Consider the following 115,343-nt stretch of genomic DNA (forward strand, 5'->3'; position numbering starts at 1 on the left):
TAAAATTACTGTTTTGCTTGTACAATATGTCATAGATCGTTTCTCTTTTCAGAGAGAGTGGAGAATAACGGATTCGAACCGTTGACCCTCTGCGTGCAAGGCAGATGCTCTAGCCAGCTGAGCTAATCCCCCGAACTTACTGAGTTCGTAGTCCCAGGCAGAGTTGAACTGCCGACCTCTACATTATCAGTGTAGCGCTCTAACCAACTGAGCTATAGGACTGTCAGGTTCAACCTAGTCTACCTTTGTTTAGACTCGGCTTCTTCTTTCTCTTTATAATGAATAAACAAAGCGCGTAGTACAAGGACAAAAACCTCAGATGGTCCTCTCCAGAAAGGAGGTGTTCCAGCCGCACCTTCCGGTACGGCTACCTTGTTACGACTTAGCCCCAGTCACCAGTTTTACCCTAGGGCGCTCCTTGCGGTTACGCACTTCAGGTACCCCCGGCTCCCATGGCTTGACGGGCGGTGTGTACAAGGCCCGGGAACGTATTCACCGCGCCGTGGCTGATGCGCGATTACTAGCGAATCCAGCTTCATGAAGTCGGGTTGCAGACTTCAATCCGAACTGAGAGAGGTTTTTGGGATTGGCATCCACTTGCGTGGTAGCAGCCCTCTGTACCCCCCATTGTAACACGTGTGTAGCCCCGGACGTAAGGGCCGTGCTGATTTGACGTCATCCCCACCTTCCTCACATCTTACGATGGCAGTCCCGACAGAGTCCTCAGCATGACCTGTTAGTAACTATCGGCAAGGGTTGCGCTCGTTATGGCACTTAAGCCGACACCTCACGGCACGAGCTGACGACAACCATGCAGCACCTTCACAACCGCTATTGCTAGCTATAGCGTTTCCGCCATATTCGGTTGCAATTTAAGCCCGGGTAAGGTTCCTCGCGTATCATCGAATTAAACCACATGTTCCTCCGCTTGTGCGGGCCCCCGTCAATTCCTTTGAGTTTCACCGTTGCCGGCGTACTCCCCAGGTGGAATACTTAATGCTTTCGCTTGGCCACAGACCGTATATCGCCTACAGCGAGTATTCATCGTTTACCGTGTGGACTACCAGGGTATCTAATCCTGTTTGATACCCACACTTTCGAGCATCAATGTCAGTTACAGGTTAGTAAGCTGCCTTCGCAATCGGAGTTCTTCGTGATATCTAAGCATTTCACCGCTACACCACGAATTCCGCCTACCTCAACTGTACTCAAGACTGCCAGTATCAATTGCAATTTTACGGTTGAGCCGCAAACTTTCACAACTGACTTAACAACCCATCTACGCTCCCTTTAAACCCAATAAATCCGGATAACGCTCGGATCCTCCGTATTACCGCGGCTGCTGGCACGGAGTTAGCCGATCCTTATTCATACGGTACATGCAAAAATCCACACGTGGATCCGTTTATTCCCGTATAAAAGAAGTTTACAATCCATAGAACCTTCATCCTTCACGCTACTTGGCTGGTTCAGACTCTCGTCCATTGACCAATATTCCTCACTGCTGCCTCCCGTAGGAGTTTGGACCGTGTCTCAGTTCCAATGTGGGGGACCTTCCTCTCAGAACCCCTATCCATCGAAGACTAGGTGGGCCGTTACCCCGCCTACTATCTAATGGAACGCATCCCCATCTTACACCGGTAAACCTTTAATCATGCGAAAATGCTTACTCATGATAACATCTTGTATTAATCTCCCTTTCAGAAGGCTGTCCAAGAGTGTAAGGCAGGTTGGATACGCGTTACTCACCCGTGCGCCGGTCGCCATCGGTCTTAGCAAGCTAAGACCATGCTGCCCCTCGACTTGCATGTGTTAAGCCTGTAGCTAGCGTTCATCCTGAGCCAGGATCAAACTCTTCATTGTAAAAATATTATTTTTCAACACTTAAGTTGATAATCTGCTCAAGAACCAAATCTATCAATAATCTATAATTGACGGTTTCTGTTTTCATACACATTATATATTATATAACATGCAGACTTGTACTACTTGTTTGTTTATCTATAATCGTTTCAAAGAACTCTTCTTTATGTGCTTTCGTTTGAAAAGCGGGTGCAAAGGTAAGAGATTTATTTTTAACCACCAAATGTTTTCGAAAGTTTTTTTTGAACTTTTTTTTCAGGCGGTTGGTTGCATGCTCCAAAAGGTCTTATCCCTTCTCGCTCCCTTAGCCCGGCTAAGGTAAGATATCGGGTGCAGAATCCTTTATAAAGGAGAAACTCTCCTACGCTTGTCTCACCAAGTCAGTCACACACTGTTTCAGTGCCGCATCTCTCTCGATTGCGGGTGCAAAGGTAGGCGGTTTCAACCTAACTGCCAAACATATCATCTGATTTTTCTTACACTTTTTTGAAACTTGTTTGTAACACGCTGATTTACAACAACACAGAACAAAGACTTTTTGAAAACAACAGAACAGGAAGGAAATGGAATACACATAATTATATTGCGGGCGCGCATGTATGCGCACGTAGAAGGGTATGGTTCATCCGACAAATGCATCGTTCTTATCGTGCATCGACGGTATGTTGAGTTCAAAGAACTTTGGGGCTCTATCTGCTATTGCTGTCTACTGTTTCTTTGAATCCACCGCAAGAGGGGGAGGAAAATAAACAGTAACCGTGAAATACCTAAAATGGCTTGTCGTGCAATGACTGAATCCATAAAAATAACTGCGTTTTTTCGCCCTACAAGCGGAAACCTGTTTCTTCCTTCCTCCTTTCATCTACTGCTGAAACGTCCTGCCGATGGGGGGGTTGGTTGTGAAAGAACATCGTTTCATCCCCCTTTCAGCCTCCTTTCATCTGTAAAACTTCTTCCGGCTTTTGAACTGTTTCGATAACGCTTTCATTTACGGTAGTCTAAAAAGAGGTGTAGAAAGTACACAAGGGAATTGCTGAAGGCTGCTTGTGAAAGGACTCGGGAAGCACGAATGAAAGGAGGATGAGGGGATGTCCTGTCATTCTTAACCGACTGATTATCCGCATGTTTTGGATAAAATGTAAGAATGAAGGGAAAAGAAGGAATGACCGACTTGGTGAGGGTGGTTCCATCTTCCCTTACATAAAAACATACCGGGCTTTTTAAAAAAGATGGTGATGTTTTTAAGAAACATCACCATCTTTTTGGAAAACATCTCGATCTTTTTTGGAAACATCAAAGTCTTTTTGCAACAGGAGAGTGTGTCAAAACTAAACCGGCCCATCCCATCGTCAGCTGTAGGGGCAGGGTTCGCCTGCCCGAAGACACAAAGCAAACTGTTTTCGGGCGAGCGAACCTCGCCCCTACCAACGAAACGACAGCATTATCCACTTTTTGACACATCCCCCTGTTTGTAAAGTGTGTACGTACGCATCGGACTACACATACGGTGGCATAAGCCCACACGTATATACGTATCGAGCTACACGTACGTACGCATGAACCTATACGTATATATGTCATTGTGTCAGGATACCATAAGAAGGTATTAAGCAGTTGAGAACCTCAGGAGGTGCAGAGCCTTTCCGCCACCCAGTTGTTCGAACAAGTGCATAAATGTATACCGGGTGGTGACATGTAAGTAAAAATGTTGTAATATAACATCACAAATACTTTTGGGAAACAACCAAACAGAAAGGAAATGGAATACACCTAATTATATTGCATGCGCACGTAAACCGCACAAACTACATACAAAAGAGGGCAACTAAAGCCTACTATCTATAAAGGTTTTACAAGCGGCCGAACAAACCAAAAACCATTAACAAACAAATATCTATATACAAAGTGAATATCAAGAAAAAAAAGTTCCCTGATTATTTGGTTTATATTATAAACTAGATTATATTTGCAAAGCAATCATTAAAGATAAACTTTTGGCATTCAATACACAAACAATAAAAACAATGAAAGCAAGCACAACATTTCAACAAAAACTTGGGAATGTGTCAAAACTAAACCGGCCTATCCCATCGTCAGCTGTAGGGGCAGGGATTGCCTGCCCGAAGACACAAAGCCAACTGTTTTCGGACGAGCGAACCTCGTCCCCACGAATCAAACGACAGCATTATCCACGTTTTGACACAGCCTCATGCGCCACACTAGCAGCTCCGGAAAAAGGTATTAAGACGGACAAAGGAAATCTTATGATAGATGTAGGAGATTTACACACTCCACAATCTATGAAAGAAGAGATAATAAAAAACAACAGGTTCAAGAGCCACAACACAAATTAAAGAAGTGACATCAGAAAAACACACTATTTATGTTTATCACGATGAAAACGAAAATTACACATTACACAAAGACAAAAAAGGGAAAGGAAAATAAAAGCCATGAAAGTAAATCAGAACAATGAAAAATTCGTTCCAACCGAGGAACAAATTAAAGCGGAATGCCAACAAAGAGCCCGTTATTTTTGGAATTGGCTTACTTGGTCATTAGTCTATTATGTGGTAATAAACCTGTTTTTAGTAGCTGTAAACTGGTTTACAAGTCCACATTACTGGTGGGTATTATGGGTTATAGCAGGTTGGGGAATCAGCCTGCTGATAACAGCCATAGAGAAAAGTATCAAATATTAACCAATCACAAACTAAAGAGAAAAACATTATGGAAGAAAGAAAATTGAATGAGAAAGAGAGTTTAGAACTCATCGCTCAAATGATTCAAAACACGAAAAATAGAATGGAGACAAATTGCGGTATGCCTTTCCTGTTATGGGGATACACTACTGTATTTACCAGTCTGTTAGTATGGCTTCTGGTAACATACACACAGAATAATAACTGGCAATATCTATGGTTTATGCTTCCCATTATAGGAGGAACCGGAACCTACCTCTCTGCACGCAACCAACAGCCGACTGTCAAAAGTCATTTAGACAAAGTCATCAGTTACATTTGGCTGGTATTCGGAACAGCCGGATTTTTGATATCTCTACTCGCTATGTTTTTCTGGAAACTTCCCATCCTATTCATTATTCTTCTACTGATGGGTATGGGTACCACTTTAACAGGACTGGTGATAAATTATAAAACAGTGACCATTTGTGGCACACTGGGAGCATTAAGTTCCATCGGATGCCTTTTCTATGAAGGTTTCAACCAGGTATTGATATTCGCTCCTGTTTTTATTTTTATGATGATTATCCCGGGACATGTGCTGAACCATGCTGCCCGTAAACAAAAAAAATTATAACTTTGCGCCTATGTTCAAAGAATTAAATCCATTGCTACACTCCGAGCTTCGACTTGCCATCATGTCGATACTGGTTTCGGTGGAAGAAGCCGAATTCAGTTATCTGAAACAACAGACAGGAGCAACGGCAGGAAATCTGAGTGTACAGATAGACAAGCTGAACAAGGCAGAATACGTGGAAGTCATTAAAACCTTCAAAGGCAAAATGCCTTGTACAATCTGCAAAATTACCCCGAAAGGTCTTGAAGCCTTTGAGGAATATGTAGACGCACTGAAAAGTTACATTACTCTTCCTAGAGTTTAGCAAATGTGCTACCACTGCTACCACTTCTCCTTTAAAATCTCCATCAACAAGAAGATACAGAGGTGGTGGCAGCACATTTTATCTCCACACGCCCTGCCAGCACCCTCCCTGTATGAAACTATCAGAACACCAAATGAAAAGATAAGAATAAAGAGTTCCAATATAACCTTCTGTTATCCGATATAATATTTTAGAATAAACACCCTATCGAAAGCTTTTATACCTTTGTATCCGGAAAAGGAAACATACTCTCCTGCGAAAACGTTTATATTATACAAACTTTAAATAGAAAAGAATTATGGAATTTGTAACAAACGAAAAACTGACAATCGTAGGCGCTGCCGGCATGATCGGCTCCAACATGGCTCAAACTGCTATTATGATGGGCCTTACTCCTAATATTTGTTTATACGATCCTTACGCTCCGGGCCTGGAAGGTGTAGCAGAAGAACTGTTCCACTGTGGTTTTGAAGGCATGAACATCACATTCACTTCCGATATCAAAGAAGCCCTGACCGATGCCAAATATATTGTAAACTCGGGAGGTGCTGCCCGCAAAGCAGGCATGACTCGTGAAGATTTACTAAAAGGTAATGCTGCCATCGCCGAAGAATTCGGTAAAAATGTAAAAGCTTATTGCCCGGATGTAAAGCATATCGTAGTCATCTTTAACCCAGCCGATATCACCGGTCTCATTACCTTATTATATTCCGGCTTAAAACCCTCTCAGGTCACTACTCTTGCTGCCCTTGACTCCACCCGTTTACGTAGCGAACTATCCAAACATTTCGGTATTGCTATGGACAAAGTAGAAAACTGCCGCACGTATGGCGGTCACGGCGAGCAGATGGCAGTCTACGCTTCCACCGCAAAAGTAAACGGAAAAGCTTTGCTTGACATTATCGGCACTCCCGAACTGACTAAAGAGCAATGGGCTGAAATTCAACAAAAAGTAACCAAAGGCGGTGCAAATATCATCAACCTGCGCGGACGTTCTTCTTTCCAAAGTCCGTCATACGTTTCCATCGAAATGATTGCTGCCGCCATGGGTGGAAAACCATTCCGCTGGCCGGCAGGCACTTATGTATCCAATGGCAAATTCGACCACATCATGATGGCTTGGGAAACTTCCATCACCAAAGATGGTTGCCACTTGAAAGATGTGAAAGGCACTCCTGAAGAAGAAGCCGCACTGGAAAAAAGTTATGAACACCTCTGTGCATTGCGCGATGAAGTCATTGCAATGGGCGTTCTTCCTCCTGTTGCCGAATGGAACAAACTGAATCCCAATATCAAATAACCATTGATTATATTATTCCGTTAAAAACGCCATCGAACTCACCTCCGACGGCGTTTTTTTATTATCTTCGCATTCGCAATGATAGACCAACCCACCATAGACCGGATATTGGATGCCGCACAGATAGTAGATGTGGTATCCGAATTTGTCACCCTACGCAAGCGAGGTGTGAACTTTGTAGGGCTTTGCCCGTTTCATGACGACAAAACCCCATCGTTCTACGTATCGCCGGCCAAGGGGCTATGTAAATGTTTTGCCTGTGGAAAAGGAGGAAACGTGGTTCACTTTGTGATGGAACACGAACAAATGACTTATCCTGAAGCACTACGTTGGCTGGCAAAAAAATACAACATAGAAATAAAAGAACGAGAGCTCACCGATGAAGAGAAAGAAGTACAAAATATACGTGAAAGTCTCTTCGTCGTAAATGAATTTGCACGTGATTATTTCCAGAATATCCTCTATAACCATGCTGATGGCAAAGCCATCGGTATGACTTATTTCCGCCAGCGTGGTATTCGTGACGACATTGTGAGAAAATTCCAATTAGGCTACAGCACCACGGCACACGATGCTCTGGCACAAGAAGCCTTGCGCAAAGGATATAAAAAAGAGTTCCTGATAAAAACCGGTCTCTGTTACGAAAAAGAAGACGGCAGTCTGCGCGACCGTTTTTGGGGACGCGTCATTTTTCCATGGTTCAATATCAGCGGAAAAGTATTAGGTTTCGGCGGACGTGTATTAGACAGCCGCACCAAAGGAGTCAATCAAAAATACGTCAATTCACCCGAATCGGAAATATTCAGCAAACGAAAAGAGCTGTATGGCATCTTTCAGGCAAAAGCAGCCATCGTGAAAGCAGATTGCGTTTACATGGTAGAAGGATATACCGACGTGATAGCCATGCACCAATGTGGATTAGAGAATGTGGTGGCTAATTCGGGAACCGCCTTGAGTGAACAGCAAATCCGCCTGCTCCATCGTTTTACTCCAAATATCACCTTGTTATATGATGGTGACGAGGCCGGCATAAAAGCCAGTATCCGAGGCATAGACATGCTGCTTGCAGAAGGGATGAATATCAAAGTTCTGCTCCTCCCCGACGGAGACGACCCGGATAGCTTCTCCCGAAAGCACAACGCCACAGAGTTTAAGCAATATATTGCCGAACACGAAGAGAATTTCATTCGCTTTAAGACAAACCTATTGCTGAAAGACGCCCAAAAAGATCCTGTCAAGCGAGCCGGTCTGATAGCTGATATGGCAAGAAGTATCGGGCTGATTCCTAATGATGTGATTCGCTATGCTTGTGTAAAGGAGTGTGCTACCATTCTGAATGTAAATGAACAAATCATCCTGAATGAGATAAAGAAGCACCTGCTACAGCGTGATGACAACTATTTGGAACAAATCAAGAAAGAGAAGGATACAACCAATACGCTTTCTCCTTCCGCTGATATGGTCCCGCCTCCCATAGGAACAGAAGATAACGTTCCACCTCCTCCTTTCCCTCCCGAGGAACTAGAAGCACAATATCAGTCCTACATTCCCGAAGAGGGAAGAGAAAAGTATGTATTCTATGCCAAAGAACAACTGCTGATAAAGACTTTAATCCGTTATGGAGAAAGAATTATGTGTTATGTAGAGACAGAAGAGAATGCAGAAACACCACTTACAGTGATAGAATATATTTCCATGGACTTAAAACAGGATGAATTACAGTTTCACAACCCGCTGCACAGAAGAATATTGGCGGAAGCGGAGAGTCATCTGCATGATCAGAACTTCACGGCAGAACGTTATTTTCTGGCACATCCTGATCCTACCATCAGCAAATTGGCGGCAGAGATGATAAACGACCGTTACCAACTAAGCAAATATCATTCTAAATCCCAAAAGATAGTAACGGATGAAGAACGCTTACACGAACTGGTTCCACATCAAATCATCGACTTTAAGCTGGCCATACTGGAAGAAGAAATGAAGCATACACTGCAAGCATTAAGCAAACCCGAAGTAACTCAAGACGCCAACAAATGCCTGGAAATCATGGCTCACTACAAAGAGTTGAGTGAACTATTGAAAGAAATGGCCAAACGTGCGGGTGATCGGGTAGTGCTGAAAGCATAAAATTTATCATAGGAAAGTAGTGTCAAGAGGTTGACAATGCTATTTTTATCTGTCATTCCGAGCTTTACGAAGGATCTGCAAGATACCAATAGATCCTTCACTTCGTTTCGGATGACAAAATAATAAGTTATTTTGGTTTTGCCTCCCTACAATAACAATGCAACAGTTACTTTTAGGTTCTGACACACTTCCACACCTGATAGAGCTATTATATATGTTAGCGTTGATGACGAATAAGGTTCATAAATTCCTCCCGCGTCTTTGCCTGATTAAACGCCCCGGTAAAATCAGAAGTAGTAGTAATGGCATTTTGTTTTTCCACCCCACGCATTTGCATACACATATGCTTTGCTTCCACTACCACCATTACACCCAATGGGTTTAATGTTTCCTGAATACATTCTTTAATTTGCAACGTCATACGTTCCTGCACCTGAAGACGGTGTGAAAAGACATCAACCACACGGGCTATTTTGCTCAAACCCGTAATATAACCGTTAGGGATATAAGCCACATGCGCTTTGCCATAAAACGGCAACATATGATGCTCACATAAAGAGAAGAAATCAATATCTTTTACAATAACCATCTGGCTATATTCTTCTTTAAACTTAGCTCCCAACAAAATAGCATGGGGGTCCTGTTCATAACCGCGTGTCAGCGTCAGCATAGCTTTTGCCACACGTTCGGGAGTTTTCAACAATCCTTCTCTCTCTACATCTTCGCCCAACAGCGATAAGATACTCTCATAATGGCCTTTCAACTGCTCAATCTTCTCTGCAGACCATTCGGGGTGCAATAGTTCTTCCATGTTAGTCTAAGGGAATATTAATTTGTTCACGAACAATAGATACTTCTTTAAAAACACCGGTAGCTTTCAAACGGCGCATAGTTGCGTCAGCTTCTTCTATACTGCGGAAATCACCTACACGGCATAACCAACGGGGAGGCTGGAAATAAGCATAAACGGGGAGTTCCGGAAATTCCTCTTTTACCTTATTGGCCATATTGTTGGCTTCGTTGCGAGCCACACGAGAATTGTTTCCGGCATACACCTGAACCCGATAACCTCTGGCTTTCAGCGTTTTTTGTTCACCACCGGCAGCACTTCCGGTATGAATTGTACCTATCAGTCCCGTTATCTTCGGGTCTTGATGGATGGTCACTGCACCCTCTCCGGCACGATTACGTTGCAGACTTTCTACAATGTTCTGCTGCGCAAAAGCGGAAATGCCAAAAGTTAAGAAGAAGATGATAAAAATGTATCTCATGTCGTTTTATGAATTTAGGAAAATCAAGGAATAATCATCACTCTAACAGCATTAACATTGTCATTCTGAACAAAGTGGAGAGTCCGTCAACACAAAGTGAATATACACAGATTCTTCACTCACGTTCAGAATGACAAAATAGTAGCTATTTTGTTTTGAGATATTCTGAAAACTAATTATTTGAATGCATCGATAATACCTTTGAAGTCAGCAACCTTCAAAGCAGCACCACCAATCAAACCACCGTCTACATCAGGATTAGCAAACAGTTCTTTTGCATTAGAAGGCTTGCAGCTACCACCATAAAGGATAGAAGTGTTGTCTGCAACTTCTTTGCCATATTTTTCAGCAATCAAAGAACGGATAAATGCATGGATTTCCTGAGCCTGTTCAGCTGTAGCAGTCTTACCTGTACCAATAGCCCAAACCGGTTCGTATGCCAAGATAATCTTACTAAAGTCTTCTGCTGACAAAGAGAATACGGATGCCAACTGAGCAGCAACCACTTCGTTTTGTTTGTTAGCTTCGCGTTCTTCCAAAACTTCACCGATACAGAAGATAGGTTTCAGGTTATTAGCCAAAGCCAATTTTACCTTTTCTTCCAAGATTTCTACTGTTTCGTGATAGTAAGCACGACGTTCAGAGTGACCCAAGATTACGTATTCTGCACCTGTAGAAGCTACCATCTCTGCAGAAACTTCACCTGTATATGCACCAGACACTTTATCAGCACAGTTTTCTGCACCAACACCAATCACCGCTTTGTCAACGATAGGAGTAACAGAAGCCAAGTGAATAAAAGGAGTACAGATTACTACATCACAATTAGGTTTGTCAGCAGCCAATGCTTCGTTCAATTCTTTTGCAAGAGCAATACCTTCTTGAAGGTTCTTGTTCATTTTCCAGTTTCCTGCAACAATGTTCTTTCTCATTTTGTTTTTTTGTTAAAGGGTTAATGAAATTATTTTGTTTGATTCTCATTCAATTTTATTCTCTTTCTCTTATGATATTGCTCCCAAACAGCATCTACCATACTGAAGAACAGCAATGGGAATATAAACCAGGCAAATACCAAAATTACTTTGTGGCTGAATGTCTTGGTATTTATCTGTGCCAACGGAAGCTTTTCCAAACGGTCTGTCAGCATATATTCGTCAGGGAGACTATTCACACTCCATTTATTAATTACCACACCATTCTTTAATAACATTAATCCGGGATTAGACCGAATCATGGTTTTCAGGGTAATATTATCCATCAAACAGAACGGATATTCAGCTCCGGTACGTTCTTGCCAATCTTCAATATCTTCATCGGTAGACGAAGTAAGGCAGTAAAACTTATAATCATTTTCCACACTGTAATCATAAAGCTCATTTATCAAGTCGATCGTACTGTCATCAGCCTGATTCAGCTGATGAGCCACCAACAAGAAAGTATAATCCTCATCATTCAACACTTCTTCAGTGATATCCTCACCGTCTTCTTGGCGAATAATGGAAAAATCATGAATAGGCGGTTCATATCCCTGCTTCTTAACAACCGTTTTAGAATCCACGAAGGTCCATGTGCTGTCAGGATAGTTTTCAAGTGAAAACTCTTTCTCCACACCATCCTTCTTCAAGATAAAGCGAGTTTCATAAACAGTGGGCTGAGCACCTTCCGGAATTTCCATTCCTTTACGAATATCAGCGCCGATATGGTAAGGTCTGAAATCGAAAACCGGCAATTCACGATAACAATATAAAGTCATTCCTAATATATAAAGGAATGTATAAAGCGCAACGAGCCAATCAAAACGTTTAGTAATCAACGGAGTAATACAATTCCGCCATTTGAATACAGACACCGCAGCCAGTAATAAGAAACAGTTCTTCCAAAAAGTCTGCCAGTTGGTCAACACCACCGCATCTCCGAAACAGCCGCAATCAGATATCGGGTTATCGATTGCCAACCACAAAGTAAGCGGAGTCATTACTCCCATAATAAGCAGCATGAACAAAGGTGTCGTCCGCCTGCGAATGCCAAATAACAGGTATACGCCCAAACAGAACTCAATCATTGCCTGCAATACCGATGCCAAGAACGGAAAAAATGCCGGAACCAACGAAGTCCAACCGAAAGCCTCCAGATAATCCTGAATTTTATATTGAGTACCTAGAGGATCTACCGCCTTGACAAAGCCGGAAAATATAAATACAATTGCCAAAAAGAAACGGCATGCATTCGTCCAAAGTCCAATAATGCTATGTAAACGCTTACTCTCCAAATTCCAATTTTATCAATCCAAATACCGAATAATTAATCATATCCATATAATTGGCATCAATTCCCTCGGATACCAAGGTAGCCCCATCATGACCCTCGATTTGCTTGGTGCGGTAAATCTTCATCAAAATCAAATCGGTATAAGAACTTATACGCATGCTACGCCATGCTTCATCATAGTCATGGTTCTTGGCAAGCATTAACTCCAATGCCTGTTTTGCATACTGATCGTATAATTCCAACGCACGCGCCTCTGTCATGTCATCCGTCTCGGCATACCCCAATTCCAGCTGGATTAAACCGATAATTCCATAATTAACGATAGCCATAAACTCCGAACGGATACCTTCGTCCACCATTGTTACCCCTTTGGTTTCAATGCTTCGAATGCGGTTGGCTTTAATAAAAATCTGGTCGGTAACAGATGAAGGGCGCATGATACGCCATGCAGCACCGTAATCATGCAGTTTCTTCGCAAACAAATCACGGCAAATAGCTATCACATGTTCAAATTGTTGTTTAGTATCTTTCATCATTCTCTATGAATAGGCGACAAAGTTACACATTTTTCTGCTTAAGCGTAAACAAAAAGGCGGAAAAGAATACTCCTTTCCGCCCTATTTTATATTTCTTAATTAACTATTACTTAAGAACATCTTAACACTTGTCCCGGACGAAGTATCGTTCTACGGGTAATATGGTTCAATTTACACAGCGCATCAATAGAAGTACCTGTTTTTTGCGCAATCCGGCTTAACGTATCACCACTGCGCACTTTATGATAACGGATAGTTCCATCCGAAGAAGCCATCAGGCTGACATTCTTACTGCTGGTGTTATTGCGTCTATATCTGTTATTACCTTTTCTAAACAAATAAGAATCGGCTACAATATCCTGCTTTTCAAAATCAAATAAAAGTGCCGGGTTAATGGCTTGCCCCAAGAAACGGGTTTCGAAGTGAAGGTGAGACCCCGTAGAACGCCCCGTGTTACCGCCCAATCCGATGGGCTCGCCTGCTTCCACATATTGGTCTTCATTTACAATCTGCTTGGACAAGTGTCCATAGACAGTTTCCAAACCATTCTCATGACGGATTACCACGTATTTTCCATAACCGCGACGTTCGTATTTCACCATACGCACTTTTCCACTGAAAGCAGCACGAATCGTATCACCAATGTAGACTTTAATATCCAATCCATTGTGCATACGGCGACGGCGAGGTCCGAATTTTGAAGTAATCTTTGTATGTTCAGTCGGCATGTGGAAACCGGTCATATCAATACGGAAAGTATCAGGGATAGTAACGGTATTACCGTAAGCGTGTACACGCTCGTTGCTCCAGTTAGGATAAAGGGTATATGCAGGATAAGCAGCTTTCTCCGCTTTAATCTGACGAATTAATGCAACTGAATCTACTGCCTTCAACTTTCTGTCGATTGGCGCCTGGCGTGCCAACAAGTCCTGTCCTGACACATTCAGGCTGACTAAGGCAAAAGCTGCCGCTACGACTACTTTAATACATTTCAAAATCATCCGTTTCTTTTGTTTTTCTTTTAATATTCGTCATTAGCATAAAGAAAGCCAAACACAGCTTGCTCGTACTCGAATATCTCTTCTGGTTTAAAAAATCTTTTTAGTTCTACTTCGGCAGCTTCAGGTGAATCGGATGCATGAACTATGTTTTCCTGAAAACTCATACTGTAATCTCCACGAATAGTTCCGGGTGCAGCCAAGCGACCGTTAGTAGGACCGGTTAATGTTCTCACCACCTGAATAGCATCTACACCTTCAAAGCAACAAACAATAGCAGGACAAGCCATCATTGAATCCTTTACACGCTGAAAGAACGGCTTTGAGCTTAAATGAGCGTAATGTTCGCTAAGCACCTCATCTGTCAATTGAACCATTTTCATTCCGGCCAAACGTAATCCTTTGCGTTCAAATCTACTTGTTATCTCACCGACCAGTGCCCTCTGAAGAGTACACGGTTTCAAAATGACTAACGTTTTTTCCATCATAACATTGGTTCTTTTAAGGTTATCAAGATACTTCTATTCAAAAATTCCCCCAAAGATAGAATTTTTCTTCGAAATGGCAGCTCTATCTTTAACTCTTTTTTTATGTAGAATATACACAATAGCGTGATAAAACGAACGAAAACCATTGTGGGCAGGGAAGATAGAGACCTTTTATGTTTTGCAACATATATCCTCTGTTTTAACAGTAATACAGAGTAAGCTAAGATATTGCTGCCCAATTTATATTTGTTTTACGCAAAGCCTGAAGCTGCTGCCACAACACGGCATTCTCGGGACGAATACATGTAGGGTCTTCATCCACAACCCTACTTGCTACTTCACGTACATACTGAAGCAGCTGTCCGTCACGGGCGATATCTGCTATCTTCAAATCAAAAGCCACACCACTTTGCTGAGTTCCCTCCAAATCACCTGGACCACGAAGCTTCAAGTCTGCCTCGGCTATTTCAAAACCATCATTTGTCTGCACCATAATTTCCAAACGCTTTCGGGTTTCCTCCGTGAGTTTATAAGTGGTCACTAAAATACAATAAGACTGGTCGGCGCCACGGCCGACACGCCCTCGAAGCTGGTGCAACTGAGAGAGTCCGAAACGTTCTGCATTTTCTATAACCATCACCGAAGCATTAGGAACATTTACACCAACCTCAATCACAGTAGTAGCCACCATTATTTGCGTTTCACCGGAAACAAACCGTTGCATCTCCGCATCTTTCTCGGCGGGTTTCATTTTTCCATGTACCTTGCTCACCCGGCAATCGGGAAACTCTGCACATATATGTTCATAACCCTCTTCCAAGTTTTTAATATCCATCTTTTCACTTTCCTTTATTAAAGGATAAACGATGTATATCTGACGTCCTTCTTCTATCTGTTTACGGATAGAAGCATAAAGACCGGCACGACGATTGTCAAACTGATGAACAGTTTGAATAGGCTTACGTCCGGGGGGCAGTTCATCAATCACTGATACATCCAAGTCACCATAAAGTGTCATGGCCAATGTTCGTGGAATAGGAGTAGCCGTCATTACAAGCACATGAGGCGGACAAGTGTTTTTCATCCACAATTTGGCACGCTGAGCTACTCCAAAACGATGTTGCTCATCAATCACCACCATTCCCAAAGAAGAAAAGCCCACCGTATCTTCGAGTACGGCATGTGTTCCAATCAATATCTGAATATCTCCGGTAAGCAAATCCTTCAAAATCTTTTCTCGCTTCTTTCCTTTCACAGAACCCATCAACAACTCCACCCGAACATTCATGCCGAATAGAAATTTCCGAATCGTCTCATAATGCTGCGCCGCAAGTATTTCGGTAGGAGCCATCATGCAAGCCTGAAAGCCATTATCCAATGCTATCAGCATCGACATTAAAGCAACCAATGTTTTTCCGCTTCCCACATCTCCTTGCAACAGGCGGTTCATTTGTCGCCCGCTCCCCATATCTTTTCTTATTTCCTTTATTACCCGTTTCTGCGCTCCGGTCAATTCAAAAGGAAGGTTTTGGGAATAGAAGGTATTGAATATCTCCCCTACCTTATCAAAATACAGGCCGCGATATTTACGTTGTCTGTCTTTGCTATAACGCAGAATGTTGAGCTGCACATAAAACAGTTCTTCAAACTTCAGGCGATATTGTGCCTTACGAAGTAATTCAGGGTTCTGAGGAAAATGAATATTACGGATGGCGTCATCCAATGACATCAAGTGATGTTCTTCTATAATTTGCGGACTTAACGTCTCCGCAAGAGGTTCCTGCAATAAAGCAAGTGCATTCTTCATCAGCTTCTCCAATCCATGCGAATTGAGGAAACCGCGTTTCATCCTCTCCGTCGTGTTATAATAGGGTTGCAGCCCCATTGCAGAAAGGGTAAGTTCGCCCGAGGGATCCATGTCGGGATGCGCCACATTGATACGGCCGTTGAATACGGTCGGTTTGCCGAAGACTATGTATTCTGTCCGGGTCTTATAATGTTCCAACAGATATTTGATTCCTTGAAACCAAACAAGATCAATAACCCCCGTTCCATCCGAGAAATGACCGACAAGCCTGCGTTGTCTTCCTTCGCCAAAAGTCTCAAAACTGAGGATTTCACCTTTCAACTGAATGTAAGGCATATTACCGTCTATTTCATGAATATAGTAAAGACGGCTCCGGTCTACATATTTATAAGGGAAATAGTACAACAAATCACGCAAGGAAAAAATATTCAGCTCCTTGTTCAAGACTGTTGCACGTTGGGGCCCCACCCCTTGCAAATATTTTATGTCACGCGTAGTGATATCGAACATTTCAAATTAAGACTTCCGCTATTTTCAAATCGAATGGAGTTGTTAATTTAATGTTTTCCCTGTTTCCTTCTACCAACCATACCTCCTTACCCATTGCTTCCACTACGGAAGCATCATCGGTAAAAGCATCCGTATATTCTTGCCGATAAGCATCTTTCAGCAATTGTACATCAAATACCTGTGGAGTCTGAACCAGTTTATAGTTATTGCGTGGAACCGTTTCACTTCCCACCCCTGTCAGATGCCGCACTGTCTCTACCACATCTATCACAGGAATAACGGCGTGCCGCTGCCGGGCCGTATCATAGCATCCGGCAATTACCTGTCGGGACACAAAAGGACGGACACCATCATGAACACCTACCAGCCCCTCCCCCCCGACAAGTGCCAAACCATTCTTTACAGAGTGAAAACGAGTTTCGCCCCCATCGGCAATATCATGAGGCAATACAAAATGATATGTCTCACACAGATGCTTCCAATAAGCCTGTTGAGCCAATGGAAGCACCAATATTATATGTATAGAAGGATCGTAGGAATAAAAGGCCTCAATAGTACGCATCAGCACAGGTTTGCCGCCTATCGGCAGAAACTGTTTCGGAATATCTCCACCCATACGCAAACCTTTACCACCGGCTACTATGATAACATGTTTCTTCATTCAGCAATCATCATCGCTTGTTTCAGTTCCTTCACCTTATCTGCACCGACATATTTTTCTGCGATTGCAAATGAAAAGTCCATTGCAGCACCGGGTCCCTTTCCCGTAATAAAATTGCCGTCATTCTGTACCAAAGCGGCTGTATAGTCAGCACCATCCAGATATTTATCAAAGCCCGGATAGCAAGTTGCCTTCTTTCCTTTCAACAAACCACGTTTGCCATATACCAACGGAGCCGCACAAATAGCAGACAACGGTTTACCGGCTTCTGCAAAGGCCATAATCAAATCACTCAATCCTTTGTGTGCATCCAGATTTGTCGCTCCGGGCAGACCACCCGGCAACACAATCATTTCCGTATCCGCTTCTTTCACTTCTTCAAACACCATATCGGCTATAACCGGAACTCCGTGTGCACCATTTACGGTCAGCACACCGGTTACAGAGACTGTCTTCACAGGCAAACCTGCACGTCTCAACACATCCACCGGGGTCAGCGCTTCCACTTCCTCGAAGCCTTCTGCCAAAAATACATAAATTGTTTTCATAAGCTACTTCAGTTTAAAGTAATATGTAATAGTACCCGTCTGGTTATTTACCCCGTCCACTTGGTTAAAGCGGGCTTTACGCGCCGCCTCTTCCGCAGCCTTCCGCAACGCAGCATTTACCGTATTGGTACGTTTGTTGATACTTGTACTTATCACCTGCCCTGCCGGATTTACAGTGATGGTTACCACCACACGGCCCTCATCCTGAACATTATAAACAGGCATCGGCAGACCGCCGCTGCCCAAAGAACGTCCATTAAGGTCAAATGTTCCATAACCACCTGTACCTGTCGATTTTCCTTCCGCCGCATTACCTGTCGGGCTACCTTCAAGACCACTCCCTGCCGTACCGGTCCCTTTGTTCCCCATCTGAGTACCCTTGCCAAAAGCACCGGCAATCTTCTTTGCCGCTGCCTCTGCCGCCGCTTTTTCTGCAGCCGCCTTCTTTTCCGCAGCAGCTTTCTCAGCCTCGGCACGTTTCTCGGCTTCAGTCTTCTCTTTCGGTTTTACAGTATCTTTCTTTGGAACTTCCTTTTTGGGAGTTTCCTTCTTGGGAGTCTCTTTTTTAGTTTCCTTTTTCGGCTCTTTCTTGGGCACTGCCACTATTTCCTCTTCTGTCTGAGTGATTACTTCCTCTTTTACATCAACGGCAGGAACCGGCTCCGGTTCGGAAATATCAGGTGCAGGGGCTTCCGGCTCATTCATTATATCCACATCCGTCAACGTATAAGGGTCGGCATTGCCTTGCGACAGTTCCGTATTTCCCAACATAACAGGCACACCTCCTTCCTCCTGCATCTGCGGACGGCGAATAGCTATCACCAGCAACAGAATAAGGAGAACGGCATGTAGTACAATCGTAGCAATCAGTCCTGTTATCTTATTTTTTTTCATGCTTTTATTCTCATGTTTACAGATTCTTCATTTCATTCAGAATGACAATAACGAAGAATCAGCTTATCGTTTCTTCTCAGGCGGACGCGTGGCCAGCACCATTTTGAAGTGATTTTCATTAGCAATGTTCAGCACCCTTACTATTTCACGATAAGGCACTGCCTCATCCGCATAGAGCGCCACATACATATCGGGCTCTTTCTGAGCGCACTCTTGCAAAAAAGCAGGCAATTCCTCCAACTCAATCGGCATTTCGTCCTGATTGCCGAAAGCAGTATAGAAATTCAGGTTCTTATCAATGATTACCCGCGTGAGCGGCTTTGCTGAAGTCTGCTGCTTACCTTGCGGAAGCAACACCTTGATGGCATTGGGCGACACCATGGTGGAGGTAATCATAAAAAATATCAGCAACAGGAATATGATGTCCGTCATAGACGCCATACTGAAGTTGGGCGATATTTTATGTCTTCTTTTCAGTGCCATACGCTTTTACTTTTGAACAGGTTCGTTCAGCAAATCCATAAATGCCATGGTGCGTGCTTCCATCTGGCTCACCACCTTATCTACACGAGTCACCAGATAATTATAGGCAAACATAGCTGCAATACCCACTATCAAACCACCCACCGTAGTAATCATAGCTTCATAAATACCTCCCGAAAGCAGAGTGATATCGATATTATTTCCGGCATTTGCCATTTCCCAAAAAGCCTGCACCATACCGGTAACAGTTCCCAAGAAACCAATCATAGGTGCACCGCCGGAAATGGTTGCAACAATAGGCAATCCGTTTTCCAGTTTGGCAACTTCAATATTACCTGTATTTTCAATAGCAGCCTGCACATCGGCCACAGGACGCCCCATACGGGTAATTCCCTTTTCAATCATACGTGCCGAAGGCGTATTGGTTATGCGACAATAGTTAATGGCCGACTTTATTTCGCCGGTGCGGATATAGTCACGGATACGCTCCATAAACATGGGATCGTCTTTGCCGGCTTTGCGGATAACCGCCAGTCGTTCAAAGAAAATATAGAAACACACCACAGACAGTACAGCCAGTACAGCCATAATCCATCCGCCTTTCAGCGCCATGTCCCAAAGGTTCATCTGCGCCTCTCCCGAAACAGGCGTCAAAACAGGATTACCCCCTGCCAGGGTATCCCCAATGGCTGTTTGCGCAGCCAGTAAAGTCAAGTTCATCATTAACGGAGACAATTTTTATATTCTTCAATTGTTTGTTTCAGCCCCAGATAAAGAGCATCGCTTATCAAAGCATGACCGATGGAAACTTCGTCCAGCCAAGGAATATTGTCATGCATATATTTCAAGTTCACCAAGCTCAAGTCATGTCCGGCATTCAAGCCCATCCCCAAACTGCGGGTCACTTTGGCAGCCTCTACAAAAGGAGCGACAGCCGCTTCGGGATTCCGAGGATAAAGAGTCGCGTAGGGTTCGGTATAGAGCTCCACACGATCGGCCCCGGCTTTAGCCGCATATTCTATCATTTCACGCTCCGTATTCACAAAAATAGAAGTACGGATTCCTGCGTGACCGAATGTATCCATCAGTTCCGTCAAAAAAGACAGATTCGCTTTGGTATCCCATCCCGCATTGGAAGTAATCTGGTCGGGAGCATCCGGTACAAGAGTTACCTGATGCGGTTTCACCTTCAACACCAAATCAATAAACTCGGGACTGGGATAGCCCTCAATATTAAACTCAGTGGTAAGCAAAGGACGCAGTGCATACACATCGCTACGACGGATATGGCGTTCATCGGGACGAGGATGAACAGTAATGCCTTCAGCACCAAACGCCTCACAATCTAAAGCAACTTTTATCACGTCCGGGTTATTCCCGCCACGAGCATTACGCAAGGTAGCTACCTTGTTTATATTTACACTTAACTTTGTCATCTTAGCAATATATTATTATCTTTGCAGTTCTGATGTGCAAAGTTAGCAGGTTTTATCAAAACCTAATCCATTTTGCCAAACAAAAGATTTATAAAATTAACTAATGAATATGCGTCCCATGAAATTCGCCATTTTTGGAAACACCTATCAGGCCAAGAAATCCACACACGTAGAGCGTTTGCTTTCTATCCTGGACAGGCACCGCGCCGAAGTTTATATCTGCCGGGAGTTCTATCAGTTCCTAACGGACGACTTGAAATTGCAAATTCGTCAAGCCGGTGTTTTCGAGGGAAATGATTTTGAAGCCGATATGGTGCTAAGCATCGGTGGCGATGGTACTTTTCTGAAAGCAGCCAGCCGGGTGGGATCGCGTAATATCCCCATATTAGGCATTAATACCGGACGTTTGGGCTTCTTGGCTGATGTTTCGCCCGAAGAAATGGAAGATACTTTCAATGATATTTACAGTAATAATTACCGGATAGAAGACCGCAGTGTACTCCAAGTATCCTGTAAAGAACAAGAGCTGAAAGGATATCCTTTCGGTCTGAACGAAATCGCTGTATTAAAACGCGACAGCTCGTCCATGATTTCCATTCATACAGCCATCAATGGTGCCTATCTCACCACTTATCAGGCGGATGGCCTTGTCATTGCCACTCCTACCGGTTCGACCGCATATTCACTAAGCATCGGCGGTCCGGTTATTGTTCCGCATAGCAACACCATCGCCATCACCCCGGTTGCGCCTCACAGTCTGAATGTACGTCCTATTGTAATTAACGATGACTGGGAAATAACACTTGACGTAGAAAGCCGCAGCCACAATTTCCTGATTGCCATCGACGGACGGAGTGAAACCTGTCGTGAAGGCAGCAAACTCACAATCCGTAAAGCTGATTATAAAATAAAGGTAGTAAAACGACAAAACCATATCTTCTTTAATACCCTGCGCAACAAAATGATGTGGGGAGCCGATGGCAGAGGATAATGAAATCAATCTGATATGGAATCTCCTTTAAGAGGAGTAGAAAACATTTAATCAAGTGAGGGAACGCATTAAACAGACTATATATGCATAATAATTCCGCCCACATCAGGTTTTGAATATGTGTATCCCAATGAAAATTATAAAAAATAGGGCACATAGATAGCTTCTTCTTTTATTGGCATGTCTCGGGCATGAGTTGCCTCATACCGAATACAAATTCACCCATTTCCGTTGACTTTTGTTGGAACCGGTTTATAATGAATTACTTATATCTGAAATAAATTATTCCAACAAGACTTAGAAAACATTTCTAACCTAAGTCATCTAGCTTTGCAAAAACATTAATACCAATCAACGACAAGAGAAAAGAGTCAAGTTTTCCATTGTAAATCAAGGTACAAGTATATTGGACACAAGTTTTTTTTTATATAATTACCATCTTCTCCTAAAAGCCTTTCAGAAGTGTCAGCCCCAGGAAGACCCTTCCCGTTTCACTCACTAGCATTCATATACAAAGACAACCGAAACAAGCACTTGCCGCCCCATATCCCCCCAAAAACAGCAATTAATCAAAAAAATCCGGTAAAATAATAGTTTATATTATCAGAATAATGTATTTTTGTACCGTCGAATTAATCATTTCACAATGGTGATGAAATTTTATCACCAGTATGATATAAAATACGCACTTGAGTGATATAGTTTGCTCACTAGTGTGAAATGGTTTACTTAAAAGGAAGAGAACAGAAACGCTTCCGCATGACAATGAATTATATAACCGAATAAAAAAACAAGGAACGCGAATGGCTGTCAAATTTGAATTTTACGAGTCACCCAATACGATAGGTACACGCAAGAAGCGGTATCACGCCCGTGTAGTGAACAGGGAGCGAATCAGCACCGACCACTTGGCACAGGAGATACACCATAGCTCTTCGCTCACCGTGGCAGACATCAAGGCAACCATTATCGCGCTCAGCGAGAAATTGGCCTATCATTTGAAGGACGGAGCACGAGTACACATTGAGGGGATAGGCTATTTCCATATATCCTTGACCTGTCCCGAGACACCGACTCCACACTCCACACGCGCCAACAATGTAAAATTCAAGTCGGTAACATTCCGTGCGGACAAATATCTGAAGAAACAACTGGCGGATGTGAAGACGGAACGCTCAAAGTACAAGCCACATTCCATTCCGGTGACGAACGAGGAGATAGACAAAGGACTGACAGAATACTTCCTGACACACAGCGTGCTGACACGCCGTGATTTCGAACAGTTGTTCACGCTGACACGCGCCACAGCCGGACGCTACATTACCCGACTGGCAAAGGAGAAAAAACTGTGTAACATATCTATTCCGCACAATCCTATTTATGAACCGATGCCGGGATTCTACGGAAAAGAGAAACTACCCGAACCGGAACAGGAAACGGATACTACAACAGAATGAAAACACACTGAAAATATTTATAAAAGCAAATTCTACAAACAATTTCAGACTTATGATAAAAAGCTGAAACTTCTACATCAGACTGAAGGGTTTCCGGGAGGAAATCCTTCAGCCGTTTTCTCTATCTACGGGCATTTATGTGCAGAGGCATTCTCACTTTTGCCCCGCTACCTGCACCCTGCTCCGGCCATTGCCGGTTTTCACTATCTGTATCTGTGCCGATATCCGTTCCGTCATTTCCGCCACGTGTGAAATCACCCCGATTTTACGTCCCTGCATCTGCAAACGCTCAAGCGCATCCATCGCTATGCGGAATGTCTCAGGATCAAGGGAACCGAAACCTTCATCTATAAACAACGACTCCACATTCATCCGGTTGGAAGAAAGTGAAGACAGGCCGAGCGCCAATGCCAGCGACACCAAAAAAGACTCACCGCCCGAAAGGGAATGGACAGTGCGCACCTCTCCCATCATGTCGAGATCAACAATTTGCAAAGCAAGCGTATCCGAGATACGTTGTAACTCATAACGCGGGGCAAGATCCTGTAAATGCTTGTTGGCATAAAGCAAAAGTACATCCAATGTATATCCCTGAGCTATTTCTTTAAACTTCACCCCACTCTGCGACCCGAAGAGTTCATTCAGTTTTGACCAGTTCTCATAATTCAATTGCTTTTCGTCCAACTCTTTCCGAATGCCTGCCAATGCCTGCCTGTTTTTTTCCTGCCCATCCAGCATCAGCCCGATTTGAGTCAAACGTGTGGTTTGCTGTTCTTTTGATGACTGACAAGCAGACAGTTTAAACAACAAAGACTCTTCAGTTTCTCCTTCCGACGGTTTATGCGAACCTTCTCCGTGTTTAGCCAACAATTGACAACGTTCCGCCAGCACAGCCTGCACGGTAGTGAATCGCTCTTTCAACGCAGTCAGCTCTTTCTTCTCACGATTAATCCAGACAATATCTTTCGACAACAACTCTTCCAGCTCGGCACGAGTCGTAATCTCCTCCCGACCGGACAACCATTCGGTTATGCGACAGTTCTCTTCTTGCGACGACACCTCCAGACGTTCCACTTCTTTTTCCAACTGAACAGACTGCCCTTTGTAAGATTCCAACGCACCCGATAAATCCTGATATTGCCTCATGACTATATCCCAATGCTGCTGTAGCTCTTCCTGCCTCCTCCTGTTCTGATTCTCCACCTCGTGAGTGGGACGTCCTTCCAATAGCAACGCACGTTGCGAACGAAGAGCACTCAAATCCGTCTCCAAAGCAATAGTCTTTGACTGTTTATCCTTTATCTGCACAACATGCGTTTCCTGCTCATGCTGCCTGGCATCCAGTTCGGCCTGCTGCCGTGACAATGCCTCCTTCGTATCGGTCTGTTGTTGCAAACGCTCTTTCCATTGCTTGTCAAAGTTCCGTAACGCCCCCTTCAACTGTCCTTTATCCAGCAAATCCTGCCAACCCGGAAGAATAGAAACATGCTCTTTCACTTTAGACAGACATTCCTCGGAACGATGAACGTAATTCTTGACAATGGTATCAAGCGTATTGATTTCCATTGTCCTGTCAGTAAGAGAAACGGTAAGACGTTCTATCTCTTGTGTCACCTTTTCTTTTGCCCGATTCAGCTCTGCCTCCTGCAAGGATTGCACCTCGGTAAGAGTAGCAGCCGGATGATGCAGACTGCCACACACCGGACAAGGCTCTCCTGTCCGCAACTGCGAACGCAGCAATACCACTTCGGCAGGCAGCAGCCGATTCAAACGTTCCGCTTCTTCCTGCATGGCTTTCAACCTTTTTTGCTCCATCTCCTGCAAAGCTGAAACTTCCTTCAGCATTTTCCGGTTCGATACAATCTGAGTCTCAGCCGTCTCCCGGTCGGCAAGAAGAGTAAGCACCAATGAGACAGCCGGTATCAAATCCGCATAAACCATGTAGTGCCCAAACCAATCCTCTATCTCCTTCCAAGTCACCTGAAGCAGCTTTATCTGTTGGCGCAATCCGGCCAGTTCTCTTTCCAGTTTTTCTTTCCGGCTGAGTTCCTTCTTTTCTTCCGCCTGTGCGTCCAACCATTGTTTTTGCTTCTCGGTTATCTGCACATCCAGCTCTTTCGCTTTATTCAGTTGGGGAGTCAGTTCGGCAAGATATTCCTGCCAAGCCGTTTGTGCCTTCTTTGCAGCTTCCAGTTCCTGTTGTGTTTTAGAGAAAAGTACAGCAGTTTGCCTGACTTGTTCCTGACGTTCCGCCAGCATTTTCCTGTTTGCATTCAGTTGTCTCGAAGTAGCGACTGCCTGCATAAAGACATCACGGATTTCCTGCGCCTGTTCCACACGTGCCAATAATGCATAACGTGCAGCAGACTTCTCCATCTCAATCCGTATTTCCTTCAACTCATTCTCAGCCTGCTCTTTGTTACGAGTGAGCGAACGTTCCTCTTCCACCCACTTCAAACAGGCGGAGAGTTTATCTTCCTCGCTCTTCAAAGCGGCAAGAGAGCCGGAAAGCAGAAGCTTCTCTCCATCCAATGCAGCCAATGCATCATCAGACAACAGCTCTATTCCTTTCATACGCTCCTGCAAAAGCCGAAACTCCATATCCGCACTCTTGGTCTTGGCATAAATGGACGAAGAAACACGAGAATAAATCTCTGTCCCCGTCAACTTTTCCAAAATCTCGGCTTTATCCGCCTGTTTAGCTTTCAGAAAAACAGCAAAGTCACCCTGCGCCAACAAAACAGACCGATTGAATTGTTCGAAAGACAGACCGATGAGCTTGGATACTTTAGCAAGAAGTTCCTTCCTCGTGCCCTGCTCTTCAGTATTTTTGGAAAGATTCATCAAGCGAAAACCGACACTGCGCAAGATACCCGAAGGCTTTCCTCCGGCACGACAGGCTGTCCAAGTAGAACGATATGTCTCTCCTGTCAAAGCTATGAAGTCCACTTCGGCATATCCCTCGGCTGTTCCTCGACGCAAAACAGAACGACTGTCACTTTGAGCAATCGTCTTATTGCGGACATCGGCCAGTTCCACTTTCGATTCTCTTGCTTTGGTCATACGCGGAGTAGAATCGAACAGCGCAAGACACAAAGCATCCAGCAAAGTAGACTTACCGGAACCGGTACTGCCTGTAATGGCAAAGATGCCGGCATTTTTCAACGGTTCGACTGTAAAATCGACCTCAAACTCTCCTGCCAAAGAAGCAAGATTCTTTCCGCGTATTGCTAATATCTTCATAATGAACTGTTGTCTTAATTACTCTTTACCGGCCTCACTGATGACTTCCTGCAATAACTCTTTCATTGCTGCGGGCATCTCCTGCTCGTCATATTTCCTTTTATAATAGTCGAGTGCCACGTCCAGCGGACGAATTCCCCGCAGCTCTTCATAACTTACCGCCCGGAGACCACTCTCCTTTTGGACAGGCATTACCGCCACCACACGCGCCAACCTCACCGATTTACCCTGCAGAGCCGATTCTATTTTGTATTTATAAGAAGTATCGGGCTCCGTCATCTGTATTTTCACTTCCAGATAAGGCGAACGCGCATTTATTTCCCCATCAGGCAATTCATGAATCGCTTCCAAGACTTCCTCCAACACCGCAGGTCGGTCGGGGATGCTTAATAAGCGGACATAAGGCGGCACATCAATTTGATGTATCTGCGTTTTATCTTCTTCATACTCCACCATCACCACACTGCTTCTGTAACCTTTTTCGGAGAAAGACATAGGAATAGGAGCTCCCGAATAACGTACATTCTCTCGCCCGGACACTCGTTGCGGACGATGAAGATGCCCCAAAGCCGTATAAATAATCTGCGCATCAAAAGCATCGGGCGAAATACCCTCCACACCGCCGATAACGGTACGTTCGGAACGGTCATCATCGGATATTTCCGAGCCTGTCGCCTGCAGATGTCCCATGGCAATAACAGGTTTGCCTTCATCCCTCAGTTCTGCAAAAAGTTGCCGATAGAGAGTCTGAACACCTTGCGCATAGTTTTCGGCAGGCGGATAATCTCCTTGCCGCAAATAAGGAACGGCAAGGCAGAATGCAGCTATATCATTTATATTTATATCCGCTTGCGAACGTCCGGCACCGGGCTTATAAATCGGTATAATGAGATGTGCCAAGTCTATGTCGCCGTCCGCATCCCGCTTCACCACCCCTCTAACGGTGATGTTCATCTCCTCCAGCAACGGGTTCGGCGCTTCCAGGCGGGCTGCCGAATCATGATTGCCGGCAATGATAATAATTTGCAGTGCCGGACACTCGGCTGTCACCCGGCGGAGAAAAGAGTAATACAGCCGTTGAGATTCTGCGGAAGGGTTCGGCCCGTCAAATATATCTCCGGCAACGAGGAGTACATCAATCTTACGTTCTTTGATTTGCCTGCGTAACCAGTCAAGGAAACGAACATGCTCATCATAACGGCTGTATTCATAAAAAGTCTGACCTAAATGCCAGTCAGCGGTATGTAGGATTTTCATTCAATATAAAAACTAATTTAATAACTGAAATTCCCGGTTTTCACATAGACTTTATAATCTTTAATCATACCCGGAGCTCCCTGTTCTGCACGCGGAAGAATACGGAAGCCGGTTACCTTATATTCCTTGCCCAAGTCAATCACCACCTGATGAGGATAAGCCACATTATCTACCGTTTGCCAGAAAGTACTTTCCTGCAAATCATAAATTTTATCGGCTGTACGGTTACCGCTACGAGTTTCCTCGCTGTCGGCATATACAATCTTCCAGTTTTCGCGCGGAATCTTCTGCCCCTTTTCATCCAAGACATCAAATTCAGCTACTGCCGCTACATTTGTTCCGTCGAAAGAAGACAAACCTTCCAGACAGAAATAACGTCCTTGAGCAGCGGGTATTTTTACCTCTTGCCAACCGTTACCTTGATTAAAGCTGCCGGAAGCTACAGGTGTCTCATTCGTCAATTTCAGGTTTTGTCCTTCTTTCCGATGAGTCTCGGGAACCGTTACCCGAAGCATATCCAAAATCGGTTTATCCAAACCGGTAACCGTTGCCTCCCGTGGTCCTTTCAAATCAAGAACAATAATCTCATTCACTCCCTTCTTAAGCCAGCATCCCGGCATATAGAGTGTCTGTTGGGGACCGATTTCCCAAAAACGTCCCATCGCATGACCGTTTACCCATACCATACCTTTTCCCCACGATTCCATATTGAAGAAAGTATCCGCCACCTTGTCCAAGGTAAAGGTAGCACGGTAATAGGCAGGCACAGACTCGTCGTTTTTCTCTATCCCGCAGAAAGCAGAAGAATTCATATCCTGATAATTCTTGTCAGCCACAAAGTCATAGTTTACCGGGAAGTTATAGACAGCCCAGTTCTTCAGTGCTTCTATATCTTTGCCATTGACGAGTTCCACCTTTTCGGTAATACCCTTACGGTCGTGGATAGACTTATCGAAATTCACACGTCCCATCGCTTCTACCAGCAGGTCAAGCTGTGTGCCTGCTTTCAGAGCGGGCAGAACCACTTCCTGCTCACCGGCACGGCGGTCGAGACGCGCCAGCAATTTACCGTCGGCAAAGACTTGTGTCCAGTCATGCTGTTCCGTAATTCTCAATATTGTTCCCGCTTTTACTTCCTCCGGCAGGCTAGTGCGGTAAAGAATGGTTCCCCAGCCCTGATCGAATTTCTCCATCGGTTTGATATCTTCGGTCTGTTTCGGTGTCGGGAGATTGTTGATTAACGGAGCAATCTGTGTAAACTTGATGGCAGGTACCTCCATAACAGGAAGTGCTTGAGGCACATCGGGCAGTTTTTCACCCTCTTGCAAATAATTCTTCAGCATATCGCGAAGAGCAAAGTATTTGTCGGTCGTCCAACCTGCTTCACTGATGGGAGCATCATAGTCATAGCTGCTGCACATGGCCGAATATGCCGGATTATTGGCACCACCCCACCAGCCGAAAGTAGTACCGCCATGAGTCATATACAAACTGAACGAAATACCCTTATCAAGCATTTCTTTCAAACCTTCCACCATCACTTCTCCGGGACGGGTCTCATGCTTGCGTCCCCAATGGTCGAACCATCCACTCCAAAACTCACTGCACATCAACGGAGTTTCGGGACGCACTTCACGCAACTTGGCAAATTGTTTGTCGATGTCGGCTCCGGTTCCGAAGTTGACAGTCCAAATCAGGTCATCAAGGCCATTATTGAGAAAATTAGAACTCCAATCGCATTGGAAAAGAGGGACTTCAGTGAATCCGGCCGCACGGACTGTATCGCGGATAGCAGATACATAAGGTTTATCTGTTGCATAAGAGCCGTATTCGTTTTCCACCTGTACCATGATAATATTTCCGCCCCGAGTGATTTGCAAGTCTTCCAACTGCTTGCCCACTTCATGCATAAACATACCGACACGTTCCATATAATACGGATCGAGAGTGCGCAACTCCACACTGTCGTTCTTCAACAACCACCAGGGAAGACCGCCCATTTCCCATTCGGCACACACATACGGACCGGGGCGGACGATGACATACATACCATGCTTCTGCGCCAACTTACAAAAAGCAGCAATATCTTTATTACCCGTAAAATCATAATTCCCGGGTGTCTCTTCATGCAAGTTCCAAAAGACATAAAGACAAAGTGTATTCATGCCCAATGCCTTACACATTTCAATGCGGTGCTCCCAATATTCACGCGGAATACGCGGATAATGAACCTCGGCAGCCTTAACAATAAAAGGTTTGCCGTTCAACAGGAAAGTATTCTTTCCGGCTTCAAATGTGCCGGGGTTATTGCCGGCACATCCTGCCAACAGGAGCATCGCCAATAACAAAGTCAGTAATTTCTTCATATAACAATTATTCTTTTTAATGTTTTTTCCACTCTCATCATGACAAAGAACCGGATTCGGTCAAATAGAAAACTCTTTCAATCCAATGTCCAACTGTCCTTCCATTCCACCACCGGTACACCATCCTTAAACTGAATAGGCAACCAAATATATCGGGCATCACTCGGATGTTCGGGACGCCAAATGTCTCCCATAAAGATAAAGCAATCCTTTCGTCCCTCGACTTTCAGAATATACGTGCTTTGGCCACCGAAAGTAATCTCCCTGTTCGGTCCCACACAGGGATTGGGATGCTGTGTCCACGGTCCCCAAATGGATGGAGCAGAGAACATTCGCGCTTCATTGGGCGCCCAGCCGGTGCAACCGGAAGTTATCATCCAGTACATACCGTCCTTTTTAAAGATAGCAGGAGCCTCATTCTGTCCGGCAGGCGCCACACGCACATATTTTCCGGTATGCGAAAGGTAGTCGTCACTCAACTCGGCAATGTGCAGTGTCAGATTTTCTTCTGAAGCAAAAATATGATAAGCCTTACCATCATCATCCACATACACTGTCATATCTCTTGCCATCTGTCCACCTTCGAAATCGCGTTTCAAGATAAGTCCCTTGCCAACGGCGTCCACCCACTGCGGAGTCCACCATTTGGCATAGTGCAAAGCATTCAGCGTATCCATTGTTGCCTGTGCCTGTTCATCCATATCAAAGGGAAGTTTTCCGGCATTGACACGACCGGAACGGATAAAGCGATAAGGTCCTGTAGGAGTGTCACTCACTGCCACACCCGAACGTGCCGCTTCATAGCCCTTACCTTTCAGTTCAAGATGAAACCACATCACAAACTTCCCGGTCTTTGCATTATATACCACTTTAGGTCGTTCGAGGATACAGCCGCGTGTAATGTCACTGCTGTCATTGTCTTCTACCGCAAGTGCCACACCTTCATTTTTCCAATCGGTAAGATTCTGCGATGAGTAACACATTACTCCTACCATGGCACTGCTGGTAGTATCGCATTTATTCTCGCCGAACCAATAGTAAGTACCGTCATGATACATCACTCCGCCGCCATGGGCATTGATATGTTCCCCATTATTATCAGGCCACAATTCTCCCGAACGGATGGGAGACGGCTGTGTATTACAACCGCACAGTAAAATGAATCCCAGAAGGATAACAGTCGAAAGAATCTTATTCATGCTATTCATAGTAGATATGTTTTTTATTTACGGATACAAATATAATGAGTTTTACGGAGAACGAAAGACTAATATCCGGTCGTTAAAGAATAAAAATCGGTCATTTTACAATTCAGCCGCCCCGGAACGCTATCCGAGACGGCTTAATCAGTTTTTCTCATCAACAAAAAATTTTTATTATACAAATTGCTGTCTTTACAGCTAAGCATCAGTATAACACTTACGTATCTTGTTTATAATCTTAAAATTATATCCTATCAAGATGGGATAAAGATAGAAAAAAGCAGCCATATAAACAAGAAATATCATTGAAAAGAACTGAAAAATTTACTTTCCGGGAATTAAGCCAATAAGTAAAGTCCCGGCGACCAACCCATCGACAGCCGGAAAAAAGAAAAGCAACCGTTACGGAAGAGCAACAGATACTTCACGTCCCCAATCCTCAAACTCTCCTTTCTCCCGATTATATGAAGCGGCGATGAGAAGCTCTACCACCCGACCATAATTTTTCTTTCCTTCCGAGACACGGTTCCCTTTCAGGAAAAGATTATAAGCAAAATCCTGCATTCCGCCAAGTAGAGGACTATACTTCTCACTCCAATACTCCTGCTTCACCTCATAATCCTGCCATATTTCCGGACGGACTGTTTTTCCCCACTCCTGAAATCTGTCATCGGATAATAACTTCCTGGCACTGACCGCCACATAGGGCAACAGGCTGAAGTATCCGCTGTATCTCATTGCATCGGAGTCCGACTGCATACAGACGAGGAAAGCAAAATAATTTGCCTCTGCCTCACTGCCCACTCCCAGCAAATGAGCAAACTCATGTGCCATCGTAAAGGGATATTGCTCGGGGAGTACGTCTTCATTCACTTGTGCCTCGGCAAAAAACGGTCCCATGGCACCCAATACGCCCACGCTCGAATATAGCGGGGTAAATCCAAAATGCTTGATATGCTGCCACGGTTGCGGACGGGCCAACCCATAACAAGAGGAAAGACCGGCATAGTTTCTCTTGACGATAGTCTCCACCTCCTCTTTTTCTATACCGGTGTCATGCGTAAATGAAGCGTTCAGTCCCTCTGTGTAGACATCCAAAAATTTCATGAATACCTCTTCTTCATATTCCACAGGTCTCAAATTACAACGTGCATAAAGACTCGGACGGAAGTAATTCAATCCCCATGCCATATAAAACCAGATGATTATCCACAATACCAACAAAGTCAAACGTCGGAAAATAACGAGCCACCCCTCTCCACGCCTGCGCGCCATGACCGGAATAAATATCATCAGAGACACCACAACTACAGCCATTATCTCCTCCCAAGAAACAGGAATTACGGACGAAACAGCCGACAAAACAAAGGATACATTCGGATAGACATAATCGGCATATCCGCGTGCGCAACCGGGAAGGAAGCGGCAGAGCATGATATAAATTAATAATGCAACCGGAAGGATAATACCCCAACAACGCAAAATACGTTCTTTTCTCATGGATGTAAAGCTAATCATTTTCCACAACCCCCAAACAGGCATTTACCGTAAACGAAAAGTTCTCGTTTCACATCAAGTTATTGTAAAGCAAAGCATTAACCCACTGATATGTGTGAAACATGGTTTTCTGCTTCCTGCTATTGGACAGACACATGAGTTTGCTCAACAGTAGCAGCCAAAGCATGATAAATCTGTTTGGTCAAATTCTACTCTTCTTTCGTTAAAATACGTTCCAACTCCTCAGCAGTAAGTCGGAGATGGAATTGTCCCTTATAAGCTACCGAAATGCCTCCGGTCTCTTCGGATACGATTATGGCCAGCGCATCCGTCTCCTGCGACACCCCCATGGCTGCACGATGCCGTAATCCCAACTCTTTAGGAATATTCAAATCATGAGACACCGGAAGAATACAACCGGCCGCCTCAATGCGTTTGTGACGTATAATCATTGCCCCATCGTGCAACGGACTGTTCTTGAAAAATATATTTTCAATCAACCTTTGATTGACATTGGCATTAATAATCTCACCCGTACGGATAATATCATTCAGCGGCATACTCTTTTCGATGACAATCAACGCCCCTACCTTGCCTTTACTCATGCTCATACAGGCAAGTACTATCGGCATAATGTCCGCCTTCTCGGTCTTCTCCTGCTTATTTCCCGTCAGAAAGCGGAAAAAACTGCCCAAACGCTTATGCGAACCCAGCGTAACAAGAAAACGGCGCAACTCATCCTGAAATAAAATAATCAGAGCCAGCACACCTACGCTTACCAACTTATCAAAGATAGAGCCCAAAAGCTTCATCTCAAGAACTTGTGACACAATCAGCCAAATGCCGATGAAAACCAGAATCCCCGTAAAAATGTTGATTGAACCCGAATCCTTCATCAGCCGATAAGTCTGATATAGCAAGTAAGCTACCAGCAGGATATCAATAAGGTCTTTTATACTAAAGTCGATAAACATCTTTCGCTATATTATTATTCAAGATTATACTATTAACAGTCGATAGCACAGGACTTCATCTGTCGCACAATCCGCACAGCTTCCACAGCCTCCTTCACATCGTGTACCCTCAAAATGTCAGCACCCTTCATGAGCGCAATGGTATTGAGTACGGTCGTGCCGTTCAGCGCATTTTCGGGAGTACCGTCCAGAAGTTTGTAAATCATCGACTTGCGCGATATCCCCACCAATACCGGAAGGTCAAAAAGAGCAAAATCTTCCAAACATCCCATGAGCCCGTAGTTGTGTTCCAGTGTCTTACCAAAACCAAAACCGGGATCAAGAATAAGGTCTTTCACACCCAACTCATATAACTGATGTATCTTCCGTGCAAAATACCGGAATATTTCCTTCATCAAATTATCATAATGCGGAGCCTGCTGCATGGTTTGCGGAGTACCCTTCATGTGCATGATAATGTAAGGAACACCCAGCCCGGCCACAGTAGAAAACATCTCGGAATCCATCTCTCCTGCCGAGATATCATTAATGAGGGCTGCGCCATATTCTTCCACACACATCCGTGCTGCATCTGCCCGGAAAGTGTCTACCGAAATGGGAATCGAAGGACACACATCAGTAATCACTTCAAGTCCCATCCGCAGGCGATTCATTTCTTCTTCCAATGAAACATGGTCGGCATTCGGACGAGAGGAGTATGCACCGATATCAATAAAGTCAGCACCCTCATTTACTATTTCCACCACACGTGCAGCAATCTTTTCCACTGTCTGGAGACGGCTTTCACTGTAAAAGGAATCGGGTGTTACATTCAGAATCCCCATTACCCGAGGCTCCGACAGATCCATCAACTGCCCCTTTACATTAATGTATTTACTCTCTTTGTTCATCATCTCTACGAAGTGCTATTTATGTCGTACAAAAGTACGCACAATTCTTGAGTTTTTGTTATTTCCTGAACTATTTTTCAGCTATCTTTGCCGCAACTAATATTAATAGAAGGTATAATGGATATTTCAACTTTATATAAATGCTTTACGGAATGCAGTGGAGTAACCACCGACAGCCGTAACTGTCCTGAAGGCTCCATGTTCATAGCCTTGAAGGGAGAGACATTCAATGGGAACGCCTTCGCTGCACAAGCGCTGGAGAAAGGTTGCCGATATGCGGTAGTGGACGAAGAACAATACGCCGGTGAAAACCCGCATATCCTTTTGGTTGACAACTGCCTGAGAACCTTACAGGAGTTGGCCAACTTCCATCGCCGTACGTTAGATACCCGCATTATAGGCATCACCGGTACCAACGGAAAGACCACCACCAAAGAACTGATAGCCGCCGTACTTCAAAAAAAATACCGGATACTTTATACATTGGGCAATCTGAACAACCACATCGGCGTGCCACTCACACTGCTACGCCTCACTCCCGATGACGAGCTTGCCGTGATAGAAATGGGAGCAAACCATCCGGGTGAAATCAAAACGCTCTCTGCCATCGTTGAGCCCGATTACGGTATTATCACCAATGTGGGCAAGGCACACCTTGAAGGGTTCGGCTCTTTTGAAGGAGTGATAAAAACCAAAGGAGAGTTATACGAGCATTTACGTTACGGAGGTGAACACACCATTTTCATCGATAGGGATAATGAGCATCTTAATAAGATTTCAAAAGGGCTGACCTGTATCACCTACGGCACAGAAGACGAAGCGGAACTCTATGTTAGCGGCAAGGCAGGAATATGTGCCCCATTCCTCACTTTCGAGTGGAGACACGAAGACAGACGACATAAGGTAAGCACCCACCTGATAGGCTCTTATAACCTTAAAAATGCCCTTGCCGCCATCGCCATCGGACGTTTTTTCAATGTATCAGAAGAAGATATTTCAAAAGCACTGGAAGAATATATTCCACACAACAATCGCTCGCAGCTTACCCCAACTGCCGACAATAATCTGATAGTGGATGCCTACAACGCCAACCCTACCAGCATGATGGCGGCATTGGAGAATTTCCGCCGGATGGAAGTGCTGCATAAGATGGTCATTCTAGGCGATATGAAAGAATTGGGAAAGAGTAGTCATGAAGAACATCAAAAAATAGTCAGTTACATAGATGAATGTAAATTTGAGCGCGTAATCTTGGTTGGAGAAGAGTTCGGACAAGCGACCTCCTCTTACGAACATTATCAGGATGCCCGTCAATTATCAGAAGTCCTGAAAAAGTCTAAGCCGAAAGGATTCTATATTCTCATAAAGGGTTCGAACAGCATGAAACTCGCCCCACTGCAAGAGTTGCTTTAAAGTAGTTCATATACTATATCAGGAGGATATACCTAAATAAAAATTATTCACTGTATATGAGACTGTCCAAAATGTTCAGCTAATTTCTTATTTTCTCCTTCCGGACAAAATAAGAAATCTGAATACATTCATTAATATGCTGTTCTTCACTACATTCTGAATGACAGAACAAAAGATAATACAATAATCTTCTTGGACAGTCTCATATAGTAACTTTGAAATTTTTATTCGCATTTCTTCAGTTGAGCATCAAACTCATATAAGGATGCTCCGTTTCAAAAGACTTGGCTGTCAGGCTTTCTATCGTATAAAGATGATATTCTCTTCCTTCCCGATATTCACGATAACAATTACCGTTTTCCACAATATAGTAACCATTATTCTCAGGAATAGCATCATCGTCTTCTATTTGAATGGACAGACTCAGCACCGGGTGTTTCCTTGCAAGTATGGACAGCATCTTTTCCACATGAATCAAACGCGCCATTCCCAACGTGGACGAATCCCCGGAAGAAGGATGAATATACTCGATGACAGCTCCGGGGTATAGGGTTACAGCTGCCGACAACAAGGTATCTTTGACCGCCTCAAAACCTGTCTGTCCGGGAATACCATCTGCCAATAACTCCTTAATATATAAGCTTCCGGCATCCATTACCACAAAAGCCATCCCTGCCATCCGATCCGCCCGGCGTGCCACAAGCACCTTACCCCCTCCCAGTCGTAAGTCCGCCATGATAACCAGAAAATCCTCATAACTATGCAACATACAGCAGGCACGCTCGCGCATACGATTGTCGAAATACTGATACAGTTCGGCTGAAGCCTCATCCTCCTCTTCCACCCTATAAGAACCGGAAGGGATAAGTTTTTCTACGTTTACCCTTTCCATCACATAACCGAATCGCGGAGTATATCCCGACTTTGCATAATAGCCAAACAACCATTTCTCTGCCGGTATAAGAGTGCTGAGCAGAATGCCGTCATCATACATGCGACGATGCGTCAGCCTCAACAATCGCCGCATGGCTCCATGCGACCTGTAATCGGGATGGGTGCACGCACCGGAAACGTAAGAAGTAGCAATCGTCTCCCCGCAAAAAGTCATCGGGTAGGAAATCATTTGTAAAGCAGAAATGATTTTTCCTTCTTCACGCACAGCCATATTGATATCATCCTTATATCTCAGGTCGAAATACAAGTCGGTAAACTCATCACTATCCGTGAAACAGAGTTTCCACAATGCTTTTACTTCATCCTTTGTGGTCATTGAGTTCGGCTATACATTTTTCGAGCAAGATAGTCGGCTGATAAGAAAGCTTCGCCTTACGCAGCCCCTCCAGTCCAAGATCCTCCTCGCGATTGATATACATATACTGTTCACCGATATGATTGGCATACTCATAGTTTATCATGGCATAAGAACCTTCGATATCGGTATTCGCTTTCTCCACACAAGTGTCCCATGTCTGATAGTTGATGGGGGCCCCATATGTAAATGCGGCTATCTTTCCATTCACATGTAACACTCCTCCGGTCAACCCCAACTCTTCCATGTGATGAAGGGCAAAGGTCATGGACCGCCGTTCGGCCCCCAAAGCCATTTGTTCATCGCAATTATTGGCACGACACCATTCTTCTTCCATTTTCAGGCATTCGGGAACAAGCTCGGGAGTCAGAAGCCTGTACTCATAATCGGGATACTGCTTCTTGAACTTGTTAATATGATTACGTTTAGACTGATACTTTTTACCTTTCAAGGCAGCCAGGTCAGTGCGCAGATAAAGATAGTCGAAATAGTCACGATCTTCGGTAAAGGTGAAACGCCCCGGCATCACTGCTTCAAGGTCTGCTTTCATCCCTACACATACCCCCAGCATACGGAACTTTGCCCCCAACGCTTCTGCATCCTCAATCAGTGCCTCCAGCACCGGTTTTACGTCTCCTGTTCCTACCGGCATCATGTAGGCCAGCTCTTCACCGGCATAAAAGCGAAGCAACAGATAACCGTCCAAAACGGCATACTTGGTCTGGTATAAGAATGTCCAACTACAAAGGTTGGCAAACGACAAGTCGCAATTGCGACGTTGGCTGTTAAGTGTAAACGACTGTATCAGCTCTTTATCCGCTAAAGTAATGTCTTTGAATTCTATCATAAAATGTTTGTTTCTTTAATAACAAAGATAGAGGCATTTTTGTTAAATTACACCCAATAATTTAAGGATTGTTGGAGTAAAAACGGCTGTCATTATCCCGTTCAATGTCAATCCCAGACTAGCATAAGCTCCATATTTTCCACTGATTTCCATTGCCGTAGATGTTCCCACTGCATGAGTAGCCGTTCCCATGGACAAACCTTGGGCAATGGGACTTCCTACATGTCCCACACGCAACACCTTAAAGCCGAACACCGCTCCAAATAATCCCACAACCACAACGACAGCCGCCGTCAATGAAGGAATTCCTCCGGTAGCTTTCGACACCTCCATTGCAATAGGAGTAGTAACCGACTTCGGAGCCAACGAACAGATGATATCGGGTGTAGCTCCCAACAGCTTGGCAATGACGACCACAGTCACCAATCCTACCAAACATCCTGCCAACTGCGAAATGATAATTGGCAACAACTGCTTCTTTATCATCTCCAACTGCAAATATAAAGGAACGCCCAATGCCACTACCGCCGGCTTCAGCCAAAATTCGATAAGCTGTCCGCCTTCATTATAAGTTTCATAACTGATGCCTGCAAATTTCAAAAACAGAATAAGCACGGCAATGGTAAGCAATATAGGGTTCAAAATAACCCAGCCTGTCTTCTTCTGAACGATACGTGACAGAAAGAATACTCCGAAAGTAACCGCCAACAAGAAGAACTTATTTTCTAAATATTCCATTTGATTTACGAACTAATTGATGAACCCATCCGGTGACTACAAGCACCAGAACTGTACTGACTAAGGTAGCAATCACAATCGGCCAAAACTGTGCCGCAATCACATCAAAATAAAGCATCAGCGCCACACCGGGTGGCACAAAAAAGAAGCCAAGATTAGCAACTAAAAAGTCGGACAATCCCTGCACCCATTGCAGCTTTATCCAACCCAACTTCAAAAAAAGGGTGAGAAGCAGCATCCCTATGATACTGGAAGGCAACTTAATGCCTGTCAGAAAAACAATCAGTTCACCCAAAGCCAAACATCCGAAAAGGATGGCGCATTGACGTATCATACCTTATGAATTTAATGAAAACTTATTGAAAACTGCGCAAAGTTAAGGAAACATCCTGTTTGGTGTTCAATAACATACGTTTTTTGCATACTTTAAACCAAAAATAATATAGATTTTGCAATGTAGATATTGCAAAATTACCTAATTTTGCACCGTGAAAAACAACACTCGTCTTTAGAACGTACATAATTAATATATATCATGGATTTAATATCTGAAATCGTAGAGCGCGCGAAAGCAAACAAACAGCGCATTGTTCTCCCTGAAGGAACAGAAGAACGTACATTAAAAGCTGCCAACCAAATATTGACAGACGGTGTTGCCGACCTTATTTTATTGGGTAATCCCGATGAAATCATGAGCCTGGCTAAAGAATGGGGTTTGGGAAACATCGGTAAAGCCACTATCATCGACCCCGAAAATCACCCTAAGAAAGAAGAATACGCACAACTGCTGTGCGAACTTCGTAAGAAAAAAGGTATGACTATCGAAGAAGCCCGTAAACTGGTAGTCGACCCATTGTATTTGGGATGTTTGATAATTAAAGCCGGAGATGCCGATGGACAATTGGCAGGTGCCCGCAACACCACCGGTAACGTACTTCGCCCTGCATTACAGATTATCAAGACTGTACCGGGAATTACCTGTGTATCAGGTGCCATGCTGCTGTTGACTCACGCTCCCGAATACGGAAATAATGGCGTTTTGGTGATGGGTGACGTTGCAGTAACCCCGATGCCGGATGCCAACCAATTAGCACAGATTGCTGTTTGTACCGCCCAAACCGCCAAAGCAGTTGCAGGTATTGATCCACGTGTTGCCCTGCTGAGTTTCTCAACCAAAGGTTCTGCCAAACATGAAGTAGTAGACAAAGTAGTTGAAGCCTTGAGTATTGCCAAAGAAATGGCCCCCGATTTGAAAATCGACGGTGAACTGCAAGCTGATGCAGCCCTGGTTCCACATATTGGCGCAAGCAAAGCTCCGGGTTCGGAAATTGCGGGAAAAGCCAATGTTCTGGTAGTTCCTTGTTTGGAAGTAGGTAACATTTCTTATAAACTGGTAGAACGCCTGGGACACGCTACAGCTATCGGTCCGATTCTGCAAGGTATCGCCCGTCCGGTGAACGACTTGTCTCGCGGATGCTCTATCGATGATGTTTATAAAATGATTGCAATTACTGCTAATCAGGCTATTGCTGCCAAAGCAAACAATTAATATAATAAAGAAGAAACAACATTATGAAAATATTAGTGCTTAATTGCGGTAGTTCTTCCATCAAATACAAGTTATTTGATATGACTACCAAAGAAATCCTGGCACAGGGTGGTATTGAAAAAATCGGATTAGTAGGTTCTTTCCTGAAGCTGACTTTGCCTAATGGCGAAAAGAAGATTCTGGAAAAAGATATCCCTGAACATACTGCAGGTATCGAATTTATCCTGAACACATTGGTTAGCCCTGAATATGGCGCAATCAAGTCTCTGGAAGAAATCAATGCAGTAGGTCACCGCATGGTACACGGTGGGGAACGTTTCAGCGAATCAGTGAAACTGGATAAAGAAGTATTGGATGCATTTGCCGCTTGCAACGACCTTGCTCCACTCCATAACCCGGCTAACTTGAAAGGTGTCAATGCTGTTTCTGCTATTTTGCCCAATATACCTCAGGTAGGTGTATTCGATACAGCGTTCCATCAAACAATGCCTGACTATGCATATATGTATGCCATCCCATACGAACTGTATGAAAAATACGGTGTACGTCGTTACGGCTTCCACGGAACCTCTCATCGCTATGTTTCAAAGCGCGTATGCGATTTCTTGGGAATCAATCCCGAAGGTTCTAAAATCATCACTTGCCACATTGGTAACGGTGGTTCTATCTCAGCTGTCAAGGATGGTAAATGTGTAGATACCAGCATGGGACTTACTCCGCTTGAAGGTCTTGTAATGGGAACCCGCAGCGGTGACATTGATGCAGGCGCCGTTACTTTCATTATGGAAAAAGAAGGTTTGACTCCGACAGGTGTTTCTAATTTACTGAACAAGAAGAGTGGAGTACTTGGCATATCAGGCGTATCCAGCGATATGCGTGAATTGGATGCAGCTTGCAAAGAAGGAAATCCGCGTGCTCTGCTGGCAGAAAAGATGTATTATTATCGCATCAAGAAGTATATCGGAGCTTATGCTGCTGCCATGGGTGGTGTAGATGTTATCTTATTTACCGGCGGTGTAGGTGAGAACCAATCACAATGCCGTGAAGCCGTATGTGACGGTTTACAATTCATCGGTGTAGAATTGGATAAAGAAATGAACAACAAGATTCATGGTGACGAAGCTATCATCTCTACCCCCGAATCAAAAGTCAAGGTAGTAATTATCCCGACAGATGAGGAATTGATGATTGCCAGCGATACACAAGCTATTTTGAATAAGTAATTTTATTGTTTGGTTAAATAAATATCGAAGGCCGCTGCGCGAGATGCGTAACGGCCTTCCTTTTTTCCCAATATTCTTTATTGAGCAACAAGCTCAACTACACGACTTTGTGCCTGTCCGCCGGTGAATACATTCAGTCCGACCTTCATCAGATAATCTCCTGAGAAAGTCTTACCATTTGCCTCCAGTCTTGATTTCTTTCCGGGCATCAAATTAATCTCTTCCACCTTATACATCTTCATCGGATCCAATCCCTGCAATTTTACAGGCAACAGTTTCTCGCCAAAACGAGGATGAATATCATAAGCATAAAGCACTGCCTTTTTCTGCCCTTCACCCACATACATCACAGACATGTGATTGCCTTCGTATGGAGAAACCAAGCGATAAAGCTCTCCATCCAGAATAACAGGCTTCAAACGGTTAAAATTGGCAACTGCATTCTGGCAGTAGGCCAGTTCATCTTCACTCAATTCTTTCAAGCCCATATCGAAACCGAGTTTACACATAGAAGCCACATCAGTACGGAACTTCACACTGGTTTTACTATTCCAGCTAGTGACATGAGCACACATTGCCTTAGCCGGGAAGAATTGTGAGAATCCCCATTGGATATACAAACGTTCGATAGGGTCGGTATTATCACTACACCAAAATTCAGTGAAATATTTTAGTGCCTCATAGTCGCAGCGTGCACCACCACCCGAGCACAGCATCATCGGCACATTAGGATACTTGGCCTTCACTCTTTCCAAAACATTATAAACGCCACGCACATGGTTGATATAAAGCTGACTTTGTTTCTCTTTCAAATAAGGAGAATAAACATTTGTAATAGGGCTGTTGCAATCCCACTTAAAGAAAGCCACATCCGGATTCTCAGTCATGATATTATCCACCACACCAAATACAAAATCCTGCACTTTCGGATTGCTTAAATCAAGCACCAGTTGATTACGGTAATAGTACGTTTCACGATTAGGCAGATGGATAGCCCATTCGGGATGCTTCTCAAAGAGCTCACTCTTCGGACTTATCATTTCCGGCTCAATCCAAATTCCAAACTTCACACCGGCTTCTTTAGCGGCAGCCACCAATGCAGGCACTCCATTAGGCAACTTGCTTTTTGTAGCCTCCCAATCTCCCAAACCGGTGTGATCATTGTTACGAGGATACTTATTGGCAAACCAACCGTCATCCAGCAAGAACATATCCACACCCAAATGTTTGGCTTCCTTCATCAGTTCCACCAATACTTTCTCATCAAACTTGAAACCGGTATTTTCCCAGTTATTGAGCAGTGTCATACGATCGCCCTTACCATCTTTCAACTGATAATTACGCGCCCATGCATGAATGTTCCGGCTCGCCTTTCCTGTTCCTTCCTTGCTCAGTGTGAAGATGAATTCCGGAGTTTTGAAAACATCCTTCGGAGCCAATTCATAATAAGAAGCATAAGGATTGATGGCAGGAATCACCCTCAAATTACCTTCGTTATCGACTTCAAACGTAAAGCGGAAATTTCCGGTCCAACCGATAGTTCCCAACAGCACATCTCCCTGATGCTCATTAGCAGGTCGGTCAAAGCCCAACTCAAAGAAAGGCTGAACAAACATAGCAGCGCGGCTACCCAACTTAGTATCCAGAATCTTTTTCCCGAATTGCAACTCTTGTGTACTCATCTGTACCTCTTTGGCCCAATCACTACTGAACTCTGTCAAGAAATACTTTTCCGCCGAGAAATATAACATAGTAGACGAATAACGTGAAAGCATCACCGGCTTTTTTTCCTGATGACTGATCTCACTCCAAGTCTTTATGACATCTTCCTTGGGGTAAGCTATATAATATAAGGTTACATCTACAGGATACTGGTCATCACGCAAGCGAATAATTGTTTCTGTGCCTCCATCTACTGCCTTACTTTCGGAAGAAACATAACGCAATATAGTACATGGATTTCCGTCATTGTGAGTAATGGCAACGGCAGGTTCAAAATAATCTTCAGCTCCCGAACCGGCATATACTTCCCAGCCATTGGCCGAAGCATCCCCGCCAGAAGCAGACGGAAGACTGACAATATCTTGTTCATTCAGCAGTTTACTGCCTAAATAAGACTGATACAAACGTCCGTTGGGAGCTACTTTCAAGATTAAATCCGTATTATCGGTCGACACACGAATTGTTTTCCGGTCTTCTGCACTCACTTGAAAACAAGTAAAGAATACAATTAGTAATAGAAAGATTTTCTTCATGGTATAAATTAAAAAGGTTTTATAATATTCAATCAAGGTCACCATTCAATGGTGATAGTACAAAGATAAGCATAAGCTGCCCCAATTCCTCATACATTTGATTCATAATTGTGTAGAATATTCCACAGAAATCAAGAATACTGACTTTCTCCTTCTATAAACTGTTCAAGGAACATGTTTTCACCGTCAAAAACGGCATAAGAGAAATCCTGTATCCAGTCTCCTAAGATAAGCATACGCGAAGTGCGACTCAACATCAAATCAAACATGATATGGCGATGACCATAAATAAAATAATTAATATCAGGATGACTCCTAAGATATTCTTTGGTAAAAAGCACTAAAGGCTCTTTGTTCTCTCCCATATATTCAGGTTCCTTACCTCCTTCACGTTTCATACGGCTATGTTTCGCCCACTCCAGTCCCAGTTCCACACTCCAACGAGGATGTAAAGTAGAAAACAAACGTTGTAAAGTGGTGCTATGGAACATAGAGCGTAACAACTTAAACTTACGGTCACCATCCCCCAACCCATCACCATGGGCAAGAAAGAACTCTTTACCATAAATTTCGCAAGTAAGCGGCTGACGATGAATGGTCACACCACATTCTTTTTCTAGATAATCGCCACACCAGATATCATGATTTCCAATAAAAAAGTGAACTTCCACCCCCATATCAGTCAGTTCGGAAATTTTTCCCAAGAAGCGAGTATAACCTTTCGGTACTACTAACTTAAATTCATACCAAAAATCGAACATATCTCCCAATAGATACACTGCTGCGGCATTATGCTTGATACTATCCAAAAAATTCACCAATCGACGTTCCTGTGTCCGTCCATGCGCTATTGCACGCGATCCCAAATGTGCATCTGAAAGGAAATATATATTCTTCATAATCTTAAAGGAATCCTAATTCAAGTTTTGCTTCTTCACTCATCATGTCTTTATCCCATTCGGGTTCGAATACCAAATTAATAACAGAAGAATTTACCCCTTCTACCGAATCCACCTTTTGACGCACATCTTCCATAATAAAATCGGCAGCGGGACAATTGGGAGCGGTAAGCGTCATATCAATACTTACATCTCCATCGTCTTGCAGGTCAATCTTATAAATTAATCCTAAATCGTATATATTCACCGGAATTTCGGGGTCGTATACGGTCTTCAACATCGCTATTATTCTTTCTTCTATTTTCAAACGGGTCTCTGCATCCATAATTCTCGTCATTTTAATTGCAAATTTAATGATTTTGCAACAGTATACCAAACGTTTCTAGAGATATCTATAGAAAGCTTTCCAAAAGGCGTATAGACAATGTTTTACTCCCAAAGAACAAGTGTTTATTCATGAATTGATGAAAGCCTGTTTTAACCTTCGTCAACCCCAAAGTGAAAAATCAACTAACATTTATATGGTGGTACGCATGAACAAAAAACAGGTACAACCGGCTACCGGAGTAAAAGTAGATCCCGACCGACCAATGGAACATCAGAAAACAAAAAGCATATATAAGTTGTCGTCTGACAGAACTGGATAATCAGAATAATACCATAGTTAATGAAAAAATATCCGAACTTGAAAACAGTTTAAGGAGCTTAAATCGTATCTTTGTGATAATCTTGACGAGATTGAAAACTGCTGGAAGTTATTAAAGAAGTATATATAATGAACGTTATATGAAAAAAGTAAAAAAATAAATGCTGTATTTGGGTTACGCGATGCCATAGCAAAAGACAAAACAATAAAGGATAGTGGAAACTGCAAGGAACCTCCACCAAAGAAATATACATAGGACAATTGGAGTCCTTCCAAGAATTTCTAAAAGATATAGGTAAATGGCCAATCAGTTTTGAGGATATCAATTGGAGGCTAATAAAGGACTACAAAACTTATCTATTCAATAAAACCGTAAAAGACAAAAGACCACTTCCATAAGAACAGTCGCAAATAAACGTACTCAATTGATAGGTATAATTAGGAATATTCATTAGGGATATCCAGTAAATGTCCCTACAATAGAAGACTCTGCCGAAACTATGAACTAACATTCGATTCGGCAGAGAAAATGGTTAAACTAGCCACTATAAGATTATTATTGAGGAAAATTTAAACAGGCTCTTAATGTTTATCTATTTTTACCATTATTTTCCCATCCCGGATTTTGGACCAGGTTAGGATTCAAAGCCAACTCTTGAGTAGGTAGCGGTTCCAAATAATAATATTCCAACCATCCATCAGGTTCATTGAAAAACTCAACATAACCTTCGTTACCTCCTCCATGAATTTTAAGTTTATTTTTGTAATCACTATTTTTTGCCCATACTCCAAGAGGCTGTTTATTGAGATATTCTCCTTTTTTCCATCGTTTTAGATCTCGGAAACGAAAACCATCTCCCATTAATTCTACTCGACGCTCTCTCCGTATTTCCCATAATATTGCAGGAACCGATTGATCACGAGCAGGATCAAAGCTATCGGTTATTTCTGCAACTATCATATCAGGTAAGTTAGCACGTTTACGAAGCCTATTGATAGTAGCATCCGCTATGTTTTGGCTGAATTCTCCTAATTCGTATGCAGCTTCAGCATAATTCACAAGTATTTCTCCCATGCGGAAAAGCGGATAATCAACGGTAGAAGTGCGTAGTCCCATATTGTCTACATGACGGTTATAGTACTTCCAAAAATAGAATCCTAATTGCGATACACAAAATCCTTGACCATTAGGGTAATTACGAAAATGTGGAATTGCATGTACGGTATAGCCTACATAATTAGATATAGGAAGGTACTTAGCTTTTTCTGAAGATATAGTTTTCATCAAATCAATATATTCGCGATCTTTGGAATTGTCTGTATAATCCCAAGTAAACGAAGTACCGGCACTTCCGGTTATTTTCACTTTATAAGGAGGTGTTACAGTATAATACAAACGACGATCGCGATTACGGAATTGAGCATAAATGTCTTTATCTCCTTCATATACTTTGCTTGTACTAATAGGACGTCCGTCTGTACACAAGTAACTGTCTACTGCATCTTTTGTAACATCAGCATACCAAGCAGATGAACGGATAACACGAGTGATACTATGAGTAACCAAGTCTGTTGCATATTGTTTGGCTAATATGATACCGGGTTGTCCCACAAGTTCTTCCGAATTAAATATTTCATCATAATTGCTGATCAAAGTAGGAAAATCTTTCACTAACTTGGCTGAAGCTTCCGCAGAAACACGAAGATAAGTTTCTGCATCTTCTTGATTATGATATTTTCGCCATGTTCCTTCATAAAGCCCAAAACGTGAAATTAGCGCTCTTACTACATGTACATTAATTGTATTATTTCCATCACCATCAGGCTTAATATTTTCTTCTGCATATTTTAAGTCTTCCAGCATATTTTGGGCTACTTGAGCTCGTGGAGTCCGTGGAGCCTGTAAAGCTTCCAAATCAGTATCAGAAAGAACTTTATCTATCCAAGGAACATCCCCATAAGCCACTATCATATCAAAATATCTTAAAGCACGAAAAAAATATCCAACACTTCGCCAATGCCTTTTTTCCGTATCATTCATTGAGGATTTATCAATATTCTGCAACATAATATTAACATTACGAATATAAGAGAAATTCCATGAACTACTAGTGGATGGTACAGATTTCAGTTGATAGGCATAATCTGATTCTCCACCGGTTTGTGCATTAATCATGTTATCCGAATTATATTCGCTGGAAATGTTGGAGGGAGTGTAACCACCATCTGTTGGAAAGCCGCTAAAGGTTTCATACAGTTTCCAAGAATAAGTTTTAAAATTGTCATAAGTAATGAAAGCGGTGCTTTCCGTCAACTCATCAAGAGGAGCCTTATCAAGGAAGTCATTACAGCCAGTTGTGCTAAACAAGATAACCAGTGAAGCTGATACAATATGTTTACTAATTTTCATAATCTCAATTCTTTAAAAATTATAAGGTTATACTAAGACCAAAAGAGTAAGATTTCATAAATGGATATCCCATACCACCTCCCTTATTGGATAAAGTGGGATCTAAACCTTTAGGCAAATGATCAAAAGTAAATAGATTCTCACCTGTTGCATAAATACGCAGGTTGCTAATTCCAAAATGTTTAATTAACTCGTTAGAAAATGTATATGCTAATGTCAAGTTCTTTACTCTCATATAAGCGCCATTTGTCAGATATTTGGTCTGCGTACGGATGTTTGCAGAATAATTTGAATTACGTGTACCTGTTTGATAAAGTCTTGGAAACTCGCAGTTTGTGTTTTGAGGTGTCCAATAGTCCAATTGATGCTTATAGATAGTTCCAAATTCATAATAATAGGGAAAGGCTAAATCATGGGATAAATATTTATCGGTTTTGCCTACTCCTTGAAGCATAAAAGAAAACCCTATTCCTTTCCAATTTATACTACCATTCACTCCATATTGTAAACGCAACTGATTATTACCGATTATAGTACGATCTCCAGGATCATCTAAAGTACTCTTCCCGGCATTAATAATACCATTCCCATCAAGATCTTTATATAAGATATCACCAGGATTAGGTTTAATTCCTTCTACATGAGGAATCCCCTCTTTTAGCTTGCCGTTTTTAAGATCTGCATCAAGCGAACCTTCAATAAAGTCATCAACTGTATAATAACGGTCTGTAACATATCCCCAAATGGAGCCTAAGCGTTCACCCTTATAATGGCTGCTGATCAGCCCTGCCTCATTGTCAAATTTGGTAATGAATGACTTGTAATCGTAAAGATTAAAGCCGATGCTGTAAGCAATATCTCCAATACGATCCCTCCAATTCATTTCCAATTCAAAACCTTTGGATTTTAAATTTGCCACATTTTGTAGGGGAGCGCCTGTACCTAAAACATTGGGCAATTCCACACCATCAGTCAACATGTCTTTAGTGTATCGACAGAAATAATCAAAGTTAGCACTTAATCGGTTATTCAGCAATGAAAGGTCAAATCCTATATTGAAACTTTGTACACGCTCCCAAGTAAAACTGTTACTGACAATATCGGGAGAATAAAGTGTAATAGGTTGTTGATTATCATGTAACCAAGAAGACCTGTAAGACCCCATACTGGGTATAAATGCATATGCACTAATATTTTGATTGCCGACTTCACCATAGGATGCTCTAATTTTGAACTCTGGAATATATTCTCTTAATGATTCCATAAAAGGTTCTTCCATAATTCTCCAACCAACAGATGCTGAAGGAAAGAACCCCCAACGACTTCCTCTCGGAAATTTAGAGGAGGCATCTGCACGACCACTAAGTTCTAAAAGATAACGCTCCTTATAAGTATAGTTCAGACGTCCAAAAAAAACAAGAATAGAAAACTCATTGAAACTATCATCCGGTTTTTTTTCTCCAACAGACTGGGAAATAGAGGGTAATTCATCGTTAATCATTTCACTAGCCGTTACAGAAAGCCCTTCTTTATAGCTGTTCTCCAGATTATATCCCAACATTACTGTAAAATTATGCTTTTCTGAAAATACTTTATTATATGTTCCATAGATGTTCAAAGCCGTATAATTTGTCATCTCTTTATTCCTATAATATGTAGAATTGTCTCCTGTGGAATCTTCTGAGAACTTATCGGCATTGGCGTATACAACCCGCTTGGTAAAATTGGTAACATTATAATTCAGGTGGTCATAAGTAAATTCAGCATTTAAAGTCAGTCCTTTTAATGGAGTAGCAATTAATTTGGCAAAAATACGTGAATCTGTATAACCGGTCTTATTGTCACCTCCAGCTTTTACCAAATTGGCAGCTACTCCTGAAATCATATCTTCACCATTAATATTAATCATACCGGTTGGAGCATACGAAGCCTGCTGTACTGCTTTTTGATAGTTTGCTCCACTAGGCATGTTCTTATCTTGTTTGCTAAAAGTAAAATCTACTTGTGCAGTTAACCAATCAGTGATTTTCCCACTGATGAAGGCACGCCCATTATATCGTTTATAGTTATCCCTATCTGTAACCATAATACCATCATTAGATACATATCCCAATGACATCCGATAAGATATATCGTCAGAGCCACCACTGGCTGTCAAATCATGCTTCTGTTGAAAACCTGTTTCGGACATAAAATCTCCTAAAACATCACTTTCAGCAAGTTGATATCTCATTCCGTCAACTTCAGCATATCCGTTGGAATAAGCTTTTGGATTTGCTTGATAATCGTGCAGTAAATCCAACCATGTATCTACGGTTTGACCCGAGTAATAGGTAATATAGCCCATATCTTTATAAGCTTGTACGGTTTGAAGTGGAGAAGCTTTTTCCGGAAGAGAACTCGGACGAGAAAAAGTAAAATTATTATTATATGTTAGTTGTACTTTTTGGCCCTTCTGAGCACCTTTGGTCGTAATTAATATAACACCAAAAGCAGAGCGAGCACCATAAATAGAAGCCGAGGAAGCATCCTTTAACACTGTAACAGACTCTATATCATTAGGATTCAACATATTTAGTGGTCCATTATAATAAACGTTATCTACCAAAATAAGTGGAGAGCCTCCATTAATACTGGTAGTACCTCTAATATTGAACGAGCTACCACCACCTGGTTCACCGGTATCTTGGGTTACTTGAAGCCCTGGAGCTACTCCTTGTAACAAACTTCCTGTTGTTGCAATGGGACGAACTCCAATAATATCATCCATTTTTACACTGCTTACAGCACCTGTCATATTTGCTTTCTTCTGTTTGGCAAATCCGACTACCACAACATCATTTAAAGTTTGTGTATCCTCTTTCAATTGAATAATAAGAGAGTTTTTACCTTTAATAGGAATCTCTTGGTGTAAATATCCGATATAAGAAACAATTAATGTTGAATTGGCATCAATATCATTAAGGATGAAATTACCGTCAATATCGCTGATTTGTCCGGCATTACTACCTTTGACCTGAATATTGGCGCCTATTATTGCTTCTTGGGTATTTGCATCTATAATTTTACCTTTTAGGGTAATTTTTTTAGCTACCTGTTCTATATTGTCTGCCTGATTGACAGTGTGAGTAATTAGCCTATCGCCTTCTTTTGCGTAAATATCGATGATTGAAATAAATGCAAAGGTAAACAAAGCTATCTTTTTATAAATGCATTTATAATAATTGAATTGATTTAAAAGCCTATTGTGTTTCATAAGTATTAAGTCTAAATAAATTCATAAATAATATAACATATTTATTAATTAGGTAACAAATATTTATTACGAGCTATCATTCATAGTATTTTAAATTTAATGGTATAACATAATGGTTCTCTATTATATATTTGCAAATATAACATTATAATAAATATTATCCATTAATTATATGTTAATAAACAATAATGTAATCGCACACGAAGCATGATATATTTTTATATATTAACTAATCGTACTACTTACATATGTATAAATAATAAACTATTTATAGGTTTACTCTATTGGAATTATTGATATTGCATGATTAATCCATCTAGTTTGATAGTAGTTTTAATTTACATAAAAAGATTTGAATAATTTATACTTTCCCCAAATAGACTTATTACAAATCCCTGCTATAAAACAGATGTCTATACCCCATAATATTAAATCGAGACATAGCAAATTAAAAAAACAAACACATACCTAGTACCTTGTTTTGAGTATAAGATCGCGGTTTATGAAAGTGTTATTACCTATAGATAAAAGAATTTCAGTAAAAGTACCGATATAATTCACTGATTGATTTTATTAGTGTTCCGCTAAAATCGGGACGAATTAAAAATTAATCAAACTACTCCGACATAAGAGTGTTAAATTGCTCTTTGACATCATTGAAATTAGTCTCATTTAGCAACTTTATAAAAGATTTTTATCTGTTTAATGAGATACTCGAAATTTGTAGGCCCTATAAGTTAAACGGTTTAAATGCAAATTAGTTGGATAATAATAACCAAATAATAAGTGATAATAGCAACGCTTACCTGTATACAAAGTGCATTTTCAATGATATCCTAGATTTTTTTTTAAAGTTTTTAGGTGCTACTTCAACCATTTGAAGAACAGTTCCACGAGCCATCTTTTTAATTGAAAATCAGCCACGTCAAGTGCAAATATATATTTAGCATTTGTTAGAAAGGTAAATTCACGATCATCTTCCTCATCATAGAACTTGATGATTCTGAATACTTTTTTTAGAGGTATATCCTAATAGTTTTACTTCTGCATCAAAGAGTATATTCTTTGGTAGTCTGCATTTCCATTTGCAAAACTTACATTTCAAATTCAACTTGGCTCTTACTACAAAGAAATAGTCTGTAAGATGAATCCTATATAATTCTTTGAACGAATCATATGCTCTATCAAATATATAGTATGCGTTTGGTGCATAATGAATTACAGACATTGTTGTTGAATCATACTTTGAAGCTACAGTTAATGTAAAGAAACCGGAATTTGGGTTTCTATGTCATAGAGGACATGAGCTTTGACTCCCCTTTTTTACTACGAAATTGAATCCAAGGAAATGTTATCAAGCATAACGGAAGTAGCGCGTTTTCACTGACTTCCTTCATCATGTAGAATGCAAAACCTTCAAAGATTCTGTAATCTCTGTTTTAGCTAGCTGCTGCAAGTGTGATTTTGGCCAAGGGATCACTACCCAATCCCCAATGATTATACTTGACTTGATATGCTTCCAATGTAATAATTAAGCCTCGTAGGCTCTCACGATTGTTTAAGTTGTCTGAACATCATAGCAAAAAGCTGGTTCCAGCAAGTATCGTACTTATCTACGATTGTTCAAATTTATCACCATTCAAAAACTCTACTAATTGAGCAAAAATATATTTGTCTTGATTCATTTGAAACCATTTGATTTGGTCTCAAAGGTATAAATTCAAATTATCGTGCTTTACAGATAGAGTTTAATTGAGTATATTTCAAAGAACTATTTATCCACTTTTACGGGACAATTATGGATTAATTTATAAAATGTAGTCATTAGTGTCCCGTTAAAATGGGACGAGTTAAACAATTAATCAAAAAGCCCCGGAATCAGGGGATCATTTAGATCTTTGACATCATTGAAATTAGTCTTGTCGAACAGGTCACGCAAGTGGGTTTTGTCAGTCAATGATATGCTGAGAATTTGCAAAACTTCATAGGTTGAACGTTTCAACTTCATATCATGTTGGACAATAGCCACAAGACAGTACGTGATAATAGCCACACTGATTTGTATGCGAACAGCGTTCTCTGTTGTGCCCCAGAATTTCTTTATCTTGAGATGCTGCTTGAGCCATTTGAAGAACAGCTCGATTAACCATCTTTTCTTATAAAGATTGGCGACATCCAGTGCAGAAAGTTGTTTTGCATTCGTCAAGAAAGTGAACTCACGGTCATCCTCTTCGTCGTAATATCGGACGAGTCTGAATGACTCAGGATATTTTTTCTCGGAGAGATATCCGGTCAGTTTCACTTCCGCATCTGTCATTATGTTCTTTGGCATTCTTCGCTTCCATTTGACTGTCTTATACTTTAAGTTTGTCTTGGCTCTGACAACAAAGAAAGAGTCTGTAAGATGTATCCTATAGAGTTCTTTAAAGGAGTCATAAGCCCTGTCGAATATATAATAAGCATTTGGTTCATAATGGATTGAAGACATTGCTGTGGAATCATGCTCTGAAGCAGTGGTTACGGTATAGAAAGCAGGAACTTGTGCTTCAATGTCGTATAAGACATGAGCTTTCACCCCTCCTTTCTTGCTTCGGAACTTTGCCCATGGGAATGTTGCAAGACACAACGGAATCGTTGTTGAATCAAACGCATATTTCTTTCCGGAAATGTCAAGGATGTTGGTCGTCCGCTTCTCGCAGGCTTCCTTCATCATATAGAATGCAAAGTCTTCGAAGATTCTGTAATCACGGTTCTGGTTGGCTGTCGCAAGAGTTGTTTTGGCTATCGGTTCACGACCTAAACCAAGATGATATTGCTTGGCCCTATGCGCCTCGAAAGCAACGATTAAGTCTCGCAGGCTTTCACGGTTACTCAGTTGTCCAAACATCATCGCGAGCATCTGATTCCAGCAAGTGAAATGTTTCACATATCTGTTGCCATCATACTTGCGAACATAGTTGTTGAACTGAGTCCTGTTCAGAAAAGCGGTTAATTGAGAGAATACGTATTTGTCTTGGAACATAGCAGCCATTTGTATTAGACTGCAAAGTTGCAAAATCAAGTCCGTTTCATTTTAAAAAACCGCGTAATTGACTATATTTCAATAATTTCAAAGAACTAATTATCCACTTTTACGGGACAGTAGTGAAATGTAGTATAGAACTCGAATATTAGAGAGATGAGAACAAAAAAATTGATCTGCATTTTATGAAATACTAAAAAACAGTGTAAGTATCCAATAAAGTAAACATTGTATTTTTCATAAATAGAAAACTCGGCTTATCTCATCCATTCTACTATCTTGTCTTTGGCGTAGAAATAATAGAGGACCAGCCCAAACCAGTTTGTAATGATAACCAGAATGATGAACAAGCTCTTTTGTCATATCACCATTTGTTTCCCGGATTTGATATGCTTGATTGGGGCGGATGTACATGCTTCAATCCGTATCCGAGAATCTGTAGTCCTTGTAACTTTTTCCTCTTTTAATCCTGAATGTCAACCTACTCCATTCCTCTTTCGTCAGTTTCAGTTTAATGTTCATACAGAAATAATAGGTCTCATTTCCCTCCAAAGGTGAAATCCAAATTTTATTTATACACTTTCTTTTACCGGAGCCTGAATAGTATAGAAGGCAGCGTACTCTTCTTATCTGCATACTGTCCTCATTACATACCTTTATTTCTATACGTCTTCCGTTTCCGATTCGGTAAAATTTAGGAGGGAACATTCTTACTTTATTCAGGGTACTGTCCTTGTCATTGATGTCTGTAACTATGAATTCTCCTATCCCGTCCGGTTGTCCGGCAAAAGCATTGTCAAAGGCAGACAACGATATGATGAATATAATTATGAATTTCCACATGTGATTGAGGCTTTTCAGTAATTGAAGGCAAGTTATTAATAAATTCCATAGTTTCAATGCACGAGAACCTTTTTAAATATTTTTGTTAGTTTTATAAATAACTGTGAAAGGCAATTGTTGTTCCCGGACTTTTTTTAGATTACGGCTGTTTTTTGATTTATGTAAGCAGTTTCATTATACAATTCATTACCGGTCTTAGGTTGTGGAATAGGACAGGTAATGTTTCAAGGGAATATATGGACCGAACTGTTCTTTTTGACCGGCATTCTTATCAATTCGCGGACTGCTGCTTTTTATACTGTATTTGGAGCACTTCTTCCTAATTCCACCAGCTTTCTTACCAGGGATAGATGCCGGAACATTAAATATGGGATTGATGGGCTATAACGGTGTATTGTGTTCCATAGCTTTAGGAAATAAAAACCTGAAAAGTCTTGTATGGACCTCATGTTCAGTCTTACTATCCGTCGTATTGCAGATTATAGGAATGAACTTGGGGATTACTACTCTAACCGCACCTTTTGTCTATCAGTATGGGTGATAATGGGAATACAGAAGTTGATGATTTTGCAACAGTATACCAAACGTTTCTAGAGATATCTATAGAAAGCTTTCCAAAAGGCGTATAGACAATGTTTTACTCCTAATCCCCCTTTAAAGGACGGAATTAAAAATACTTTTTGCTTTTTCAATTAAAACCGGTATATTTGTCACAAAAACCTAATAATCTATCTCTATTATGAATAAACTATCGCATAGTGTATTATGGATTGTTACAGTCTTAGTAACCGCTTGTAACATACAACCCAAACAGGAACCTATCGAAGAAGTCATCGACCGTGGTTTGAAAGCTTCGACCGAACAGGCTCTATTAATGGCAAAAGAGCTTGAAACACAGAATGGTCGTCTGCCGAAAACAATCAATAAAGAAGGAAAGTTGGAAACCAGCGATTACAGTTGGTGGTGCAGTGGTTTCTTTCCGGGTGAATTGTGGTATTTGTACGAATACAATCCGACCCCGGAAATGAAAAAATATGCAGAAATGTACACCGACCGTGTAGAAGAGGTAAAACACATCACTTACAGCCATGATGTAGGTTTCATGCTATATTGCAGCTACGGCAACGGCTATCGTCTGACCGGAAAACCGGAATATAAGGACGTGATGCTAACCGGAGCCAATTCGCTGGCTACCCGTTATGACGAACGGGTGGGAGCCATCCGTTCTTGGGACTTCAACAAAAAGATTTGGCAGTTCCCGGTCATTATTGACAATATGATGAATCTGGAATTCTTCAGTTGGGCTTCGAAAGCATCAGGTGATGACCGTTTCCGAAAAATGGCCATTTCTCACGCAGATAAGACCATGCTTCACCATTTTCGTGATGACTACAGCTGTTATCATGTAGTTTCTTATGATACGATAACCGGCATGCCGCATAAAAAACAGACTCATCAGGGAGCAGCTGACGAATCGGCATGGGCTCGCGGACAGGCTTGGGCTTTGTATGGCTTCACGATGATGTATCGCGAAACAGGTAAACCGGACTATCTGAATCATGCCAAACATATTGCCTCATTCATTATGAATCATCCGAATATGCCGGTCGATAAAATTCCTTATTGGGACTTTGACGCCCCGGGCATTCCCAATGTGCCTCGTGATGCTTCTGCCGCGGCTATCATGGCTTCTGCTCTGATAGAACTAAGTCAACTGGATAAAAGTACTGAGGCAAAGAGTTATCTGGACTTTGCAGAACAACAAATCCGTTCATTAACAAGTCCCGACTATCTGGCTGCAAAAGGTACGAACTGCAATTTCGCTCTGATGCATTCCACCGGACATTTTCCCGGAAAAAGTGAAGTTGATGTACCCTTGAGCTATGCCGATTATTATTATGTAGAAGCTCTGATGCGTTTAAGAAACCAACTGAAAAATAAATCCTTATAACCACCTGCCTCCATCCGGCCTATGCGCTTGCTGAATCTCCATACAACACAATTCACAAGACGTAGGCCGAGGCGGTTCTATATTCTTCCCTCATCGGCATAACTATAATATTTGCCATCTGTTAAAATTACATGGTCAATCAACCTTATATTCATTATTTTGGCTGCTTTGTCCAAATGTTCTGTCAGGCAATCATCTTCTCTGCTGGGACGCAGACTTCCCGAAGGATGGTTATGACAAAGTGCCATCGAAACAGCCCGCTTCATCAATGCCTCTCTCAAGATACAACGAATATCCACAGCAGTAGCAGCCAATCCACCTGCACTTATTTTTACCCTGTCTATCACTTTTGAAGCCTGGTTGAGCAACAGCACCCAACACTCTTCCGTAGGCAAATCGCACATCAAAGGATAAAAATATTGATAAACATCACAAGAACTGAGTATTTTTTTCCGCTCTTTCACCTCCTCTTCCTTACGCCGCTTTCCCAGTTCGGAAGCAGCAAGAATACTGATGGCTTTGGCGGGACCTATTCCTTTATAATGGCACAAATCATCAATGCTGCATTTACCCAGCTCATTCAAATTATTGTGATAGTCACTCAATATCTTCCGCATCAGTTCCACAGCCGAGTCTTCCGTGTTTCCCGAACCTATCAGAATCGCTAATAATTCGGCATTAGAAAGTGCAGCCACTCCATGATGAGCCATTTTTTCACGCGGCCGGTCTTCCTCAGCCCAACGATTTATAGCCAGTTTCTCTCCCATTATTTATAAAAGTTCTTTTCAAACGCCGCAAACTCGTCTTTCTTCAGCACACAACGCTTCCACCATGCGCGCAAAAAGCCCGTTCCGTATCCTGTCAACTGAATAAAAGAGGCCACAATAGAGAGCATTCCTATTTTCAAGCTGTTGTTTTGCAATGTCGAATCGATACATATAATCAAAGCAAAAAGCAAAAGCAGCGACAAGCTCCATACACAGATCGGTGCCCCCAACAACAAGAACAGTACTCCCAACGTAAAAACAGCCGGCAACAAATGCACTATTTTCAATGATTCCGGATATTTTTTATACAGATTGATACGCGCAATACCCGAATTATGCACCTGTTTGAAGAATTTCTTTAAGTCCGTACGGCGTTTGTGCCATACCCACGCCTCGGGAAACAACCGACAGACATAGCCTCCCTTGAATATTCGGATACTGAAATCAATATCCTCTCCAAAACGCATTTTAGAGAAACCACCCAAAGTTTTATATACTTCCGCGCGCACTCCCATATTGAAACTGCGCGGATAGAACTTGTCCATCTTCTTTTTACCACCGCGAATACCCCCGGTCGTAAAAAATGAAGTCATGGCATAGTTGATGGCTTTTTGCACATCGGAAAACGACTCATGTGCACGGTCGGGACCCCCGAAAGCATCCGTCCTCTCCCTTTGCAGTTCTGCTCCGACCGCCGCCAGATAACCTTCGGGCAAAATACAATCGGAATCCAGAATAATAAGATATTCCCCATTACTGCGTTCGGCACCATAATTACGGGTTTGCCCCGGTCCTGAATTAGGCTTATTATAATAATGTATATCCAAACAATCGGCATAATGCTTCACCACCTCCTTGCAAGGAACAGACGAACCGTCCTCCACCACTATCACTTCAAAGTCTTTATCCGTCTGCCGTGTGAGGCTTTCCAGCAACTCATCCACTTCATCGGGGCGATTATAAACCGGTATAATAAAAGAATATCTCATAAACTGCTATCATTTTGTCGCACAAAGGAACACAAAAAAGGCGGAGCTTGCAACAAGTTCCGCCTTTTTATATAATGGCTTAAAAAGATTATGCTTTCACACGACCCACGTATGAACCGTCACGAGTATCGATTTCGATTGTTTCACCTTCATTGATAAACAAAGGAACGCGAACCGTTGCACCCGATTCCACAGTCGCAGGTTTTAAAGTATTGGTAGCTGTATCCCCCTTCAATCCCGGTTCTGTATAAGTAACCTTCATCTGAACCTTCACAGGAACATCAGCAAAAAGAACTGTTTCAGTAGAAGCATCAGAAACTACGTCTACCACCATTCCTTCCAACAGGAAGTCTACACCGTTAATCAGGTCGTGAGCGATAGGAATTTGGTCAAAAGTTTCCTGATTCATGAAAATATAGTCTGCACCTTCCATATACAAATATTGATGCGGACGACGTTCCACACGCACATCTTCCAGTTTTTCACCGATATTGAAACGACGTTCCAGAACGTAACCATTAACTACATCTTTCAATTTTGTACGCATAAAGGTGTTACCCTTTCCAGGTTTTACATGCAGGAAGTCAATACAGAAATACAATTTGCCGTCCATACGGATAGCAGTTCCAATTTTAATGTCTTGAGCATTAATCATACTTTTCTTTGCTTATATTTGATTATTATTTCAGATTATATTCACTCACGGTTGCGATTTCGGATGCAAAAGTAATGTAAATCAAGAAAAAACGCAAAAAGAAATCACTAAAAATGAGTTATCTCTTTGTTTATTTCAAAAAAGTCACTAATTTTGCAGCCCGTTACAGCATGAATAATAACATAAAAATAAGTATATACAATGAAAAGAACATTCCAACCCTCTAACAGAAAGAGAAAGAACAAACACGGATTCCGTGAAAGAATGGCAACTGCCAATGGCCGTCGTGTATTGGCTAGCCGTCGTGCAAAAGGTCGTAAGAAATTAACTGTATCTGATGAATACAACGGAAAATAATTCATCTGACCAGAACAAATAAAAGGAGTAAAGTGAATCACTTTACTCCTTTTATTTTTATTCATTCTCCCGTATCCAGTCCATCACATTTGCCGGGGCGCGTTCTGCCAGCAGTTCTTTTTTCATAAAATCCATATAGGGGGCTACATGATCAAAAAACTTATAATATCCTTTGCACAGATAGTTCAGTCCCGGTTCTCCGTCCTCCGTCACAACAAATCGATTCTTGGGACATTCACCGTGACAGGCAAATTCATATTGGCAATCCAGGCATTGCCGTGGCAAGCTGTTGTGCTTCATAGCCCCAAATGCTTCCTGTTCTTTGCTATACATCATCTCCACCAATGTCTTCTGATAGATATTTCCCAATTTATATTCAGGAAAGACAAAGTGATCGCATGAATACACATCCCCATTAAACTCCATCACGGCGGCATGGCCACAATATTTTGCCATCGAACAAACACCCGGCTGTTGTCCCACCCAATTCGCCAACGTAGAATCGAATATCTGAATAAAGTAATTGCCTACATCCTTCTTTACCCATTCATCAAAGATGGTACAAAGAAAGTTTCCCCATTGTTCGGGCGAAACAGTAAAAGGCGCTACTTCCCCATCCTTCTGCTTTAAAGAAGAAAGCTTAAGCCCATCGGCCCGTTTAGATAGACGTTCTACAATCGGGGTAAACTGAATATAGTGGCAGTCCAACTCATCGCGGAAGAAGCGGTAAAAATCCAAAGGATAATCAGCATTATAGTCGTTCACCACTGCCATGGCATTCCATTCCACCCCATGCTTTTTCAACAAGTTGATACCACGCATCACCTTCACAAACGATGGCTGTCCCATCTTATTCTTCCGATACTCGTCATGAAATTCTTGCGGACCATCAATAGAGATGCCTACCAGAAAATTGTTCTCGCGAAAGAACTCACACCATTCATCTGTCAGCAGTGTACCGTTGGTCTGAATGCAATTATCAATCGTACGACCTCCGGCATATTTCTTTTGAAGTTCCATCGCCTTTTTATAAAAAGACAAGGGGCGCATCAGGGTTTCACCTCCATGCCAAGTGAACAACACTTGAGGCATGGTTTGCGATTCAATATATTCTTTTATGAATTTCTCCAACAGTTCGTCACTCATCACATGGCGAGGCTGTTCTTCATATAACTTTGCTTTTTCCAGGTAATAACAATAGTCGCAAGCCAGATTGCATACTGCGCCCACGGGCTTGGTCATTACATAAAGCGGCTTCGCAAAGGGGGTTATGGTTGCTTCTTTCATCGGTCTTTCATTTATATCTTAGCGTTTATATTACAAAGATAAATCTATTTTTCTATCCACAGAGGAGAAAATGCAATTTTCGGCATGAAATTCATAACCACCGTAGATCTGCTCATATTACGTGAGCCGGCCTTTGAGATAGAAATCTGTTTCTTCTTTTCTCCTTTCATTAACTGTTGAAACGTCCTGTTGATAGGGGTTCCGATAGTGAATGGACATCCCCTAATCGCCCTTTCAGCCTCCTTTCATCTGTAAAACATCTTCTGGCAAGACAAATACTGAAGGCAGATTGTGAAGGGACTTGGAAAGCACAGATGAAGGGAGGATGATGGGAACACTTTCAGAATTAATAAATTGATTACCTGCATGTTATAATTAAAATGTAAGGATGAACGGAAAAAGGGAATAACCGACTTAATAAGGGGTGATGCAACCTGCCCTTACATGAAAAACATACCGGGCTTAAAAAAAGACTTTGAGGTTTTTAAAAAAGATGGTAGTGTTTCAATAAAAGACTTTGAGGTTTTAAAAAAACATCAAGGTCTTTTTGGAAAACATCAAGGTCTTTTTGCAACATTCAGTGCGAGCTGCATATTTTTTAATGTACGTACGCATCGGAATACACATACGGTAGCATAAGTCTACACGTATATACGCATCAGGTCACACGTATATACGTATCGAGCTACACGTACGTACGCATGAGCCTGCACGTGTTATAATATACAATAAATATATTTATCAAATCGCTTTGCTATGGAGGCTGACACATTTGTCTGCCTTCACAGCAAAGCGATAATGAGAATTACCTTCGAGCACTGCCCAAAGGATATAAAGAAGTTATGTTTCCGTTTATTTCAACAAGATTCCAACCTCACCAACGGTGGTTGCCGGCTTGTTGTTTATTTCGGCAGCAGGCTCCAGTTTAAAGTAACGCGCCGGATATTTCTTACCGAAACGAACAAAATAAGGAACAGGATTGTGCATGATGTTACTGAATTCTCCACTGGCATCGCACTTAGTCCAATTCTTGCCATCGATACTAACATAGAAATTATACTTATAAATCGTTCCCGTAAGGTCTTCTTTTTGCGCAGGTGCATAACTGAAACCGATAACTTCCGATGCTTTACCCATATCCACCACCAAAGGAGTCAGAGCCTTGGCAGTCCATACAGTCTGAGGATCTCCGTCAATGGCATTAGCCGCTTCCGCCGGCATACCCACCGTTTTCCAGTCTTTCACCGAGACATCACTTAACTTCACTTTCACATTCTTTTCTGTCAAAGGTTGTGCATAATAAAGACCGATATTGGAAATATTGGCTGTTCCGCGAGCGGCATTTACGGTCACCCTCAACTTTTCCGCTTTGCTGTCGGAGAAACGGACAAGACGTTTATAACCCACCGTCGTTCCTTCAGCCACATGACGCCACGCCCCATTGGTAAACACCTCAATCGTAAAATCTTCTATGCGTTGTCCCTTAGAGATATCTTCCTGAATAAGGAATGTATTGACCAAAGCATTTTTTTTCAGTTTATACACTTTCGACTCACCGGCTTTGGCTGTCCATGCAACATTCCCCTTTTCCACCTGATTGTCGGCAAATGTTTTTTTGACATAAGAAGCCAGTTCCTTGATGCGGTTGGCATCATTCTCATGAATCAATCCGCGTCTGTCGGGAGGGATATTCAGCAACAGCACAGAGTTATACCCCACCGACTTGAAATAAATATCAGTCAGATGTGCCAATGATTTTACCTGGTTGTCCTGTTCGGCATGATAGAACCATCCCGGACGGATAGACACATCCACTTCCGACGGATACCAATAGAGTGCCGGAGCCTTCTCTAATAAAGCACGGCTTCCCAAATCCTTACCGGTTCCTTTAATACCCAACTTTGCATAACTTTCGTCGGCACCCGCATAAGAATGGGGCATAAGAGCCGTAGCGCTCCATTCGGTTTCACGCCCGATACCACGTTCGTTGCCCACCCAGCGTACATCATCACCCATAATGGCTGTCACGGCTTTCGGTTGCAGTCGGCGGATGGTTTTCAAGATGGCATCCCAATCATAAATCTGCTTCTTGCCGTTGGGACCTTCTCCATTCGCACCGTCAAACCAAACTTCGTGCACTTCACCGTAATTGCTCAGAAGCTCGGTGAGCTGTTCGATAAAGAATTTATTGTATGCGGGAGAATCGCCATAACATTCGGCATTACGATCCCATGGGGACAGGTAAACACCAAACTTGATGCCGTACTTGTCGCAGGCGTCGCGCAACTCACGGACAACGTCTCCTTTGCCATTCTTCCACGGAGAATTGGCCACAGAATGTTTGGTTGTCTTAGTAGACCAAAGGCAGAAACCATCATGGTGCTTGGCCGTAATAATCGCCATTTTGAAACCGCCTTCTTTCAGTGAGCGCACCCATTGTTCGCAATCCAGCTCGGTGGGATTGAAGACAGCAGGGTCTTCTTTTCCGCTTCCCCATTCATTGCCGGTAAACGTATTGATGCCAAAATGCAGGAAAGCGGTAAACTCCATTTGCTGCCATGCCAACTGTTGCGGAGTGGGCACCAGGCGGGAAGCCATATCCACTTTCTGTTCCAAAGTCGCCCCGACGGGGAAGGTCACTTGTTTCTCATAGTACTCCTGAGCTTGTGCACCTAAAAAGGCACAAACCAAGGCTGCGGTCAGAATTGTTTTTCTCATGTGTCTTATTTTTATTTTGCCAAAGGGCGAATCATAAATTCAAAAGTATGCTTTTGTACGGGGACAAGGTATTGGGGCAACACACCCGGTCCGCAAGTAGCGGTGCCCACTCCCGACTGTTCTGCATCGAGATGAACGGTTACAACACCTGTCCGTTTCAACTCATTGATATGAGTTGCCTTGTCCACATTCATATCCGTAAAAGGAATAACACTGAACTGAAAGTGCTTGTCCGAACGGAAAGTCAATCCGTTACCCGCCTCATCCGTCAGGTTCACCCAACGTACATCCGTGCGATTTCCTGTTGCCTGCGGTCTCACATAATAATGGAACATACGCTCTGCATCTGTGTGGTAAATGCCGATACGTCCCGACCGGTTACGGTCTGCATAAGTTTCATGCTCACCGCGTCCCAAATACGAAACTTGATTATAAGTATCCGGCATTTCGAAAGCCAGGCCGACTCTCGCCAACGAAGTAATAACGGCCGTATCAGGAACAAACGTTGTTTTCACTTCCAATGTACCATTCTTTCTCAACGTGTACAGGAAGTCGGCAGTACCCACTTTACGACCTTCGGCATTCAGCAATTCCACTTTGGCTTTGCCGCCTTTTGCAGACGATTCGACAAAAGTCGCTTTTTGAACCAAATTGTCCAAGCCTGCCTTTTTCCAAGCTCGTGCACCACCTGTTCTTTCACGGTTATCATTATCTGTGACAGGACGATAAAGACTCAGCACAACGGGAGATGCCAGCATTTCCTTACCATTATACATATAAGAACGCAAGGCTCCTGTTTGCCGGTCAATATCCCATTTCACTTCTCCTTCCGGTTTGGAAACCTGCGCATGGAAATTCTTGCCGGCAGGCAAGACAAACTGATCATAAGCCACCTCAAAATCAGTTCCGATAAAAGGTTGAGGCGTATCAGGCGTCCAGCTCAGATTGAGATATGCTTCACGGATATTCGATGGCAACTTTATACGTCCCAAAGCAAAATCAGCAGTTGCATGGGGAGCACAATCTATTTTGTGAGTACCTTCCTTGATGACGGTTCCATTATCACCTACCACCTGCCAATGCAGCGTATAGGCATTCAGATTAGTGAAATCGTACCAGTTTTTCACCTTTAACGAAAGATTGCGCCGGTCTGTCAGTGCCGACTTAATATACTGATAGTTTTTCTTTACCTCGATAAGGTGAGGATGTGGTTCACGAGCGGCATTCACCAGTCCGTTACAACAGAAATTGCCGAAACTGGGCACTCCTTCGGGACCATAATCGCCTCCATAGCTCCAATACCATTTACCGTTTTCATCTATCTCGCGGAAAGACTGGTCCACCCAATCCCAAATACAGCCACCTTGCACAATAGGTTCGGACTCAAAAACATCCATGTATTCTTTCAGTCCGCCACCACTGTTACCCATTGTATGCAGATATTCAGTCATTATAAAGGGACGGTAAACTTTCGGTTCGGTCTGGCGTGCATACGCCCTGAGTACATCTACGCCACGATACATACGACAATAGATATCCGTATTGTAATTCTGCTCCGCACGTTCATACTGCACCGGCCGAGACTGTTCTATAGATTTCATCCAATCATAAGTACGTTCAAAATTGATACCATTGCCGGCTTCATTGCCCAATGACCAGATAACGATGGCAGGATGATTCTTTGAGCGCTCATACATACGCTGTATACGGTCCATGTGAGCAGGCAGCCAAGTAGAATCTTTCGCCAAAGATGCCGCACCATATCCCATACCGTGAGACTCGACATTCGCCTCATCAATCATATACAGTCCGTAGCGGTCGCATAACTGATACCAATAGGGATGAGTGGGATAATGAGAGTTACGGACAGTATTTATATTATGCTGTTTCATCAGTTTAATATCTTCTTCCATCAACTCTTTGCTCACGGTACGTCCCAATTGGGAGTGTTCATGTCGATTGGTGCCTTTCACCAGCACAGGCACGCCATTGATGCAGAACCGTCCATCTTTTATTTCCGAAGTACGGAAACCAACCATACAACCGGTCAGTTCGGAAACTTCTCCATCGGGGTTCTTTAGTTCCAAAACCAATGTATAAAGATTGGGATGCTCTGCACTCCAAGGCTTTACCTCCGGTATCCGTTGTTCTTCAAAAGCAATGAAGTTACTGAGGCCTCTCGACTTAATCGGCTGCTCTCCCCTCAGTACGGTTCTTCCCGCAGCATCCTCCAAGCGATAAGACAAAGAAGAAGCTGAAGCAGAGGGTCCCTCAACAGTTGCCTCCAGTCCGAATATACCTTCTTTATACTCTTTCTTATCCAAAGACGAAATTACTTTATAATCTGCAATATATTGCTTGGGAGTGCTGTAAAGATATACATCACGCTCAATGCCGCTAAGCCGCCACATATCCTGACACTCCAGATAGGAACCGGCACTCCAACGGTATACTTCCAAGGCAACCGTATTCTCACCTTCCTGCAACTTATCCGTGATATCCCATTCTGCAGGAGTCTTCGAACCTTGGTTATAGCCAAGTAAATGGCCGTTCACCCAAATATAATAAAAGGAGATTACCCCTTCACAGCAAATTACCACACGGCGGTCTTTCCAGCTTGCCGGAATGCTGAATGTGCGACGGTAAGAGCCGACTTCATTTTCTTCATAAGGCACCAGTGGAGGATTCTTCTTAAAATGGAACATTTTGTCATCAAACTCATAAGTTTCGTTGACGTAAATGGCCGTTCCATAGCCTTGTCGTTCCCAGTTACCCGGTACATTGATCTCCGCCCAGCTTCCGTCATAGAATGAAGGCTTATAAAAATCCTTCGGACGGTTATCGGGATTCTTCACCCAATGAAATTTCCATTTTCCGTTCAGACTCATATAGTAAGGAGAATCCTCATAATTTCCATTCCGCACATCGCCTGCGTTCTTATAAGGCCATACATACGAATGCGGAGCCAGTTTGTTCAATCCGACAGCATACTGGCTCTGCCATTCGGGGTGTTGCTGTGCCATCATGGGAAGACAGCATACAAAAGCCAAAAGTCCCAGCAAGGTTTCTGTTATTCGCTTCTTCATCGTTCTAAAGTTTTTTTTGCTTATTCTATTATTAATTCGTCCACACATACACGCGCTTCCTGTCCCGGACGCACGTGGGTAAGCGGACATTCACCTGCCCCAAAGAGGATGACACGCACATAACGACCGGTATCATCCAAGTTGAACGGCAACTCTTCTATAAATGTACCTTCGCGGAATATTTCCTCCGGATCAAGCTCTTTGGAAGCTACTTTCCAATATTCAATATCTTCATTGGAAAGCCATACTTCAACCCGTTTGGGTTTATGTACTCCCATGCCATAATTATTGATACAGCCCAATACCAACTTATTCAAATGCTCTCTCTTTCTCAAATCCAGCGTAAAGGCAATGGAATCATTCCGGGTCCACGACGCCCACTCCGAATCGGTATATTTCAGACTGCCGCGAACGCCATTCACCATCACACGCTCCACCGGATTGCTGCGTAGCATCCGTTTAGCCGTTGCCTTGTTCCATTGAATGGGTAAAGTCAAAGTCTGCCCCATCTGTTTACCGTTTTTAAAAGTAGCGCTTTTGATGATTTGAGGAGTGGTAACTTGCCATTTGCGTTCATAAAGAGAAGACTTGGCAGTGGGCTGACTTCCGTTTGTGGTGTAACGTATCTCCACATCGGGGCGGATACATTCCAACTCTACTTGCAGACTGCCGTCCATCGGAGTCACTTTGTGCTGGATATTATACATGGAACGGGCATAAGTAATTCCTTTTACATCAAGATGCCCGGTAAAATTATCCAAAGCCGCCAAGAATCTGTCCCAGTCCTTGTACACCGGAAAAGTCCATGCTCCTTCGGCCACTGCTGCCAGACGGGGGAAAATAAGATATTCCACCTCTTCGGGCTTGTTGCAGAACTCAGTCCACATAGATCCCTGTATACCCATCAGCAATGAACGCATTTTCGTCGTCCAGCTTCGTTCCACCGGTTCGTAGTCATATATATCTTTCAATGTATTATTGCCGAAATAAGTGACCGGTTCAAACCATTGCGGACCTTGATAACGAATGAGGTACAACACACGTGCCGGAGTCATCACAAAACGATGTCCCTGTCTGGCTGCTTTCAATGCAGCCTGCCCGTATCCCTGCCAGCCAAAGATAACGGCACCATCGGGAATCTTGGTATTTGTCAGTTCATCCCAGCCCATAACTTCACGCCCTTTGCTCTTCACATAATTGCTCATACGCGCCATGAAGTAGCCCTGCAAGTCCTCTTCATTCTTCAGTCCTTCTTTCTTCATACGCGCCTGACACAACGGGCACACTTTCCAATGGGTTTTACGGGCTTCGTCACCACCCAAATGAATGTATTTGGAAGGAAACAGCGCAACTACCTCATCAATTATATTTTGCAGAAAAGTAAAGACACTGTCATTGCCGGCACAGTAAATGATATCCGCATGATTTCCTCCCAGTCCGGGAAGCACACCGATGAATTTATCCACTACCGGACAAGCCAACAAAGGATAAGCAGCCAACGCTGCATTGCTGTGTGCCGGCATCTCTATTTCGGGAATCACCTCTATCCGGCGTGCAGCCGCATAAGCAACAATCTCACGAATATCATCCTGAGTATAGAAGCCCTTTTCCACTGTCGGTTCACCCTGACGCTGGTTACGGCGTTCGGGGAAAAGTTTACCCGGACGCTCCACCCGGCTTGCTCCTATTTCTGTCAGCAACGGATATTTCTTTATCTCGATACGCCAGCCATTATCATCCACCAAATGCAAATGCAACGTATTCAGTTTCAACATTCCCATGCAGTCAATGATACGAAGCAAATTCTCCTTGGGGACGAAAAAGCGGGCAACATCCACCATCAGTCCGCGATACCCGAACCGCGGCTCATCGGTAATGGTCATTGCCGGCACTATCCATTCCGTACCATCCACTTTGACCGCACTTTCTATTGCCGGCGGCAATAGCTGGCGGATACTCTGCAGAGCATAAAAGAAACCTTTGGCATCTGACGCCTTGACGGTTATTTTCTTGGGAGTAATCTCCAGACAATAAGCTTCACTTTTAATAGTCTTATCTGTCTGAAGCACTAAATTTCCCTTTTTACTGTCCACTTTCAGTTTCGGGGTAAAACCGGCCGCACAAGTAAACTGGTCGGAAAGCAAACGGACAATGGCAGCCTGTTCTTCCGTTTCTACAGCAAAAACTGTTTTAGGAGTAAATTGAAAACTCCCGGTTCCCGGCACCACATTGGTCGGACAAGGTACTAAAGATATGGAAGCGGAGTTATTCGCTTCCATATTAATAACGGAAAAAAACAAGCCTAAAATAATCAGATAAATATATCTCATCATCGTATTTTACTCTTTATCCCTGTCTGGAGAGAAACGGACAGGGTCATTATACTGTTCCTGCAATTTCAGCAGTTCTTCTTTCAATTCCTTTACCACGGGCTCATATTCAGCCTGTCCGTAAAGATTATGCATTTCCATCGGATCTGACTGTAAGTCATACAGTTCCCACATATCAATGTCATTGTAGAAATGAATCAATTTATAACGGTCGGTACGCACACCATAATGACGTTTCACCATATGTTCTGCAGGATACTCATAAAAATGATAATACAATGCATTGCGCCAGTTCTGCGGATGCTCACCTTTCAGCAATGGAAGTAATGATACGCCATGTATGTCTTCGGGAACAGGGACACCGGCCAATTCAAGGAACGTAGGCGCATAGTCTATGTTCTGAACCATTTCGGTAATATCCCCTTTTCTGTCGAATCCTTTCGGCAGACGCATAATCAATGGAGTACGCATGGACTCTTCATACATAAAGCGTTTGTCAAACCAACCGTGCTCACCCATGTAGAACCCTTGGTCGGAAGTATAGACCACCAGTGTATTATCCAACAAATTCTTTTCTTTCAGATAATCAAGCACGCGGCCCACATTATCATCCAATGTCTTCACCACCTTGGCATAATCACGCATATAACGTTGGAATTTCCAATCGGCAAGTTCTTTTCCTTGCGGATTCTTCTGATAGAACTCCTTAATAATAGGAGCATAAAAATCATCATACTGTTTGCGCTCTTCCGGTGTCAGACGTCCGATAAAGTTCAAATAAGCCGATTTCAGGCGTGAATCCTTATTCATATCCAGCATCTTGGTATCATACATGATATCCATATCCTTAAAGATACTCATTTCCTGCGCAGCTGCCGCCGGACGTCCTTCATAATCATCATAAAAATTATCAGGCATAGTGAAGGTTTTGTCTTCGTATTCATTCAGATACTTCAACTCGGGCAACCAGTTGCGGTGAATCGCCTTGTGATGAATCAAAATACAAAACGGCTTATCCTTATCGCGTTGGTTCTCCATCCAGTCTATACTCATATCAGTAATGAGATTTGTCAGATAACCTTGTTTCTCTATCGTATCGTTTTGCATGGTAATGAAACGGGGATTATAGTAATCTCCCTGACCGGGTACGATCTCCCAATAATTAAATCCTGTCGGCAAACTCTCCAAATGCCATTTACCCACCAAAGCAGTCTGGTAACCTGCTTTTTGCAACAGTTTTGGGAAAGTCTGTTGTGAAGAGTCAAACACACAAGTCGTGTTATCATAAAATTTATTGGCACAACTGTGCTTGCCGGTTATCATACAGGCACGGCTGGGACCACTCAAAGAGTTTGCCACAAAACTGTTGGTAAAGCGCACCCCGTCATTAGCAATTCTGTCAAGGTTAGGTGTTTCCATATAACGTTTATCATAACAGCTCATCATCTGGGCTGTATGGTCGTCTGTCATGATATAGACAATATTAAAAGGTTTCTGCTCCTCTGTTTTTTTCTGAGAAGCACATGAAGACATAGATGCCAAAGCCGTGACACCCGTCAACGAATAAAGTAAGCCGGAATGTAGGTTATTCATGATATAATATTTTAATAATGCATAGATTTAATGCAAATATACAGATTATCAATCACTATCGGGAATAATAATTGTTTTTTTAGTATTAAAAAGAACTCCGCACAGAGCAAGTTTCCCAAACTTAACTACCATGCGGAGTACCTTATAAATCCATTAACAGACTACCACTCAATAAATTTGCCTCGGGCTTTACGTTCTTCCAGCTCTTTTTGAAGAAATTTCTGACGGTCCTTGGCAATATAACGGCGTGCAAAAATATTAGGTACAGCAACACCCAATGATATACACAAAATAATAAGTGCGGAATTAATACCATTTGAAAAAGCATTTGTCACCTCGCCTATCACACCGTGCATATTAATAAATGCCAGCAGGGAACGATACATCAACACTCCCGGAACCATCGGAATGACCGAAGGAATTGTCAACACATGATTCGGCACGTGAAACCAGTGTACTGCCTTCACAGCCAACAAACTGACCACAAAGCTTCCCATAAACGAACCGATAACCGGACCGTATCCCAATTCAAAGTTAACAAAATTACGGGTACACACGGCAATTATTCCGCCTATAGCCACTACCCACAAAAGACGGCGCTGAATATTAAAGATAGTGGCAAAACCCATCGCAGCAATAGCCGCAGCAATAGCATACACCCAATATCCGTCATGCGGTACCATGCTCAATTCACTGAATTTCTGGTCAATCGTTACATCACTCATCACCAAAAGCCTCATCGCAAAAGCAATACCGAATGCCATTCCACCAACCATCATGACCGTATTGGCGGCACGGGTGATACCTACCAGCAAATGATTGTCAATCATATCATCCACAAAGTTGATTAGCGGAACTCCCGGAACAATATACAGCGTACATGCCAACAAAGGATGATAAGGCGTTACAGACCATCCCGTAAACGAAAAGGCATACGCCAAACACGTGCAGACAAATGCCGAAATAGCAATACTCATATACACATTTATACCGAACTCTATACAACGGGCACGGGTACGGAAACCGACAAAAGTACATAACGCAGTTATCAAGAAAGCAATCCAGTCCCCGCCAAACAGTTTACAGAATCCGCCACAGGCAAACCCGGTACAGATGGCAACAACGTAAGGAGTATAATTACGTTTCTGATGAGCAATCTTTTCCAGTTCTTCTTCATACTTATCCAACGAATAATCCTGTTCGATGGCTCGCCATGACAATTTACTGATTTTGGAAATAGCCTCCATGTTAATGCCATGCTTTTCACATTTTTGAAACTTGGAAAAAGAATGCTTCTCATCACTCACATTGACCATCAACATAGTCCACCGGATATCAATGTGTAACTTCTCCTCGGGAATGCCGAGATAGGCAGCAACACGCTTCATGTTCCGTTCAATGCGGTTAGTGTCCGCAGCGCTCTCCATGAGCATTTTTCCTGTACGCAACAAAAGGTCCAATTTGCGACGTAATAATAAGACCTCCTGCTCATTTGTTGTCTCGTTTGTCATCTTTTTATCTTAAATGTTAATCCTGAATTTGGAATAGGTTATTTTTTCGGGGCGCAAAGGTACAAAAATATCCGTTATAATTATGCAAAACGCAAAAAACGCTTCAATGTAAATACAACCTTCGAAGAAAGAAGAAAAGATATTCGGCTGTTAACAGATGATATTCGACTATAAATATAGGAACAAATCTGAATTTGTCGTATCTTTGACGCGGAATAATCTAACTAGTTATGGTAACATTTAAAGAATTCTTTTCGTTCAAGAACAACCGCTTCTTTTGGCTCAACCTGGTGGCCATGATTATTGTTGTGATAGCAATAGCTTTAGGAACACTGCAATGGCTTGACAACTACACCCGTCATGGTGAAGCAGTGGTCGTTCCCAATGTAAAAGGATTGCCTATGCGTCAGGCCGAGAATGAAATCTATAAACAAAGTCTCAAAGCGGTCGCCATCGACTCCAGTTATGTCAAGGGGATGCCGCCCGGTGCCATATTGGAACAGAATCCCGCCGGAGGTTCAAAAGTAAAAAAAGGAAGAACGGTCTATCTCACCATCAATATGGACAGTGCACCCAAAGTGAGTGTTCCCGATATCATGGACAACAGTTCACTGCGCCAAGCCGAAGCCAAACTGCGTGCATTAGGCTTCAGAGTCACCGAACCGGAATACATCAGCGGTGAAAAAGACTGGGTATACAGTGTCACTTATAAAGGCCGTACCCTGAATGCCGGCGATAAAGTTCCACACGAAGCTTTATTGACCCTACATGTGGGTAATGGCAATGATGAGTTAACCAATGACTCGACTTTGACAGACTCTACAGCTATCGGTGACGATGACACTCCCGTAGTAGACAAATCTTGGTTCTAACTATTTTCCCAAAAAGTGATGATGACAGAAGAATATGCGGATGAAATAGATGATACACTGGATGATATAGAGCGAGTGGTGGAAGACCCATCGGAGCTATATGAACATTTCCGGGTGGTAGTGGATAAAGGTCAGTCGCAAGTACGAATAGATAAATACTTGTTTGAACGACTGGTCAACTCTTCGCGCAACCGAATCCAGAAAGCAGCCGATGCCGGTTTCGTCATGGCAAACGGCAAGCCGGTAAAAAGCAGTTATAAGGTAAAGCCATGTGATGTGCTGACTGTCATGATGGACCGTCCGCGTTACGACAATGATATTATCCCCGAAGACATTCCATTGGACATTGTTTATGAAGACGAAGACCTGATGGTGATTAATAAACCTGCCGGACTGGTCGTACATCCGGGTTGCGGCAATTATCACGGAACACTGGTCAATGCCATTGCCTGGCATTTGAAAGACAATCCCAAATACGACCCGAACGACCCGCAAGTGGGACTCGTCCATCGCATAGACAAAGACACTTCAGGCTTACTTGTAGTGGCCAAGACTCCCGATGCCAAAACACACCTCGGACTTCAATTCTATAATAAGACCACCAAACGTAAATATAATGCGCTGGTGTGGGGAATTGTGGAAAATGACGAAGGCACTGTTGAAGGGAATATCGGTCGGAATCCGAAAGACCGCATGCAGATGGCAGTGTTAAGCGACCCCACACAAGGAAAGCACGCCGTCACCCATTACCGGGTTCTGGAACGGTTGGGATATGTCACTTTGGTGGAATGCGTGCTCGAAACCGGACGCACCCACCAGATACGCGTGCACATGAAACACATCGGGCACACCTTGTTCAATGATGAACGCTACGGTGGAAACGAAATTCTAAAAGGAACACATTTCAGTAAATACAAACAATTCGTAAACAACTGTTTCGAGACCTGCCCCCGTCAGGCACTTCACGCCATGACGCTGGGCTTTGTCCATCCCCGCACAGGCGAAGAGATGTTTTTCACCTCTCCGTTGCCCGAGGATATGACAAACCTGATAGACAAGTGGAGAAACTATATCAGTAACAGAGAAGAACTATGAAACGTACCATTGCGATAGTAGCCGGCGGAGATTCCAGCGAACTCCCCGTTTCCCTGCGCAGCGCACAAGGGATTTACTCTTTCATTGACAAAGAGCGTTATAACCTATATATAGTAGAGATGGAAGGGCACCGTTGGGAAGTCATATTGCCCGACGGCACTAAAACTCCCATCGACCGTAACGACTTCGGATTCATGGAGAATGGCGAAAAGAAGCTTTTCGATTTCGCTTATATCACCATTCACGGCACTCCGGGTGAGAACGGTATCCTGCAAGGTTACTTTGACTTGCTGGGGATTCCTTACTCCAGTTGTAATGTACTGGTTTCGGCCATAACATTCAATAAGTTCACTTGCAACCAATATTTGAAAGGTTTCGGAATCCGAGTATCCGAATCTCTGATTCTCCGCAAAGGGTTTGAAATCACCGACCAAGAAGTAATCAGCAAAATCGGTCTGCCTTGTTTTATCAAACCGAATGCCGGCGGTTCCAGCTTTGGCGTAACAAAAGTCAAAACAGAAGAAGAAATTCAGCCTGCCATCGAAAAAGCCTTCCATGAAAGCGATGAAGTGATGATCGAAGCCTATATGAAAGGTACGGAAGTAACTTGCGGATGCTATAAAACAAAAGATAAAGAAGTGGTATTCCCCATTACCGAAGTAGTAACCGACAATGAATTCTTTGACTACGATGCCAAATACAACGGACAGGTACAGGAAATCACCCCTGCCCGCCTTCCCGAAGATACGGCAGAGCGTGTGCGTCTGCTCACTTCCGCCATCTATGATATACTAGGATGTTCGGGCATTATCCGCATCGATTATATCATTACCGAAGGAGATAAAGTCAACCTATTGGAAATCAACACTACTCCGGGCATGACAGCTACCAGCTTTATCCCGCAGCAAGTGCGTGCTGCCGGACTGGACATCAAAGATGTAATGACCGATATTATTGAAAATAAGTTTTAACTTAAATAAAAAGAGCCATGAACATACCAGCTGAATTTGACAAGATTCGTCCTTACACTCCCGAGGAGTTGCCGAAAATCTATGAAGAGTTAATCGCCGACCCGAGTTTCCGGGCAGTGGTAGAGTCTGTTATGCCGGGCATCCCCTTTGAGGCCCTTGCCGAGAAGATGCGTCTATGCCGGACAAACCTGGAGTTCCAAAAAGCATTTTTCTACGGACTATTATGGGATTTGGTAAAGAAATGCGCCAATGGGCTTACATTCGACTGTTCTGCCCTGACGGACAAAACAATGAATTATACCTTCATTTCCAATCACCGTGATATTATCCTCGACTCCGCTTTTCTGTGCATTCTCTTGATAGACCAAAAGATGAATACCGTGGAAATTGCCATCGGTGACAATCTGCTGATTTATCCCTGGATAAAAAAACTGGTACGTATCAATAAATCATTCATCGTGCAACGCGGTCTCAGCATGCGTCAAAAACTGGAAGCATCTGCGCTGATGTCGCGCTATATGCACTTTGCCATCACCCATAAGCATGAAAACCTGTGGATTGCCCAACGCCAGGGACGCGCAAAAGACTCTAACGACCGCACCCAGGACAGCGTGCTTAAAATGATGGCAATGGCAGGAGAAGGAGACGCCATCGCACGACTGAAAGAACTCAATCTCGTTCCGCTTTCCATCTCTTACGAATACGACCCCTGTGACTTTCTGAAGGCAAAAGAGCTGCAACAGAAACGGGACGACGCCAACTTCCGGAAATCTCCCGAAGACGACCTTATCAATATGCAGACCGGACTTTACGGTTATAAGGGCCGCATCCATTTCCAAACTTCAGCCTGCCTGAACAAAGAGCTGGATGAGATAAAAGAGCGCAACTTATCCAAAACAGAAGTATTCACCGCCATCTCTGAACTGATAGACAAGCATATTCACCAAAACTATCATCTGTATGCCGGTAATTATGTGGCGTGCGACCTCTTAATGGGAGATACCCGTTTTGCCGAAGAATATACCGAAGAAGAAAAAGTTAAGTTTGAAAAGTATCTGGAAGGACAGATTGCCAAGATTGATTTGCCCAACAAGGATATTCCTTTCCTGCGAAACAAAATATTGACGATGTATGCCAATCCGTTAATCAACTATCTGGAAGCGGCAAAAAGCTGAAATCCGAACGATAATCAAACAAAGGTAACAGTACAGTTAACGATAAACAGATAATTTACCATGAAGAAATATATTCTTTTATGTCTTTTTGCTCCTTTACTATTCATCGCTTGCAGTGATGACGATTATGTCTATCCCAATGTCTTGACAGAAATGATAGACCTGGTAACGGACAACACAGGGACGGCAACTTATCTGAAAAGCGACGAGGGGGTGATATGGAGCATACAGCCCCGCGCCGGCCTGGACGGTTTGACCCCCGACAGCGTTTACCGTACTGTTACCATGTATGCCCCTGTCAATACTTCCCAGCCGTCATCATTGGAAGCCATCCTGTATAACACACAGATAGCCATCTCTCCTATTCCAAAAGCGAAAGATACATTCAAGGAAATACATACAGACCCGGTTGCCATACAAAGCATCTGGCGAAGTGGTGACTATCTGAACCTGATAGCACTGGCAATGGTAAAAGACCGGACACACGAATTTCATTTCATCGACAACGGAATTACCCATAATGAAGATGGCACAAAGACACTGAACCTTACTCTCTACCACAACCGCCATGACGATGTGGAAGGTTTTAACCGTAAAGTTTACCTTTCAGTTCCCCTCCGGACCTATGCCGATGTGTTGCAAAAGGGAGACAAAATTATCTTCACGCTGAATACATACAAAGAAGGTATGACCAGCCGTTCATTTACTTATTAACAACAAAAAGCAATATGATTAAAACTATTTATTTTGTTTTCTTTATCTGTGCCTTTGCGCTCGGATTATGGGCCTGCACAGGAAAAGAACAAGAGAAGTTCAAAAGCTTATCAACAGCCCATTTCGAACAATTGATAAAAGACAATAAAATCCAATTGGTAGATGTACGCACTGTTGCCGAATATTCGGAAGGACATATTCCGGGCAGCCTGAACATCAATGTTATGGACGAGAACTTTGCCGCAGCCGTTGATGAACTGTTGCAGAAAGACCAACCGGTAGCCGTATATTGCAAAAGCGGAAGAAGAAGCCGCAATGCAGCAAAGCTCTTGGTTAAGAAGGGATTCAAAGTCTACAACTTGGATAAAGGTATCCTGAACTGGATAGACGAAGGCATGGAGATTGAGAAGTGATAACCGACTTCAATAATGAGGGAAGCATGGGGTTGAATTCTAAGTCCTCTCCAAACAATATCTATAAAATCTTACCCAAGTTTACGAACATTAACGTATCCTTGGGTAAGTTTGTATATAGACATACCTACTCTTCAGAAGTGTATAGCTACTTCCTAAACCTAAGATATTTTCGAAGTTAAGGACCTTTTTATTATACGGCTAATGTTACAAATGGAGTCTGCCTTCGTATCACAGCAAAAGACCTTGCTATGATTTTGGCTCTTACAGCATTGATTACAGATGCTTTATGTTTCCCCTCTGCTATTTTCCTTTTATAGTATGCTTTCATCTGCGGATCCCAAGAGATGGCAGTAATAGCTGCCCGGGTAAGGTATACTTTTACTTCTTTGTTAGCCAATGAAGAAGTCTGCGTTTTTCCCCGTATGGAAATACCTGAAGTATGTTCAAATGGGGCGACCCCACAATAGCAGGCAAATTTCCTCGGGTTGTCAAATCTTTGAAAATTGTCAGTAACACACAGTAATACAATGGCATTGATAATTCCTATTCCTTTTATACTTCTTAATAGCAAGTAGTTTGTGTAAAGCGATGTACTGGCGGCTATTAGTTGCTCCATATCCTCTTCCACCTCCAGGATTCTTTCTTTTATCGACTTGAGCTGCTCTTCCAAAAAAGAAATGGATTCTGTCACATCAGCCAACTTAGCCATCCAGGAGAATGTTTCCAATAACTTTATGCTTGATACTTTTTGCTTGACCAAATTGTCACGTATAATAATCCATCCCCGCAGTCTCACCAAGTCTTTGTCAGGCAATTTGTATAACTCCAGTTTTCGATAGTGTAATACCGCATAGTTCGCTATTCTTTTGGCGTCAATGCGGTCATTTTTGCCTCGTTGCAAGCCTATGGACTTCTTGATGGTCAACGGGCAAACCAAAGCCAGGGAAAATCCCATGGAGACACTGGAAACAGATAACTCTGTGACATAACTTCCCATGTTTTCAGCACAGAACAAGAGTTTGGATAAAGAGAGATGATAACCAGCTATCCAATCCAATAAAGATTGGATCCCAGTTGGAGTGTTATCAAAAGACTTGTGAGACAACTCTTTTTCGTCTGCGGACATTAATGATGCATCGAAAGTTTTTTTTCCTACATCAAGACCTACAAAATGAGAATAATTCATAACTTTGTATTTACAGTATTAAACATGAAGGAGAAACAGCTAATACATTTATTAGGTCGTGAGCCTACAATTCTAACTGGCTAGGTTCTCCTATTAAGAGAGTTGCAGTCTGATTCAGCCTATAGTCATTTAAGACTAGTGTCAAAGTTAGTTCACTGCAACTCTACTTTTCAAATATACACTTATATTTTGTTGTGATATTTAATACTGCAAATGTAAATGTGTCAAAACCCGGACAATGCTGTGCTTTTGCTCGTAGGGGCGAGATCTGCTCGTCCGAAGACAGTTCGCTTTGTGTATTTGGGCAGGTAAACCCTGCCCCTACAGTTGACAAAGTGACAGGTCACTTTAGTTTTGACATACCCCCGACTGTTTCACTTGGCTCGACGGTTATGCCTCCAAACCTTGCAACAAGCGTTTCAGCACCACAGTTGCAGAAATCTCACGATTGGCAGCTTCGGGAATCACCAAGGAAGTAGGCGCCTCAATCACATCATCCGTCACAATCATATTTCTACGGACAGGCAGACAGTGCATGAAGAAAGCATTGTCGGTCACTGCCATGTGAGCCGCATCTACCGTCCAACTCATATCCTTGCTCAACACCTTGCCATAGTCCTCCGGCCGGGTCACACCCGGACAAGCCCAGTTCTTGGCATAAATGAAATCCGCTCCTTCAAAAGCCTTCATCTGGTTATATTCCACCTTCGCACCACGGACAAACTTCGGGTCGAGTTCATAACCTTCGGGATGGGTAATGACAAAATCCACATCTGCCTCATTCATCCAGTCGGCAAACGAATTGGGAACAGCCTGTGGAAGTGCACGCGGATGCGGCGCCCAGGTCAACACCACTTTGGGGCGTTCTTTCTTCTTATATTCCTCAATAGTAATCAAGTCGGCAAAAGCCTGCAACGGATGGCCCGTAGCCGCTTCCATAGAGAATACCGGCTTACCCGAATACTTGATGAACTGATTCAGAATCTTTTCTGTATAATCATCTTCACGGCTTTCAAAATGAGCAAAAGAGCGCACACCGATGATATCGCAATAAGAGGCCATCACCGGAATAGCTTCCAGCAAGTGTTCGCTCTTGTCGCCATCCATAATGACACCGCGCTCTGTTTCCAACTTCCATGCGCCTTGGTTCACATCGAGCACAATCACGTCCATACCCAGATTGCGCGCTGCCTTCTGAGTGCTCAGGCGGGTACGCAGGCTGTTGTTGAAGAAAATCAACAAGCAAGTCTTATGCTTTCCCAGATTCTCATACTTATAGCGGTCTTTCTTGATTTCAAACGCCTCAGCCAAAGCTGTTTTCAAATCACCCAAATCGTGTACATTTGTAAAGTATCTCATAATTCGTTTTATATATAATATGTATAAATTCTATCTCACCGATTAATCTCTTGTCTGTCCTTCTCCACGGACTATCCATTTATAAGTATTCAGTTCCTCCAGCCCCATCGGTCCGCGAGCATGAAGTTTCTGGGTACTGATGCCTATCTCCGCACCCAGTCCGAACTCACCGCCGTCTGTAAAGGAAGTAGGGACATTGACATAAACACACGCCGCATCCACTGCTTTCATGAAATAGTCGGCAGAGCGGCTGTCCTCGGTCACGATGCATTCACTATGACCGGAACCGTACCGGGCAATATGAGCCACCGCTTCTTCAGGACCGGAAAGCACCTTGACTGCCATTTTATAGTCCAGGAATTCGGTACCGTAGCTCTCGTCGGTGGAATGCCGGAGAAGCTCCGCCGGATAACTTTCCTGCAAAGCCGAGAAAGCTTCGGGGTCGGCATATATAGTCACATGAGAGCATGACAAGCCGCCGCACAACACCGGAAGATCGGCCACTCGCTCCCTGTGCACCAGCACACAGTCCAACGCATTGCACACACTGACACGACGGGTTTTCGCATTCCTGATAATAGCAGCTCCCTTTGTCACATCACCGCTTCTGTCAAAGTAAGCATGACACACACCGGCTCCCGTTTCTATCACCGGGACAGTGGCATTCCGACGGACAAAATCAATCAGTCCTTTTCCCCCGCGGGGAATCAGCAAGTCCACATACCCCCTTGCATTCAGCAACTCGGCAGCAGACTCACGGTCGGGCGGAAGCAGGACAACCAGATTGGGATTCAGCCCCTGCTGTATCAATACCGAATGAATGACCGACACGATAGCCCGGTTGGAACAGTCGGCATCACTCCCCCCTTTCAGCAGGCAAGCATTTCCCGACTTGAAACAGAGCGAGAAGACATCCAGCGTGACGTTGGGTCGTGCTTCGTATACAATACCGATAACGCCGAAAGGCACACTGACCTTCGTCAACTTCATGCCGTTGGGACGGAGCGTTTCGCTCAATACCCTTCCTACAGGAGACGGAAGCCGCGTCACACTGCGAATGCCTTCAGCAATGCCGTGGATACGTTCCGTCGTCAGCTTCAGCCTGTCATACTTCGGGTCAGACTCATCCATCCTTGCCAAGTCCTTGGCATTCTCCGACAATATCTGTCCGGCTTGCGATTCCGTGGCATCCGCCACGGCACGCAATACTTCATTTATCTTTTCCTCCCCACAAAAAGCCAGACTCTTGCCGGCTTCCCGCACCTGCTGAAAAGTATCTGTCAGTTTTCCCATTGCAGTCAAATTGATTAGTCCAAATACAGATAATCATAATGCACCACCGGTTTTTGACCGTGTTGCCCCATCAGCAGGCGCGCCTCCTCCGAGTCGAAGCCCACACGTCCCACTCCTATTTGCTTTCCCCGATGGTCTATGATTTTCACGATATCATCTTTCTCAAATTCACCTTCTATAGCAACGATGCCTACCGGCAGCAAGCTCACTGCCTTGTTTCCTTTCAACACTTTCACCGCCGGTTCGTTCAAATGCAATTCGCCTTTTGCAAAACCTTCACTGTGGGCTATCCATTTCTTTACACTCGATACGCCATCCGTTGCCGGAACAAAACGCGTACACACCGTTTCTTCGGGGTGCTGCAGCAAGTCCACCAATATATTGTCCTTCTTCCCGTTGGCTATGATGACGGTAATACCCTCATCCGCCACTTTGCGGGCAATGGTCGTCTTGGTCAGCATGCCTCCCCTGCCGAAACCCGATTTCTCCGCCCGGATATAGTCGGACAGGTCTTTCCCCTGCTCCACCTCTCTGATGACCCGGGCACCGGGAGCAGAAGGCGAGCCGTCATAAACACCGTCGATATTGCTCAGGATAATCAACGCCTGCATGTCCATCATGGAAGCAATCATGCCCGAAAGCTCATCATTGTCGGTAAACATCAGTTCCGTCACCGAAATGGTATCATTTTCGTTTACAATCGGAATGACTCCGTTTTCCAGCATCACCATCATGCAGTTGCGCTGGTTGAGATAATGACGACGTGTGGCAAAACTCTCCTTTGTGGTGAGCACCTGCCCCACGGTAATGCCATACTCACGGAAGAGTTCATAATAACGGTTTATCAGTTTCGCCTGTCCCACAGCAGAAAAAAGCTGCCGCTGGTCAACACTGTCCAACTTCTTGGACGGTTTGATTTCACTCCGTCCCGAAGCGACTGCCCCCGACGAGATTAAAATAACCTCCACTCCTGCCTTGTGCAGTTCCGCTATCTGGTCTACGAGCGCCGACATCCGTGTCACGTCCGGCGTGCCGTCCTTGCGCGCCAGTACATTACTTCCAATCTTTACCGCTATTCTTGTAAACTGATATGCCATTTCTCTTGTTAGTTTAGAAACACAAATATAGGTATTTAAATCAATCTGTAAGGTGAAATAAGCTAAAAATTAACCGGTAAGGCATTTGTATGCCTTTATTTTTACTCTCATCATTTGCAAAATGAAAATATATAATGATAATATCCAACCAACAGATATAACTTATGACTAAAGCTGTTTCCTTTGACAGGAAGTCACTCCACCGGTCGGACTAAGCATTTTCTTTCCTTAGGCTAAGACTTTTTATACGGTGGATTATTACGTCCCACGGCAGCAGGACATACGTCCCACAGCAGCAGGACGTACGTTCCATTACGGCAGGACGTACGTTCCATTGCAATAGGACGTAATAATCTGCCGCCCAGAAAACCTTAGCCATACGCAGGAAACGGCTTAAGGATACTAATAAATGGTCAAATCTATAAATTATTGCTCAAGACAGAGGCTAAGATGCAATCTTTTACGGATTTATGATTAACTTTGCCTATCGTACAATCATTCTAATTACTAACTATTAGCATTAAACATGAGAAGAACCGGAATAAGAAACGCATGGTTACTGATGCTCTGTCTGCTGACCGTTTCGGCAGCCGCCGCACAGAACCTTCAAAAGAAAGTAAAGAATGCCAAAGGAATTGAAGTCATTTATCAATCCAGCTATAAAGGTAAAATCCGCCCCGGACAGATAAAGATGACCGTATCGGGCAACCAAGTGGCACTGGAAAGCGTCTCTCCCAAAGGGGAGAAAGAGACTGCGACCGAGGGCATTCGCGAAGACAAACAGCCCGTCATCAAGAATTATATCGACTATGCCGGTCGCGAAGCTTATAAATGGGCGGAGCTGCCTGACGGAAAGATTATTTCCGCCGCAACCCCTTTCGAATTCGGTAAAGGGTTCACTCCTGCCGGCGAAGGCAAGCATCTGGGACTGAACTGCAAGATAGCACGCACTTCCATCAACTCGAACACCATCGAAGTGTGGTACACCCATGACATTCCTTTCAGAGGAACACCGCAAGCCAATGTCGGCGTGCCCGACGGACTGGTGCTGAAGGTGGTGCGCAACGGAGATATGATACAGGAAGCCTCCGCCATTACCCCTCTCAAGAAAGCGCAGGCACTGTTGCCGGACTCATGGGGCGAAAAGATGGATGCCGCCGATTACCAGTATACCATCAACCAAAGCGGTGTCATCACCATTCCTGTATTCGACCAACAGACCATTTGTTTCAACAACGCCAAACTGCCCGATACGCTGGAAGACGGAATAACTTACAGCGCAGGAGGCGGAACCCTTATCCTGAAAAAAGTGAAACTGCCGGAATCAGCAAAGAACCGCAGCATCTTTGTGGAAGTTGCCCAATACTCGGACGGCGACGCATACGACCGCACCGGTTCCGTCTTCGTTATCCCGACCGACAAGAAACAGTCTTTCCTGGATGCCATACGGAACCTGAAAAGCGTACCGTCCTTCCAGGCCAAAGACGGCAACTATCCGGCACTCATCTCTACAGATGACTATGAGGCTCCCGTGGAACTGATGCGTTTCTTTACCGGATTCGGCGTACGTAAGTTCAACCACAACAAAGTGAAAGGACAACACTGGGTAGACTCGGTCATTTACAAATCGGAGGTCACTCCCCTCGCCTCGCAACTGCAAGGCGAAGTCTGGATAGGAGCCTACATAGGCAACTGGGATGCCAAAGGGCATCGCCTCTCCCTGAAACTGAAGTATTACCCCGATGACGAACGCCGCGTAAACAAAGCCATGCCCTTGTTCAACACCGTGAATTATCTGGAACAGGCCGGACAAGCCTACCCCGTCTTCTTCCTGAATGACTCCCTGCGCGTGAGATTCACCCTGAAAGAACCGGCAAAAAACGCACGCCTGTTCTATCTCACCACCGGACACGGCGGTTGGGGGAACGGAGATGAATTCAATCAAAAGCCCAACACCGTTTATCTGGATGGCAAGAAAGTAATCTCGTTCATCCCCTGGCGCGATGACTGCGGAACGTACCGTAACTCCAATCCCTGCTCGGGCAACTTCTCAAACGGCCTGAGCTCTTCGGACTTGAGCCGTTCCAATTGGTGTCCCGGCACAGTGACTACGCCCGAATATATCTATCTGGGCGATTTGGAAGCAGGAGAACACACCCTCTCCGTCCGGATACCGCAAGGAGCTCCCGAAGGAGGAAGCAACAGTTACTGGTGCATATCGGGTACACTGCTTTATTAATCCGTTCATTATTAAATTAAAATACCAATGAAGAAAAGTTTCTATTTTCTATGTACATTAGCCCTGACCGGGACATTGTTCAGTTGCAATCCCACTGAAAACGAACCGGCGGAAACAGACTACACAAAGTACGTGAACACCTTTATCGGAGCTGCCGACAACGGGCATACCTTCCCCGGTGCCTGCCGACCTTTCGGCATGATTCAAACCAGCCCTGTCACCGGCGCAGTGGGCTGGAGATATTGCTCCGAGTATGTCAACAGTGACTCCATCATCTGGGGATTCACTCAGACACATCTCAACGGAACCGGATGTATGGACTTGGGTGACGTGCTCGTCATGCCTGTCACCGGAACACGCACCCGTGCCTGGGATGCCTACCGCAGCCGTTTCTCCAAGAAGCTGGAAGCCGCCACACCGGGATATTACACGGTAGAGCTGACCGAGCCGAACGTGAAAGCGGAACTCACCGCCACTCCCCACGCAGCCTTGCATCGCTACACCTATCACAATGCCGACTCTGCTTCCGTCCTCATCGACTTGCAACACGGACCGACATGGAACGAAAACCAATATCACTCTCAGGTGAAGGAATGCGAGGTGAACTGGGAAGACGCTCAAACCCTGACCGGGCATGTGCGCAACAGTGTTTGGGTCAATCAGGATTATTTCTTCGTCATGAAGTTCAACCGACCCGTCACCGACTCCCTCTACCTGCCTATGGGTGAGACCGAAAAAGGCAAACGCATCATTGCCTCTTTTGACATGCAGCCCGGCGAAGAACTGCTGATGAAAGTCGCTCTCTCCACTACCGGCATAGAAGGCGCCAGGAAGAATATGGAAGCCGAAGTGCCCGCATGGGACTTTGAAGGAGTGAAAAAAACGGCACATGACGATTGGAACAGCTACCTGAGCCGCATCGACGTGACCGGAACAGAAGACGAGAAAACCAACTTCTACACCTGTTTCTATCATGCATTGATTCAGCCCAATCAGATTTCGGACGTAGACGGCCTGTATCGCAACGCCGCCGACTCTGTGGTTAAGGCAGGAACGGGAACATTCTATTCCACTTTCTCCTTGTGGGACACCTACCGTGCCGCACATCCGTTCTACACGCTGATGGTTCCCGAAAAGGTAGACGGCTTTGTCAACTCACTGGTAGAGCAGAGCGAAGTGCAAGGCTTCCTGCCCATCTGGGGATTGTGGGGCAAGGAAACCTATACCATGGTAGGCAACCACGGTGTATCCGTCATAGCCGAAGCTTACCGCAAAGGGTTCCGCGGATTTGATGCCGAACGCGCTTTCAACGCCATCAAGCAAACCCAGACCGTATCGCACAAACAGAAATCCGATTGGGAAACGTACATGAAATACGGTTACTTCCCCACTGATTTGATTAAGACCGAATCTGTTTCTTCTTCCCTCGAATCGGTATACGACGATTATGCAGCCGCAGACATGGCTAAACGTATGGGCAAGACAGAAGATGCGGCTTACTTCTCCAAACGTGCGGATTTCTACAAGAATCTGTTTGATACGGAAACCCAGTTTATGCGTCCGCGTAATTCGAACGGAACTTGGAAGACTCCGTTCAACCCCAGTCAGGTGGCACACGCCGAAAGTACCGGTGGTGACTATACCGAAGGAAATGCCTGGCAATATACTTGGCATGTGCAGCATGATGTTCCGGGACTCATCAGTCTCTTTGGCGGCGAGGAACCTTTCTTGAACAAGCTTGATTCGCTGTTCACACTCAAACTGGAAACGACTCAGGCAGATGTCACCGGCCTCATCGGACAATATGCCCATGGCAACGAGCCAAGCCACCACATTACTTATCTGTATGCGTTGGCAGGACGTCCCGAACGTACGCAGGAGTTGGTTCGTGAAATATTTGATACCCAGTATCACCCCGAGCCCGACGGCCTTTGCGGTAATGACGATTGCGGACAAATGTCTGCGTGGTATATGTTCTCTGCCATGGGATTCTATCCGGTGGACCCGGTAAGCGGAAACTATGTGTTCGGCGCTCCGCAAATGCCGAAGATTGTGCTTCATCTGGCAGACGGAAAGACATTTACCGTCATTGCAGACGGCATCTCCAAAGAACATAAATACATTGACAGCATTACGCTGAACGGTGAGCCTTATACCAAGAACTATATCTCACACGAAGATATATTGAAGGGAGGAACATTGGTGTATAAGATGAAATAATGGTATTACAAACCTCTCCAAGAAGACAAAAAAAGAGAGTAGTCCATCACGGATTACTCTCTTTTCTTTAAGAATCAACAGTGGAATTACTCCACCTAATCGGTCATATTACTATCTTTCGTTTATTCTATAGCAGTACCGTTGATCGTTGTCGGCCAATACGGATTTTGATAGAGAACAGAAGTTTCTACATTTTCATCCGGCGACAACAGTTCTATTTCACGGATAGGCAACGGTGATAAATAGTTTGCCTTGGCCCAAGTATATCCGTCATATACAGGGTTGTTGTCTTTCATGACAGAGTAAGGACGCAAGTATTTGAAAGAAGGATCAGAAATATTAGAACCTTCAGAACCGGTATATCTGTATTCTATTTCAGCACCGTTTTCGTCTTTGTTAGCTACTTTATAGAGCTCGTCCCAGAAATTACATCCTTCCGGAATGAACTTCTTCGACAACATGTCATCCATAGCACGCCAACGTATCAGGTCATTATAACGCATATCTTCACCGATAAATTCACAACGACGTTCACGTCGGATGTTCAACAGAGTAGCATCTACTGTTTCATCACCCGATTTTTTAGCCCAGTCTGTTTCCTTGTTCATATCTGTTGCAGCAATGGTCTTGTTGAAATCAGGATCCACACCTGCACGTTCACGGACAGCTCTCCAATAGTTGGCAGCTTTACCATCTATTCTTCCGTTTTTCAAATAATAAGCTTCCATATAGTTCAGATAAGCCTCTACACCACGGAAGATGATACAACCTGTAGTTGATTCAGCTTTACCCCATACATTCTGTGTAAGGTCGAAGCTGGCATATTTACGAAGACGATAGCCGGTGCGGTCTTGCATTTCCTGACGGTTTGATACTGGGTGCGGCATGAAATATTGAACTGTACCTGCTGTTTGCTGTGAATGAACAGGCAAGAAATTGCTTTCACTGAACACAAACAATTGCAAGCGGTCGTCACGGTTGGTTTTTACATCATCCAATGTCTTATCACCCATGTATGGAGCTGAAGTTGTAGCTGCATACCAAGGCATACCATCTTTCATAAGGAAGCTTTCCACATAAGTTTTCAGCAAACCGTTGTTGCTTCCTGACTGCACCCATGCAGGTGCTCCGTGAGTAATGGAGTAACTTCCGGTTTTAGCATACGATCTCCAAAGCAATACTTCCGAGTTTTTGCTCAGGTCAAGTGAAGCGAACATCTCAAAATAAGGATTCCATCCTGAAGTAGTGCTGATAGTTTCCGGATCAGCTACTCCTGTGTTTTGAGTCAAGGTGACTTTGTCGGCAACTTGTTCAGCTGCTTCCAAAGCCTGAGTCAGGAAGAAATCTACTTCTTTGTCTACATCCAAAGTGAAATTAGGATGCACTTTCTTTCCCGGCCAATTTGCATCACCCGGTACACGGCCTGTACCTTTATGGTATTTTTCAAACGTTGCTTCGTAAAGAGCGACACGTGACTTTACCAGCAAAGCAGTCTCCTTATTAATACGGTTGTTGGAAGCAAATCCCCAACCTTTCAACATACTGATAGCTTTATCCAAGTCTTCCAAAATAAAGCGGGCTACCAAGTTACGGGGTTGACGTACCGATTTTTCCATCAGCACTGCCTTATCATCAGGAAGTACCTCGGTAATGATAGGATAATCACCGAACTTACGTAAATAACTAAAGTATATCCATGCACGCATGAAATGCATTTCGCCAATGTAATGTTCTATGTCGGCAGCACTACCCGAAACCTGGCCGGCTTCGTATTTAGGAACTGCGTTTTCAAAGAAATAATTACAATAACGGATATCATTGAAAGACCATCCCCCACCTGATTGAGGAACTTTCCATGCTCCTTTTTCATACAATGTTGAATTATAGCCCCCGGATACAGCATTATCCGTTCCTCCGTCACCATTACCTATTCCCATACCATATCCGGCATGGCTTGAAAACCAGTTGTTATATTTGGCAATAGAATAAGCTTCAAAATGGTCAGTTGTACTAAAATAAACTTCCGGTGTTACCGATGACAGAGGCTCCCTGTCCAAGAAATCATTGCAAGAAGAAAGAATTATTGTTCCTCCTGCCAAGGCACAAGCCTGAAATAATATATTTTTAAGTTTCATAGTTCTTAATCTTTTTTAGAAGTTGACATTTACACCCAATGAAATAACTTTTTGCAACGGATAGAGTTTTCCGGGACCTGTTCCGGCCAAACTTCCTGTAGCTTCAGGATCGAAGATATCCGACAGACTGGTAAAGGTCAGCAAATTGTCGGCAGATACATAAAAACGTACCGATGACATACCGGCATTCTTAATCCATGCTTCCGGCAGAGAATATCCCAACTGGATGTTTTTCATACGTATATAAGCACCATTTTGTATATAACGGGTCTGCACTTGTGCGTTACGTCCACCATCAAAATTTACTTTCGGATAGTAAGCATCCAAATTAGCTCCCAAGGGGTCTCCTTCAGGACGCCAGAAGTCCCAATGTTCAACAAAACCGGTAGACTGCCATTCGTTTCCTTGTGCATTGGCTCCCCAGAAATAACATCCGTCCAACCACAAATCGCGTTTGGCTACACCTTGGAAGAACACGCGGAAATCCCAACCTTTCCATGCCGCATCCAGTGTCAAACCGAATTTATAGCGCGGAGTATTATTACCGATAATGCGATAGTCACCTGTATCTCCCAGTTTATTGCTTCCGTTATCTATTTTTCCGTTTCCATCAAGGTCAGCATACATAATATCACCTGCACCCCAGTTACTTCCCAGTGTAGATTGGTCTACCTTTGCCAAATGTGCATCCATTTCTTCCTGACTTTGAGCAATGCCAATAGTGGTCAATCCCCAAATATCTCCCAACATTCTGCCTTTGTAGTATTGGCTGACATTCATACTTTCATTAGGGTAACGGGTAATCTTCTGCTGGTCATCTGACAAAAGAGCTTTGATACCGTATTTCACACCACCTATTTGATCTCTCCATCCGATTTCAAGTTCAAAACCGTAAGATTTCATATCACAGTTGTTGATTTTAGGAACGGTAGTACCTAGTGCAGATGATAATTCCGGGGCCGGGCCAATCATGTCTTTTGTATGACGAACGAAATAATCAAACGAACCTGTCAAGCGGTTATTGAATGCTCCCCAGTCCAAACCAATATCCCATGTTTCAATAGTTTCCCATGTTTTCAACAGGCTGACCATACCCGGATTGTAAGAGTAATTAGGGCGTACTCCGTTAACCAACCATCCGTAGTTGCTACCCGTAGGCATAGTCTGATAGAAAGGATACCAAGCATCATTAGTATTCGTATTTCCCAACTGTCCCCATGATGCTCTCAACTTCAATGTGTTGATCTTTGTCTTTTCTCCAAACTTTTGGAAGAACTCTTCATTGGCAATGTTCCAACCAGCTGAGAATGATGGGAAGAATCCCCAACGTTCGTCACCTACAAAACGTGATGAACCATCATAACGTCCGTTGGCTTCAAACATATAACGGTCTTTGTAACTCCAGTTGATACGAGCAAAGAAACCGGCTACAGAAGTATGATTATAACCACCGTAAGCTTGCGGATCATCCGTTGCCGTATCAATAGTAGGTACATCGGGACTAATCAAATTATTCTTTATAGCTTCAATACTGCGGTTCTTGTAAAGCTCGGCATTGAAACCTGCCATTACCTTAAAGTAATGTCCATTGTCAAATTGCTTAAAGTAGTCAGAATAAATATTAGTGGTATAATAATTTTCTTTCCACGAATACTCATCTACACGTGAAGAACCGGCTGAATAAGAACCGTATCCCATATCCCATACTGTGTAATACGGGTCTCCATTAACATCATAAGCATGTACAGGCAATACTTCCCAATGCTGATACTGAGTAGTGGTACGCACACTTCCTTCCAAGTTGATGCGCCAATTCTTAATAGGCTCGATAACTACATGCAACTGGTTGGTATAATAGTCTTTCTGACTATTCTGCTCACCACCGTTTTCCATTTGTTCTATTTCACCTTCGTCCATAGGGAATCCATTGGGGTCATAAGCGGGATGTACCGGCCATTTACGTGCCAAGTTATGGAAGAAGCTGCTAGTCAAGTAAGTCGGTCGTTGAAAATCTTCACGAGTCCATTTGCTGTTTAAGGTCACTTTCAACCAATCAGTGATATTTGCTGTGATTTTGCTGTTCAGCGTATAGCGTTGAAATTTATCAGTACCGTGGCGCAATAAACCTTTCTGGTCCAAGAAGCTGCCGCTCAATACATACTGAAGTTTTTCCGTACCCCCGCTAATGCTCAAGTTATGCTCCTGCGAAGGAACCCAATTGTCATAAAACTCACCGAACCAGTCGGTATTACCGTTGGCGTTGGCCCATTTCTGCCAAATACCTGAACCATTGTCTACGGTAGTAGCTGTCAATGTACCTTCTTGATAAGCTTTGATACGTTCCATCACTGCCGGACTGAAAATATCTCCACCACCACGGTTGGATGAAGCACGGTTGAAATATTGTGCAAAAGTATAAGAATCCATCAGTTCAGGGATTCCAATAGCATCATTGAAACGCACGTTTCCAGAGTAATTGACATTGGTTTTACCACTTTTACCGCTTTTCGTTGTTACCAAGATAACACCGAACGAAGCTCTGGCACCATAAATAGAAGCCGATGCAGCATCTTTCAATACTGATACAGATTCAATGTCATTAGGGTTTACAGTATTCAAATTTCCCTCAATACCATCAATCAACACCAGCGGAGAAGATCCGGAACCATCACCGATAGTACCTGTACCACGGATATTGATGTTCATTTCGCCGTCCAGCGAACCACCCGAGTTACCTACTGTCAAGTTCAAACCAGGAATAACACCCTGCAATGCTTGCGACACGTTTTGCACCGGACGGGCAGCAATAACCTTGGAATCCACCATTCCCACGGCACCGGTTACATTCACTTTCTTCTGTGTACCATAACCCACAACCACTACTTCGTCCAGTGTTTGAGTATCATCTTTCAAAGTGACATTGACAGGTTTTCCATCCCAAACGATTTCTTGACTGATATAACCTACAAATGAAATAACAATAACGTCCCCCTTCTTCACATTAGATAAAGAGAAGTCACCATCAATTCCGGTGATTGTTCCGTTAGTAGTACCTTTTACTACTACTGAAGCTCCAATGACGGTCTCACCGGTTGCATCTTTTACGATACCGGTACAAGCTCCGTCTTGCTGTGCAATTTTCACATCGGTTATGCCGGGATTGCTAACCGCATACGCTGCTCCGGTAGAGGCTCCCATTAGGAACAGCATCATACTGACTGATTTTAGTCGTTTTAACATAGCTGTGATTTTTAAGTGTTTATTGAAAATCAATTAAATGCTTTTACCATAAAGTTCTTTCAGAACTATGCTTTTCAATATAATTTAGATTAACGATGCAAATATATAATAATTTTAAAGAATGTGGGTTTCGAATAAAAAATATTTTGCTCAACAGACCGTTTTTTAACAAAGGTGCATTCCAAAGTCTTATGCTACAGAAGTTAAATTAATGTTTATTTCTGAATTAAAACCTCTCTAAATCTTAAAAATATGGTTCTATGAGGAAAACTTATAGACTCATAAGTAGAAACGCAGTAGAACATTTTTGATATCAACAATGATTTTCGGATACAAAATATAATTGCCAAATTTTATTTATCTATTTCACAATGGGGGCAAGTTAATAAAGTAGGTAGAAAAGAAGTAGAATTATATATATAAATTCATTGTTTACTCTCCTTGAACGCCTACTTACGGCTTTTTACATGATTTCTTATCTTGCTTATATACAAACATTTATGATGAAGCATAGTTCTGAAAGAACTTGATAATGTTGGTTATTAATAAGTTTCAATAAACACTTAAAAATCACAGCTATGTTAAAACGACTAAAATCAGTCAGTATGATGCTGTTCCTAATGGGAGCCTCTACCGGAGCAGCGTATGCGGTTAGCAATCCCGGCATAACCGATGTGAAAATTGCACAGCAAGACGGAGCTTGTACCGGTATCGTAAAGGATGCAACCGGTGAGACCGTCATTGGAGCTTCAGTAGTAGTAAAAGGTACTACTAACGGAACAATCACCGGAATTGATGGTGACTTCTCTTTGTCTAATGTGAAGAAGGGAGATATTCTGCAAATCTCTTTCGTGGGTTATATTACTCAGGAAGTGAAATGGAACGGTACTCCTCTGAACATCATCTTAAAAGATGATACTCAGACTTTGGAAGAAGTAGTGGTAGTAGGTTACGGTACACAGAAGAAAGTAAATCTGACCGGTGCAGTAGCAATGGCAGAAAGCGATGTTTTGGAGGACCGCCCTATCGCTAACTTGGCTCAAGGTTTGCAAGGTGCAATTCCCAACTTGAACATTTCGTTTGCCAATGGTAACCCTAACTCAAGCACAAGTATCAACGTCCGCGGTCTTACATCATTGAACGGTGGTTCTGCATTAATCTTAGTAGATGGTGTAGAAACCAATGATATTTCTCTGCTTAACCCGCAGGATATTGAAAGTATCTCAGTGTTGAAAGATGCTTCTTCTGCAGCCGTATATGGTGCACGTGCAGCATTCGGCGTTGTATTGATTACAACTAAAAAAGGTAAAAAGGGAGAGAAAGTTACTTTCAACTATAACAATAACTTCTCATGGTCGGCACCTTCACGCATGGCCAAGGGATTACCGGCAGACCAATGGTTGCGCGCCATGAATGTAGAGTCCAACAATACCAGCGGTACTCAGTATTGGAGTGACGAACTTATTGCTGCCGTAGAAGAACGCATGAAAGATCCCAGCCTTCCTACTGCTTGGGAAAACACGCAGGGAAATAAATTCACCGCCAATGGAGAATGGGCTTATGCCGGTAACACAGACTGGCTGGATGTATTGTTTAATGATGCAGCCTTCATGCAACAGCACAACGCCAGTGTTCGTGGCGGTTCTGAAAAGACCTCTTACTATGGTTCAGTAGGTTATAAAGGACAAGACGGTTTGCTGGCTTATGGAACAGACCATTTCAAACGTATTAATATGTCATTCAATTTCAACACTCAATTAACTAATTGGTTGGAAATCGGATTGAACGTAAAATACAATCGTAGCGAAGCTAACGAACCTAACTCTAACTTCTATACTTCGGAAGACCCCTATTATGAAGTATATCGCTCCATGCCGTTTATTCCCGTTTACTTGCCGGATGGAGACTTTGCAGGTGTAGCAGGTTCTAACTTCAACTTCAACATTGCAGGTATGTTGGCACAAGCCGGACGTACAAAGAATGTTTATGATGATATTTGGTATACAGGTTCTTTCAAATTAACTCCGTTCAAAGGACTTACCGTAAGAGGTGACTATACCGGTAACCGTTACTTCAGAACGACTCGTGCACACGAAAAGACTATTTACCAGAAGCAGCCCGATGGCACTTCAATGTCAAAAGGAGACCCGAACGGTGTTTCACTGAAGAAGTATGACGATACTTATGAAGCATTGAACTTATGGGCTGAATATAAAAAATCTTTCGGTGACCACTCTCTCACTGCAATGGTTGGTTATAACCAAGAATCCAAAGAAACCAGCAATATGTATGGTAAGACAACCGGTTTGTTTGTAAATGACATCCCTGTTATCGACTTAGCCGGAACCAAGCAAAACCTGGAAGAAGAAGCAACAATCTGGGCAGTACAGGGTGCTTTTTTCCGTTTGAACTATGACTATAAAGGCAAATACTTATTGGAGGTAAACGGTCGTTATGACGGTTCTTCAAAATATGGCGAAGACGACCGCTGGGGATTCTTCCCGTCAGCTTCTATTGGTTGGAGATTATCTGAAGAAAAATTCTTTGATTCTGCACGTAATATATTCGAAAACGTCAAACTTCGTGCATCTGTCGGTTCATTAGGCAATCAGGTTACTACAGGCAACTTCGATTATTTAAGTTCTATGGGTTTTGCTCAGCTCAACTATTTATTGAACGGTAAATTGGCAACAGGTATTACTCCTGCTTCATTGGCTTATAACAATGTAAGTTGGGAAAAAGTAACTACCGCCAACTTCGGTATTGACCTGGGTCTGTTGAATAACCGCTTGACTGCTTCATTCGACTACTTTATCCGTTATACCAATGATATGGTCGTATCAAAGACCTATCCTGCAACAATGGGGTCTACCGGTGGTAAGGAAAATCTTGCCAACATGAGAACAAACGGTTGGGAACTTTCTTTGAGTTGGAAAGACCAAATTGCTAACGTAGGAGGCAGCCCATTGGATTATAATGTTGGTATCGGTATTTCAGACAGCTACTCAAAGATTACTAAATATGATAACCCAACCGGTTATCTGGGTGATTACTACGAAGGTATGGAATTAGGTGAAATCTGGGGTTACGTAACCGACGGATTCATTCAGGATAAAGCAGAAGCAGAACAACAAGCAGTTCGTCAGAAAGTAATTGCCACTACTTGGTTACCGGGTGATATCCGTTACGCAGACTTGGATGGAAACGGTGCTGTTGACTACGGAAAGAACACATTAAGTGACCACGGTGACAAGAAAATTATCGGTAACAATACTCCGCGTTATCGTTTCAATATCAACTTGGGTGCATCATGGAAAGGCTTTGATATCCGCGCTCTGTTCGAAGGTACAATGAAACGCGACTTATGGCTCGGCACAGGTAGCACAGGTATTTTCTGGGGATACTACGGACAATGGTGGAGTACATTGAACGATACTCATCTGGACTATTGGACACCCGAAAATCCGAATGCTTACTATCCAACTCCGACCAACACAACTCGCAGCCGTCAGACTCAGACTAAATATTTGCAGGATGCCTCTTACATCCGTCTGAAAGATGTAACTATCGGCTACAACCTGCCACAAGCCTGGATCTCTAAATTCGGTATCGCTCAATTGAGAATCTTTGCAAGCGGACAAAACTTATGGGAAGCTACAGGTTTGTACAAATACCTAGACCCGGATGCAACAGGTAACAGAAAGAAAGATGGTGAAATGGAAGATCGTATGACCAAATACCCATTCTGCCGTACTTATTCATTTGGTATCAACGTAACATTCTAAATTCAGGAACGATTATGAAAAAAAATATATTATATATAGGTTTAGTAGCTTTAGCATTGCAAAGCTGCGATTATTTGGATCGCGAACCGCTGGACTCCATCTCTAAAGACAAATTCTTTTCAACAGCCGGCGCTGATGGATTACAGCAATATTGTAACAATCTCTATCCTAAATTGATTAAAGGACATGGAGACCCTCAATCTTACAATTTCGGTATGATGGAAGAAGATTTCAAATCGGACAACATCTATACATGGGAATACAATTCTATCAGCTTTGGTTTACACGTAGCTCCTACCGGTGCAAAAGATACAGAATGGAACTGGGAAAACATCCGTGCTTGTAATGACTTCTTGGCTAATTATGAACAGTCACAGGCTTCCGAAGCAGAAAAGCATCGTTTTGCTGGAGAAATCTTATTCCTCAAAACTCTTGACTACTTCAACAAAGTGAAAACTTACGGCGATGTACCTTGGTATGACAAAGTTGTAAACCCGGGAGACGAAGACTTATACAAAGCACGTGATCCCCGCACTTTGGTAGCAGACAATATGCTGAGAGATATTGACCAGGCTATTGAATGGCTGCCCATGAAATCGAAAGTGGATGTTACCCGTATCTCCAAAGATGCTGCATTGGCGTTGAAAGCACGCTTCTGCTTGTTTGAAGGTACATGGCGTCGCTACCACAAGATTGAAGGAGATACAAAATTCTTGCAGGAAGCATACAATGCAGCCGGAGAATTGATGAAATCGGAATATGGTTACTCATTATTCCAGGGTAGTACTCCTTCACAGGCTTATCATGAATTATTCATTCAGTCCGATTATGCCAACAACCCTGAAATCATCTTGTCCAAAGCTTATGATCCCAGCTTAGGCAAAGGTAACAACCTGAGCCGTCAGATCGGTGTCGGCGAAACTCCCTTGGGCGTCAGCAAAGACTGTATTGATGACTATCTGTGTGCCGAAACAGGATTGCCTGTCACTCTCTGCAATTGCCCCGGACATACCACACACACCGGATTATTGGCAGAATTGAACAACCGCGACCCGCGTTTGTTACAGACTGTATGTTCTCCCGAAGCAGGTGAACACACCTATTATTTAAAAGGACATCCGGCAAATATTGCCAACATTGTCAATACCGGTGCAGGCGGTTCTTCTTCTACCGGTTATAGCATTGCCAAATTCTATAATGCAGCCGAACATCTGGCAGCTCACCATCAGGGAACATTAGATGCTCCGGTATTCCGTTTCGGTGAAATTCTGTTAATCCGTGCAGAAGCAGCAGCAGAACTGGGAACCATTTCTCAAACAGATTTGGATGCTACAGTTAATAAGTTGCGTGAACGTGTAGGATTCAACCACAAGTTGACAATGAGCCCGGCCGTTGACCCCAAACTGGAAGCCGAATATCCAAACGTAAGCGCCAACAACGCAACACTGATTCGTGAAATCCGCCGCGAACGCCGCGTAGAATTATTCGGAGAAGGTTACCGCTTTGATGACTTGCGCCGTTGGGCATGTGGCAAACGTCTGGATGCTTCTGTTGCACCCCGCATGGGTATGATTCCTGATGCAAAGCTTTATTCTCCCGAAAACATCACTGCTATGCAGAACGTATTAGGCACAAACAGCAAAGGTGAACTCGACATTTACAGCAAGCGTGTAGATACACAAGCCAGATTTGAAGATCCGAAGAACTACCTGTTTGCTATTCCGACCAATGAAATCTCTATCAACCCGAATCTGACACAGAACACGGGATGGTAATTGATACATTATAATCTATTAGAGAATGTCCGAGAAGCGAATGATGCTTTCCGGACATTCTTTTTTTGTTTTCTGACCAATTATTAAATTTCTTTCCTCTTTTTTTGCTCGCCAAATAAGAAAACCTTACCTTTATCATCCCTTAAAGGAAAAATTAAATGCAAACAAAACAATAAACACTAACTCATAACAGTTATGTATAACCTTAAAAAACTAATCGTATGCATGGCCGGTGCAGCGTTCGCTTTGAACCTCCACGCCCAGCAAGTACAAGGCTTTGTCCACAAGCAATCAGAAGCAACGGATTATGTATGGCCTACCGACCAACAAGTATTGGATAAACTGGATAAATGGCAAGACCAGAAGTTCGGAGTCTTGTTTCACTGGGGACTTTATTCCGTTCCCGGCATTGTAGAGTCATGGTCCATCTGCTCGGAAGATGTCGATTGGATTTCACGCAAAAAACCTTTGCCATACGATGAATACAAAGAGTGGTACTGGGGCTTGAAAGACTCGCTCAATCCGGTAAACTTCAATCCCGAACAATGGGCAGATGTAATGCAGGATGCAGGTATCAAATACATGATATTCACCACCAAACATCACGACGGATTTTGTACTTACGACTCCAAATACACGGACTTCTCCATTGCCCACGGAGTCTTCAAGGACAATCCGCGCAAGAATGTAGCCTACCATGTATTCGATGCTTTCCGCAAAAGAGGTTTCATGACGGGATGCTATTTCTCCAAACCCGACTGGCATTGCGAATGGTTTTGGAATCCTTATTTCGCTACCCCCGACCGTAACATCAATTACAAGAAAGACCGCCATCCCGACTGGTGGAAAAACTATCAGACCTTTACCCGTAACCAGCTGAATGAGCTGATGTCCGACTACGGAAGCTTTGATATCCTTTGGCTGGACGGCGGTTGGGTGAAAGGCGATGACATTGGTCTGGACGATATTCTGGCACAAGCACGCCGGAAGCATCCGGGATTGATTTCGGTAGACCGCAGCATCAGGGGCAAAAACGAAAACTACCAGACTCCCGAACGCGGCATCCCCGAGACACAGCTCAACTATCCGTGGGAAAGTTGCATCACGCTGAGCAATGACTGGGGATGGGTGCCGAATGCTCCATTCAAATCGTCTCAAAAGGTTATCAACATATTGAGTGAAATCACTGCCAAAGGTGGTTGCCTGCTGCTGGGCGTAGGACCAACCTCGGACGGTGTCATCGAAGAAGAAGTGGCCAAGCGTCTGCACGAAGTGGGAGAATGGTTGCGGGCAAACGGCAAAGCCATCTACAATACCCGAATCACTCCTGTTTATCAGGACGGACACACATGGTTCACTGCCGACAAGGACGGACAGACACTCTATGCCATCTATGCATTGCCCGAAGGAGAAACACTGCCGGAAGTCATAGAATGGACAGGAAATCTTCCGAAAGGCAAAATGAAAATGCTGAAAGGAAACAAGAGTGTGAAATATACTTGTGATGGTGATAAGGTAAAAGTATTTCTTCCCAAAGGAATAAAGAATGAACCTATTGCTTTGCAATTCAAGGTAAGAGCAAAATAGGAGGTTTTATCAAGACCCAATCAACCTATCACTTTGCCTGTAGGGGTGGGGACACTCGCCCGAATACACTTTACTTGATGCATTCGGGCGGGCAATCCCCGCCCCTACAGTTAACTTTAGTAATGCTTTGACTCCCCGAATGCACAGAACTGACTGCATTCGCTTACTCTTCCATCACAAAACTTTTCAGAATAGCTTCCGCCTCAGCTTTTTTCCCCGCCGAATAAATGATGGAAACATGAAATGCACTCCCGGCCGCCTTGGTCATCAGACAGGCATAGCAACAAGGTTCACCCTCACATTGCCCATCCATCGAAACACCATAAAATTGCTCCAAGTCAAAGGCTTTGACAGCAGTCTGCTTCTCCACCCCATCATCGTCGGCATAGTCTTTCAACATACCTTCCAGGTCACCCTTCGTGATGCCGTCAGAGTCCAACGCCTGAACAGTGATATAAAACTTACTATCGTTCAACAGAAACGTTTCTTCTGTATCCTCTTCCACAACAATACCCTTCGGAACCTTAAAAGTCAATCCGTAGGCAGTCCATGTAACAGGAGACAATGCCTGTGCACCTGCCGACAAGCAGACACACAGGCATAAAAAGGCAAAAAACAAAATTCTTTTCATCTTTTACTTTATTTACGAATAAAGACTTCGCTCAACGCACGCCCCCGGTCATTTATCTTTATCACGTATCTCCACGCGACGAATCTTACCGCTGATAGTCTTCGGAAGCTCTTCTACAAACTCTATCACACGCGGATACTTATAAGGGGCAGTCACACGCTTCACATGGTCTTGCAATTCTCTAATCAGTTCCGGGCTTTCCTGTCCTTTGTAGTTCCTGGAAAGAACGATGGTCGCCTTTACCACTTGTCCGCGCACTTCATCGGGAACACCCGTAATGGCACATTCCACCACGGCAGGATGAGTCATCAATGCACTTTCCACTTCAAACGGGCCGATACGGTAGCCGGAGCTCTTGATAACATCATCCGCACGTCCCACAAACCAAAAGTATCCGTCTTCATCACGCCAAGCCACATCACCGGTATAATAAATGCCATCGTGCCAAGCATCTTCGGTCAGTTCGGCCGCCCGATAATACTCTTTGAACAAACCCAGCGGCTTGCCTTCAGACGTACGGATGACAATCTGTCCCTGTTCACCGTCTTCTGCCGAACGCCCATCGGGAGTCAGCAAGTCGATATCATATTGCGGATTGGGGACACCCATGCTGCCCGGTTTCGGCTCCATCCAGGGAAAAGTACCCAACGTCAAAGTGGTTTCCGTCTGTCCGAAACCTTCCATCAAACGAATACCGGTTATTTTTTTAAACGTCTCATATACAGAATAGTTCAATGCTTCTCCGGCAGTGGTACAATATTCCAAAGACGACAAGTCATACTTACCGATATCTTCCTTTATCAAGAAACGATAAATGGTAGGAGGAGCACACAGTGAAGTGATATGATAATCCTGAATCTTTCCGAGAATATCGGCAGGAGTAAACTTCTCATGGTCATACACAAAGATATTCGCCCCCGCAATCATCTGTCCGTAAAGTTTTCCCCACACCGCCTTTCCCCAACCGGTATCGGCAATCGTCAGATGCAAACTGTCGCGATGCAGATTATGCCAGAAACAGGCAGTTACGATATGCCCCAACGGATAAGTAAAGTCATGCGCCACCATCTTCGGCTCACCGGTAGTTCCCGATGTAAAATACATCAGCGAGGTATCCTCATTGGTATTCGGATGCTCAGGCTTTACAAACGGAGCCGCATTTTCCATTCCCTGATGAAAGTCTTCGAAACCTTCGGGAACTTCGGGACCGACACTGACCAGCTTCTTTACAGAAGGCGAATCGGGCATCGCTTCTATGATATGCTTGGTAATCACATCTTCGCCTGCCGCAACAATCATCTTAATATCGGCAGCGTTACAACGGTACACAATATCTTTCTTGGTCAGTAAATGAGTGGCGGGAATCACCACCGCACCCAACTTGTGCAGAGCGATAATGGAATACCAGAACTCATAACGACGTTTCAATATCAACATCACCATATCACCGCGACCGATACCCAGACTTTGGAAATAAGACGCCGTCATATCGGTATATTTCTTCAGGTCGGCATAAGTATACTGTCTGGATTCCCCTTTATCATTAGTCCACAACAGCGCTTTCTTGTCGGGTTCCTCGGCAGCCCACGCATCTACTACATCATAACCGAAATTAAAATTTTCGGGTACCTTAATCTTCAGGTTCTTTATAAAATCCTCTTGTGAGGCAAAAGTGGTTTGTTCTAAGAATCTTTCTACCATACTCTTACAATTTACATAATTACTGCCAGGAACTTCACAGTCTTGCCGTCCAGTGCCATCATGCCGTGAGGCTGGGCAGAATCAAAGTAAAGGCTGTCACCCGGATTCAAAATAAGTTCTTTTCCGTTAATATTAAGCAACATACGTCCTTCTATCACCAGGTTGAACTCTTGTCCTTCGTGTGAATTGAAATAAATAGGCGTATCTTCGGGCTTCGGCTCCACGGTAACGATGAACGGATCTACCTTACGTCCGCGGAATCCCGATGCCAATGATTCATATTTGTATGCTTTGGTACGTTCCACCGATACCCCTGTGCCACAACGAGTCAGGAAGTAAGCACTCATTTTAGGCTCTTCGCCAAACATCAGCACATCCAGTGCGATACCATATTTGCGGGCAATCTTCTGCAAAGCGCTGACCGATATATCTTTCTCACCGCTTTCCATACCCAAATACTCTTCCACTGTAAGTTGGCAACTTTCGGCCACTTCTTGTGAAGTCAGTTCCAAAACGTCTCTCAATCCCCGGAGACGTTCGGCTATTTGCTTTATCTGGTCACTCATAATCTTTAGATTTAGGGTTCAAAGATAATGAAGATTTAATTAATCCTAGCAAAGTTTCAAGAAGTTTCTATGAAAACTATCTGACAGACAACAAAACTGCACAATATCGTTCTATATGAGCAAGGACACAGGTTTAAGGAAGTGGTTGCCTTTCGGATAGTTTCAAATGAAAGTATTCGGGCAACAGGACTGCAAAAACATTCCCAACGTGTGAAAAAAGCCGGATAATGTAGTCCAACCATCATGCGCCACAAGGAACGGAAGCTGCGCTACCATAGAGCGTTGCAACCACGTTTTCTTCTGCACCGTAAGAATGGTAACAGTTTGGATTAACCCACAAGCCCGGAGCAGATACCTCCCTATATCCATGAAGAAACATAGAAAAAAATCCATGCTCCATAAAACTTATGATAAATGATAGCATGAATTATAAAAGAATCACTATTTTTGCCAAAGACACACAGAATGATATGAAGAGGTTCATCGGGCATACTATCCTAATACTATTGGCGGAAATATTTCTTTTCTGCCCGATAACGATGAGTCAAAACAATCCTTATAAAATAAACGACCAACTCTATTCCTATTACCAAAAGTGCAACAGCGCCATCAGGAAGCCCGAAGTATTGCTCATGGCGGATACACTCTTCCACATGGCAAAGAAAAAAGGAGACGTAAAAGCGCAATGCCTTGCCCTGAACCTGAAATCCGACCATTATTACTTTATCAACGATATCAATACATTGCTCATCGAGAAAGAAAAGGTAGCCGACTTTGCACGCAATACTCCTTATAAGCAATACATATTCGGAGCATGGAACCGCATTATCACTTACTATTTGAGAAACAGGGAATATGATTCCGCCATCCAAGAACTGAAAAAATATCAGGACGAAGCCATTCGTTTGGACAATCCTTACGGCATAGGGAAAAGCTACGTGCGCATGGGAGATGTGTATTACCAACAGCGCATGTTCCGGCTTGCCCTCCAACAATACAAACAGGCTGTGGATTACTACATACAGACCGGTAATGAAAAAGAGAACTTTTATTCGTATCGCTCCATAAGCTCATGCTATATAAATCTGCAGCGATACGAAGAAGCCGAGGAATATGCCCTAAGATGTTTAGATGCTTCCGTCACCCAATCTGCATTGATACAATCCAAACTACTCTTGTTTCAAGTGACATGCAGCAAAATGGATTCAAAAAAAGCCGACGAACTTCAAAAAGAATTAGCGCAGTACAGAGCTCAGGGAGTGATGAAAGGGACCATCCTTGAAAACTATTTCACTCTGAACGGTTATTATTATGCAGCATTGGGAAACCTTGACAAAGCCCTTGCATACAGTGATTCCATCAGTGACAAAGGATTGAGTCTTGCGGTCAGATACAAAGCATTTGAAATGGCAGGGGATTTCTATTCCGCCTTTGCCGAACTATACAAAAAATACCGCCTGCAAGACTCTATCAACCAAGCAAACAATGCGGAAGTAATGGCGGCATACAACGCCCGTTTCAATAACCAAAGGCTGGAATTGGAAAAGAACCGCCTGTCTCTCCAAAACACAGAAATGAAACTGGCACAAATGCAAAATCGGGAACAAATGATACTGATGGAAAAAGAACAGACACGCATGGAGCTGGAAAACCAGGACTTGCAACTGAAGCAACAACAAACAGCCATCGAACTGGAAAAAGCCGAAACACAAAAACAACAATTGGAAGTCATACACAAACAAGAACAGCTGCAACGCATCAAAATGGAGCAAGAGACCAATCAGCGCAAGATTTGGGTGGTGTTCTCCATCTTGATACTTATTTCCGGCTTCTCCAGCATATATGCTTTTACACGCCGGCAGCATGCCAGGCATTTAAAGATAGAAAAAGACGCTGCCGAAAAAGCACGGCGGCAAGCCGAAAAAGCGGACAAGCTGAAATCGGCTTTCCTACAGAACCTCAGTCATGAAATCCGTACGCCACTCAATGCCATCATCGGTTTTAATGATTTGCTGAACGATGCCGATGCAGAATTCAGCGAAGAAGAGCGGAGCGAATTACTCGGTCATCTGCACACCAATACCTATTTATTGCTCACATTGGTAAATGATGTACTCGACCTCAGCAAACTGGAAAGCGGCAACTATAGCATCTCGCTATCCAATGTCGTCTTGCCCGAACTATGCCAATCCACTTTAGCAGGCGTGGCACACAGAGTGGCCGAAGGCGTCAGACTGGAGCTGAAACAACCCGATACGGAAATCATCCTGAACACAGACGCGCAACGCCTGCAACAGATATTGACCAACCTGCTGGTCAATGCCTGCAAATACACTTCTCAAGGCAGTATCGTCTTGGCTTATGAGATAGCAGGCACCTCTATCATTTTCTCTGTCACCGATACCGGCTGCGGCATTGACAAGGAAAAAGGCGAATTGATTTTCCAACGTTTTGAGAAGCTGAACAGCATGAATCCCGGTTTCGGACTCGGTCTGAGTATTTGCCGGAGCCTCACTACCCTGTTGGGAGGTAAAATCTATCTGGACACACAATACACCGGAGGTGCAAGATTTGTTGTGGAACTCCCTTTACATCCCCCTGTATAACCGCTTTCTATTCTTTTCCATAAGCTCCGGCTCTGACCAAATGCCCCCCGGTGCAGTGTTTCATGAAATGGAAAAGCCACATTGGAATTACTGTTTATTTACAACACAAAAAACAAATGGAAAGAGAGATATTCTTCGTAACCTCCCTATATATTCATTAATCAGCACCACCGATTTATAAGTCACTGCCACTGATTTATAAATTACCGCTTCCGGTTTATAAATCAGTGGCAGAGATTTATGAATACAGCAAGAGCCGATTGTCTTTACATACTGAAATTCAATACTTAGAGAAAGGCTATGTCATTCTACGTTGCCGGCCTTTATCGCCTTAATAACGGCTGAAGTAAATCCGGCATGGTCTAATTCATTGATACCCTTGATAGTTATTCCTCCGGGAGTCGTTACCTTATCAATCTCCACCGAAGGATGGGTATCATTATTCAATATCAGTTCGGCAGCACCTTTTACCGACTGCGCCACCATCTTCTGAGCATCTTTCGGGCAAACCCCCATCTCAATGCCTGCCTGCATAGCTGCCTGTATATATTTCAACACGTATGCTATGCCGCAAGAAGTCAATGCAGTGGTAGCTCCCATCTGACTCTCGGGTATCAACATAGCCATTCCAAGCTCATTGAAAATATCCAGCATTAATTGCTCCTGCTCCTTGCTGGCATTGCGACTGGCTATCAAAGTCATGCTTTGGCGTTCGGAAATAGCTGTATTGGGAATCAGACGGAAAATAGTCTGTTCCGGACCTACACTATTCACCAACTGTTCAAAAGTCACACCCCCTGCGATAGAAACCAACACTTGCCGGGGCTCCAAACGAATTACGCTCAATATCTGGTCTATCAGCCATGGCTTTACAGCCAAAATCACAATATCGGCATCCTCTATCGCTTTCGGATTTTCCGTCGTTACACGAATCTCCGGATAGTCGGCCTGCAAGGTTTCCAGATTACCACTGAACGGATCGGCTACGGTTACATCACTTGCCGGAATAATTGTGCCTTGGGCAAGGCCGCGGGCAATGGCTCCTCCCATATTTCCCGCACCTATAATTGCTACTTTCATACGATTATAATGATTAAGTCTACAAACGCAAAGATAAAAGGAAAAAAAGAGAAGGACATATGATGAAGAGTTAAAAATAAAATTACTTCTAAAAAGCAGAAACAAAAAGAATGACTATCAGTATAAAAAAGTTGAAAGAAGTGTCCTTGCAGACGGAATCAAAAAACACAGAGCATTGGTGAATTTAGGGAGAGGAAACATATAAACTCCAGATTATAATCGGTTTGGCTTGACAGGGAAAAAGATTTTGTGGAGTATTTATTCGCACAAAGCCTGGGAATTCCAGGCTTTGTACTTAAATCAGCAGATAAACTGCAGGCAAGTATTGAAGTCTTTTATTTATTCATTGCCAATGGCTTTTAAAATAGCCTCTCCCCAATAATTTCCTAGGACCTCTGCGCCTTTCTTATTGGGATGCAAGTAAAATGTGCCGGCATTCCCTTCTTCGGGAGTAAAATGCGTTGAATAGTTTTCTTTAAAAAAGTCGAAAGCTTCTGTTGAACCGGGAAAAACTTGTTTCGGATGAGTGATGGAGTAATGTGCCATTAGTTTTTCTATCATAGGATAGTAACTTTTCAGGCGCTCCAAACCGGCTTTCAAGTACATAGCACCGTTGTACGTATTGGGGCTGTACCAGATGGGATATTGTACTACAATTTTGCTTTGTGGGTATAATGCCAACAATTCATCAATAATGGCTTTCATGTTTGTGTAATATTCTTCCGGTAATACCGGGACACCGAAAGCCATAGTGCAGGCACTGTCGTTGGTTCCCAGCGAAATGGAAAATAATAATTGCCCTTCCCGTTGCGCCAGTTCCGAAGCTGCTGTTTTTACATTGGGAAACTGTTGCCCGCTAATGGGAAGGAAATTGAGTGTTGTCATACCACTTACTCCGCAATTCCGAAAGGTTACTTTACCATTCAAATGTTTATCAAGGTATTGGCTGGCACGTATGGGTGCAGCCTCGGTTTTCGGATTTTTCAGTAAAGCTCCTTCTGTAATGCTATTGCCTATGTAAACAATATTAAGGTTTTGCGCATTCAGGATAGAGCAAAAGAATAGGAGGACGATGATAAGATAGTTTTTGTTCATGATTGTTGATTATAAAGTTATATATTGTTTATGTGTAATCGGCTTCCTGTGTATGTTTAGAACAATTGGGATTTGACAAAGGTATCAATTTATTTGGGATGACCAATGGCATACTTATGGAATTTTCTGAGACATGATGAGATTTCGGTGTGTCTGACATATTACCACATATTTTAGTATAGAGATATCAAACCGTCAACCGTAGGAGCAGGGCTTGCCTGCCCGAACCAACCGCATAAGCAACCGTAAGATTATCCATGAAATTAAAAAGAATATCTATGTTTTAGATAATAGTAAATTAGTTACTTTGCAAAATTTATAAAGTGTATTTGTCGAATTGGAAACTATCCGACAAATTATTGCCATAGAAAAGATATTATGCCCAACTCTAAAGTGGTATATCTGTCTGAAAACCTTTTTTTAAAATTAATATGATGAAAAACTTAAAAAGTATCATGTCAGTCCTATTGGCTTTATGGATTGTAGGCGTTATGCCGATATCTGCCCGTCCACGGGCAAAACGGGTTGTAATGATTGCTCTTGATGGCATTTCTGTTCCGGGATTTACTACTGCCCACACTCCTAATCTTGACAATTTATTAGCCCAAGGCGCCTTGTCATTAACGACTCGTGTAGTAATGCCTTCCGTGACTTTGCCCAATTGGACCAGTCATCTGACCGGCAGTGGTCCCGAGCAGCATGGAGTGGTTGATAATGGATGGCAAATAGATAAAAAAGGATTTCCTGCAGTGGAAATTGATAAAGAAGGATATTATCCCTCAGTATTTAAGGTAATGAAAGAAGAAATTCCGGAGTGTAAAACTGCTTTTTATTATAATTGGATCAATCTTTTTTATCCATATAACAAGAAATATTTAGATGAAGTGAGTTATTTGGAAAATGATGCTTATGTTCCCAATTATGAAAAGGCATTTGATTTTATAGTCCGGAATCAGGATTTGCCCACACTTGTCTTTTTATATTCAGTGCATACAGACCACGCCGGACATGCTCATAAATGGATGTCGGCGGAATATATCAAATCCATAGAAGAGGCGGATATACAAATAGGCGCGTTTATTGATAAAATGAAAAAAGAAGGTTTATATGAAGATACCTATTTTATGTTTCTGTCGGATCATGGAGGTATCGGGCATGGGCATGGAGGTTTCTCTGTTGATGAAATGATTGTGCCTTGGGGAATCACCGGTCCTGATATAAAAAAAGGGATAAAACTGGAGGAACCTAACAATACAGTAAATACGGCTGCCACCATCTTATATTTGTTTAAGGTAAAGAAGCCGCTTCCATGGGTGGGTGAAGTACCATTTTCAATTTTTAAGCGAGGTAAGAAATGATAAACCGGATGTTACCGAAAAGTGATTTTGAAATAGCATTGTGTGTTTACTTACCGGTCATAGAGAATGTTTCAATCACTTTTTAAACAGATAAACAGCCTATGTATTATAAGTGGCGGGGATTTTTGCTTGCTTTTTTGTTCCCTATTATTGTGTCGGCCAATACAGATGGACCTGTAAAATTGGGCGGTCGATTATTTATTGATGGAGGTCTTTTTACAAAGAATTCTTATTCAGCTCATGCCAAAGCTGAAATAACGGATGTCCGGTTAACCGGAAAAATTACTTTGCCCGATGAATGGTATACAAAAATAGATGTGGGCTTTGCCGGCAACAAAGTTTCGTTGAAAGATGCTTTTGTTCAGAAGAAATGGGGAAATAATAATTTTCGAATCGGTTATATGTTGGGGATGTGCTGTATAGAGCAGTCTGCCAGTACCAATGACTATGTCTTCATGACCGGTGCCAATGCTGCCGAAACTTTCTATTTGGGACGAAGGGTGGGAGTATCTTATACTTTTTCGCAGAATAAATATTATTGTTCGGCCGGAGTCTTTTGCGGAGATGGAGCGGAATATGATGATAAGGTACTACCCGGTTACAATGCAACCTTGCGTGGAGTGTTTCGTCCGTTAAATGAAGCCGGGAAATTGCTCCATCTGGGAGTAGGTGGTTTATTCCGCAGACCGGACAGAGAGAAAGAACAAAAAGACAGATTGGTAACTTTCAGCTCCAATGGTGTTACCGGCTTGTCTGTCCCTTCGGTATTGGACATAGAAATAAACAACGTAAAGCATACATTCCAATGGAATTTGGAGGCATTGTATCTATCCCGCCGCTTTTTTCTTCAAGGAGAATATTTAAACATGAATGTACAGCGTGCGCAGGCTGCCTGCTACCGGCCTTGGGGAGCATATATACAAGGAGGATTCTTGATAAAAGGAAATTTCTTTAATTATGATGAATGGGATGCTTTACCCTTGACTCCGAAAGAAAGTAAGTCTCTGTTATTGTCCGGCCGGATTAATGTTACCAATCTGAATGACGGACCGGTTAAAGGAGGAATGCAACAAGACATCACGGTGGGACTGAATTATTACATGAACAAGTTTCTGATATTGAAATTGAACGGTTCTGTAGTATGGACTAAAGACATGGAGGAGGTGAAAAGGTCTTTTGGCGTGTTACAGGCACGCTTGCAAGTACGTTTTTAATCTTCCTGTCAGGAAAATACTCCAAACCGTGTGAAAGAGAAAATGTAAAGGAGACGTATCAAATCATCAACAGCAAAGACAGGGGGGATACCTGCCCGAACCAACAGTCACAACCCTGGAAGTAATACACCGGGCAAACTGTTTTCGGGCGAGCAAGCCTCTCCCCTACCGACAAAAGAACAGCATTCTCCATGTCTTGATACGTCCCCTTTTCATTGCAAATCTGCTTAGATCAACATATCCGGTTATTAGGATTTACTCTGATCCCGGCAAGTTTTTTCTTTCGCTAATTATTATTCCAGCATATAGTGTTTATGGCAATATTTTACGAAAGCGAGCTAAAAATTCATCAGCCTCAGCCATGCTCAAACAAAGAGGAGGCAACAAGCGGATAACATTTGTGCCACTGACACCGGTGAATACTTTTTGTTCAAACAACAAACGCTGACGCAATTCCTTAATAGGTTCATCAAATTCCATACCAATCATCAGCCCTTCACCGCGGACTTCTTTTATTTGTGGAAGTTTCTTCAATTCGGCCAATAAGTGGGCACCGACCTTAGCGGCATTCTCCACCAGATTTTCCTGCTTCATCACATCCAGCACGGCAATGGCAGCGGAACAAGCCAAATGATTTCCCCCGAAAGTAGTACCGAGCTGTCCGTATACCGGCTTGAACTTCGGACTAATCAAGACACCTGCCATGGGGAAACCGTTACCGATTCCCTTTGCCATGGTTATCATATCGGGACGGATACCCGCATGCTGATGGGCAAAGAATTTACCGCTTCGTCCGTAACCCGACTGGATTTCATCCAGCACAAGCACTGCGTCTGCCGCTTCACATGCCTTGCTCAGGTTTTGCAAAAATTCAGCATCGGGTATCTGAATACCTCCAACCCCCTGAATTCCTTCAATAATCACAGCACACACATCGCCTTTTGCCAGCTCTGTTTTAACAGCTTCTATATCATTCAAAGGCAGATACGTCACATGACCGTTCGCATTAATCGGAGCAATAATCTTCGGATTATGAGTTGCTTCTACTGCCAATGAAGTACGTCCGTGAAATGCTTTGCTGAAAGAAAGCACCCGTTTCCGTCCGTTATAGAAAGAGGCGAGCTTCAAGGCGTTTTCGTTTGCTTCGGCCCCACTGTTGATGAGAAACAGCTGATAGTCATCGTATCCCGAAATCTCGCCTAATCGGTCTGCCACTTCCTGCTGTAACTTGTTAATCACCGAATTGGAATAGAAGCCCAACCGTGCCACCTGATTGCTTATCATCTCTACATAATGCGGATGTGCATGACCGATAGAAATGACAGCATGACCGCCATACAGGTCGAGGTATTCTGTACCTTTATCATCCCATACATGGCAACCTTTTCCTTTTACGATATTAATATCGAAAAGAGGATATACATCGAATAATTTCATAACTCTTCTTTTTTAGAAAGCAGCCGGCTTCAGTTTCAAGCCTACGGTTTCTTCCAGATTGAACATCAGGTTCATGTTATGGACAGCCTGACCGCTGGCACCTTTCAACAAGTTATCGATACAAGAGATTATCAACAGTTTATCGCCATGTTTCTCCAAATGAATCAAACACTTGTTGGTGTTCACCACCTGCTTTAAGTCTATGTTTTTATCTATGATATGAACAAAGGAATCCTCGGCATAGTAGTCCGTATACATCTTCACCAGCTCTTCCAGTTCTACTTTGCATTTCACAACCAATGTGGCAAAGATACCACGCGGAAAGTCTCCACGGTAAGGAATAAAATCTATTTCAGAATCAAAACTGTTCTGCAACTGCTTCAATGACTGTTTGATTTCGGGCACATGCTGGTGAGAAAACGGTTTATAGATGCTCATGTTATTGTTGCGCCAGCTGAAGTGGCTTGTCGCACCCGGTTTGACACCGGCACCGGTGCTTCCCGTAATAGCATTCACCATCACATCTTCGTTCAGCAACAAGTGTTTTGCCAGAGGTAATAACCCCAACTGGATACAAGTAGCAAAACACCCCGGGTTTGCCACATGCTTGCTATGACAGATGGCACGACGATTCAGCTCGGGCAAGCCATAAATAAAGTCGTGGTCATCACTCTTGATACGATAGTCCATACTGAGGTCGATGATTTTCAAATCCTCGGGCACATTATGACTATCCATAAACTTCTTCGTGTCACCATGGGCGGTACAGAAGAACAATACATCTATCTCGTCCAAAGGAAGCCGGTCGGTAAATACCAAATCGGTTTCACCGTAAAGCCCTTCATGTACGTCGGTAATCTTATTGCCGGCGTTGCTGCTACTGTTTATAAACTTTATCTCTACTTCGGGATGATTAATCAGCAGACGAATCAATTCGCCTGCCGTATAACCTGCCCCACCGATAATTCCTACTTTAATCATAATCAGATTTCTTCGTCCTTGTGGTTATTATAATAAACACGCAATGGTGTTGAAGTTACTTTGATAAAGCCTTTCGCATCTTCTGCCGTCCAGCCTTTCTGCATTTCACCATATTCACCAAACTTAGTCTTCACCAAATCGTCTTTAGATTCAACGCCTACCGTAGAGAACGAAAGCGGACGGAGCTCAAGGATAGCCGTACCGTTGACATTGCGCTGCGATTCCTGAAGCATAGCTTCGATATCGCGCATCACCGGTTCCAGATACTGGCTTTCATGCAAGAACATGCCATACCAGTTGGCAACCTGGTCTTTCCAGTATTGCTGCCATTTACTCAAAGTATATTTTTCAAGGAAACGGTGTGCACCGATAATCAGCATCGGGGCAGCAGCTTCGAAACCTACACGCCCTTTGATACCGATAATGGTATCTCCCACGTGCATATCGCGACCGATACCGTATGCAGCACCGATTTCTTCCACTTTTTGGATAGCCTTAATCGGATCGTCGAATTTTTCATCATTCACAGCTTTCAACTCACCTTTTTCAAAAGTAAGACGAAGTTGTTCGCTGCCTTCTTTAGTCACTTGTTTTAAGTATGCACTTTCGGGCAATCCCTGTGCAGAGTCCAAAATCTCACCGCCACAGATAGAAGTTCCCCAAAGACCTACATTATATGAATATTTCAACTTTGTGAAATCAGCTGCGAAACCATGTTCGTTCAAGTAATCGATTTCCTGCTGACGGCTCAACGCCATATCGCGGGTAAGGGTAATAATTTCTACCCCCGGAGCCAATACCAGGAAAGTCATATCAAAACGGATTTGGTCGTTACCCGCACCGGTTGAGCCGTGGGCGATAGCATCAGCACCTATTTCATTGGCATAACGGGCAATAGCCAATCCTTGGAAGATACGTTCCGAACTTACAGAAATAGGATAAGTTCCGTTGCGAAGAACATTACCGAATACCATGTATTTCAAGCTCTTTTCATAATACTCCCGAGTAACGTCCAAAGTTACATATTTCACCGCTCCCAGCTTATAAGCATTTTCTTCGTTCTGCTTCAGCTGTTCTTCACTGAAACCACCGGTGTTTGCACAAGCTGCATACACTTCATACCCTTTTTCCTTAGCCAGATACATTACAGTGAACGAAGTATCAAGACCGCCACTGAACGCAACTACTACTTTTTTCTTTTTTTCTTCCATAATAATATGTGTTTTTTCTATTATTTCTTCTTTAAATCGTGTCTTCCTCGTGTAAAGACGGATCGTAAAGCATCGCAGTACAAATACAGAACTTACGGTTTTTTGCCATCAATATATCATGATTGACACATCCTTCACAACCTTTCCAAAAAGCTTCATCGTCCGTCAACTCATTGAATGTAACAGGAACGTAGCCCAATTCCGTATTCATTTTCATTACAGCTGCACCACTTGTCAGACTGAAAATCTTAGCTTTCGGCCATCGTAAACGCGCCAATCGGAAAGACGCCGCCTTAATGCGTTTTGCCAATCCCAAGCCACGATAATCAGGATGAACAATCAACCCTGAAGTGGCCACATATTGCTTGTTTCCCCACGACTCAATATAAGTAAAGCCTGCAAACTCTTCGCCACATAAAGCGATAATCGCTTTTCCTTCTCTCATTTTAGTCGCCACGTATTCATGTGTGCGTTCTGCGATGCCCGTTCCGCGTACCTTAGCTGCTTCCCTGATGGTATCTAAAATTTTATCAACGTAAACTTCATGTGAGGCATCAGCCACCATCACATCAACTTGTTTAGCATCCATTTCTTATTCTATATTATTTTTATTGTATATTCGGTATAATGAGTGAAAGTGCGTTCTTCACCCCGGTCTCTGTGCAGCCTTCGCGCACCACAAGCATAATGGTATCATCTCCGGCAATAGTTCCCAGAATTTCATCAAATTCTTTACTATCAATATCATAAGCCAAACTGCTGGCATAACCGGGACGAGTTTTTATCACAGCCAGATTTGCCGAGAACTCAATGGAAATAAAGCCATTATGCATTAATAATTCGCCGGCCGAATGCTGTTCGGTCATACGCTTATACATTGTATTATTAGGTAATACGTATACATAGTTCCCATTCATGCTGGCAGCCTTTGCAACTTTCAATTGCTTCAAATCACGTGACAGTGTAGCCTGTGTCAGGCGGAACCCCTCTTTAGCCAATTCCTGTAACAGTTCTTCCTGACTTCCTATTTCCTTGCAGGAAATTATAATTTTGATGGCATCCAGTCTGCTATTCTTGCTCTTCATACTGCATAATTATTCTAATTCGATTGCAAAATTACGCATTGTTTGGGAATATAGATACAAAAAGCAGAATATTTTTGCGCATATATGCAAAAAAGTAGTGTTAAAGTTATATTTTAATCGAAAAAAGCCATACCCAATAAGGAAGTAAGACAGAAAAACAACTGCCTTTGTCTACTTTCGACGTAACTCAATCCTTTCGTGAAACTTTTCAATGAATATGCAGACCGGCAACATCATACGGATATGTAAAAGTCACAGAAGGTCCTTGTTTTGCCTGTTCGTCTACTTTATAATATCCTCCGAAATAATGAATAAAGTGAGCATTTATCTCATTACGAATCATAGCCGTTTTATTTTCAAAACGCTCCTTTGCCAATGGTGTATTAACAACCGTCACCAGTAAAAGCGATTTTTCTTCCACACGTTTTACTGTTATATCCGAATGATAAAATTCCGTGTCCACGGTAGAGACGGCTAAACTTTCAAACAAAGAAAGTAAACGTGCCTGATCTGTTCTGACCATCTGTTTCTCCAAATCGGTATGCAACTCTGCATGCACACAGTTCTGCCCGTTTTTATCAGCCTCCTCTATCACAGCGCGAAACAGACCGATAAAGTCACAACTGCCTTCCACATATTTTATTTTCCCCGATTCAAGGCGAGAAAGCTCAAGGATATTATTCACATAGTCCAATAACTGTGTAGCATTCTCCTGAACAATCTTATTATAAGCAGATTTACTTTCTTCATCCAAATTATCCGCATCAGCCAAAATTTCGGCAAAACCCACCACAGCATTCAAAGGAGTACGTATATCATGACTGATTTCAAGTTTCAACCGTTCTTTAGCCAAATTATCAGCATGCGAAAGCT

Annotated in this window: 88 protein-coding genes, 2 tRNA genes, 1 rRNA gene and 1 pseudogene (1 of these 92 only partly in view); 30 read left to right on the forward strand and 62 right to left on the reverse strand. The window is 43.2% G+C overall.

Annotated elements, in window-relative coordinates; translation table 11 throughout:
* Nucleotides 1-58: 58 nt before the first annotated feature.
* The 3 genes from HMPREF1534_RS07370 to HMPREF1534_RS07360 all read right to left on the reverse strand — a co-directional run bounded on the left by HMPREF1534_RS07370 (nucleotide 59) and on the right by HMPREF1534_RS07360 (nucleotide 1,863).
* Nucleotides 59-132, reverse strand: a tRNA-Ala gene (locus tag HMPREF1534_RS07370).
* A gap of 16 nt (nucleotides 133-148) precedes the next feature.
* Nucleotides 149-222: transfer RNA gene (locus HMPREF1534_RS07365), tRNA-Ile, on the reverse strand.
* Between the two features lie 111 nt (nucleotides 223-333).
* A 16S ribosomal RNA gene (locus tag HMPREF1534_RS07360) occupies nucleotides 334-1,863 on the reverse strand.
* 2,024 nt (nucleotides 1,864-3,887) lie between these two features.
* Here HMPREF1534_RS07360 and HMPREF1534_RS07355 point away from each other — a divergent pair.
* The 6 genes from HMPREF1534_RS07355 (at nucleotide 3,888) to dnaG (ending at nucleotide 8,915) form a co-directional block, all read left to right on the forward strand.
* Entirely contained in the window at nucleotides 3,888-4,217 is a 330-nt protein-coding gene (locus tag HMPREF1534_RS07355; protein WP_005941353.1) for a hypothetical protein, read from the forward strand.
* 99 nt (nucleotides 4,218-4,316) lie between these two features.
* Entirely contained in the window at nucleotides 4,317-4,565 is a 249-nt protein-coding gene (locus tag HMPREF1534_RS07350; RefSeq protein WP_005941355.1) for a 2TM domain-containing protein, read from the forward strand.
* A 28-nt stretch (nucleotides 4,566-4,593) separates the two neighbouring features.
* The gene (locus HMPREF1534_RS07345) at nucleotides 4,594-5,181 is read left to right on the forward strand and encodes a hypothetical protein (protein ID WP_005941357.1); all 588 of its coding nucleotides are present in this window, start codon (nucleotides 4,594-4,596) and stop codon (nucleotides 5,179-5,181) included.
* Between the two features lie 10 nt (nucleotides 5,182-5,191).
* Nucleotides 5,192-5,485 (forward strand): winged helix-turn-helix domain-containing protein, encoded by a 294-nt coding sequence (locus HMPREF1534_RS07340; RefSeq protein WP_005941359.1) that lies wholly within the window; start codon nucleotides 5,192-5,194, stop codon nucleotides 5,483-5,485.
* A gap of 298 nt (nucleotides 5,486-5,783) precedes the next feature.
* The gene (locus HMPREF1534_RS07335) at nucleotides 5,784-6,785 is read left to right on the forward strand and encodes a malate dehydrogenase (RefSeq protein ID WP_005941362.1); all 1,002 of its coding nucleotides are present in this window, start codon (nucleotides 5,784-5,786) and stop codon (nucleotides 6,783-6,785) included.
* Nucleotides 6,786-6,863: 78 nt separating this feature from the next.
* Nucleotides 6,864-8,915 (forward strand): DNA primase, encoded by a 2,052-nt coding sequence (gene dnaG / locus HMPREF1534_RS07330; RefSeq protein WP_005941366.1) that lies wholly within the window; start codon nucleotides 6,864-6,866, stop codon nucleotides 8,913-8,915.
* A 217-nt stretch (nucleotides 8,916-9,132) separates the two neighbouring features.
* Here the strand turns inward: dnaG and folE are convergent, their stop codons facing one another.
* From folE to HMPREF1534_RS07260, 14 genes are all read right to left on the reverse strand, one after another.
* A complete protein-coding gene (gene folE, locus HMPREF1534_RS07325) occupies nucleotides 9,133-9,726 on the reverse strand; it encodes a GTP cyclohydrolase I FolE (protein WP_005941368.1) in 594 nt (197 codons plus the stop codon).
* Between the two features lies 1 nt (nucleotide 9,727).
* A complete protein-coding gene (locus HMPREF1534_RS07320; RefSeq protein WP_005941370.1) occupies nucleotides 9,728-10,186 on the reverse strand; it encodes an SPOR domain-containing protein in 459 nt (152 codons plus the stop codon).
* A 176-nt stretch (nucleotides 10,187-10,362) separates the two neighbouring features.
* Entirely contained in the window at nucleotides 10,363-11,118 is a 756-nt protein-coding gene (gene tpiA / locus HMPREF1534_RS07315) for a triose-phosphate isomerase (protein WP_005941372.1), read from the reverse strand.
* A gap of 29 nt (nucleotides 11,119-11,147) precedes the next feature.
* A complete protein-coding gene (locus tag HMPREF1534_RS07310; protein WP_005941374.1) occupies nucleotides 11,148-12,455 on the reverse strand; it encodes a BT_3928 family protein in 1,308 nt (435 codons plus the stop codon).
* A complete protein-coding gene (locus HMPREF1534_RS07305) occupies nucleotides 12,445-12,987 on the reverse strand; it encodes a DUF1599 domain-containing protein (protein WP_005941376.1) in 543 nt (180 codons plus the stop codon). Before HMPREF1534_RS07305 ends, HMPREF1534_RS07310 begins: the two co-directional genes overlap by 11 nt.
* 113 nt (nucleotides 12,988-13,100) lie before the next feature.
* Entirely contained in the window at nucleotides 13,101-13,991 is an 891-nt protein-coding gene (locus tag HMPREF1534_RS07300) for a M23 family metallopeptidase (RefSeq protein ID WP_005941378.1), read from the reverse strand.
* Nucleotides 13,992-14,011: 20 nt separating this feature from the next.
* A complete protein-coding gene (gene ndk, locus HMPREF1534_RS07295) occupies nucleotides 14,012-14,476 on the reverse strand; it encodes a nucleoside-diphosphate kinase (RefSeq protein ID WP_005941380.1) in 465 nt (154 codons plus the stop codon).
* 220 nt (nucleotides 14,477-14,696) lie between these two features.
* Complete coding sequence (gene recG, locus HMPREF1534_RS07290; protein ID WP_005941383.1) at nucleotides 14,697-16,793, reverse strand: ATP-dependent DNA helicase RecG; 2,097 nt, start codon at nucleotides 16,791-16,793, stop codon at nucleotides 14,697-14,699.
* A gap of 1 nt (nucleotide 16,794) precedes the next feature.
* A complete protein-coding gene (locus HMPREF1534_RS07285) occupies nucleotides 16,795-17,454 on the reverse strand; it encodes a 2-C-methyl-D-erythritol 4-phosphate cytidylyltransferase (protein WP_005941386.1) in 660 nt (219 codons plus the stop codon).
* Nucleotides 17,451-18,002, reverse strand: coding sequence for a DJ-1 family glyoxalase III (locus tag HMPREF1534_RS07280; RefSeq protein WP_005941389.1), 552 nt, complete (start codon nucleotides 18,000-18,002; stop codon nucleotides 17,451-17,453). The genes HMPREF1534_RS07285 and HMPREF1534_RS07280 overlap by 4 nt, the downstream gene beginning before the upstream one ends.
* A 3-nt stretch (nucleotides 18,003-18,005) precedes the next feature.
* Nucleotides 18,006-18,896 (reverse strand): TonB family protein, encoded by an 891-nt coding sequence (locus tag HMPREF1534_RS07275; RefSeq protein ID WP_005941392.1) that lies wholly within the window; start codon nucleotides 18,894-18,896, stop codon nucleotides 18,006-18,008.
* A gap of 63 nt (nucleotides 18,897-18,959) precedes the next feature.
* Complete coding sequence (locus HMPREF1534_RS07270; RefSeq protein ID WP_005941395.1) at nucleotides 18,960-19,379, reverse strand: ExbD/TolR family protein; 420 nt, start codon at nucleotides 19,377-19,379, stop codon at nucleotides 18,960-18,962.
* A gap of 6 nt (nucleotides 19,380-19,385) precedes the next feature.
* Nucleotides 19,386-20,102: a MotA/TolQ/ExbB proton channel family protein gene (locus tag HMPREF1534_RS07265; RefSeq protein WP_005941398.1), complete on the reverse strand. Its 717-nt coding sequence runs from the start codon at nucleotides 20,100-20,102 to the stop codon at nucleotides 19,386-19,388.
* On the reverse strand, nucleotides 20,102-20,815 hold the full coding sequence (locus tag HMPREF1534_RS07260; RefSeq protein WP_005941402.1) for a pyridoxine 5'-phosphate synthase: 714 nt from the start codon (nucleotides 20,813-20,815) through the stop codon (nucleotides 20,102-20,104). The genes HMPREF1534_RS07265 and HMPREF1534_RS07260 overlap by 1 nt, the downstream gene beginning before the upstream one ends.
* Before the next feature lie 118 nt (nucleotides 20,816-20,933).
* Here HMPREF1534_RS07260 and HMPREF1534_RS07255 point away from each other — a divergent pair, with 118 nt between their 5' ends.
* Nucleotides 20,934-21,806: an NAD kinase gene (locus HMPREF1534_RS07255; protein ID WP_026231469.1), complete on the forward strand. Its 873-nt coding sequence runs from the start codon at nucleotides 20,934-20,936 to the stop codon at nucleotides 21,804-21,806.
* 803 nt (nucleotides 21,807-22,609) lie between these two features.
* Entirely contained in the window at nucleotides 22,610-23,263 is a 654-nt protein-coding gene (locus HMPREF1534_RS07250) for an HU family DNA-binding protein (protein ID WP_005941408.1), read from the forward strand.
* A 153-nt stretch (nucleotides 23,264-23,416) separates the two neighbouring features.
* On the opposite strand, the gene HMPREF1534_RS07245 is transcribed toward HMPREF1534_RS07250, so the two are convergent.
* From HMPREF1534_RS07245 to folP, 7 genes are all read right to left on the reverse strand, one after another.
* A complete protein-coding gene (locus HMPREF1534_RS07245; RefSeq protein WP_005941411.1) occupies nucleotides 23,417-26,506 on the reverse strand; it encodes an AAA family ATPase in 3,090 nt (1,029 codons plus the stop codon).
* Nucleotides 26,507-26,524: 18 nt separating this feature from the next.
* Entirely contained in the window at nucleotides 26,525-27,763 is a 1,239-nt protein-coding gene (locus HMPREF1534_RS07240) for an exonuclease SbcCD subunit D (protein WP_005941414.1), read from the reverse strand.
* 17 nt (nucleotides 27,764-27,780) lie between these two features.
* Nucleotides 27,781-30,099 (reverse strand): beta-galactosidase, encoded by a 2,319-nt coding sequence (locus HMPREF1534_RS07235; RefSeq protein WP_018452315.1) that lies wholly within the window; start codon nucleotides 30,097-30,099, stop codon nucleotides 27,781-27,783.
* Between the two features lie 107 nt (nucleotides 30,100-30,206).
* Complete coding sequence (locus HMPREF1534_RS07230) at nucleotides 30,207-31,337, reverse strand: glycoside hydrolase family 43 protein (RefSeq protein ID WP_005941421.1); 1,131 nt, start codon at nucleotides 31,335-31,337, stop codon at nucleotides 30,207-30,209.
* 396 nt (nucleotides 31,338-31,733) lie between these two features.
* A complete protein-coding gene (locus HMPREF1534_RS07225; protein ID WP_018452313.1) occupies nucleotides 31,734-32,831 on the reverse strand; it encodes a DUF3810 domain-containing protein in 1,098 nt (365 codons plus the stop codon).
* A 206-nt stretch (nucleotides 32,832-33,037) separates the two neighbouring features.
* Complete coding sequence (gene cdaA, locus HMPREF1534_RS07220) at nucleotides 33,038-33,802, reverse strand: diadenylate cyclase CdaA (RefSeq protein WP_005941427.1); 765 nt, start codon at nucleotides 33,800-33,802, stop codon at nucleotides 33,038-33,040.
* Nucleotides 33,803-33,834: 32 nt separating this feature from the next.
* Nucleotides 33,835-34,695, reverse strand: coding sequence for a dihydropteroate synthase (folP, locus tag HMPREF1534_RS07215; protein WP_005941429.1), 861 nt, complete (start codon nucleotides 34,693-34,695; stop codon nucleotides 33,835-33,837).
* A gap of 114 nt (nucleotides 34,696-34,809) precedes the next feature.
* Here folP and HMPREF1534_RS07210 point away from each other — a divergent pair, with 114 nt between their 5' ends.
* Entirely contained in the window at nucleotides 34,810-36,105 is a 1,296-nt protein-coding gene (locus tag HMPREF1534_RS07210) for a UDP-N-acetylmuramoyl-tripeptide--D-alanyl-D-alanine ligase (protein WP_005941431.1), read from the forward strand.
* A 238-nt stretch (nucleotides 36,106-36,343) separates the two neighbouring features.
* Here the strand turns inward: HMPREF1534_RS07210 and HMPREF1534_RS07205 are convergent, their stop codons facing one another.
* Genes HMPREF1534_RS07205 through HMPREF1534_RS07190 form a run of 4 tightly spaced genes read right to left on the reverse strand, consistent with a single transcriptional unit; the run spans nucleotide 36,344 to nucleotide 39,333 of the window.
* Nucleotides 36,344-37,375 (reverse strand): GNAT family N-acetyltransferase, encoded by a 1,032-nt coding sequence (locus tag HMPREF1534_RS07205; RefSeq protein ID WP_005941433.1) that lies wholly within the window; start codon nucleotides 37,373-37,375, stop codon nucleotides 36,344-36,346.
* Complete coding sequence (locus tag HMPREF1534_RS07200; protein ID WP_005941435.1) at nucleotides 37,359-38,261, reverse strand: DUF2156 domain-containing protein; 903 nt, start codon at nucleotides 38,259-38,261, stop codon at nucleotides 37,359-37,361. Before HMPREF1534_RS07200 ends, HMPREF1534_RS07205 begins: the two co-directional genes overlap by 17 nt.
* A 42-nt stretch (nucleotides 38,262-38,303) precedes the next feature.
* The gene (locus tag HMPREF1534_RS07195) at nucleotides 38,304-38,999 is read right to left on the reverse strand and encodes an LrgB family protein (protein WP_005941437.1); all 696 of its coding nucleotides are present in this window, start codon (nucleotides 38,997-38,999) and stop codon (nucleotides 38,304-38,306) included.
* Complete coding sequence (locus HMPREF1534_RS07190; RefSeq protein ID WP_005941439.1) at nucleotides 38,980-39,333, reverse strand: CidA/LrgA family protein; 354 nt, start codon at nucleotides 39,331-39,333, stop codon at nucleotides 38,980-38,982. The genes HMPREF1534_RS07195 and HMPREF1534_RS07190 overlap by 20 nt, the downstream gene beginning before the upstream one ends.
* 201 nt (nucleotides 39,334-39,534) lie before the next feature.
* On the opposite strand from HMPREF1534_RS07190, the gene pta reads away from it, so the two are divergent.
* Both pta and HMPREF1534_RS07180 read left to right on the forward strand, forming a co-directional pair.
* Nucleotides 39,535-40,548, forward strand: coding sequence for a phosphate acetyltransferase (pta, locus tag HMPREF1534_RS07185; protein WP_005941440.1), 1,014 nt, complete (start codon nucleotides 39,535-39,537; stop codon nucleotides 40,546-40,548).
* Between the two features lie 23 nt (nucleotides 40,549-40,571).
* On the forward strand, nucleotides 40,572-41,771 hold the full coding sequence (locus HMPREF1534_RS07180) for an acetate kinase (protein ID WP_005941441.1): 1,200 nt from the start codon (nucleotides 40,572-40,574) through the stop codon (nucleotides 41,769-41,771).
* Between the two features lie 77 nt (nucleotides 41,772-41,848).
* On the opposite strand, the gene HMPREF1534_RS07175 is transcribed toward HMPREF1534_RS07180, so the two are convergent.
* From HMPREF1534_RS07175 to HMPREF1534_RS07165, 3 genes are all read right to left on the reverse strand, one after another.
* The gene (locus HMPREF1534_RS07175) at nucleotides 41,849-44,026 is read right to left on the reverse strand and encodes an alpha-galactosidase (protein WP_005941442.1); all 2,178 of its coding nucleotides are present in this window, start codon (nucleotides 44,024-44,026) and stop codon (nucleotides 41,849-41,851) included.
* A gap of 131 nt (nucleotides 44,027-44,157) precedes the next feature.
* A complete protein-coding gene (locus tag HMPREF1534_RS07170) occupies nucleotides 44,158-44,925 on the reverse strand; it encodes a UDP-2,3-diacylglucosamine diphosphatase (RefSeq protein ID WP_005941443.1) in 768 nt (255 codons plus the stop codon).
* Between the two features lie 4 nt (nucleotides 44,926-44,929).
* Nucleotides 44,930-45,250, reverse strand: coding sequence for a DUF59 domain-containing protein (locus HMPREF1534_RS07165; protein WP_005941445.1), 321 nt, complete (start codon nucleotides 45,248-45,250; stop codon nucleotides 44,930-44,932).
* A 582-nt stretch (nucleotides 45,251-45,832) separates the two neighbouring features.
* Here HMPREF1534_RS07165 and HMPREF1534_RS20995 point away from each other — a divergent pair.
* Nucleotides 45,833-45,970, forward strand: a complete 138-nt coding sequence (locus HMPREF1534_RS20995) for a phage integrase SAM-like domain-containing protein (protein ID WP_158555651.1) — start codon at nucleotides 45,833-45,835, stop codon at nucleotides 45,968-45,970.
* A 190-nt stretch (nucleotides 45,971-46,160) separates the two neighbouring features.
* Here the strand turns inward: HMPREF1534_RS20995 and HMPREF1534_RS07160 are convergent, their stop codons facing one another.
* The 4 genes from HMPREF1534_RS07160 to HMPREF1534_RS07145 all read right to left on the reverse strand — a co-directional run bounded on the left by HMPREF1534_RS07160 (nucleotide 46,161) and on the right by HMPREF1534_RS07145 (nucleotide 55,102).
* Nucleotides 46,161-47,981, reverse strand: a complete 1,821-nt coding sequence (locus HMPREF1534_RS07160) for a RagB/SusD family nutrient uptake outer membrane protein (RefSeq protein WP_005941447.1) — start codon at nucleotides 47,979-47,981, stop codon at nucleotides 46,161-46,163.
* 19 nt (nucleotides 47,982-48,000) lie between these two features.
* Nucleotides 48,001-51,237: a SusC/RagA family TonB-linked outer membrane protein gene (locus HMPREF1534_RS07155; protein ID WP_005941449.1), complete on the reverse strand. Its 3,237-nt coding sequence runs from the start codon at nucleotides 51,235-51,237 to the stop codon at nucleotides 48,001-48,003.
* A gap of 1,858 nt (nucleotides 51,238-53,095) precedes the next feature.
* Nucleotides 53,096-54,259: an IS4 family transposase gene (locus HMPREF1534_RS07150; RefSeq protein ID WP_005937314.1), complete on the reverse strand. Its 1,164-nt coding sequence runs from the start codon at nucleotides 54,257-54,259 to the stop codon at nucleotides 53,096-53,098.
* Nucleotides 54,260-54,676: 417 nt separating this feature from the next.
* Entirely contained in the window at nucleotides 54,677-55,102 is a 426-nt protein-coding gene (locus HMPREF1534_RS07145; RefSeq protein ID WP_018452481.1) for a hypothetical protein, read from the reverse strand.
* A 204-nt stretch (nucleotides 55,103-55,306) separates the two neighbouring features.
* Here HMPREF1534_RS07145 and HMPREF1534_RS19870 point away from each other — a divergent pair.
* Nucleotides 55,307-55,696, forward strand: a pseudogene (locus HMPREF1534_RS19870) (urea transporter); the annotation flags it as partial.
* A 145-nt stretch (nucleotides 55,697-55,841) separates the two neighbouring features.
* Nucleotides 55,842-57,053, forward strand: a complete 1,212-nt coding sequence (locus HMPREF1534_RS07140; RefSeq protein ID WP_005941456.1) for a glycoside hydrolase family 88 protein — start codon at nucleotides 55,842-55,844, stop codon at nucleotides 57,051-57,053.
* A 77-nt stretch (nucleotides 57,054-57,130) separates the two neighbouring features.
* Here the strand turns inward: HMPREF1534_RS07140 and radC are convergent, their stop codons facing one another.
* The 3 genes from radC to efp all read right to left on the reverse strand — a co-directional run bounded on the left by radC (nucleotide 57,131) and on the right by efp (nucleotide 59,464).
* Complete coding sequence (gene radC / locus HMPREF1534_RS07135; protein WP_005941458.1) at nucleotides 57,131-57,820, reverse strand: RadC family protein; 690 nt, start codon at nucleotides 57,818-57,820, stop codon at nucleotides 57,131-57,133.
* Entirely contained in the window at nucleotides 57,820-58,809 is a 990-nt protein-coding gene (locus tag HMPREF1534_RS07130; protein ID WP_005941461.1) for a glycosyltransferase family 2 protein, read from the reverse strand. Before HMPREF1534_RS07130 ends, radC begins: the two co-directional genes overlap by 1 nt.
* Before the next feature lie 88 nt (nucleotides 58,810-58,897).
* Nucleotides 58,898-59,464: an elongation factor P gene (gene efp / locus HMPREF1534_RS07125; protein ID WP_005941463.1), complete on the reverse strand. Its 567-nt coding sequence runs from the start codon at nucleotides 59,462-59,464 to the stop codon at nucleotides 58,898-58,900.
* Nucleotides 59,465-59,665: 201 nt separating this feature from the next.
* Between efp and rpmH the strand changes: the two genes are divergently transcribed.
* Complete coding sequence (rpmH, locus tag HMPREF1534_RS07120) at nucleotides 59,666-59,821, forward strand: 50S ribosomal protein L34 (RefSeq protein ID WP_005840676.1); 156 nt, start codon at nucleotides 59,666-59,668, stop codon at nucleotides 59,819-59,821.
* A 57-nt stretch (nucleotides 59,822-59,878) separates the two neighbouring features.
* On the opposite strand, the gene HMPREF1534_RS07115 is transcribed toward rpmH, so the two are convergent.
* Nucleotides 59,879-61,108: an anaerobic sulfatase-maturation protein gene (locus tag HMPREF1534_RS07115; protein ID WP_005941469.1), complete on the reverse strand. Its 1,230-nt coding sequence runs from the start codon at nucleotides 61,106-61,108 to the stop codon at nucleotides 59,879-59,881.
* 444 nt (nucleotides 61,109-61,552) lie between these two features.
* On the opposite strand from HMPREF1534_RS07115, the gene HMPREF1534_RS0119075 reads away from it, so the two are divergent.
* The gene (locus HMPREF1534_RS0119075; protein ID WP_018452479.1) at nucleotides 61,553-61,747 is read left to right on the forward strand and encodes a hypothetical protein; all 195 of its coding nucleotides are present in this window, start codon (nucleotides 61,553-61,555) and stop codon (nucleotides 61,745-61,747) included.
* Between the two features lie 213 nt (nucleotides 61,748-61,960).
* Here the strand turns inward: HMPREF1534_RS0119075 and HMPREF1534_RS07110 are convergent, their stop codons facing one another.
* The 5 genes from HMPREF1534_RS07110 to HMPREF1534_RS07090 form a co-directional block, all read right to left on the reverse strand.
* Nucleotides 61,961-63,826 (reverse strand): alpha-L-fucosidase, encoded by a 1,866-nt coding sequence (locus HMPREF1534_RS07110; RefSeq protein ID WP_005941471.1) that lies wholly within the window; start codon nucleotides 63,824-63,826, stop codon nucleotides 61,961-61,963.
* A gap of 11 nt (nucleotides 63,827-63,837) precedes the next feature.
* Nucleotides 63,838-66,912, reverse strand: a complete 3,075-nt coding sequence (locus HMPREF1534_RS07105) for a glycoside hydrolase family 2 TIM barrel-domain containing protein (RefSeq protein ID WP_005941473.1) — start codon at nucleotides 66,910-66,912, stop codon at nucleotides 63,838-63,840.
* 20 nt (nucleotides 66,913-66,932) lie between these two features.
* A complete protein-coding gene (locus HMPREF1534_RS07100; protein WP_025066908.1) occupies nucleotides 66,933-69,242 on the reverse strand; it encodes a beta-N-acetylhexosaminidase in 2,310 nt (769 codons plus the stop codon).
* 9 nt (nucleotides 69,243-69,251) lie between these two features.
* Entirely contained in the window at nucleotides 69,252-70,835 is a 1,584-nt protein-coding gene (locus HMPREF1534_RS07095) for a sulfatase family protein (protein ID WP_005941477.1), read from the reverse strand.
* Between the two features lie 161 nt (nucleotides 70,836-70,996).
* Nucleotides 70,997-72,346 carry a threonine/serine exporter family protein gene (locus HMPREF1534_RS07090; protein ID WP_005941480.1) on the reverse strand — a complete coding sequence of 450 codons (1,350 nt, stop codon included), beginning with the start codon at nucleotides 72,344-72,346 and terminating at the stop codon, nucleotides 70,997-70,999.
* Nucleotides 72,347-72,576: 230 nt separating this feature from the next.
* Here HMPREF1534_RS07090 and HMPREF1534_RS07085 point away from each other — a divergent pair, with 230 nt between their 5' ends.
* The 6 genes from HMPREF1534_RS07085 to HMPREF1534_RS07060 are packed head-to-tail and all read left to right on the forward strand — an operon-like array spanning nucleotide 72,577 to nucleotide 77,586.
* Entirely contained in the window at nucleotides 72,577-73,218 is a 642-nt protein-coding gene (locus HMPREF1534_RS07085; protein ID WP_005941482.1) for a PASTA domain-containing protein, read from the forward strand.
* Nucleotides 73,219-73,239: 21 nt separating this feature from the next.
* The gene (locus tag HMPREF1534_RS07080) at nucleotides 73,240-74,313 is read left to right on the forward strand and encodes an RluA family pseudouridine synthase (RefSeq protein WP_005941483.1); all 1,074 of its coding nucleotides are present in this window, start codon (nucleotides 73,240-73,242) and stop codon (nucleotides 74,311-74,313) included.
* The gene (locus tag HMPREF1534_RS07075) at nucleotides 74,310-75,284 is read left to right on the forward strand and encodes a D-alanine--D-alanine ligase (protein WP_005941485.1); all 975 of its coding nucleotides are present in this window, start codon (nucleotides 74,310-74,312) and stop codon (nucleotides 75,282-75,284) included. The genes HMPREF1534_RS07080 and HMPREF1534_RS07075 overlap by 4 nt, the downstream gene beginning before the upstream one ends.
* Before the next feature lie 17 nt (nucleotides 75,285-75,301).
* A complete protein-coding gene (locus tag HMPREF1534_RS07070) occupies nucleotides 75,302-76,459 on the forward strand; it encodes a hypothetical protein (protein WP_005941487.1) in 1,158 nt (385 codons plus the stop codon).
* Nucleotides 76,460-76,519: 60 nt separating this feature from the next.
* Nucleotides 76,520-77,173: a NigD1/NigD2 family lipoprotein gene (locus HMPREF1534_RS07065; protein ID WP_005941489.1), complete on the forward strand. Its 654-nt coding sequence runs from the start codon at nucleotides 76,520-76,522 to the stop codon at nucleotides 77,171-77,173.
* A 14-nt stretch (nucleotides 77,174-77,187) separates the two neighbouring features.
* Nucleotides 77,188-77,586 (forward strand): rhodanese-like domain-containing protein, encoded by a 399-nt coding sequence (locus HMPREF1534_RS07060; RefSeq protein WP_005941491.1) that lies wholly within the window; start codon nucleotides 77,188-77,190, stop codon nucleotides 77,584-77,586.
* 193 nt (nucleotides 77,587-77,779) lie between these two features.
* Here HMPREF1534_RS07060 and HMPREF1534_RS07055 read toward each other — a convergent pair whose 3' ends face one another.
* The 4 genes from HMPREF1534_RS07055 to proB all read right to left on the reverse strand — a co-directional run bounded on the left by HMPREF1534_RS07055 (nucleotide 77,780) and on the right by proB (nucleotide 82,524).
* Nucleotides 77,780-78,775, reverse strand: a complete 996-nt coding sequence (locus HMPREF1534_RS07055) for an IS110 family RNA-guided transposase (protein ID WP_005941495.1) — start codon at nucleotides 78,773-78,775, stop codon at nucleotides 77,780-77,782.
* 390 nt (nucleotides 78,776-79,165) lie between these two features.
* Complete coding sequence (locus HMPREF1534_RS07050; RefSeq protein ID WP_005941498.1) at nucleotides 79,166-80,134, reverse strand: Rossmann-fold NAD(P)-binding domain-containing protein; 969 nt, start codon at nucleotides 80,132-80,134, stop codon at nucleotides 79,166-79,168.
* 42 nt (nucleotides 80,135-80,176) lie between these two features.
* Complete coding sequence (locus HMPREF1534_RS07045) at nucleotides 80,177-81,427, reverse strand: glutamate-5-semialdehyde dehydrogenase (RefSeq protein ID WP_005941501.1); 1,251 nt, start codon at nucleotides 81,425-81,427, stop codon at nucleotides 80,177-80,179.
* A gap of 14 nt (nucleotides 81,428-81,441) precedes the next feature.
* Entirely contained in the window at nucleotides 81,442-82,524 is a 1,083-nt protein-coding gene (gene proB, locus HMPREF1534_RS07040) for a glutamate 5-kinase (protein WP_005941504.1), read from the reverse strand.
* Between the two features lie 562 nt (nucleotides 82,525-83,086).
* Here proB and HMPREF1534_RS07035 point away from each other — a divergent pair.
* Nucleotides 83,087-84,763, forward strand: a complete 1,677-nt coding sequence (locus HMPREF1534_RS07035) for a PNGase F N-terminal domain-containing protein (protein WP_372588043.1) — start codon at nucleotides 83,087-83,089, stop codon at nucleotides 84,761-84,763.
* A gap of 27 nt (nucleotides 84,764-84,790) precedes the next feature.
* Nucleotides 84,791-86,983, forward strand: a complete 2,193-nt coding sequence (locus HMPREF1534_RS07030; protein ID WP_005941513.1) for a GH92 family glycosyl hydrolase — start codon at nucleotides 84,791-84,793, stop codon at nucleotides 86,981-86,983.
* 122 nt (nucleotides 86,984-87,105) lie between these two features.
* Here the strand turns inward: HMPREF1534_RS07030 and HMPREF1534_RS07025 are convergent, their stop codons facing one another.
* Together HMPREF1534_RS07025 and HMPREF1534_RS07020 are read right to left on the reverse strand one after the other, a co-directional pair.
* The gene (locus HMPREF1534_RS07025) at nucleotides 87,106-89,118 is read right to left on the reverse strand and encodes a RagB/SusD family nutrient uptake outer membrane protein (RefSeq protein WP_005941516.1); all 2,013 of its coding nucleotides are present in this window, start codon (nucleotides 89,116-89,118) and stop codon (nucleotides 87,106-87,108) included.
* Between the two features lie 15 nt (nucleotides 89,119-89,133).
* Nucleotides 89,134-92,358: a SusC/RagA family TonB-linked outer membrane protein gene (locus HMPREF1534_RS07020; protein ID WP_005941519.1), complete on the reverse strand. Its 3,225-nt coding sequence runs from the start codon at nucleotides 92,356-92,358 to the stop codon at nucleotides 89,134-89,136.
* Between the two features lie 578 nt (nucleotides 92,359-92,936).
* Here HMPREF1534_RS07020 and HMPREF1534_RS07015 point away from each other — a divergent pair.
* The 3 genes from HMPREF1534_RS07015 (at nucleotide 92,937) to HMPREF1534_RS07005 (ending at nucleotide 99,505) form a co-directional block, all read left to right on the forward strand.
* Complete coding sequence (locus tag HMPREF1534_RS07015; RefSeq protein WP_005941521.1) at nucleotides 92,937-96,143, forward strand: SusC/RagA family TonB-linked outer membrane protein; 3,207 nt, start codon at nucleotides 92,937-92,939, stop codon at nucleotides 96,141-96,143.
* A 14-nt stretch (nucleotides 96,144-96,157) separates the two neighbouring features.
* Nucleotides 96,158-97,918 (forward strand): RagB/SusD family nutrient uptake outer membrane protein, encoded by a 1,761-nt coding sequence (locus HMPREF1534_RS07010; protein WP_005941524.1) that lies wholly within the window; start codon nucleotides 96,158-96,160, stop codon nucleotides 97,916-97,918.
* Nucleotides 97,919-98,113: 195 nt separating this feature from the next.
* On the forward strand, nucleotides 98,114-99,505 hold the full coding sequence (locus tag HMPREF1534_RS07005) for an alpha-L-fucosidase (protein WP_005941527.1): 1,392 nt from the start codon (nucleotides 98,114-98,116) through the stop codon (nucleotides 99,503-99,505).
* A 163-nt stretch (nucleotides 99,506-99,668) separates the two neighbouring features.
* Here the strand turns inward: HMPREF1534_RS07005 and HMPREF1534_RS07000 are convergent, their stop codons facing one another.
* The 4 genes from HMPREF1534_RS07000 to HMPREF1534_RS20380 all read right to left on the reverse strand — a co-directional run bounded on the left by HMPREF1534_RS07000 (nucleotide 99,669) and on the right by HMPREF1534_RS20380 (nucleotide 102,796).
* Complete coding sequence (locus tag HMPREF1534_RS07000) at nucleotides 99,669-100,136, reverse strand: amidohydrolase family protein (RefSeq protein ID WP_005941530.1); 468 nt, start codon at nucleotides 100,134-100,136, stop codon at nucleotides 99,669-99,671.
* A 48-nt stretch (nucleotides 100,137-100,184) separates the two neighbouring features.
* Complete coding sequence (locus tag HMPREF1534_RS06995; protein ID WP_005941534.1) at nucleotides 100,185-101,837, reverse strand: AMP-binding protein; 1,653 nt, start codon at nucleotides 101,835-101,837, stop codon at nucleotides 100,185-100,187.
* An 11-nt stretch (nucleotides 101,838-101,848) separates the two neighbouring features.
* A complete protein-coding gene (locus tag HMPREF1534_RS06990) occupies nucleotides 101,849-102,403 on the reverse strand; it encodes a helix-turn-helix domain-containing protein (protein WP_005941541.1) in 555 nt (184 codons plus the stop codon).
* 162 nt (nucleotides 102,404-102,565) lie between these two features.
* On the reverse strand, nucleotides 102,566-102,796 hold the full coding sequence (locus tag HMPREF1534_RS20380) for a hypothetical protein (RefSeq protein ID WP_005941543.1): 231 nt from the start codon (nucleotides 102,794-102,796) through the stop codon (nucleotides 102,566-102,568).
* Nucleotides 102,797-102,810: 14 nt separating this feature from the next.
* Here HMPREF1534_RS20380 and HMPREF1534_RS06985 point away from each other — a divergent pair, with 14 nt between their 5' ends.
* A complete protein-coding gene (locus HMPREF1534_RS06985; RefSeq protein ID WP_005941546.1) occupies nucleotides 102,811-105,009 on the forward strand; it encodes an ATP-binding protein in 2,199 nt (732 codons plus the stop codon).
* A 303-nt stretch (nucleotides 105,010-105,312) separates the two neighbouring features.
* Here HMPREF1534_RS06985 and proC read toward each other — a convergent pair whose 3' ends face one another.
* Both proC and HMPREF1534_RS06975 read right to left on the reverse strand, forming a co-directional pair.
* On the reverse strand, nucleotides 105,313-106,089 hold the full coding sequence (gene proC / locus HMPREF1534_RS06980; RefSeq protein ID WP_005941548.1) for a pyrroline-5-carboxylate reductase: 777 nt from the start codon (nucleotides 106,087-106,089) through the stop codon (nucleotides 105,313-105,315).
* A gap of 339 nt (nucleotides 106,090-106,428) precedes the next feature.
* The gene (locus HMPREF1534_RS06975; protein ID WP_005941551.1) at nucleotides 106,429-107,184 is read right to left on the reverse strand and encodes a GDSL-type esterase/lipase family protein; all 756 of its coding nucleotides are present in this window, start codon (nucleotides 107,182-107,184) and stop codon (nucleotides 106,429-106,431) included.
* A gap of 455 nt (nucleotides 107,185-107,639) precedes the next feature.
* Between HMPREF1534_RS06975 and HMPREF1534_RS06970 the strand changes: the two genes are divergently transcribed.
* Both HMPREF1534_RS06970 and HMPREF1534_RS06965 read left to right on the forward strand, forming a co-directional pair.
* Nucleotides 107,640-108,542 (forward strand): alkaline phosphatase family protein, encoded by a 903-nt coding sequence (locus HMPREF1534_RS06970; RefSeq protein ID WP_005941555.1) that lies wholly within the window; start codon nucleotides 107,640-107,642, stop codon nucleotides 108,540-108,542.
* Between the two features lie 101 nt (nucleotides 108,543-108,643).
* Nucleotides 108,644-109,756: a porin gene (locus tag HMPREF1534_RS06965; RefSeq protein WP_005941558.1), complete on the forward strand. Its 1,113-nt coding sequence runs from the start codon at nucleotides 108,644-108,646 to the stop codon at nucleotides 109,754-109,756.
* A gap of 312 nt (nucleotides 109,757-110,068) precedes the next feature.
* Here the strand turns inward: HMPREF1534_RS06965 and HMPREF1534_RS06960 are convergent, their stop codons facing one another.
* The 6 genes from HMPREF1534_RS06960 to HMPREF1534_RS06935 all read right to left on the reverse strand — a co-directional run.
* Entirely contained in the window at nucleotides 110,069-111,193 is a 1,125-nt protein-coding gene (locus HMPREF1534_RS06960) for an aspartate aminotransferase family protein (protein ID WP_005941561.1), read from the reverse strand.
* Nucleotides 111,194-111,205: 12 nt separating this feature from the next.
* Nucleotides 111,206-112,174, reverse strand: coding sequence for an N-acetyl-gamma-glutamyl-phosphate reductase (argC, locus tag HMPREF1534_RS06955; protein ID WP_005941564.1), 969 nt, complete (start codon nucleotides 112,172-112,174; stop codon nucleotides 111,206-111,208).
* Nucleotides 112,175-112,176: 2 nt separating this feature from the next.
* Nucleotides 112,177-113,385, reverse strand: coding sequence for an argininosuccinate synthase (locus HMPREF1534_RS06950; RefSeq protein ID WP_005941568.1), 1,209 nt, complete (start codon nucleotides 113,383-113,385; stop codon nucleotides 112,177-112,179).
* A gap of 31 nt (nucleotides 113,386-113,416) precedes the next feature.
* On the reverse strand, nucleotides 113,417-113,974 hold the full coding sequence (locus HMPREF1534_RS06945; protein WP_005941571.1) for a GNAT family N-acetyltransferase: 558 nt from the start codon (nucleotides 113,972-113,974) through the stop codon (nucleotides 113,417-113,419).
* Between the two features lie 19 nt (nucleotides 113,975-113,993).
* On the reverse strand, nucleotides 113,994-114,470 hold the full coding sequence (gene argR / locus HMPREF1534_RS06940) for an arginine repressor (protein WP_005941574.1): 477 nt from the start codon (nucleotides 114,468-114,470) through the stop codon (nucleotides 113,994-113,996).
* Nucleotides 114,471-114,678: 208 nt separating this feature from the next.
* Nucleotides 114,679-115,343 carry the 3' end of a sensor histidine kinase gene (locus HMPREF1534_RS06935; RefSeq protein ID WP_005941577.1) on the reverse strand. It continues 1,348 nt past the right edge of the window, so the window shows 665 of its 2,013 coding nt (coding positions 1,349-2,013); the start codon falls outside the window, past its right edge; the stop codon is at nucleotides 114,679-114,681.

Source organism: Phocaeicola massiliensis B84634 = Timone 84634 = DSM 17679 = JCM 13223, from assembly GCF_000382445.1.
Taxonomy (GTDB): Bacteria; Bacteroidota; Bacteroidia; order Bacteroidales; family Bacteroidaceae; genus Phocaeicola; species Phocaeicola massiliensis.

What these genes read in the sequence shown, in the direction of transcription:
- HMPREF1534_RS07100 (WP_025066908.1), bottom strand. Translation starts at nt 69,242, where the DNA reads ATGAGATATATTTATCTGATTATTTTAGGCTTGTTTTTTTCCGTTATT.
- HMPREF1534_RS07255 (WP_026231469.1), top strand. Translation starts at nt 20,934, where the DNA reads ATGAAATTCGCCATTTTTGGAAACACCTATCAGGCCAAGAAATCCACA.
- HMPREF1534_RS07190 (WP_005941439.1), bottom strand. Translation starts at nt 39,333, where the DNA reads ATGATACGTCAATGCGCCATCCTTTTCGGATGTTTGGCTTTGGGTGAA.
- HMPREF1534_RS07275 (WP_005941392.1), bottom strand. Translation starts at nt 18,896, where the DNA reads ATGAAAAAAAATAAGATAACAGGACTGATTGCTACGATTGTACTACAT.
- HMPREF1534_RS06945 (WP_005941571.1), bottom strand. Translation starts at nt 113,974, where the DNA reads ATGGATGCTAAACAAGTTGATGTGATGGTGGCTGATGCCTCACATGAA.
- HMPREF1534_RS07230 (WP_005941421.1), bottom strand. Translation starts at nt 31,337, where the DNA reads ATGAATAGCATGAATAAGATTCTTTCGACTGTTATCCTTCTGGGATTC.
- HMPREF1534_RS07270 (WP_005941395.1), bottom strand. Translation starts at nt 19,379, where the DNA reads ATGGCACTGAAAAGAAGACATAAAATATCGCCCAACTTCAGTATGGCG.
- HMPREF1534_RS07085 (WP_005941482.1), top strand. Translation starts at nt 72,577, where the DNA reads ATGGTAACATTTAAAGAATTCTTTTCGTTCAAGAACAACCGCTTCTTT.
- ndk (WP_005941380.1), bottom strand. Translation starts at nt 14,476, where the DNA reads ATGATGGAAAAAACGTTAGTCATTTTGAAACCGTGTACTCTTCAGAGG.
- HMPREF1534_RS07225 (WP_018452313.1), bottom strand. Translation starts at nt 32,831, where the DNA reads ATGAGAAAAGAACGTATTTTGCGTTGTTGGGGTATTATCCTTCCGGTT.
- HMPREF1534_RS07050 (WP_005941498.1), bottom strand. Translation starts at nt 80,134, where the DNA reads ATGAGATACTTTACAAATGTACACGATTTGGGTGATTTGAAAACAGCT.
- HMPREF1534_RS07005 (WP_005941527.1), top strand. Translation starts at nt 98,114, where the DNA reads ATGTATAACCTTAAAAAACTAATCGTATGCATGGCCGGTGCAGCGTTC.
- HMPREF1534_RS07320 (WP_005941370.1), bottom strand. Translation starts at nt 10,186, where the DNA reads ATGAGATACATTTTTATCATCTTCTTCTTAACTTTTGGCATTTCCGCT.
- HMPREF1534_RS07055 (WP_005941495.1), bottom strand. Translation starts at nt 78,775, where the DNA reads ATGAATTATTCTCATTTTGTAGGTCTTGATGTAGGAAAAAAAACTTTC.
- HMPREF1534_RS07180 (WP_005941441.1), top strand. Translation starts at nt 40,572, where the DNA reads ATGAAAATATTAGTGCTTAATTGCGGTAGTTCTTCCATCAAATACAAG.
- HMPREF1534_RS07070 (WP_005941487.1), top strand. Translation starts at nt 75,302, where the DNA reads ATGAACATACCAGCTGAATTTGACAAGATTCGTCCTTACACTCCCGAG.
- HMPREF1534_RS07090 (WP_005941480.1), bottom strand. Translation starts at nt 72,346, where the DNA reads ATGACAAACGAGACAACAAATGAGCAGGAGGTCTTATTATTACGTCGC.
- HMPREF1534_RS07250 (WP_005941408.1), top strand. Translation starts at nt 22,610, where the DNA reads ATGGCTGTCAAATTTGAATTTTACGAGTCACCCAATACGATAGGTACA.
- HMPREF1534_RS07335 (WP_005941362.1), top strand. Translation starts at nt 5,784, where the DNA reads ATGGAATTTGTAACAAACGAAAAACTGACAATCGTAGGCGCTGCCGGC.
- recG (WP_005941383.1), bottom strand. Translation starts at nt 16,793, where the DNA reads ATGTTCGATATCACTACGCGTGACATAAAATATTTGCAAGGGGTGGGG.
- HMPREF1534_RS07160 (WP_005941447.1), bottom strand. Translation starts at nt 47,981, where the DNA reads ATGAAAATTAGTAAACATATTGTATCAGCTTCACTGGTTATCTTGTTT.
- HMPREF1534_RS07010 (WP_005941524.1), top strand. Translation starts at nt 96,158, where the DNA reads ATGAAAAAAAATATATTATATATAGGTTTAGTAGCTTTAGCATTGCAA.
- HMPREF1534_RS07210 (WP_005941431.1), top strand. Translation starts at nt 34,810, where the DNA reads ATGGATATTTCAACTTTATATAAATGCTTTACGGAATGCAGTGGAGTA.
- HMPREF1534_RS07235 (WP_018452315.1), bottom strand. Translation starts at nt 30,099, where the DNA reads ATGCTCCTGTTGGCAGGATGTGCCGGCAATAACCCCGGCACATTTGAA.
- HMPREF1534_RS07175 (WP_005941442.1), bottom strand. Translation starts at nt 44,026, where the DNA reads ATGAAGAAAATCTTTCTATTACTAATTGTATTCTTTACTTGTTTTCAA.
- HMPREF1534_RS07205 (WP_005941433.1), bottom strand. Translation starts at nt 37,375, where the DNA reads ATGACCACAAAGGATGAAGTAAAAGCATTGTGGAAACTCTGTTTCACG.
- HMPREF1534_RS07355 (WP_005941353.1), top strand. Translation starts at nt 3,888, where the DNA reads ATGAAAGCAAGCACAACATTTCAACAAAAACTTGGGAATGTGTCAAAA.
- HMPREF1534_RS07305 (WP_005941376.1), bottom strand. Translation starts at nt 12,987, where the DNA reads ATGAAAGATACTAAACAACAATTTGAACATGTGATAGCTATTTGCCGT.
- HMPREF1534_RS07080 (WP_005941483.1), top strand. Translation starts at nt 73,240, where the DNA reads ATGACAGAAGAATATGCGGATGAAATAGATGATACACTGGATGATATA.
- HMPREF1534_RS06975 (WP_005941551.1), bottom strand. Translation starts at nt 107,184, where the DNA reads ATGAACAAAAACTATCTTATCATCGTCCTCCTATTCTTTTGCTCTATC.
- HMPREF1534_RS07200 (WP_005941435.1), bottom strand. Translation starts at nt 38,261, where the DNA reads ATGATAGAATTCAAAGACATTACTTTAGCGGATAAAGAGCTGATACAG.
- HMPREF1534_RS07020 (WP_005941519.1), bottom strand. Translation starts at nt 92,358, where the DNA reads ATGTTAAAACGACTAAAATCAGTCAGTATGATGCTGTTCCTAATGGGA.
- HMPREF1534_RS07110 (WP_005941471.1), bottom strand. Translation starts at nt 63,826, where the DNA reads ATGAGAAAAACAATTCTGACCGCAGCCTTGGTTTGTGCCTTTTTAGGT.
- HMPREF1534_RS07165 (WP_005941445.1), bottom strand. Translation starts at nt 45,250, where the DNA reads ATGGATGCAGAGACCCGTTTGAAAATAGAAGAAAGAATAATAGCGATG.
- HMPREF1534_RS06990 (WP_005941541.1), bottom strand. Translation starts at nt 102,403, where the DNA reads ATGAGTGACCAGATAAAGCAAATAGCCGAACGTCTCCGGGGATTGAGA.
- HMPREF1534_RS07045 (WP_005941501.1), bottom strand. Translation starts at nt 81,427, where the DNA reads ATGGGAAAACTGACAGATACTTTTCAGCAGGTGCGGGAAGCCGGCAAG.
- folE (WP_005941368.1), bottom strand. Translation starts at nt 9,726, where the DNA reads ATGGAAGAACTATTGCACCCCGAATGGTCTGCAGAGAAGATTGAGCAG.
- HMPREF1534_RS07035 (WP_372588043.1), top strand. Translation starts at nt 83,087, where the DNA reads ATGCTCTGTCTGCTGACCGTTTCGGCAGCCGCCGCACAGAACCTTCAA.
- argR (WP_005941574.1), bottom strand. Translation starts at nt 114,470, where the DNA reads ATGAAGAGCAAGAATAGCAGACTGGATGCCATCAAAATTATAATTTCC.
- HMPREF1534_RS07015 (WP_005941521.1), top strand. Translation starts at nt 92,937, where the DNA reads ATGTTAAAACGACTAAAATCAGTCAGTATGATGCTGTTCCTAATGGGA.
- HMPREF1534_RS07350 (WP_005941355.1), top strand. Translation starts at nt 4,317, where the DNA reads ATGAAAGTAAATCAGAACAATGAAAAATTCGTTCCAACCGAGGAACAA.
- proB (WP_005941504.1), bottom strand. Translation starts at nt 82,524, where the DNA reads ATGGCATATCAGTTTACAAGAATAGCGGTAAAGATTGGAAGTAATGTA.
- HMPREF1534_RS07150 (WP_005937314.1), bottom strand. Translation starts at nt 54,259, where the DNA reads ATGTTCCAAGACAAATACGTATTCTCTCAATTAACCGCTTTTCTGAAC.
- HMPREF1534_RS07300 (WP_005941378.1), bottom strand. Translation starts at nt 13,991, where the DNA reads ATGATTTTGAAATGTATTAAAGTAGTCGTAGCGGCAGCTTTTGCCTTA.
- HMPREF1534_RS07285 (WP_005941386.1), bottom strand. Translation starts at nt 17,454, where the DNA reads ATGAAGAAACATGTTATCATAGTAGCCGGTGGTAAAGGTTTGCGTATG.
- HMPREF1534_RS06995 (WP_005941534.1), bottom strand. Translation starts at nt 101,837, where the DNA reads ATGGTAGAAAGATTCTTAGAACAAACCACTTTTGCCTCACAAGAGGAT.
- HMPREF1534_RS06950 (WP_005941568.1), bottom strand. Translation starts at nt 113,385, where the DNA reads ATGGAAGAAAAAAAGAAAAAAGTAGTAGTTGCGTTCAGTGGCGGTCTT.
- HMPREF1534_RS07075 (WP_005941485.1), top strand. Translation starts at nt 74,310, where the DNA reads ATGAAACGTACCATTGCGATAGTAGCCGGCGGAGATTCCAGCGAACTC.
- HMPREF1534_RS07280 (WP_005941389.1), bottom strand. Translation starts at nt 18,002, where the DNA reads ATGAAAACAATTTATGTATTTTTGGCAGAAGGCTTCGAGGAAGTGGAA.
- HMPREF1534_RS0119075 (WP_018452479.1), top strand. Translation starts at nt 61,553, where the DNA reads ATGAAAAACATACCGGGCTTAAAAAAAGACTTTGAGGTTTTTAAAAAA.
- folP (WP_005941429.1), bottom strand. Translation starts at nt 34,695, where the DNA reads ATGATGAACAAAGAGAGTAAATACATTAATGTAAAGGGGCAGTTGATG.
- tpiA (WP_005941372.1), bottom strand. Translation starts at nt 11,118, where the DNA reads ATGAGAAAGAACATTGTTGCAGGAAACTGGAAAATGAACAAGAACCTT.
- HMPREF1534_RS07025 (WP_005941516.1), bottom strand. Translation starts at nt 89,118, where the DNA reads ATGAAACTTAAAAATATATTATTTCAGGCTTGTGCCTTGGCAGGAGGA.
- HMPREF1534_RS07065 (WP_005941489.1), top strand. Translation starts at nt 76,520, where the DNA reads ATGAAGAAATATATTCTTTTATGTCTTTTTGCTCCTTTACTATTCATC.
- HMPREF1534_RS07000 (WP_005941530.1), bottom strand. Translation starts at nt 100,136, where the DNA reads ATGAAAAGAATTTTGTTTTTTGCCTTTTTATGCCTGTGTGTCTGCTTG.
- HMPREF1534_RS07155 (WP_005941449.1), bottom strand. Translation starts at nt 51,237, where the DNA reads ATGAAACACAATAGGCTTTTAAATCAATTCAATTATTATAAATGCATT.
- HMPREF1534_RS07260 (WP_005941402.1), bottom strand. Translation starts at nt 20,815, where the DNA reads ATGACAAAGTTAAGTGTAAATATAAACAAGGTAGCTACCTTGCGTAAT.
- HMPREF1534_RS07095 (WP_005941477.1), bottom strand. Translation starts at nt 70,835, where the DNA reads ATGAATAACCTACATTCCGGCTTACTTTATTCGTTGACGGGTGTCACG.
- dnaG (WP_005941366.1), top strand. Translation starts at nt 6,864, where the DNA reads ATGATAGACCAACCCACCATAGACCGGATATTGGATGCCGCACAGATA.
- cdaA (WP_005941427.1), bottom strand. Translation starts at nt 33,802, where the DNA reads ATGTTTATCGACTTTAGTATAAAAGACCTTATTGATATCCTGCTGGTA.
- HMPREF1534_RS06970 (WP_005941555.1), top strand. Translation starts at nt 107,640, where the DNA reads ATGTCAGTCCTATTGGCTTTATGGATTGTAGGCGTTATGCCGATATCT.
- efp (WP_005941463.1), bottom strand. Translation starts at nt 59,464, where the DNA reads ATGATTAATGCTCAAGACATTAAAATTGGAACTGCTATCCGTATGGAC.
- HMPREF1534_RS07340 (WP_005941359.1), top strand. Translation starts at nt 5,192, where the DNA reads ATGTTCAAAGAATTAAATCCATTGCTACACTCCGAGCTTCGACTTGCC.
- HMPREF1534_RS06965 (WP_005941558.1), top strand. Translation starts at nt 108,644, where the DNA reads ATGTATTATAAGTGGCGGGGATTTTTGCTTGCTTTTTTGTTCCCTATT.
- HMPREF1534_RS20380 (WP_005941543.1), bottom strand. Translation starts at nt 102,796, where the DNA reads ATGGATTTTTTTCTATGTTTCTTCATGGATATAGGGAGGTATCTGCTC.
- HMPREF1534_RS07060 (WP_005941491.1), top strand. Translation starts at nt 77,188, where the DNA reads ATGATTAAAACTATTTATTTTGTTTTCTTTATCTGTGCCTTTGCGCTC.
- rpmH (WP_005840676.1), top strand. Translation starts at nt 59,666, where the DNA reads ATGAAAAGAACATTCCAACCCTCTAACAGAAAGAGAAAGAACAAACAC.
- proC (WP_005941548.1), bottom strand. Translation starts at nt 106,089, where the DNA reads ATGAAAGTAGCAATTATAGGTGCGGGAAATATGGGAGGAGCCATTGCC.
- pta (WP_005941440.1), top strand. Translation starts at nt 39,535, where the DNA reads ATGGATTTAATATCTGAAATCGTAGAGCGCGCGAAAGCAAACAAACAG.
- HMPREF1534_RS07245 (WP_005941411.1), bottom strand. Translation starts at nt 26,506, where the DNA reads ATGAAGATATTAGCAATACGCGGAAAGAATCTTGCTTCTTTGGCAGGA.
- HMPREF1534_RS06985 (WP_005941546.1), top strand. Translation starts at nt 102,811, where the DNA reads ATGATAAATGATAGCATGAATTATAAAAGAATCACTATTTTTGCCAAA.
- HMPREF1534_RS07170 (WP_005941443.1), bottom strand. Translation starts at nt 44,925, where the DNA reads ATGAAGAATATATATTTCCTTTCAGATGCACATTTGGGATCGCGTGCA.
- HMPREF1534_RS06960 (WP_005941561.1), bottom strand. Translation starts at nt 111,193, where the DNA reads ATGAAATTATTCGATGTATATCCTCTTTTCGATATTAATATCGTAAAA.
- HMPREF1534_RS07195 (WP_005941437.1), bottom strand. Translation starts at nt 38,999, where the DNA reads ATGGAATATTTAGAAAATAAGTTCTTCTTGTTGGCGGTTACTTTCGGA.
- HMPREF1534_RS07030 (WP_005941513.1), top strand. Translation starts at nt 84,791, where the DNA reads ATGAAGAAAAGTTTCTATTTTCTATGTACATTAGCCCTGACCGGGACA.
- HMPREF1534_RS07105 (WP_005941473.1), bottom strand. Translation starts at nt 66,912, where the DNA reads ATGAAGAAGCGAATAACAGAAACCTTGCTGGGACTTTTGGCTTTTGTA.
- HMPREF1534_RS07140 (WP_005941456.1), top strand. Translation starts at nt 55,842, where the DNA reads ATGAATAAACTATCGCATAGTGTATTATGGATTGTTACAGTCTTAGTA.
- HMPREF1534_RS07145 (WP_018452481.1), bottom strand. Translation starts at nt 55,102, where the DNA reads ATGTGGAAATTCATAATTATATTCATCATATCGTTGTCTGCCTTTGAC.
- HMPREF1534_RS07345 (WP_005941357.1), top strand. Translation starts at nt 4,594, where the DNA reads ATGGAAGAAAGAAAATTGAATGAGAAAGAGAGTTTAGAACTCATCGCT.
- HMPREF1534_RS07240 (WP_005941414.1), bottom strand. Translation starts at nt 27,763, where the DNA reads ATGAAAATCCTACATACCGCTGACTGGCATTTAGGTCAGACTTTTTAT.
- HMPREF1534_RS07265 (WP_005941398.1), bottom strand. Translation starts at nt 20,102, where the DNA reads ATGATGAACTTGACTTTACTGGCTGCGCAAACAGCCATTGGGGATACC.
- HMPREF1534_RS07115 (WP_005941469.1), bottom strand. Translation starts at nt 61,108, where the DNA reads ATGAAAGAAGCAACCATAACCCCCTTTGCGAAGCCGCTTTATGTAATG.
- argC (WP_005941564.1), bottom strand. Translation starts at nt 112,174, where the DNA reads ATGATTAAAGTAGGAATTATCGGTGGGGCAGGTTATACGGCAGGCGAA.
- HMPREF1534_RS07130 (WP_005941461.1), bottom strand. Translation starts at nt 58,809, where the DNA reads ATGAGATATTCTTTTATTATACCGGTTTATAATCGCCCCGATGAAGTG.
- radC (WP_005941458.1), bottom strand. Translation starts at nt 57,820, where the DNA reads ATGGGAGAGAAACTGGCTATAAATCGTTGGGCTGAGGAAGACCGGCCG.